Raw genomic sequence first — 115,343 nt, 5'->3', positions numbered from 1 at the left:
AATATGTATTCCTGTTTTTTGCCAATGGCAGCATCGGTATTATCAAAAAATGGTTAAAGGACGGTATGAAAAAGCCTGTAAAAGAAATGACGGAATTAATTTTCGATTTGTCTTTAAATGGCAGAGGAGGCAGGAAAGGTTAATATAACTGAAAAACCATACCTTATTTTGTCTGTAAGGAGCCGTATATGAGAAATTTAAAAAATGATTTTGCGGAAGCTGTTAAAAAGATGCTGGACAGTAAAACCCTGGATAAGATTACTGTCACAGATATTGTGAATGATTGCAAGGTATCCAGGCAGGCTTTCTATTATCACTTCAGTGATATTTATGACATTATCGAATGGATTTTCAAGCAGGAAACGGAATATGCCCTGGAAAAACACCGGAACATAGAAACCTGGCAGATTGGTTACTGCAATCTGTTGAATTGGCTTAAGGATAACCGCTCTTTGGTTATCAATACCTATAAGTCCATCCAGAGAGAGTATATCGAGAACTTTATGTACCATGTACTTTTTACATATATCAACCAGGTGGTAGAGGAGCAGGCAAAGGGATTCAATGTCAGCAGCGATCAAAAGGAATTTGTAACGAAATATTTTACGCTGTCATTTAATGGGATTGCATTGGATTGGATAAGAAACGGTATGAAGGAAGAGCCAGAAAAAATCGTAAAAAATATCGAGGTATTGGTCAGAGGAGATTTTAAAAAAGCGTTGGAAAAGATGCATGCAGAAAACCTGCGTGAAATAAAAGGATAGGGTAATGAGCCGGTTTCTTTACAAATACCCCCATGTGTAAATTGTACTTTACGAATTCGTGATATATATTGAGGTTATATTATTTCGAAGGAGGTATTTAATATGCATTATACAAATGGGAATTATGCCGCTTTTTCAAAACCATTAAAATCCAGTACCGTTGACGGTAAGAAAGCATACCTGATCGGAGGAGGTCTGGCGGCTTTGTCTGCGGCTGCCTTTTTGATAAGGGATGGGCATATGGAAGGCAGGAACATATGTGTATTGGAAGAGCTGTCTCTGCCCGGCGGCGGATGTGACGGCGTAAAGGACGACAACAGGGGCTTTATCATCAGAGGAGGACGGGAAATGGAGGACCATTTCGAATGTCTGTGGGACTTGTACCGCTCCATTCCTTCTCTGGAACTAGAAAATGCATCTGTTTTAGATGAGTTTTACTGGCTGAATCAGGCGGACCCCAGCAGCTCGCCGGTAAGAGTGACCGTAAATCAGGGAAAGGATGCCAATACACTGCATAAATTCACTCTGAGTGACAGAGCAGCTATGGAATTATCCAGACTGGTGCTGACACCGGAAGAGGCCCTTGATGATAAGAAAATTACGGATGTATTCACTGAGGACTTCCTGGCCTCCAATTTCTGGCTGTTCTGGCGTTCCATGTTTGCTTTTGAGGAATGGCACAGTGCCATTGAAATGCGCAGATACCTGACTCGTTTTATTCATCTGACCCATACCCTGACGGACCTTTCCGGCCTGCGCTTTACAAAATACAACCAGTATGAATCCCTGATACTTCCCCTGGTCAAATATCTGGAGGCAGAGGGGGTACAGTTCCGGTATGATACGGTGGTAACCAATGTAGAATTTGAGTGTAAAGCAGATAAAAAAATAGCGAAGAAAATCCAATGCACGTCAATGGGAGAAGATACCGGTATAACCCTGACAGAGAAGGATTTGGTCTTTATAACCCTTGGATGCAGTACCGAGCAGTCAGGCTTTGGAGATGACAACCATCCGGCTGTGGTTCCCGAGGGCATCGGCCCTTCCTGGGAATTGTGGAAGAACATTGCAGCACAGGATGAAGCCTTTGGAAGGCCGGAAAAATTCTATGGTGATGTAGCCGGCTCTAATTGGGAGTCCGCAACCATTACCTGCCTGGATGATAAAATTCCGGAATATATTTCTAAAATGACCGGCAGGAATCCCGGCAGCGGAAGTATTGTGACGGGAGGACCCATTACAGTGAAAGATTCCTCCTGGCTAATGAGCTGGACAGTAAGCAGACAGCCTCATTTCAAGGTACAGCCCTCCGGACAGATCGTTGCCTGGGTATACGGCCTGTTCTCCGATGTGGAAGGCGATTTTATTAAAAAGCCAATGAAGGAGTGCACCGGCAGTGAAATTGTAGAGGAATGGTTATACCACATAGGCGTTCCAGCTGAGGAAATTCCGGAGCTGGCTAAAAACCATGCCCATTGTATTCCCTGTATGATGCCCTATGTCACTTCCTATTTTATGGTCAGGAAAGCAGGTGACAGGCCGGACATCGTTCCCAAGGGTGCAGTAAACTTTGCTTTCATCGGTGAACATGTTGAAACACCAAGAGACACGGTATTTACAACGGAATATGCAGTCCGCACCGGTATGGAAGCGGTTTATACCCTCCTAGATGTAGGACGGGGCGTTCCGGAGGTCTATGGCTCGGCCTTTGATGTACGGGCACTTTTAAAGGCAGCTGCAAGCCTTTTGGATGGGAAAAGGCTAAGGGATATTGCGATGCCACAGGATAAGAAGATGGCACTTGGCAATCTTTTAAAGGAAGCAAATGGGACGGTCATAACAGAACTGCTTAAGGAATCCGGGCTAATTTAGGATAGAGGGAAGTGCAGCCTGTTTTTAAGTATAGTCTTTATTGTAGACTAATAATAGGTAATAGGGTCCAAATGGAAGAAGCAGCCACAAAGCCATTCAGTTGGTCTTGTGGCTGCTTTCCGTAATTTCCGTATATCCTTAGAATTATAAATTACTATCAATGAATTCCTTGATAATAGCCAATAATTCATTGCTCCAGAAGGAACCTTCATGAGGAGCTCCCTCCACGCAGATAAGTGTTGCATCAGCTCCGGCATCCGATAATCTGTGGTACATTAGTTCACTCTGGGAATAATCCACAACGGTATCCTGATTGCCTTGCAGAATCAGGAAGGGCGGGTAGGAAACTCCCTCTCTGATATGGTCAACAGGATTCATTTCTAAAACCTTTTTCACATTTTCCTTTGTATCTTCTCCGCGAAGGGCTGCAAAAAGTGTCCTGGTATCTTCATCCATAGCCGCAATATTTTCCAGGGTATAAGTCAAATCAGTCGGACCAAAGCAGTCAACGACCAGCTTTACGGAATCTGAAAATTCGGAATATTCCTCTGTTTTATAGCGGGAATCATCTCCGGTAAGGCCCACCAGCAAGGCAGTGTTGCCGCCGGATGAAGTTCCCCAGATTCCCACCCTTTCGGAATCAATCTGATATTTGGCAGCGTTTTTCTTAAGAAAGCGGATGCCGGCCTTTACATCCTCTAAATATGCCGGAAAAGGATGTCCCTCAAGACTGTTTCGGTGGGTTAGGGTTGCTACCACATAGCCTTCCCTTGCAAATTGTGCCAATTGGGGCAGCTCATAATAAACATCGGGAAAGGTCCAGGCACTGCCCTGTACAAACACGATCAAAGGATATTTGGGCTGCTCCTTTGCAGTCTCATCCGTCCAGGGCTTTAACAGCTGAAGCTTTAAATCAATTCCCTGAGCGGTGGAAAATACAACATCAGGAATCATGACTGCCATGCCTTTTAAGGCAGGATTGTTCTTAATAACTTTTACTTCTTTGTACGCCATAACATAGTTCCTCCTGAATCGTTAATGTTAAAATGCTTATTACACGGTGAAACAAGTGTATAAAATATGTATGACATATATTTTAACATAAAAGCTGCAAAGCAACAATAGAACTAGCACCAGTATATCCTTTAAACAGTGCCTGATTTTCGCTTGCTGACGGCTGTCTTCAATTATCTCAATTCAGGGGGGATTGGGAACGGACGATGATTTTGTCTTACCTTTCGTAATTTTCTCGTTCGGGGTTCCAAATTCCACTAAAATGCCGGCAGCTGTTCCTGGCAGGTGAAATTATACCAAACTCGCTGGAAGGTTGTATTTGTGCAGGGCTGTGAGCTCAGACAGTGGTATAATTTTACCTAGGAACAGCTGCCGCCATTTAAGTGTCATTAGGGAACTCCTCAATAGAAAATTACGAAAGGTAAGCCAAAATCATCTGGGGGTTGGCAATAAACTCTTGGACAGTTATTGTGTTGTTGGAGGCTTTTAGAGCTTTGGGCACCGCAAACGCATAAGACCAAATAATGGATGGATATACACAGATGACCAAGGGGGTTGTTTGGGAGTTTTGTCTCAAGAGGTTCCTTCTGCCGCTTTAGTGGAATAAGGGTTCTCGCGCAACAAAACTCCCAAACAACCCCCTTGGTCATCGTCCACTTCCATAAACTTCCGTCATGCGCTTGTCGTGGTCAACAAAGTTAAAGGTTTAATATGGTAAATTGCACAAGTAGTGATGTGAGGGAAAGAACCACCCAGCAGGACAGGCCCAGTATGATAGGCTTTAATCCATTTTTCACAAGCTTTACAAGATTGGTGTTAAGCCCAATTGCTGACATTGCCATAACGATAATGTACTTTCCTGCTTTAACAAGAAATTCCTTTGCTGCGTCCGGTATTGGTAGAAAGGTACTGATAATGGAGGCAGCAACGAAGCCTAATATGAACCAGGGAAATATTTTGGAGAGGCTGTAATTTACCTTGCTGTCCTTTGCTTTGTTTCGGGAAACGAAGAGGGCAAGAACAAGAGTTACGGGGATAATCATAAGTGTCCTTGTAAGCTTTACAATGACAGCCAGATTTCCGGCAGCATTGCTGAAGGAATATCCTGCGGCTACAACGGAAGAGGTATCATTTACTGCGGTTCCTGCCCAGAGACCAAAATGGTAATCCGTCATCTGAAACAGATGTCCCAGAAAAGGGAAGAGAAAGGCAGCAATAACATTAAAAAGAAAAATAGTTGAAATGGAACGGGCAACATCTTCATCATCCGCCTGGATAACAGGAGCTGTGGCAGCGATTGCAGAACCGCCGCAGATGGCGGTTCCGACGCCAATCAGGATATTGGTATTCTTCTCAACCTTTAAAAGCTTTCCTATGAAATAGGCACTTAAAAAAGTAGCAGTCAAAGTAAAAAGCATCAGGACGATGGTCTGTCTGCCGACCTTTAACACACTGTAGAGGTTCATGTTAAAGCCAAGCAGGATAATGGAATATTGCAGAAGCTTTTTGGAGGTATAGGTAATTCCGGTTTCTAAGGCTTGAGGCCTCTTAAAAAAGGCAAGTATCATTCCAAAGAGAATTCCAAGTACCGGGCTTCCGATTATGGGAAATTTCTCTCCGATTATCCAGGCCGGAATTGCTATGACAGCAGTTACTAAAATGCCCGGTATTCTGCCCGGCTTTTTTACAGCAGCTTCACCGGAGGGGTTCTTTGTTAATTTAGTCATGTTTACACCTGTTACATATCACAGGCAGGCCTGTGATATTGCCGCAGTTAAAAATAAGTGAAGGAAATGGTTAGCGGCATCCTTTCTATAATTAGTATTTTCTTTCACTTTTAAAACTATTGCATAACACAGGCTGGCCTGTGATATTACCTTAAATTAAAATAAATGAGAGAACTGGTTAACGGCACCTTTCTATAATTAAAATTTTTCTTCGTCCTTAAAAACCCTTGCATATTACAAGAAGGCCTGTGATATTACCAAAGATACAGTTAATTACTTTCTGCGCATAAAAGTTTGTCACTATTTCGTTTATTTTGGCTCTGTACCAGTATATAGCTTGACAACATATAAGTAAAATATTATTATCTTATACATATAATAAGTAATTACTTATTGTTAAAAATACAACTAACATATCCGGAATATTTACCATGCCGGATATCAGGAGAGGATAACATTGACATTACGGCATTTTCAAATATTTGTGGCAGTCTGCGACAATAAGAATATGACAGCAGCTGCAAACAGCATGTTCATGTCCCAGTCTGCTGTGAGCCAGGCGGTTTCCGAGCTGGAAGAATATTATAATGTTCGTCTTTTTGAAAGATTATCAAAAAAGTTATATCTTACCCAGGCTGGTGAAAAGCTGTTAAGCTATGCCAGGCATATTATTGGCCTGAATGCAGCAGCGGAAAATGAAATGCGGGCCTTAAGGAAAAAAGGGAACATAAGGATTGGTGCCAGCGTTACAGTGGGTTCCTGCGTCCTGCCAAAGCTGGTGTCTGATTTCAGGAGGGAGTCTCCGGGACTTACCATAGAAGTCACGGAAGATAATACCTCAAAGATCGAGCAAATGATTATAAATGACAAGCTTGACTTAGGCCTGGTAGAAGGGGAAATAACATCCTCCGATATCAAAAGCAGGTCTTTGACAGATGATGTTCTGGTGCTGATATGTGCAAAGGATCATCCTTTTGCAAAACGCAGCAGGATTGAGCCCAAGGAGCTGGAGAAAGAGAATTTTATTCTGAGAGAAGTAGGCAGCGGAACCAGAAAGACCTTCGAGAATGTTATGGCGGAGAATTCGCTGAAGTGGACCGCAACCTGGACCTGTAATAATGCTGATACAATCAAGATGGCGGTAGCAGAAGACCTTGGAATTTCTGTGATTTCAAAAAGGGCGGTCAGCAAGGAATTAGAGGAAGGGCTTCTGAAGGCTGTAAATATAAACGGGCTGATTTTTATACGCCAGTTCAAGCTGATTTATCATAAGAATAAGTATTTCACAGAGGCAATAAAGAGCTTTACGGAGCTTTGCCTGCTGAAATATAAAGACCTGACGGAGGAATGAAGTATCGAGAATAAGAGCCGGCAGGCATGTAAGCTTGTAAGTCGGTAAGCCTGCAAGGGTACTCTTAAAAGTATATTTTCTCCTTCCAAGCCTATAATATAGTTAAGCCTTTACAGCGTTATTTCAGTTTTACAGGGACTTTTTAATGATGTTTATAGAAATTATGGGGTGATTTCCGAATGATTAAAAGGCATACCATTGCCAGTACCATAATGATAATTGCCATTTGTACGATAATTGGTGTTTTTTTCTGGATATCCTATCAGCGGATCAATGAGGTATATCGGGATGAAACCCGGATTACGATAACGAAAATGCGTAAACTGTTCCTGAAGGATACGGTCAATAACATCATTCAGGATATCACATTGGACAGGAAAAAGGAACGGGATTATTATCAGAAAAATATCGATAAAAGATATGAGACTCTTTTATCCGGGCAAAATTTGCCGGAAAAAGAGTACACAGATTATTTTAAACGCTGGTTCGCTTCCGACTATTCCCGGGATATCAATGAAAACGAGTGGACCGTCTTTTTATGGAATAACAGCAGCAAAAAGGTTATCTATGATCCGGCAGATATAGTAAAGAAGGACATCAATGAAAATCTGAAGACAGTAAAAACACAGCTGCTGTATTACCGGATTATAACCCACGGCCCAATCTATGGGCTTATCGGTGTAAGCAGGAAATATGTGGATAACAAAGTAAAAGAAGCGGCGGCAGATAAAATAAGAAATATGAAATTTGGCAATGGCTCCTATGTCTGGGTAAATGAAATCATCAACTATGCAGGAGGAAAGGATTATGCCATCAGACGGGTGCATCCCAATCTTCCCCAAACAGAAGGAACATATCTGTCAACCGACATGACGGACATCAAGGGAAACCGCCCCTATGCACAGGAATTGGCGGGCGTAAAAGCGCAGGGAGAATTATTCTTTACGTATTATTTTAAAGAGCTGAACAGTGATGACGTATCGGAAAAGCTGACCTATGCCAAATTGTATAAGGACTTTAACTGGATTATTGCTATGGGGATTCCTCTGGATGACATCCGGCAATATATTGACCATACCAATGCCAAGAGTATGGCAGCGGTGAGAGGTCAAATGATAACCCTTGTGGCGCTGATGATTATATTTGTGGCATTCAGCCTGTTTTTATTCCTGTCACTTGAACGGCTGTATACAAAAGATATCAGCAGGCAGATGGAACTGGAAATGAATAAGGATGTTCTGTCAAAAGCCTATAGCCGCAGGTTTGGCACCCTGGAACTGGTAAAGGAGTTTAAGGAATTTAAGAGGAAAAGGATAACAGATACGGCCATTTTTATGTTTGACGTCGATAGCTTTAAAGGAATCAACGATAATTTTGGACATGATGTGGGAGACAAGGTGCTGATTGAAATTGTAAACAGGGTGTACCAGGTGATACGAAGCTCAGACTGCCTGATACGCTGGGGCGGAGATGAATTTGTAGGCATCTTTCACGGGCTGAAGGAAGAGAATTCTGTTTACACTGCTGAAAAGCTGGCAGCAGCCATATCGGATTTAAGAATACAGCAGGAAAAGGAAGTCATAAGTCCGACCATATCCCTTGGAATAGCATACTTTGATGAGAAGGATGAAAGCTTTGAAGAGGTTATAAAGCGGGCGGATGCAGCAATGTATCAATCAAAGAAAGAGGGGAAAAACAGGGTGAGCCTTTACAGGGAGCCTTTTTCCTCCTCAATGTGATTTTTTATAGGCACTTGGCGTGGTGCCGGTTAGTCTTTTAAAGACCTCGTTAAAATGCTTGATATCACTGTAGCCCACCTGTTGGGCGATTACAATAATCTTGCTGTCGGTAGTTTTAAGTAAATGGCAGGCTTCTTCAATCCGAAGCCTTTGAACATATTCGGAAATCGTAAGGCCGGTGTAATCCTTAAAGAGCTTACAGTAATAAGTAGGGCTTAAAAAAGACCTGGAAGCCAAGTCGGAAAGCTTGACAGTAACATTATAGTTTTGTTTCAGATATTGAATGGATTGCTCAATAAGACTGGCATGGTGCGTTATCATGCCGGTTTTATTATTTGGCGAATTCTTCAGGGAGCGGAAAATTTTAATAAGAAACTCAATTAGGTATACACGAAGGATTTCTGCATACCCATCTTCTTTTTCGGTAAATTCCTTCAGCATTTTGTGATAAATATCCTCAAAGGCAGGATTTTCACCTTCTGACAGCTTTAAATCGCCCATACTGTCAGGAGCCAGGGAAAAAATAGAACGAAAGGAAAGATAGTGGATTACATCTTTAAAATCCTTGTAGTCAATCAGGTTGACATCTATGAAATCAGGCTTAAACACACAGTTATAGACCTTTAAGGGTTCCCTGTCAGAGGAAGCAAAGGAGCGGAATTCATGTGGTATATGGTAGTTAATGAGAAATAAATCCCCTTTGTTTACATCGTATTGCTTATCTCCCAGAATATGAATGCCGGAACCGGAAGCCACATAGGATATCTCAATAAAATCATGGACATGCAAATGCGGCTCGGGATTTTCGGTTATGTAGTTTATAAAGATGGAATTACCGTTCTGGAATAACTTTTCGCCGGTATCATGATAAATTAAGTTATTAGACATGTGATTCACCCCCGTTTCATTATAATACACAGATGTGAAATTGAAAATACACAATATGAATTGATTTGAGTGATAAAAGGGAAGGTTTTCAAAAGGGGACGGCAGTTTGTACAAAATAGAAAGCATGAAGGCTTCGATTACAATGTATAAGAAGTCCTAATTCTCTGAAGCTTTTGTGCTGGACATATCATCAAACAGATAACTCGTGGGCTCAGACAATCTGTTTGATGATATAGCACAAAAGCTTCAGAGAAAAGGACTTCTAATACATTTCCATAGGCGCCTTCATGCTTTCTATTTTGTGCAAACTGCCTGTGGGTTTTAAACGAGACATTTGTGTCGGGCTATTTTTAAGTATTATTAAGCAGCAAAGTAATGGCTTAGATGCATGCAGGAACATAAGAGAAGATAATGCCCCAGGTAGTTTAGCCGGAAGCATTATCTTCTTTATATTTGAAATATTCTAACAGAATAGTAATGACTATGATATTACTGCTCGTTTGTTAAATGGAATTTCTCTAAGAAATAGAAAAACAGAGAAAGTACCATACCGACAATACATCCAAGTACCATACCTTGTAAGGTGACCTTACCTAGCTGTAATGCCACTCCGGATAAGCCTGTAACGAAAATGACAGAGGTCAGTACCAGATTACGGCTGCGGCTGTAATCTACCTGAGCGTCTACCAGAAGACGGATACCGGATGCTCCTATGGTACCGTATAGTAAGAAGGAAATTCCTCCTATAACAGGTCCGGGAATTGTCTGTATTAAGGCAGCAACCGGCCCAATAAAGGATGATAGGATGGAAAGGATAGCGGCACCGGCAATAACCTGTACAGAATAAACCTTTGTCATTGCCATAACGCCTATGTTCTCACCATAAGTGGTGGTTGGAACAGAACCAACAAAACCGGAGAGCATGGTGGAGATACCGTCTGCTAACAGAGAACGGTGCAGGCCGGGATTCTTGATGAGGTCTCTTTCAACAATTTTACTGGTAACAATCTGATGCCCTATATGTTCGGAGGCTATAACTAAGATAACCGGGAATATCATAATGATAGCTTCAAGCTTAAATCTTGGCAGCTGGAAATTAGGCATTTTAAAGAGTTGTGTGTGGAGTGCCTGACTAACTTCACTTATCGTTACAACCTTTGTAAAAAGTGCTGCAATGTATCCTGCAATAATTGCTACTAATATGGGAATTACGGCAAAGAATTTACGAAAGAGCACATTACCAAATACGGCAACTGCTAAGGTAACTAGAAAGACAAGAACATTTTTGGAATCGATAGGAATTTTGTCTTGGGGGATAAGACCGGCTTTTTCAGCGGCGGTTTTAGCAAGTTCTAAACCAATGAGTGCAACCACAGGTCCCATGGCTGCGGGGGGAAGTACAACATCAATCCATTTGACACCAAACTTATAAATAATGAAAGATAGCACACAGATTGCAATACCAACTGCGATGAAACCGCCCAGTGCGTAAGGATAACCCCATGTAGTAATAACAATACCGGCGGGCCCAAGAAAAGCAAAGCTGGAACCGAGATAAGCGGGAGCTTTGCCTTTTGTAATAAGAATAAATAGTAATGTTCCAATACCATTCATCAACAGTACCACTGCCGGATTGATATTGAAGAGAATTGGAACCATAACAGTTGCCCCAAACATTGCGAACATGTGCTGAATCGATAAAGGTACCAGCAGCTTCGGTTCTACCTTTTCTTCTACTTGAATAATTCTTTTGTTTTCCACAAAAAAAAACCTCCTTCATATTTATCTTGAGTAGTATAACACGGACTTAAGCAGATTTCTACAACAAATTTTAAAATTTTTTGAATTTCTCCCCACTTAATTCCCAGAAAATATAAATAATAGCTATATTATTACTGGGTGTCCAATTTTACCCTGTATATAACCTACAAAGGGGTAAGGGTCTATTTTATGGCTTATTCCTGTTTACGGATTTTTCCTATGGGGTTTAACTATACCAGTGTGATAATATTAAAAGTCTTAGATTATTCCAGCACACCAGTTAATGGCATTGCACAGGAGCTGCTTGAAATCCTCCTGCTGCCAGACACTCAGAGTATGGCCGGGAGTCAATACGCACAAACGGCCCTTTCCCATATTTCTTGTATACCCTCCGATTTGTTCTCCGCCGCTTTCAGAATAGGTCTTTATAAAGATAGCAGCATCGGGAGCCGTTAATTTGATATTGTAGTGCTCATCTCTGACAGTAAAATCCCTGACGGTATCAACGATGGGATGGGAGGCTGTTATCTTCACATCCACAGTACAACGGGGAGGATGGCCAACGAAATAGTTTCCTGTAAAATCGGTGTAGGCGTCACCTTCCTTTGAAGTATTGCCGGAATGAAGGGAAAGAAAGCCGCCTCCCTTCCTTACATATTCTTCAAATTCTTTCGGGCAGACCTCTGTAACGCCTTCTTCAAACCAGGGAGAAGAATTGGAGGAATTCACGGCATTTCCTTTGCAGCAGATGATTACAGGGTACTTTGCTATCATTTCAGGGGTCAGGATGTCCTTGGCTGTTTTAATTACAGTGAAGTTATAAAGGTTCATAAGGGGCTTAATGCCCAGTTCAATAACCTCGGCGGGGTGCCAAAGGTCATCGCATAACAGTAATACGTCAATCATACAAATACTCCTTACAGATTCGGATTTCATATTTTCATAGGTCCATGCCAACAGTATATCCAAATACAGGAAAGAAGTCGATGGGCTAAATTATACTCGGATACCCATCTTTGTACAATAGGGCTTATAACCGCCGGCCTTTGTTGATTTCATAGCTGGGTGGTGGTAAGATAAGGAAGAGTAAGGAACGCTTGAAACTCGAAGTACGGTATAGAAAGCTGCATTCTATGGAGGTACTGCTTGGTATTGGTTGACAGCAGTACTGCAAATAAGCTTGTGGTAAACAAGAGGTGAAATTATGGGAAAAACTGCTGTAATCACAGGAGCTGACAGAGGGCTTGGGTTAGCGGTTGTTAAAGAATTTTTAGAAAAAGGCTATAAGGTATTTGCAGGCCAGTATATGGCTGAATGGGGCGAACTTGCAGATTTAAAGAAAGAGTACGATGAAGGTCTTTATATTATACCCTTGGACGTAGGTAACGATATATCCGTTAAAAATGCCTTTGATCTGGTTGCAAAGGAAACGGATTCTATTGATATGCTTGTGAATAATGCAGGAATTGCAGGCTCTGCCGGGGATATTTACGAATTGGAGGAATTGGAGAGAGGTTTAGCCATGTATAATACCAATTGCCTGGGAGCACTGCGTATGGTACATGCTTTTTTACCCTTATTGGAAAGAGGAGGGGAAAAAAGATTGTGCTTTGTATCCTCGGAAGCAGGCAGCATCAGTGTGTGCCACCGCCAGGAGGGCTATGTATATCCAATGTCAAAAACTGCCCTTAATATGGCTGTCCGCTTGCTGTTTGAAGAATTAAATCCCCGGGGTTATACCTTCCGTCTGTATCACCCCGGCTGGGTAAAATCCTATATGTCCGGCAGAAAAAGTAAGGCTGGAAAGTATGAGCCGGAAGAATCAGCAGCATCTGCCTGTCAATTTTTTGCCCAGAATCTTGTGCATGAGGATGTTCTGAAAATGTATGATAATGAATTTGCAGTGTGGCCGTTTTAAACTGGAAATCAGTAATGAAAACAAACTTACAGCTTAGATACTATATGAATATTTAATATGTGGTGCATTTAAATGTTTAAGTGAATATTGAAAGAGATAACGTGTGATACTGCAGGCAAGTTTGCCTTTGATATGCAGGGGATAACGTGATAATAAAAGTAATACAGGAAAGAGGTTACTATGGGATATAAGATTGTATTGGAGGGAAGGGCGGATTCCTTTATGGAAGAGCTTGAGAGGGATTTCAAAAAGGCCGGGCATGAGGTCATAGAGGAAAGTGAAGAAGTGGATATCTTTGTGTACTGCATACATCCGCCTGCATGTGAGGCTATGGATTATAATGCCTTATTAAAAGCATATGATGAAACGGCTTTGGAGCTGCTAAGGAAGGTTTCAGAATATCTGCCCTTACTGGAAAAGGGGAGGAAAAAACGGCTCTGCTTTGTTACTTCGTTGGACTCCAGCATTAACAATACAAGGACGGGAGGCCATTGGGAGAGGATAGTTTCCGCTTCCTGCAATATGGCGGTAAAAACTCTGTTTAACCGCCTGAATCCTCTTGGCTTTACCTTCCGGCTGTTTGCAGTGGAGGATTACAGTGAGCTTTCAGAAGCCTCCTATGCGGCAGGGTATATGCTCCAGGACAGAAGCATGGAGGAAGAATCCCATCAGCATTCCGATGAGAAGAGAATTGTTATCAGAGATAAATACGAACGGGAATATCCCTGGTAAAAGTAAAAACGCAGAAGAAGGTCAGATTCCGGTAAGTTTACAGAGTCTGGCCTTCTTTTTATACTTTCAAGTAGTTGGTATTTCAAGAAGCAGGTATTTCAAGCGGCCTATTTTTATGAAGCGTGTTTTCTCAAGAGGCCTGCATTATATTAAGCTATTCATGAAAGCTGTTTTCATAAAGATTACATCTTGTAGTACTTTCAGCTTGTAATATCTGTGGTAATATCAATTAAATCTTTATAATTCCTTTCGTACCTGCTTTGCTGCTTCGACCATGTGCCTAAGGCTGGGAACAGTTTCTTCCACCCCTCTGGTTTTTAGCCCGCAATCAGGGTTGATCCAGAGCTTTTCCGCAGGGATATTTTGAAGCAGGGTATGAATGGCAATTACGATTTCATCCGTAGATGGGATTCTGGGCGAATGGATATCATATACACCCGGGCCTGCCGCAGTCTGAAAATGGGAGCTTTTAATGGCATTCAGGATAGTGAGGCTGGAGCGGGAAGCTTCAAAGGAAATTACATCCGCATCCATGGAATCGATATCTGTTAGAATATCGCTGAATTCACTGTAGCACATGTGGGTGTGGATTTGTGTCCTGGCCTTTACTCCGCTGTGTACCAGGCGGAAGGCCTTAATTGCCCAGTCAAGATAACCGGTATGCCAGTCTGCTCTGCGAAGGGGAAGCTTTTCCTTTAAGGCAGCTTCATCCACCTGTATTATGGAAAGACCGGAGGCTTCCAGGTCCAGCACCTCATCACGAATGGCAAGGGCTATCTGCAGGGCTATTTCCGATAAGCTTATATCCTCTCTTGGAAAGGACCAGTTCAGGATTGTAACAGGTCCGGTCAGCATACCTTTTACCGGTTTAACAGTCAGGCTCTGGGCATATTTTGACAGTTCCACAGTGATAGGGGAGACTCTTTTAACATCACCCCAAATAATGGGCGGCTTAACACAGCGGGTGCCGTAAGACTGTACCCAGCCCTGTGTGGTAAATAAGAATCCCGACAGGTTTTCACCGAAGAATTCCACCATATCATTCCGCTCGTATTCACCGTGGACAAGGACATCCAGCCCCAGCTCCTCCTGCAGGGAAATGCAGTCTGCAATCAGGGCTTGAAGCTTATTCTGATATTCAGAAAAGCTAAGCTCACCCTTCTTGTATTGGGAGCGGATTGTTTTTACCTCCCTGGTCTGGGGAAAGGAGCCGATTGTTGTAGTAGGAAGGAGCGGCAGCCTTAATACTTCTTTTTGCAATAATTCACGTTCCTGTAAGGACGGAGTTCTTACAAAATCCTTATCTGACAGGAGCTTTATACGTTCTTGTACATCCTTATCACTTCTGTCCGGCCGTTGGCTATGGAGCTTTGCATTTTTCGTAAACAGAGGATTCCCTGTAAAGTCCTCGTCCTGAATTAATATTTCCAGTTCGGCAAGCTCCTTTAATTTTTCCATGGCAAAGGCCAGATATTTTCGTATTTCTTCCGGCAGTTGAAGCTCTTTTTCCACTGTATAGGGGACATGGAGCAGGGAGCAGGAGGTGCTGACAGCAAGCTTAGGGGCAGCTTTTTGTAAAGCGGCCAATGTCTGCAGGGTATTTTCGTAGTGGTTCCGCCAGATATTCCTGCCGCATACAACTCCGGCAAAAAGTACCTTATCCTTTGGAAAGCCATGCTCTGCAATCAGAGAAATATTCTCATTTCCTTCGATAAAATCCAGTCCGATGCCGTCAAAATCCAGCTCCGTGACTTCCTTGTAGCAATCCCTGATATCGCCGAAATATGTTTGCAGCAGAAGCTTTATGCTCCTTTTCTGCTTTAACAGAGGAGTATAGAGCTGCTTTAAGAGGGAAATATCCTTTTCATCAAGGTCTGTTACAAGAATTGGTTCGTCAAATTGAATCCACTCGGCACCAAGCTCATTAAAGCGGAGAAGAAGCTCTTTATAGGCATTCGTTAATTCATCGGCAAGAGCTGAAAAATCCTTTTCTCCGGTATAGGTTGAAAGCTTCAGGAAGGTGAGGGGGCCGATTAGTACAGGCTTCGTCAGGATTCCCTGTGCTTTCGCTTCCAGAAATTCGTCAAAGGGCTTGCTGCCGGACAGGCAAAAATGGATATCCTCTGAGAGCTCCGGTACAATATAGTGGTAATTGGTATTGAACCATTTACGCATGGGCAGGGCCTTTACATCCCCTGCCTTTCCCTGGTATCCCCTTGCCATGGCGAAATAGGTATCAAGGCTGCTTAAGCCCAAATCACTATACCGTTTTGGAGTAGCCCCAAGCAATACGGCAGTATCCAGCATGCAGTCATAAAAAGTAAAATCATTGGAAGGTATCAGGGAAATTCCGGAAGCATATTGGTGCTTCCACTGCTCATCGCGCAGGTGCTTTGCATTTTCCTGTAATTGCGCTTCTGTTATATTTTCTTTAAAATAGTCCTCCGTTAAGAATTTCAGTTCCCTGTTGGAGCCTATTCTTGGATATCCGATTACTGATGTGTACATTTTCTTCTCCTCATCCCCAGATTTCTTCTGCAATTTCTTTTATAAAGCGAAGCTTCTTCCACTGTTCATCCTCTGTAAGGATATTTCCTTCCTCGGTGGAAGCAAAGCCGCACTGGGGACTCAGGGCCAGACGGTTGAGGGAAATGTAGCGGGCCGCTTCGTTGATGCGGGCTATTATCTGCTTCTTATCCTCCAGTGCTCCGGTCTTTGAGGATACCAGCCCAAGTACAACCAATTTTTCACCGGAGACTTCCTTTAAGGGGGTGAAATCACCGGCACGGTCCGTATCATATTCCAGATAGTAGGCAGAAACATTCTCTCTTCCAAGAAGGGGTTCTGCTACGGAATCGTAGCCGCCGGAGCTGGCCCAGGTGGAGTGATAATTTCCGCGGCAGACATGTGTTGTAACAGTCAGGTCAGAAGGCAGGTCCTTAATGGCTTCATTATTCAGGCGAAGGTAGAGCTCCTTCAGCTCCTCTACGTCATATCCCTCCCCGGCCATGAGGCTCCAGAAGTCCCTGTCACAAAGCATACCCCAGGTGCAGTCATCCAGCTGCAGATTCCGGCAGCCAAGGTTATAAAATGCCAGAATAATATCATGGTAGGCCTTTGAGATATCTTCAAAGAGTTCTTCACGATTGGGATAATACTCATCCACTGCCTTTTCGTTCTCCCCTCTGACCAGCTCTGCTAAAAGCTGGGCAGGGGATGGGATGGTCTGTCTTGCCAGTACATCTTCTCCGGCAGCTTCCTTTAAGAAACGGTAATGAGCCAGAAAGGGGTGGTCTGTAAAACGGAGCTTCCCGGAAAGTCTTGCAGAATCCGCTCTGGTTTCTTCTCCGTGAAAGAAATAGCCATGTTCCTGTATCGTATGCTCTATCCCGTCAAAGCCCCAGAAAAAATCCAGATGCCAGTAGCTGCGGCGGAACTCCCCGTCCGTCACGGATTTTAACCCAATCTCCTTTTGTTTTGCAACCAGCTTCCGAATTTCTTCATCCTCAATTACTGAAAGCTCTGCCTGGGTGATTTCTCCTTTGGCAAAATCCTCCCTTGCCTTCTTGATGGCCTGGGGGCGTAAAAAGCTTCCGACAATATCATAGCGAAAGGGGGCAGTTGTCCGTTTGGTTATTTTTTCAGTTGTTATACTCATAAAAAGTTTCCTCCCTGTTCTGAAGTTTTTATCAGTATAGCATGAGAAAAAGATTATAAGGTAACACATTAAAATTATATTGATATATAGTTAGAAACTATAACCTGGATTACACTTCCACAAAAAACTGTTCTGCTTCCGGTGTGATTGGGAACGGACGATGATTTTGGCTTACCTTTCGTGATTTTCTCGTTCGGGGTTTCGAATTCCACTAAAATGCCAGCAGCTGTTCCTGGCAGGTAAAATTATACCAAACTCGCTGGAAGGTTGTATTTGTGCAGGGCTGTGAGCTCAGACAGTGGTATAATTTTACCTAGGAACAGCTGCCGCCATTTAAGTGTCATTAGGGAACTCCTCAATAGAAAATTACGAAAGGTAAGCCAAAATCATCTGGGATTGGCAATAAACTCTTGGACAGTTGTTGTGTTGTTGGAGGCTTTTGGGGTTTTGGGCACAACAAACGCATAAGACCGAATAATGAATATACACAGATGACCAAGGGGGTTGTTTTGAAGTTTTGTCTCAAGAGGTTCCTTATGACACTTAAGCGGCAGGAAACGTGACTAGGTAAAGCAGTGCCACTGTTTGAGCTTGATAACTAACACAGCCATAGTTGTTACAGCGAGTTTGGCACTGATTTGCCTGCCAGTTACGTTTTCTGCCGCTTTAGTGGAATATGGGTTCTCGCGTAACAAAAGTTCAAAACACCCCCCTTGGTCATCGTCCGCTTCCATAGACTTCCTTTTGCTTGCCGTGTGCCCGGACTGTTAAGTCTTGCTATTTTTATAAGATGATGATATCCTTGAAGCTATGATTTAACCGTAAAAACAGTTTGATATCTTTAATTGTTCAAGGCAGCAATGGCAGCAATACTATATGCTGTCCGGTTAATCACTTAAAAGTATACAGGAGGAGAGAGTATGTATCAGAAGATTGATTTTAGTTATAAACCTGTTCTTGAAGGAGAGAAGGTCATTTTAAGGCCCTTTGAAGAAAATGACTGGGAAAGAATGGTGGAAATAATAGCAGAACCTGAATTAAGGCGTTTAACCGGCTCCGTTACCAATGATAAGGAGGCAGAGGAACCGGAAGAAGCAGAGCCAATAAAGGAATGGTACCAGAGCCGAAATGATAAGGATGACCGTCTGGACCTGGCAATTGTTGATAAGAAAAGCAGGGAACTGGTGGGAGAAGTTGTTTTCAATGAATATGATGAATCCACCGGAAATATCAACTTTCGGATTTTAATGGGCCAGAGTGGGTGCAATAAGGGATTTGGGACAGAAGCGATTTCCATGTTTATAAAGTATGGAATGACAGAGCTTAAAGTACATAAAATCGGGCTGGAGGTATATAGCTTTAATCCAAGAGCCGAAAGGGTGTACCAGAAAGCCGGATTCGTTCTGGAGGGTGTAAAGCGTGAGGATTTTAGCTATAACGGTGAATACTTTGATACCAGAATATATGGAATGTTAAAAGAAGATTATTTCAAAGGATAAGTGTTAAATAGAGGAAACAATGAGAATTATAATATCACCTGCCAAAAAAATGAAAACAGACACGGATACCCTTGAATATCATGGACTTCCCAGATTTATGGAGGATACCGGTATTCTGCTGTCCCGTTTAAGGGAATTAAGCTATGAGGAAGCTAAAAAGCTGTGGAACTGTAATGATAAAATTGCAGCCTGCAATTATGAAAGGCTTGAAAAGATGGATTTGTGCCGTAATCTGACACCGGCCGTCCTTTCCTATGAAGGAATCCAGTACCAGTATATGGCACCCCATGTTTTTGAGTCAAAGGAGCTTGCCTATATTAACGAGCATCTTAGGATTCTATCAGGATTTTACGGTTTATTAAACCCTTTTGACGGAGTTGTCCCATACAGGCTGGAAATGCAGGCAAGATTAACCGTCAGCGGCTGCCGTTCCCTGTATGAATTCTGGAATAAGCGGTTAGCCGAGCAGCTTTTTTCAGAGAGCAGCTGTATTATCAACCTGGCTTCCGCGGAATACAGCAAATGCATTTCCGCTTATTTACCGGAGAAAGCAGACTATATCACCTGTATCTTCGGGGAGCTGATAGGCGGTAAGGTCGTGGAAAAGGGAACCCTTGTAAAGATGGCAAGGGGAGAGATGGTACGTTTTATGGCGGAAAACCGGATAGAAGACAGGAAGAAGTTAAGAGAATTTGACAGGCTTCAATTTACATATTCAAAGGAACTGTCGAATAGAAATACCTATGTTTTTCTAAAGGGTAAGAAATAAAATTATCGGAAACGAAGGTTGCCGTGGCTTTTGAACAAGCAAGCCACGGCAGTCTTTTTGTCAGGAAGAAAAATCTTTGTTAACCGGTGCAGGTAACAGCATTTTTAACTGGTTTTCATAAATCCATTTGGGACTGTATTTTTTACGTATATTCATCCTTGCAGTGACAATATTATTATGTTCCATTGCCATCAGGATTCTTTTGCCGTTATCTTCATAATAAGCTTTTTCGCTGGGGGAATAGGTTTCTTCGGTGGAGAATCCAAAGTTTCTGGCATCCCAACGTAAGAAGCAGGCTCCTAAATCTTTTCCCAGCTCCTCTAAGGCTGGAACTGCTTCATTCAGCACCAGATAATTGCCCCTGCTGGCAGCCTCTAATACTGTCAGACCAAAGGATTCGGAATAGGATGGGCAGATATAGAGGTTGGAGAGTGTAAACAAATCCAGAACCGCATACCGTGGCAAGCCGTTAGGAAAGCCGTAATCACTGGTAAAAATCATATCATCTGACTTAAGGCCGAAGTACATACCCTTTTCTTTGATTTGTTTTTTATATTGGGCTACAGGAATATCCATGGACGGAAACTCACAAAAAATAACTTTTATCTCATAAGTACTGATACTTTTTAAAGCACCGGCCAGCATAGCCACCTTTTCAAACTTTTTGCCTGTTGTGAACCTTCCGGGATAAACAATCAGGATATCGGGGCTAAGAAGGTCTACCTGTCTGCCCAGTGCTTTTACTTCCCCGCACATATTGTCCAGGATATCAAGGGAATTGTTCAGTACATGGCACCTGTCCATGGGAACCCGGTATTGTCTGGATAAGGCTTTCAGTCCGCAGCTGGTAGGATAGACATAATCGGTATTGGGAAGAGGTGAATATCTGGCGGAATGGGGCCATGCCACCTGGTTTCCCACCTGGCTTTCGTCAGGGAGGGAATGGGTCATGGCAATAAAGCGGAGCCCTGGCAGGCGCTCTGCAGCGTATCGTACAGCCACATTGTGAAGCAGGTGCCAGCCCTGAAAGAGGATATCATGAAGCATGCACACATCCAGCCCCTGTAGTTTATCTGTAAGATCCCTTCCGATTGTCTCTGCTTCTTCCAAAAAAGTATCATGGATTACTGCCTTAGGCGAACTGTAATCGTGCCAGATTATCTGTTTATCCTGATAATGGTTGCATACCTTTACCCATTCAATTCTGGGGTCCAGATAGATGCCCCAGCGCTCTTCCTCCTTTAAGTCCTCACTTACCAGCAGCCTGACCTCAATTCCCTGCTCCAGCAGCATTTTTATATGGTCGGCTACTACATTTACCAGGGAATATATGGTGGCGAGACCGTTGAACATTGTCAAAATACCTATTCTCATTGTACTTACCTGTCTTTTTGCTTACTATAGGATATGCAGGAGGCCAGGCTTATTAGAAAGGGAAATGATGGCAGCAGAGTGAAAGGGTAAAGATGCATCAAAGACAGATTGGCACATTTTGTAAATTGCTGTCATAAAATGATATGGCAGCAAAGAAGCTGCTTTGATATCATAGAATCTTTTTAACCCGGGAAAGGGGTCATTATGAGAATATTTAGAAAAACAAGAATATTACAGCAGTGTGCGGATTTGGCCCAGGCTTCAGAGTATAATCTGTTTACCCTTTCAAATGCAGTGCAAAATAACAGTGATATCGAAGGAAGGGCAGCCATTGGAGGAAATGCGGTATTTTCTTCCTTTGGTGTAGGCTCAGCATTATGCAATCCACCTGCTACTCCCTGTCCGGCTTACGGGACGGACCCTACACTGGTGGTCGGCGGCGATTTAGTATGGACAAACGGAGAAAATATCAGCGGTAATACGGTTATGTCATTCATAGGAAGCTATAACGTAACAGGTGTTTCCTACAATAATGCCGAAGCTGGTCAGCAGCCTGTAATAACAGGTGATTTGCCGGTTGACTTTCAAGCAGCCTTTCAATATTTTAAATGTGCAGCAGGCAGGTGGGCAGATGAATTCAGTCCGGAAGGTACCACAATTGTGATTAATTGTTTTGGAAATGTATTTCTTGTAGGTTTGAACAAGGACATCAATATTTTTCATATAAGTACGGATAGTGTGGCACCTCCCGCCAATGTAGCCGGCTCGGGGAATAACACCTTTGAGACCATCTCAAGCCTTACGATTATTGCACCGGGAGCATCTACTATTTTGATAAATGTAGAGGGTAAAACAGTTAATTTCGGGAATTACGGGATTCTAAGAAGCACAAATGTACCGGCAGCTTTACCGGTACCTTCAGTAGATTCCTGTAATCAACTGCAGCAGGGAGTCGTACCGATAATTGCTCAAAAGAGGCTTATATTCTGGAACTTCTTTCATGCTGAAACCATACTGACAGCAAATGGAAGTTTCCAGGGAACCGTATTCGCACCCAATGCTACGGTCTATACGACCGGTGGTAATATAGAGGGAAACGTGATAGTTGATGGATATCTGCCAAATGGAGATGCCGCCAATCATACGGAAGTGCACAATTATCTCTTTAACGGATGCCTTCCGGTGGTGGATTGCAGTGCAACCACGAGCAGTACAACAACAAGCAGTACCACATCAACAAGCAGCAGTACGACGAGCAGTAGCACATCAACGAGCAGTAGCACATCAACGAGCAGCAGTACTTCAACAAGCAGCAGTACTTCAACAAGCAGCAGTACTTCAACAAGCAGCAGTACTTCAACAAGCAGCAGTACATCAACGAGCAGCAGTACCTCAACAAGCAGTAGCACAACAACAAACAGTAGTACAACAAGCAGTACGACGACAACATATCCGTACTACAGTATGACCTTCTGCCCATGCTGTGCCCATGAGCTGGTTGTATGGAATTATGCCTGTTCCATGTACTATTATTGCCCTCATTGTGATTATAGTTTTATAGAAAACTTTGGCTGCTAACCGGCAGGCTCTTATAAAATACTGTTAAGCAGCGGCAGAATTTCAATATTTATGCTTCTTCCACTTATAAGCTGGTAAATAACGTAACTGGAAGGAGCATTTTTAGTGTCATAAGGAACCTCTTGAGACAAAACTCCAAAACAACCTCCTTGGTCCTCTGTGTATATCCATTATTTGGTCTCATGTATTTGCTGTGAAGAACTAAATATTAAAACTGCTTGAAGAACTAAATATTAAAACTTGATTTCGAAAAAAATATATGCTATTATTTAGAAATTAAATGAAATACGATGAAAAGGAATAGTAGACCTTAGAGAAAGATCAGAGACCTGTTGGGTGGTGTGAAACAGGATTTTAAAGAGGTTGAACTCGCCTTGGAGTAGCTGGCTGAACATAGATGTAGGCTAAGACGGAAGCCCACCGTTACAGGGGATAGATATAGACTACTGATGTATCGAAAAATAATAAAGAGTGGTATAGCAGAAGAACTTCTGTCTCTTGCAGGGATAGAGGTTTTATTTTTTGCAGATAAGCTCTTTGGATATTGATTTTTGATAATGCCTGGCAGTCTGTATCAATAGAGTGCATGCATCGGCATGAATAAGAGTGGTACCGCGAAATCCCCCTTCGTCTCTTAAAACGTAAGGGGGATTCTCATATGGAAGGAGATTTTTTATGCGTATCAACTATTCAAGGAAAACCGATGTTAAATGGCAGAAAATATGGGAGGAGTCCGGAATTTACCGCTTTCAGCCGGATTCCGCCAAAGAAAAGCTTTATTTGATGGAGATGTTCTCTTACCCTTCCGGAGCCAAATTGCATATAGGCCACTGGTGGAATTTCGGCATTCCTGATATTTGGGGAAGGATGAAGAGAATGCAGGGATATCAGGTGTTTCACCCTATGGGTTTTGATGCCTTCGGCCTTCCGGCAGAGAATTATGCCATTACCAGTGGCATTCACCCGAAGACCTCCACCGAAGAGAACATCAGAACAATGGAAGAACAGCTTAAAACAATCGGTGCCACTTATGACTGGGATTATGAGATAAAGACCTGTGAGCCGGAATACTACCGATGGACACAGTGGTTATTTCTTCAGTTATATCATAGAGGGCTTGCATACCAAAAGAAAGCCCCCGTCAACTGGTGTCCCAGCTGCCAGACAGTACTTGCCAACGAACAGGCAAAGAACGGAGAATGCGATCGTTGCGGCTCCAAGGTCATTCAAAAGGATTTAACACAATGGTTCTTCCGTATTACCGAGTATGCAGAAGAATTGTTAAGCGGATTGGATTCTCTGGATTGGCCGGAGAAAACGAAAGCTATCCAGCGTAACTGGATTGGGAAAAGCAAGGGAGCGGAAGTTATGTTTGAAATAGAAGGATGTGAAGAAAAGCTTCCGGTTTATACTACCCGTGTTGATACCTTAATGGGAGTTACTTATCTGGTGATGGCCCCTGAGCATTCCCTCATTCCGGCAATTACTTCCGAGAAACAGAGAAAAGAAGTGGAAGAATATCAAAAAGCGGCTGCTTTGCTTACAGAACTGGACAGAACCTCTGCCATGAAGGAGAAGACAGGAGTATTTACAGGTGCCATGGGAATACATCCCTTAACCGGCAGGAAAATACCTATATGGATTAGTGACTATGTTATTGCCAGTTATGGAACAGGGGCTGTCATGGCAGTACCTGCCCATGATACCAGAGATTATGAATTTGCGGTGAAATATCAGCTGCCCATTTTACAGGTAATAGAAAGAAGTAAAGGGGGAGAGCGTCTTCCCCTTACAGGGGCAGGCATCTTGGTGAACAGCGGAAAATTTACGGGATTGTCTTCGGAAAAGGCCGGAGAGAAAATTACAGCGGATTTATCTCTGAGGCAAGCCGGAGCCAGCAGAACAAATTACCGGTTAAGAGACTGGCTGGTCTCCAGACAGCGCTACTGGGGAGCCCCGATACCTATAGTATACTGTGAAAAATGCGGAGTAGTACCCGTTCCTGAAGAAAAGCTTCCTGTAACACTGCCTTTTGAAGTGGATTTTATACCAGGAGGTGAGTCACCTCTTGCGGGAAATAAGGAATTTACGGATACAGTCTGCCCCTGCTGCGGCGGAGCGGCAAAAAGGGAAACAGATACTCTTGATACCTTTGTTTGCTCTTCCTGGTATTATTTAAGATATTTGGACCCTCATAACCAGAAGGCACCCTGGGATATTGAAAAGGCTAGACAGTTTATGCCCATTGATAAATATGTAGGAGGGATAGAGCATGCTGCCATGCATTTATTATATGCCAGGTTTATTTATAAGGCTTTAAGAGATATGGGGTTTGTAGAGGGTTCAGAGCCTTTCAGGTCTCTGGTACACCAGGGAATTATACTTGGTCCAGATGGACAGAAAATGAGCAAGTCAAGAGGAAATACCATTTCGCCGGATGGATATATAGAGGAATATGGATCAGACGTATTCCGCACCTATCTTTCCTTTGGCTTTTCCTATCAGGAGGGAGGAACCTGGAAGGATAACGGTATCAAAGCTGTGAAAGATTTTTTTGATAGAATAACCAGGATGGTTGAGAATTTTCAGGAGCGAAAGAAAGAAACCGGGATGAAGGGAAGAAATTATGAGGAAGGCTTTGATGAAAAAATAGATAGGATGCAGCACAGGGCTATAAAGGCCGTCACCCAGGAACTTGAAAAATTTCAGTTCAACACTGCTATTGCAAGATTAATGGAATTCCGTAGAGTCATTGTGGAATACCAATCTGAGAAAAAGGAAAGTACTGCCTTTGAATTTAAGCTGATTACCTGTTTCATTAAGCTTTTTGCTCCTTTTGCGCCTCATTTTACAGAGGAAATGTGGGAAGAGCTTGGTATGAAAGGTTCTGTTTTCGACAGCAGCTGGCCTGTATTTGATAATAGTAAGGCGGAAGGCGATGCCGTGGAAATTGTTGTACAAATCAACAGTAAGAATAGATGTAAAATCAGTATTGGAAGCCATGAAACGGAAGAAGCGATTAAAATGCAGGCACTGAACCAAAAAGAAATTATTGCTGAATTGGAGGGTAGAACAGTACGCAGGATAATATATGTAAAAGCCAGGCTTATAAATATTGTAGTTTCTTGATGAATGTTCTGACAGGTTATTAGGAAACAAAAGATAAAATAATCCGGATGGTAGGCATAGTCATCGACAATGGGAACCCCGCTATTGACAAACAAATGATAAAATAATCCAGTCAGGTTGTGCTGTTCTGATACTGTTTTTTTAAATGACAACGATAGCCGGTAATTCACCTGCAAATGAATATTGAAAAAGATAACGTGATTAAAATAATTAGAAATCAAAGTATTCATAACATTTTAATAGTATACAGACGGCACGGCATAACTGTAAGGAGCATTTTCATCCAAAAGAATTACTTGTAAAGCAGATAAGAAATGAGTAAAATTTTATTTATCAAAATATGATTGGAGATAAAATAATGGAAAAGACATATGAATTTCTAAAAAAATGCGGAACCTACTATATTGCAACTATTGATGGAGACAGGCCCAGAGTAAGACCTTTTGGAACAGTTCATATATTTGAAGGTAAGCTTTACATTCAAACCGGTAAGATAAAAAAAGTTTCAAAACAAATGCATGCAAACCCCAATATTGAAATCAGTGCCTTTATCGGGGATAAATGGATTCGTCTGGAAGCAACAGCTGTGGAAGATGAACGTCTCGAGGCTCAGCAGAGCATGTTAGATGAATATCCTTCCTTGCAGAATATGTATAAAGCAGGGGACGGAAATACGGAAGTATGGTATTTAAAGGATGCCGCTGCCAGGATTATTTCCCTGGGAGGAGAGGTAGTTACCGAGAACTTTTAGCGTTAAGAGCATATAAGCTAAAAGAAGGAGGATAGAAGTATGTATTTTAAACACCAATTGGGCCTTCAGGATATAGCGGGAAGAAAAATAAATACCAGAGAGGCTGTGCGGGCTGTAATCCTTTTGGAAAATAAACTGCTTCTGGTGAAAACGGTCAGGGGAGATTATAAATTTCCAGGCGGCGGTAGAAAGGCAGAGGAAGATGACAGGGAGGCACTGGTACGTGAAGTAAAGGAAGAAACAGGGTTTAGAGTAACAGAGGTTAGGGAGCCGGTTGGTGAGATTATCGAAAATTATAAGGATGCCTGCGAGCCTGAGTCAGTATTTCGCATGACCTCTGCATACTATCTCTGTGAGATATTCAGGGAAGGGGAGAAACAGCAGCTGGATGATTACGAGGCGGAATTAGGTTTTCAGCCGGTTTTTATCGGAGCCAGGGAGGCTTTAAAGTTGAATGAGGAGATATTCGCAAGGGAGATGGAGCACAGTAACATATTTCTTTCCAGAGAGATTTGTGCCCTGAAAGAAATAATAAAATTTATTTGAATTCCGGCGGCCTTTCAGATATACTCTACTCTATATGTGTTTGCCAAAAGGAGAAAGCAGAGTCTATGAGGTTCTATTTTGCCCCGTTAGAGGGAATTACAGGCTATATTTACAGGAGTGCGCATCATGCTTTTTTTGGTAAGGTAGATAAATACTTTTCCCCTTTTATCACCACCAACCAGGACGGAGCCTTTAAAAACAGAGATATTAATGATATATTGCCGGAGAACAACAAAGGGCAGGTATTGATTCCACAGCTGCTTACCAATAATGCGGGAGATTTTATCCGTGCCGCACAAAAGATAAAGCAGCTGGGCTATGAGGAAATCAATTTGAATCTGGGATGTCCTTCCGGGACAGTGGTAGCAAAGTATAAGGGCTCGGGGTTTCTGGCCCGTAAGGAAGAACTGGACAGGTTTCTGGAAGAAATATTTACAAATCCCGTAATGAAGATATCCATAAAGACACGGATTGGAATAGAATTTCCGGAGGAATTTTATGAGCTTCTTCGGATATACAACAAATACCCTCTGGAAGAGCTTATCATTCATCCAAGAGTGCAGAAGGATTATTATAAGAATAAGCCCAATAAGGATGTGTTCCTGGATGCCCTGAGTACCAGCAGGAATCCTGTCTGCTATAACGGGGACCTCTTTACGCTGAGAGATTATCTGGAATTCATACAGGAATTCCCAGAGGTCGGGACAATAATGCTGGGAAGAGGGCTGATTACCAATCCGGGACTGATAGAGCTGATAGAGGAAAAGAAACAGCCCGGCAAAGAAAGAGTAAGGGAATTTCATGACAGGATATATGAAGAGTATCAGGAAATCCTTTTTGGCGACAGGAATGTCCTATTTAAAATGAAGGAAATATGGATTTACATGGCCGCTTTATTTACGGATTATGAAAAATATTTGAAAAAGATAAAAAAGGCCGAGAAGCTAAGGGACTATGAAGAAGCTGTAAACAGGCTGTTTGGAGAGCAGGAAATAGAAGAGCCTGTTATTCTGTCAAGGTAAGCCCATAAAGCTGTATCACTGCCTTTAATTCCCGGATATAGGCTCCCGCCTGCATACTGAGCTGTATCTGATGGTTGGCAATCCAGCCCACCTGAATTTCATCCTCCACTTTCAGCGGAACCGATTTGATATTATCCCCATTCAGGTCTGCGCTGACAATACCGGTGGAAATAGTATAGCCGTTAAGGCCGATTAAGAGATTGAAAAGAGTAGCCCTGTCACTGACATGGATACTCTTTTTCCGGTATACGGTGCTAAGGATTTCCTCGGAAAAATAAAAGGAATTATATTCTCCCTGTTCAAAGGAAAGATAAGGATAATCCTGTAAATCTTCAAGGGTCACAAAGGGCCTGTCTGCCAGAGGGTTCTGGGAGCTGACAAAGATATGGGGCTTTGCCGTAAACAAGGGATGAAAGACCAGGCGGTTTTCCCGCAGCAGCTTCTCAATTACCTTCCGGTTAAAGGGATTCTTATACAGAATTCCTATTTCACTTCGCAAATTCTTAACATCCTCTATGATTTCATGGGTTCTGGTTTCCCTCAAGGTAAATTCGTATTCGTCTGACCCGCTTTCCCTGATCAGATTTACAAAGGCATTGACGGCAAAGGCATAGTGCTGGGTAGAGATGGAGCAAAGCTGTCTGGAAGGTTTTTTGCTTAAGTAGCGCTGTTCCAAAAGCCCCGCCTGTTCCACGACCTGGCGGGCATAGCCTAAGAATTCCGCTCCGTCTACGGATAGGGTAATCCCCTTGGGAGTTCGCAAAAAGAGGTCAAAGCCGATTTCTGTCTCCAGCTCCTTTACGGCATTGGACAGGCTGGGCTGTGTGATAAACAGCCGCTTGGCTGCTTCGTTAATAGAACCGCAGTTTACGATTTCAATAATATACTTTAATTGCTGCAAGGTCATAAGCCTGCCTCCTGCCATTTTTGAATAGGAATATTATATCACATAACCGGATTTTAACAAAGCCTGTTCGGAAATCGCTGAACTTGTTCGAAAAATCGCTGAACTTGTTCGGAAAATCGCTGAACTCGTTCGAAAAATCGCTGAACTTGTTCGAAAAATCGCTGAACTCGTTCGAAAAATTGCTGAGCTTGCTCAAAAATCGCTGAACACGTTCAAAAAATCATTGAACATGGAAAAATAAAAGAGACAGAATTCTCATATCTTCCTGTCTCTTACTACCTATATAATACCACAAAACCTAGAAATTTTCAAGTCTTGTAATAGATTGGAAGCTGACCTATAATGAGATACTACCTTGGAAGGAGGTTTTTATATGGAGGACAATTTATTTGAATTGATGCAGTTAAAGAAGCAGGAAGAAGAAATCAGGTCATTGGTGGCAGTTAATGAAAAAACGGAAAGCTTCGGCCTTACACTATCCTATGAAGATGCGAAGGAGCTGGTTGTCATGCGGAATGACAGCCTTAAGAGCAGCCAGCGGATCGAATTCGGAGATGGCATCTTGCAGAAACTTATTTTTCAATTTTGTGACTCCCAGTATATTAACCAGGATAATTACCTTCAGACATTGACAGATCTTCAGGACATCTTCTATCAGTTCAAGAATGAAGCCGAGGATAATCTGACAGATGATGAATTGATTACTTTTATGAAGGAGCAGTTTGAAGAAGTATGTACCGGGGATACGGAATATCTGGCAGGAACCTGTCTTGAAAAATTTGCAGAAGCTGTACGGGCAGGCTACGATGGATATAAGGAGACCGGCGGACACGGAGAATACGGCCAGTTCGATGATGTGGTACGGTGGGATAAGGATTTATATTTATCGGTACTGAAAGAACTTTTTTGGGATTAACGGGAGGATAAATGGAGTACGAGATGGAAGAGCTTTTGCCTCTGGTAGAAAAGCTGACATATAAATATACCTCCGGTGACAGCAGCTCAGTCACCTACGAGACAGCCAGAATGCTGATGGAAGCCATACTTTACTGCATGGAGGAGTATGACAGGGGTAAGGAATTTGGTATCAGGACAAAGGAGAAAATCAATGCGGAAACTGCCTATAAGCTTGGGTTTGATGCAGTGACAGCAAAGGTTTATAAAACAAAGGAATTTTATAATGCCCTGTTGGAGGAGTTTAAGGATTACGGCTGCAGGAATTTAAGGGATACGGTTCTGGAAGGAATGCCATCCTTTTTCCTGTGGTATGATCCGAAATTCAAGCCCCAGGACCACATTCTTACCCTGGATTATCCTACTTTAAGACCCGTAAACGAGTTATGCGGAGTGGATGCTATCTACAATTATCTTCAAGCTATCAAAATAGAAAATGATTTCTTAAAGGCTTTTGATACTGCACAGGTGGAACAGCTTCTTGAAAGAGTAATGCCTGATTACAGGAACCTGTATTATGACAATATAGCCTATGCCGTATTGCTGATGGTCGTAGGATGTATTGCAGCCAGGAAGCCGGTAGGCAGGCTGTTTCTTTCCGAAGGGGATTTAATGGCTGTAAAGCAGTTTTTCAAAGACGACAGCGAAGAAACAGCAGAAAAAAAGATAAACAGCCTGCTTACTGATATGTTTCAGAAGGTATTTGGTGATGACGGGGAAATGGAGAGGTATTTCAGCCACTTGGGGAGGGAATATGCAACAAGGATATTAAACGGCATCAGGCATGATTCCTTGCCTGCTACCTTTTACCTGCCGGAATTTTAACAGTCTGCGATGGAGGAACTCTTCCCTGTAGGTATTTGCAGCATAAACAGGCAATGACAAAAGAAAGGAATGTGACGATATTTATACAGGCCAAAGGCACGGGAATTTCCGTGCCTTTAGTAAATCTATGTATCTATTTGGAATTCGTCATGCTTCTGCTTAAAAGGCGCAATGAATAAAATGTTTATTTCTTTTGCAAGCATGACAATTCTTGATCAAACCATGTTTCAATATCATCTCGGATATATAGAACAGAATCATCCAACGATATGGGAAGTCCACGGCAGCCGCCATCACAATGACCGATTTCTCTTTTTCTGCCGCAGCCATATCCCTTTGCAATCAGTTCCTGCAAAATGGGAGGAAATGTTTTGAGGGTGTCAGTGTACTCGTGGGTCTTTGCCGGTTTCACATTGATATGATAGCCGTTGCCTAGGGAAGCGTTAATTCCCCATAAATCCTTCCGTTTATAACAATACTTTATATAGATATGAAACCCTTTAACTTCCACGACGCAGGTAAGTCCTTTATCCAGATAGCGCTGATGCAGCTGCAGAATGAAATCCTGCACATCTGAGGACAAAGGCTTTATCGTATCCTGCACGATGGAAAGCACATCGGTTTCATCCTTTTTCAATGCCCTGTAATCACAGCGCAAAAAAACATCCTGGTTGACGAGGGTGCCATGGTCTATTTCGGCGATTGCCATGACCTTCAGGCCTGTCAGCATAGTGGGGTTATCTGGATATGTAATCTTTATGGTTTTGATGTCTGACAAGTTTTGCTTTTTATCATTTATATCAATGCCGTCAATGCAAATACCGCAATCCGCCAGAAAGCGCAGACATTCAAGGTTTTTGGCAACAGACAGCTTTCTGCCCAATACGATATTTCCACAGGCGAGAGATTGCGCGTTTTCAATTGGTATTCCATGATAACCTATATTCATTAGTATAGTGCTTACATTGTGCAGGAACGGATAATACACCGAAAGAGTGGTGCGGTTTTCATATTCATGGGCAGCTTTTTTGCTATTATCATAGACATTGCCTTTGGCGTATAAAACATCGTAAAGCCGAACCAAAAAGGCTCTGAACGCCTGAACGCCCTCATGTATGCTCTCGTCAACTAAAACATTTGTATAGGCAGGATTGAGCGCATATGCTTCGTGCGTTTCGGGCACCATAATTTCCTTTAAATAGCTTGCCACATCCTGAAGCGTTTTTCTCATGTGTTTTACCTCTCGTAATTTTCTTTGCCTTATTTCTCAAAAGCTAATTGCAAATTCAAATTAATTAAAGAATACCATAAGCAAGGATAAAAATATAGTATTGATCATTTATACACATATAGTTATATGCTTTTTTTATAATTGGCTTTATCTGCAGTCTAAGGAATGTGACGAAAGTCATATTCCTTTCTTTCTTTTTTCACTACCGGAAGTCAGTATAGCATGGTAAGATACCATCAGAAAGCTGAGAAGCAGGGAGGATGGCAGGATGAATGACATTGTTTTAAAAACAGATGGAATTACTAAAAAGTACAGTAACAAGGCAGTTGTAGATTGCCTGACCTTAGAGATCGGAAGAGGGGAGATATTTGGCCTTCTTGGTCCTAACGGAGCCGGCAAATCCACTACGATGAATATGATTTGCGGGCTGGTTAAGCCAAATGCAGGAAGTATCTGCCTCTTTGGAAGGGATATGAAGGAGGAGGGGAAGAAGCTCCTTGGTAAAATAGGCTATATCCCTCAGGAGCTTGCCATTCACGAGAATTTAAAGGCATGGGAGAATGTGGAGCTGTTCACCTCCCTTTACGGAATCAAGGGGGCGGAGTTAAAAAAGGCAGTGGAGGAATCACTGGAGTTTGTAGGCTTATCGGATAAAAGGAATGTATTTGCCAAAAACTTTTCGGGAGGAATGAAGAGAAGGCTGAACATAGCCTGTGCGCTGGGGCATAAACCGGAGCTTCTGATTTTTGATGAGCCCACAGTGGGAATTGACCCCCAATCCAGAAATTTTATACTGGAGAAAATCAAAGAGGCCAACAGGGCTGGGACCACCATTATCTACACCAGCCACTATATGGAGGAGGTGGAGGCCGTATGCAGAAGGATTGCCATAATGGACAGCGGCAAGGTCATTGCAACGGGCTCCAGGGAGGAGTTAAAGCAGCTGGTAACGGCGGATGCGGAAAAGGAACTTACGCTGGAAGAAGTATTCCTGACATTAACCGGTAAAAAGCTGCGGGATTACACGGAGGGGGTATAAGCGATGCCTTGGGCTTTAATAAAGAATAATTTTAAATTAATGTTTCGCAATAAGTGGGTTATCATACTTATGCTTGTAGGACCTGTATTTGTAATTGCCTCCTTATCCAGTGCTTTCAAAGCAATGCTGACAAGCTATACCCCGGCAGATACTTTTACGGCAGGTTATAGTTTAGAAGCGGGAAGCAGCTGGGAGGGGGCCATGGCCTCCATTAAGGAGGCGGCAAAGGAGAATAAGATTGAATTGCGTGAATTTTCACTTGATGGCACCTCTTCTTTAAAGTCGGTTGAAGATATTTTTCAGAGAAAGGAAGCAGCCGTATTCGTGGAATTTAATAAAGGTTCCTATCACATTTATAAGCAGAAGGATATGGAAACCGAGGCAGGCGTTATGGAATATTTCCTCCATCAGGTGGTGCAGTCCTTAAAACAGGCTGATGCCGGTGTCGGGAACGGAAATGGAAATGGAGACAGAAACGGAACCAGCATACGAACGGTTTCCTTAAATACAGTTCCAAAGCCTGACTCAACTGATTATTACGGTATTATTTATATCGTCTATTTCAGCTGGTGCAGTATCATTATTATGTCCCCTGTTTTCAGCAGTGAAAGGAAGAACCGCATTGTGCCAAGACTCAAGGCATCGCCCTTATCCAGCTTTTCCTTATACCTTGGCAAGGTGCTGCCCTGTATTTCACTTACCATGCTGTTGACCTTTTCCAGTGCGGCACTGAATACATTACTCTTTGGAATAAAGTGGGGAAGGCTGCCGGGCACCTTGCTGGTCATGGCCTGCAGTGTTATAGCAGCTGCACTCTTTAGTATCTTTATATACTATCTTTTCGGGAATATGGCGGTGACTGTCGGAGTTATTTTCACACTTGTATGGGTGGCTGGTTTTCTTGGAGGAAGCTTTGAAACATATTTTTATTCGGCAGTTTCCGACAGGCTGAAAGAGTTGTCGCCTTTGTATTATATCAACAGGACCCTGGTGGAATATTCTACAATGGGAAGAAGTGATTATGGGACCAGGTGTCTTTTATATCTTGCTGTTATCAGTATAACTGCCTTCGTGGGAGGACTGCTTCTGGCAGACGGAAGGGGGAGGAAAAATCAATGAATGCTCTTCGTACACTTTTAATAATGAATCTAAAGCTATTGCTTCGAAATAAAGGGTTCCTCTTTTTTCTGTTTGTGGTTCCGGTGTTTTCCGTAATGCTTTTAAACATCAGGCTGGATGGAATCTCCAGCTCAAAGGAAAAGCTCCAGGATATTATTGAGCTGAAGGATATGGAGGAAAAGGTAGTCTATGAAAGAGATTATACACTAATGCCCATACTGGTGTATGACAAATCCATGACAGAGCTGTCCGGGTATTTTTTAAAGCAGCTGGCACAGGAAGGAATCTATCAGATTTACCATGTGGATGCAGCTAATATACCGGATGAAAAAATAGCAGATAACATGGAATTTCATATAGACAAGGACGCCGCTTTAAGCTTCTTATGCCTAAATCAGGATTTTGATAAAAAACTTCTGGAAGGCCGGGTAGAAGACAGTATTACCTTTTATAAGACAGGACAGGATGAAAGGGAAGAACTGTTCTATCAATCCTTGGAGCAGACAGCAGCTGCCTTTCAAAAGCCGGAAAAGGGTAAGGATACAGAGAGTTTATTAAAGCAGCTGCAGGCTTTGGAAAATGCTCAGCCAAAAAAGGAAGTAACCTTCCTAAATAATGGGCTGGCATCAGATTTAAATGATGCACAAAAAATAAAATTATATTCTATCAAGTTTTCTGTGGCCATAGTGACAATTGCCTTCCTTTACGCCGGCATCTTCATTGCTCAGACAGCCGTGGAAGAGAAAAACAATCTGGTATATACCAGGCTTAAACTGACCGGAACCGGTGAGGTTACGTATATGCTGGCAAAAATAATCATAACTCTGATGACAGCCTTTTTACAAACTGTTATAATGGGAATAGGGATTGCAGTATTTGTAAAAACGGATTTTGGAATCAGTACATGGAATTATCTGCTTTTAATAGGGCTTTTGGGGATGATATTCTGCACTATGAGCCTGGTTACGGGAATTCTCTTAAACAATGTTATGAGTGCCAGCTATCTGGCTTTTATGACCTGGTGCATAAGCTCCATGCTGGCCGGCTTGTATTTTCCCATGGACGATGCGAGCAGGATGTTGAGAAATACTTCCAGGCTGATGCCTCAGAGGTGGACTGTCATAGCCGCGGAAGGCATGATGGTAAAAGACTCTTCCGTATACTTTATGATACTTTGTATTACGGCAGCTTACCTTGTAATAATAATGAGTACGGGTGCCATTGGTTTAAAATATGGCAGGAATGAATGAGGATGCAGGAACATTTGGAATTGCGCTATTTTGTATTTATTAAGCTGATTATGGTTATGGCTGTTACGGTTTATGCGGCAGTATTTACTGGGAATAGGGAAGGTGGAATTTCCTACCAGGCGCTGCTGGTGGCAGCCTTCCTTTTTGTGTCTGTAGTTTGGCTGGAATTTAAGGAAGAGAAAAGAGAGGACCTTAAGAGTAATACCGCCAAGGCTCTCTTGGCAGTTGGAAATTCAGCTGTGCCTTTGACGGCTGAGGTGATTTCAATCTGTATTCTGGTCTGGGGATTGGAAAAGGCATATATTTACCTGCTGCCAATGGTGCTTTTGGATATCATAATAATTTTCAGATGGAAGCCTTTCTATTATCCGGCAGCCTACCTCGGTATTTTCCTGACAGATGGGAAAGCAGCCTATTTTGTGGTAGCTTCCTTTATCCTGGCACTGTACTTCCAACATTATATCATTGTCAAAAGGGAGCAGGTCAAGACAGAAATGAACTCCCAAAAGGAAGAGGTCCTTAAAAGGGACCTGAGGAGGAGTGAAACGGAGTACCGGAAGGAAGTGGACAGAAACCGCCTGTATTTTGAGAATAAGGTACTGGAGGAGAGGGCGTGGCTGGCCCAGGCACTTCATGACAAACTGGGACACAGTATAAACGGTTCCGTATACCAGTTAGAGGCAGTCAAGGTAATCATGGAGAAGGACAGGGAAGGAAGCAGGGAGATGCTGCAGGCGGTCATTGACAGCTTAAGGTCCAGTATGGATGAGATTCGGGGGCTTTTGCGGCAGGAACGGCCGGGAAAGAAGCAGCTTGCCTCTATCCAGCTCAACAGCCTCTGTGAGGATTGCAGAAAAAAATACGGAATAGAAGCAGATTTTTCCTTAACGGGAGAAGGGGAAGATATCAGCGGAAAGTACTGGGAAATCATTCTGGATAATTGCTTTGAGGCCGTCTCCAATGCCTTAAAATACTCCTTCTGCACCAAAATTTCCATAGAGATATTTGTCATGAACCGCATGGTCCGCTGTACGGTATCGGATAACGGCAGGGGCTGTGCGCAGATCAAGGAGGGCATGGGACTGGACGGAATGAGAAGGCGTGTCAGGGAGGCAAAGGGCTTTATCAGCTTTGCAGGGGATAACGGCTTTGTTATTAATATGCTGCTGCCCATAGAAGGCGCTCAAAAAGGAGGGGAACATGGCTGACAGGATACGGGTAATTATAGCGGATGACAGTGATTTTGTGCGGGATGGCATGAGAATAATTTTAAGCGTAGATGAGGAATTTCTGGTTACGGGCTGTGCGGCAGACGGCAGAGAAGCGGTGGAAGCAGCCAGAAGAAATCCTACCGACGTCGTCCTTATGGATATTCAGATGCCGGTTATGGACGGAATTGAAGCAACCGGGATTATTGTAAAGGAGAATCTTGCAAAGGTACTGATTCTCACAACCTTTGATGACTATGACCTGGTAAGAGAGGCTATGAAGAACGGCGCCAAGGGTTACCTGATCAAAAACCATACGCCGGACCAGTTAAAGCAAATGATAAAGTCCATCCATAACGGTGCCGGAGTCATGGAGGAAAGTATTCTTACAAGGCTTACCCAGGCAGACAACAGCATAATGGGAGCAAAAGGCTTTCCCAGGGAGTTATATACGGACAGGGAAATGGAAATTATAAGGGCCGTTTCAGAGGGCTTATCCAACAAGGAAATCGCAGAAAAGCTGTTCCTGTCCGAAGGCACTGTAAAAAATTATATCAGCAATATCCTGGAGAAGGAAGGAATATCCCACAGAACCCAGCTGGCAGTGTACTATCTGACGGGAAAACGCGGATAAAGATTATATATATATTACCGACCGTATAAAGCCGCAGGACCTGTTATCAAAGCCATGAATGGCAGTAACACTCAAATATCAGCATAAGAAAGTCATGAATGGCAGCTATTACATAGGGCAGCCCTTCATGGCTTTCTTATTTGTTAATCCGGGTATCATAAGTTAATGTTATTTCAAGCTACAAAAGCCTCGTTTCAATATGTATACAGGTAATTTGTACAAAGCAGAAAGAACGAATGCGACTATGGAAAGGTATTAGAAGTCCTTTTCACTGAAGATTTTGCGCTATATTAACAAACAGATTGTTTGAGTGTAGCGAGTTATCTGTTTGTTAATATGTCCAGCGCAAAATCTTCAGAGAATTAGGACTTCTTATACCTTGGAATGGAAGCATGAGTCTTTCTGCTTTGTACAAATTGCCGTCCCCTTGTGAAAAACTGTTCTAAATGTCTTGACAAAATGTGGTGACAGTTGTAACATAAAGAAGTGGTGACAAACGTGACCCATGAAAGGAGTGGTTAAGTGAATCAAAATGCAAGCCGTATTTCCCAGGCTGAATTTGAGGTAATGAAGATTTTATGGCGTACCGGTGCACCGGTTTCTACAGGAGATATCTATCAGGAGCTCTCAAAGGAATTTGGCTGGGACCGTTCCACGGTTCGTACTCTTTTAAAAAGGCTGACAGAAAAAGGGGCAGTATCAGCCCACAAGTTAAAGGTACTATGTTATCAGCCGGCAATATCTGAAAAAGAGTACTGTGACGAGCAGATAAAAAATGTTGTGGAACGCCTTTACGGCGGAAGTGCCACACGGCTGGTGACTTCCCTGGTGGAAAATTATGATTTAACGGATGCGGATATGGAGGAACTTAGGGATATATTAAAATTGGAAGGGGAAAAGCATGAGTGATTTGTTCAAAGAAATCTTATCCATGTCCTTGTCCGGTTCCCTGCTGATCCTGTTAATCCTGCTGCTGAAACCTATATTAAAGGAAAGGTTTTCAAAGGCGTGGCAGTATTACATCTGGATTATTGTGCTGATAAGGCTTGTTCTTCCTTATTCACCGGAATTTGGAATCATAGACAGTTTATTTCAGCCGGCGGCTGTTCAAAGCAGTTCTGAAGTGGGGACTGATACACAAGGAAATAATATACATACGGAAGACAGCAGCATACAGAGTATAGCGGAAAATTCCGCGGAAAATTCTGCGGAGAATTCCACGGACAATACAGTTTTGCACGCTGTAAGTCCCAAAGGGTATAAGGAAGCTTTGGACGGATTTCAAATCGGCGCTTACTTGTGGCTGGCAGGGATGGCAATTCTGTTCATTTTAAGGCTGATAAGGTATTTGCGTTTTCTGGCATTCATGAAGAACAGCTCGGAGCCTGTTTCTGATAAGCGGACAGTACAAATTTATAAGAGTGCCGCCCTGGAACTTGGAATTACCAGAGTACCGCAGCTAAAGCTGAATAGCCAGATTGCATCACCCATGCTGCTTGGCCTTATAAAACCCTCTGTTTACCTTACGGATATTACTTTAGATTGGGATGATACCAGCCTTTACTATGTACTGCGCCATGAGCTGATGCATTATAAACGCCATGATATCTGGTATAAATGGTGCTGCGGCCTGGTGTCCGGTATTCACTGGTTCAACCCGGTCATATTAATTATGAACCGCCAGATCAGCAAACAGTGTGAAATATCCTGTGATGAGGCGGTAGCAAGGGACCTTAGCAAGGAAGAGAAGCTTCTATATGGACATGTACTTTTAAATGCCATATCAGAAAACAGAAAGAAAAATTCTCCGATGCTTTCTTTGACCCTGTCTGAGGATAAAAAGAGTATGAAAGAAAGGATTAAATCAATAATGATGTCTAAGCGAAAATCAAAGAAAATAAAAATATTATCTGCAATTGTAACAGCAGCCTTATGCATTGCGGCCTTTTGGCTGGGCGCCTATACCATGGACGGTGGGGAAAATACCGTCTTAGCTGCTGACGGACAGAATACCGGCAGTTCTGTAAGCAGCAATTCAAAGAGTGCAGCCGGCAGCCAGGGAGATACGAAGCAGTATACAAAAGCCGTCAGTGCTTCCGAAAAAAGCAGCGGTAAAAATGCAGCTGTCCAGGTTGGAAATGGAAGTAGTGCAACTGAAAATGTAACATCCGGAAACACAATCCAGGCAAGTGCCTCCGAAAATACAGCTAAAAGCCCAAAAGCAAAGGCCGCTGCCACAGCAAAAAGCTCGAAATCCGAAACCACCACACCAAATAAAAAATCCGACAATACTAACAGTACAAAAACACCCAAGCCGGTAGCTCCCAAAAACACAGGAGCTTCCGCTAAAAGCACCCTGACATACAGTAATAAGGACTATGGATTCAATTTCACCCTACCCTCCGATTGGAAGGGCTATACCATTATAAAAGATACCTGGGAGGGAAAACCCCTTAGCGGAAAACAATCAGGCAAAGTAACACAGAAGGGAGCGGTACTTCTACTGCGCAATCCCAAATGGACAAAGAAAAATCCTTATCAGGATATCCCCATTATGATATTTACAAAGAAACAGTGGAAGCTGATAGAAAAGGAAGAGCTTGCCGTAAGTGCAGCTCCCGTAGGACCAAGCAAGCTTGGAAGCAATTCCAAATATGTCTTCGCTCTGCCTGCCCGCTATAATTTTGCCTTTCCTGCCGGATATGAAGAAGTAGAGAAAATCATAAAAAATAGCCCGCTGACACCAACGGAAAACATAAAATAATATGAACCGCCGCGGTAACAAATCCTTCTTCAAACGGAGCAGAGTATCATTATAACGCTATTAGCCACTAAAAGCTTTTAAGCCTGCCGCCTAAGTTCTTCATACGGTTTTGAAGCTTCATTCAGCTCTTCACCTATAAGACCGCCCGTCAAATGCCCAGTTTCAATCTAAAACAGGCAGTTTGCACCAAATAGAGGGATGAATGCGCCTATGGAAATGTATTAGAAGTCCTTTTCTCTGAAGCTTTTGTGCTATATCCTCAAACAGATTGTCTGAGCCCTCGAGTTATCTGTTTGAGGATATGTCCAGCACAAAAGCTTCAGAGAAATTAGGACTTCTTATACATTGTAATCGAAGCATTCATCCCTCTATTTGGTACAAACTGCCGTCCCCCTTTGAAAACCTAACCGTTTATCCTACAAATCTCAAATCCCCCATAATTTTAGTATTGACCAGCTAACGTTTGTTAGCTATACTATAATCACTGAAGTCCCAGACTATTGGAGGAAAATATGACCACAAAAGAAAGCATTGAAGCAGAAGCTCTTAACCTGCTTTGTATAAAAGGATATTCCGGTGTATCCATCAGGGATATTGCAAGAGCCGTGGGCATAAAGGAAAGCTCAATTTATAAGCACTATAAGAGCAAGGAGGATATCTTTGAGACCATAGTGGTACATTACATGGAAAAGACAGAATCAATATTTGCGCCGCCCTCCGGAGATCCCGGCGCATTTGCAGAGCTGTCAAAGGAGATGCTGATTGGAATGATGAAGGCGACATTCCAGACCTTTGCCATGGATGAATACATCTCAAAATGCAGAAAGCTATTTATGATCAGTGCCCCCGGTAATGCCAAGATTGGCAGCTTATATACCGGAAGCTTCATAACAGAGCCCATAAGGCTGAATACCTTTATCTTTCATAAGCTCCTTGCAGCATCCAAAGCAGGCAGGAAAACCGCAGAGGGAGAGCTTTCGGAGAAAGCGGCGGCTATGGCCTATCAGTTTTATTCACCGGTGTTTCTGATTCTTCAGGAGTACGATTATGGAATGGTAACCATGGAGGAAGCATTACGTAAAGTGGAAGGACTTACAGAGCAGTTTATGGAGGTGTACGGATTATGAAAATTAGTGTAATACATGGTCAGACTCATAAGGGTAATACCTACCGGCTTACGCATATGCTGTTAGAGCAGCTGGAGTGTAAAAAGGAGGATATATCGGAATTCTATGTTAATGGCATTGGGCTTTGTGTAGGCTGTGCCCAGTGTATTTACAAAGACGAAAACCTATGCCCCCATAGGAATGGTATGCTGTCGATTATAAAAGCAATGGAGGAGGCCGATGTCATCATAATGGATTCCCCCAATTACTGCATGGGGATGTCCGGCCAGCTGAAGAATTTCTGTGACCATTTGGGCTACCGGTGGATGAGCCACCGCCCCTTTGATATGAGAAAAAAGATTGGTGTGGGTATTGCCACGGCAGCGGGCATGGGAGCAGGAAAAACGGCAAAAGCAATCTGCAGCCAGATGTCCTGGTGGTCCGTCGGCAGGACCTTTCGCCTTGCTTTTGCACTAAACGCTGCCGATTGGGAAGAAGTTTCAGAAAAGCCCATGGGAAAGCTTAAGAAAAAAATCAGGAAGCTGGCAAATAAAATTAATCGCAGCTATGGGAGGGTAAAGCCCGGTTTTAAGACCAGGGCATTATTTAAAATGATGGCTCTGATGCATAAGAACATGGCCTGGAATGAGATTGAGACCGCCCATTGGAAGGACAATGGCTGGATAAGTTGAAAAATACCAACTTTTTCTATGTGAAAGACTTGACAAAATGTTCATAAGAAGTATAATTTGCTAGACAGTTTTATTAGCGAATCGGCAGATAAGCTCTTAAAACTATGACAGAAATATAGAACAGGGAAAAGGCACTATGAAGAACATTGGTCAAGCTGACAAAAAGATTTATCAAAATATTATATATCCTGTGGCAGGAACGGTATTAACCGCATTATTGCTGACGGCAGTGATTGAGAGCTTAAGCCGTAAATCACTTTATCAGGCACTTTTATTTTTGTGGCAGGAGCCGCTGTTATTCTTTCTGAATTTTTCCGTTATACTGATAACATTATCGGTTACTTTATTAACAGCAAGAAGAAGGTTCTTCTATTTGTTAATTACGGGAGCCTGGCTGATATTAGGCATTGTGAACCGGGTGGTTCAGTGCTTTAGGCTGACCCCTGTCTCGGCTATGGATTTTTACCAGGTGAAGGAAGTAATCAGGTCCCTGCCTATGTATATGAATACAATCGGTCTTATTTTTATAGGAATCTTAGTGCTGGCGGTCATTGCCTTCCTGATTTTACTGTGGAGAAGGCTTAAGGTATCAAAGCGGCTGATTATTGCACCTCTTTCCCTTTTGGCATTTTCCTCATTTCTATTTGCCTTCCTGTTCTTTGCGGCGACCAGGGACAATATACTGCAAAAGAACTTTGACAATCTGCGGGATGCCTATTTGGAATACGGCTTTGCCTATTGTTTTTCCAACAGTATTTTTGAGAGGGGAATCGATAAGCCGAAGGATTATTCTGCAAAGAGAATGGAAGAGGTCCTAAAGCATGTCGAAGGGGAGCCGGATAAGCTTTACACAGGAAAGAAGGCTGAGGTGGAAAAGCCCAATATTATAATGGTCCAGCTTGAATCTTTTTTTGATGTGAATTACTTTAAAAATTATACCTTTTCGGAAAATCCAATTCCGAATTTTACCAGACTAAAAGAGAATTGCCCCTCTGGTTTTTTAAAGGTACCTGTTTACGGAGCCGGAACAGTGAATACGGAATTTGAGATAATAACAGGAATGAGCATGCAGTTCTTTGGAACGGGAGAATATCCCTACAGAACGGTCTTACGTTCAAAAACCTGTGAAAGCGTTCCTTTCAATCTTGGCAGGGACGGATACCACAGCTATGTAATCCATAACAATACGGCAACCTTTTATAACCGGAACGACGTATTTCCAAGGCTGGGGTTTGATTATTTTGATTCCTGCGAATATATGAACGGCCTGTCCTATAATAAAATCGGCTGGGCAAAGGATAACGTTTTGACAGGTGAGATTCTGAAGGCATTAAATTCAGATGCGGAAAGAGATTATATTTATACCATTACCGTACAGTCCCATGGGATTTATCCCGCCGGCAGCGAGGACGGGAGGGGAATTAAGGTAAGCCCGGCATCCCAGAATATCCAGTACCCTGATGAGCTGTATAAATCACTTTCGGATTACGTCAGCAGTATGGAGTACTATGTGAACCAGTTGAAGGAAACGGACCAGTTTGTAGGTGCCCTGACGGAAAGCCTGTCAAAATACAAGGAGCCTACGGTAGTGGTATTCTATGGAGACCATCTGCCGCCGTTATCCTTAGAGCAGAAGGATATAACAAATGACAGACATTCCACCGAGTATGTTATCTGGAGTAATTTCCCCATGGAAAAGACCAGGTACGACCTCCCGGCATACCAGCTAAGTGCCTATGTGTTCAACCGGTTTGGGATGGAGGACGGAATACTGACAAAGTTCCATCAAAGGTGTTTTGAGGATGAAAATTACAAAGAAGAACTAAAACTCTTGCAATATGATATGCTGTACGGCAAAAAGTACGTATTTGATAAGAAGGACCCCAACGGGAAAAAGGATATGGCAATGGGCATTTACCAGCCGGAAATCCAGAAGGTTACAAAGGAGGGAGACAGCCTTCTTATTACCGGAAGCGGTTTTACGGAATGCAGCATGGTAATTGCGGGCGGAAAGCGCTGTAAGACAGAATTTCTTAGTGATACCGCATTAAGGATACCCGATAGTAATCTGGAGGGTAAACAGATATTGGTTGAACAGCTTGCAGGCAAAAAGTCAGTCCTTGGAAAGAGCAAAGCCTTTCAGTATCAGTCTGTAAAAAATGATAAATAAATAGATAAGGCGGGCAAGGGAGCTTTCGCTTTATGGCTAATAACCATAGGCTGAAGCTCTTTTTTATTAGTATTAATTAGCTGAGAATACTTTATATATTGCCCTATAAGCCAATAAATTACAGAATTATCAAAAAAGTGTTGTAAGTTTCTAGAAGAATACTTATAATTATTTAATGATGTAATTGGGTAAAGAATAAGCCTGTGATTCATGTATGTTGAATTCTTAGAAAGAGGTCACTATGATAGGTACAATAGGAGAGGTTGACAGGATATTTTACAGAAGCCTGGAGGAGCTGGAGTCACACCATTTGGATGAGGCCATCAAAAGCTGTATGGAAGCATTATGCGGTTATGAGGAATTAGGTGAGTATTTTAAAAGTGCCAGATGCCAGAATCTCCAGGGGGTTATTTACGCTGCCATGGATAATGAGACAATGGCGGTGGACTGTTATCTTGCCGGCTTGGAATATTGCCGCAAACACCAGGTAAAGGGCTTGGCCCACCTTTTCTATTGCAATATCGGTACCAGATATTTGGAGCTTGGTGATACTGCCAAGGCCATTGACTTCTTTTTAAAGGGCCTGGCGGATTTAACGGAAAACGGAAATGACCTCTCTGATTTGTATGAAAAATGGCTGATTGTCAATAAGCTGAATCTGGGTGTTGCCTATTTGAGGTTCGGCAGATTGGAAGAAGCGGAAGAGAACCTGAAAGCAGCAATGGAATTAGTGGAAAGTACCGGTGACAATACCTACAGCTTTACTATTATGTGCGGCCTCTCAAAGATTTATCTTGCAAAAGACGAGGAAGGGTATGTAAGGGAAAACCTTCATACTATGATGGAATACGTCAGGCTGAAGCTTGCACCGCTAAATGACTATATGCAGGATATCATAAGCTTTATCGATATTTTGAAAGCAATTGGGGAATTTGATTTATGGAGAGAGACAATTGAGGAGTTTGACCAGCTTTCCAGAGAAGTAAAATCACCGACTGTAATGCTGCAGGCCGTTGAATTCTGGCTGGATTATTATTCCACCAGAGGCATGATGGAAGAGCATAAAAGAATGTGCATCCGCCATACACAGCTTTATATGGCTTTAAAGAAATATATCAATCAGGATAAAATCATGGCATTAAATGCCAAGCTGGAGCTGCAGCAGGCAGAGGATGATGTAAAAGCGGCAAAGCTCAGGCTGGAGAGTGATGATGTAACAGGACTCAAGAACCGTTATGCCATGCAGATGCATGGGCCTAAAAAGGTGGAACTGGCTTATAAAACAGGAACAATGCTGGTAGTAGGGATATTGGACCTGGATCATTTCAAGGAATTAAATGATACCTGCGGCCACCTGAGAGGGGATACCGCCTTAAAGCAGGTAGGAAATATTCTGGACAACTGCCTGGATGGCTACGGAGATATTTACCGCTATGGCGGTGATGAGTTTGTATTGATTATACCAAACGGAAATTATGAGGTGGCAGATAAGGTTGCCAGGAAAATTATCAAAAGCATTGCGAAAAGCCATATACCCAATAAAGCAGCCCCCATTAACGGCGAGCTTACCATATCCTTGGGAATATGCTGCTGCATTCCCAAAGAAACGGACAGGCTGGAGGACCTTTTTGATATCGCAGACGGCGTATTATATCAGGTAAAGAATAACGGAAAAAATAACTTTGGCATAAAGCTCATACAGGAAAGCGAAAGCTGCTCCGTATAAAAAAAATTAAAAAATTTCAAAAAAATTTTCGGTCTGTAACATATGTTACGGACTTTTTTATTTCCAGCTGATAAGATATAAACATCAAGGCGCGGTACCAAATAATGACAGGCGCAATTAAAATCACAGGAGGATATTAGAATGGAGAACAAGATGTTCTGTTATCAATGTCAGGAAACAGCAGGCTGCAGCGGATGTACGCAATCAGGGGTATGCGGCAAGAGTCCGGAAGTAGCTGCCATGCAGGATTTATTGGTTTATGTGACCAAGGGGATTTCTGAAATCACTACAAGGCTTCGTGAAGAAGGAAAGAAAGTCAGCCCTGAAATCAACCACCTGATAACCTTGAACCTGTTTACCACCATAACCAATGCAAATTTTGACGAGGAAGCGGTTGTTTCCCGTATTATTACAACAATAGAGGCCAAGAAGGAACTGGCAGGACAGTTAGGCAATAAAAATAATCTGAACGAAGCAGCCCTTTGGGAAGCAGACAGAAAGGAATTTGCTGCAAAGGCAGCTACAGTAGGCGTTCTTTCTACCGAAAATGAAGATATCAGATCTCTTAGAGAACTTATCACTTATGGATTAAAAGGACTTTCCGCTTATGGCAAGCATGCCAATGCACTTCTGAACGATGATGAGGAAGTGGATGCTTTCTTACAGAAAGCACTGGCAAAGACCCTGGATGACAGTCTTGGTGCAGATGAGCTTGTTGCACTTACTCTGGAAACCGGTAAATACGGCGTAAACGGAATGGCCCTTCTTGACAAGGCCAATACCACAGCCTATGGCAATCCGGAAATTACAAAGGTTAATATCGGCGTAGGAAACCGTCCCGGAATCCTTATTTCTGGACATGATTTACGTGATATGGAAATGCTTCTTAAGCAGACAGAGGGAACCGGCGTAGATGTATATACCCATTCGGAAATGCTGCCTGCCCATTATTACCCTGCTTTTAAGAAATACTCCCATTTCGTAGGCAACTACGGTAATGCATGGTGGAAGCAGAAGGAAGAATTTGAAAGCTTCAACGGACCTATCTTAATGACCACCAACTGTATCGTTCCGCCTAAGGACAGCTATAAAGACAGACTTTATACCACTGGAGCTGCAGGCTTCCCCGGCTGCAGGCACATCCCCGGTGAAATCGGAGAAGAGAAGGATTTTTCTGAAATTATTGAGCATGCTAAGAAATGTGCTGCGCCCACAGAAATTGAGACCGGTGAAATCGTCGGAGGCTTTGCCCACAATCAGGTATTAGCCCTTGCCGATACGGTAGTCGGTGCTGTGAAATCAGGAGCTATTAAGAAATTTGTCGTAATGGCAGGCTGTGACGGAAGAGCAAAATCCAGAAACTATTACACAGACTTTGCAAAGGCACTTCCTAAGGATGCCGTAATCTTAACAGCAGGCTGTGCAAAGTATAAATACAACAAGCTTGAACTGGGTGACATCGGCGGAATTCCGAGAGTACTGGATGCAGGACAGTGCAACGACTCCTATTCCCTTGCGGTTATTGCATTAAAGCTGAAGGAAGTATTTGGCTTAGAGGATATTAATGACCTGCCCATCATCTACAACATTGCATGGTATGAGCAGAAGGCTGTTATCGTATTATTAGCCCTGTTATACCTGGGTGTAAAGAACATCCATTTAGGACCCACACTTCCTGCTTTCCTTTCACCCAATGTAGCAAAGGTTTTAGTAGAGAACTTTGGCATTGCAGGAATCGGAACAGTGGAAGACGACATGGAGCTTTTCTTTGGCAAGGAAGATGAGGCTGCCGCTGCTGCGGAAGAAGGTATCATCACAAAGGATATGCTGATTGGTGACATTCTCCGTATTGACGAGGACCTTGCTCCTGCCCTGTTAGAGATTGGCATGCACTGCTTAGGCTGCCCTTCCTCCCAGATGGAATCCTTAGAGGATGCCTGTGCAGTTCACGGCATAGATGTAAATGAGGTTCTGGCTAAGTTAAACAGCCAGTTGACAAAGTAACAATTTCCTATACCCTCCCCCTTTTAATATAGAGTTATTACCAGCCAAAATGTCATGGTAATTCCGGAACTGCTGCTTTCTCATCCGATAAATATTGCAGCAGTTCCGGTAATCCATGCTAAAGGAGAACCATATGAGTGCATTTTTAGGACCCATTCATTACTGGGTATTTCATAAGATTACATTACAGGAAGAATTAATACAGGATATGATAAAAGCTTCCAGTGAAAACAACTGGGACAGTAAATTAGAAGAAAAGCTTTCAGAAGCATGTGGGACCATTGAAAACAAGCCTCTGGAGGATATTATAGATGGTGCAAATATACATGGATGGCTTCAGAGCAGAATCTCCGTTACAGAAGGAAGATTAAGCCTGGCAGTTACCGAGCTGCTGAAAGCAGAGCCGGAACGAAAGAAAGAGCTTATCCGGATAGCCTTTGAATTTGGAAAAAAGCATGGCGTACCGGAAAATGCGGACACAGAGGAAGCCTTTCAGGCTATCTGCGACAGCCTGATTGACGGCATGCCCTGTGACAGAGTAAATGAAGTACTGGAGCAGAGCGAGCTTATTACCAGATGGCAGCAGACTGCCTGTGTTCACAGCAGTTACTGGGAGCAGCTGGGAGAGACCTCAGAGGTTTATTATGAGCTCAGAAGGGCAATAATAGAAGGAATGTTAAGCTCCACCAGGCTTTCCTTCCATGCAGAGGAAGGCAATATTTATGAGCTTGTAATGCAATAAGGGCGGGGACCGTCGGCAGCCTGGCATCATAACAATAAGTCAATATCAATAAAGTGCTGAAGGATAAACTGAAAAACAGGTCAGGGAGGTATGCTTATGTACAGCGTAGAATTAATGGTGATGGAACATGATAATATCCTTAAATTTATCGGTGCGGTGGAAAATGCCTGCTGCCGTATGATAGAAGGCGGAGAAGTCAATACGGAAGATTTCGAAAAGATGATATACTTTGCCAGAAACTATGCGGACAAGCATCATCATGGCAAGGAAGAGCAGGTTTTATTTGCGGAAATGACCCAGCACCTGGGCAAAATAGGGACCAACCTGATTCAGCATGGAATGCTGGTGGAACATGACCTGGGACGTCTGCATATATCCGATTTGGAGGAAGCCACGAAGCTTTACAGGGAGGAGCCCAAAACCATTCATAAGCTTGGTATTATTGCAGGCGCTTCCGGTTATGCCAATCTGCTAAAAAGACATATCGGTAAAGAAAACGAAGTAGTCTATCCTTATGCAGAGAAAAGCCTGAGCCCGGAAATACTTGCATCTGTTGATGAAAGAGTAAGAGCCTTTGAAGAGCAGGCAGAGGGCGAAGGAGTGCAAAAATACTGTCTTGGACTGCTGGAAGAACTTGTAAGTAAATACAGCAGCATCTGATAAGAGCAATTTCTGTTTTGTGATTATATAGCTATCTGTACTTTCATTGGGTCAGGAATTTTTAAAAAAATTCTTGAGGTAGGAAAGTGAAAAAGAACCTGATAAAATACAGATAGAAAGTTATTACAGAACGGAAGGAGCAGTAAGGTATGATACCCAAAAAATGCAGCCATGAATCAATTAAATAGGCTATTTATAATGGAATCATTATAAAGGAAATATTTGGAAGGGTATACTTTGCTGATATTACACAAAGAAAGATTGTTTTAGCCTTAAAGCTGAAGAGCCGGGAAAAGAACCTGAAAAGCATCAGGAAATGAGCTTGGAAAGCATCAGCCAAAGAGCTTGAGAAGCATTAGGCTCTGTCATCTGAACAATAGGAAATACAGCACTGTAGAAAGAGTATTCTTTCTGCAGTTTTTTTGTCCGCAAAATTCATCTAAGACTATCCTTTATCAATGGAATTCCAATTAAAAGCATAAAGCAAAGCAGGTCAATTGCCTGAATATCAAAAGAGCCTGCCCCTGCAGCCGGAGAAGGTGTGAGCCTGGGGCTGTAAGGGCAGGGAATTGGAGGAATTTATGAAGGATTTATTTGTTAATGGTGTAAAGAAATATATGGATACCACTTTGGTATTAAATAATATAACCTTTATGGTAAATGAAGGTGAAAAGGCTGGAATAGTCGGAGAAAACGGAAGCGGTAAGACTACGGTACTGAAATTGATTGCCGGCATCCTGACCTTGAATCACTGTGCCGGCTATCCCTATGCTCCGGTACCTCCGGGATATGATGAAGGATGGGTTATACTGCCGAAGGAGGTAACCTGTGCCTATCTTAACCAGATACCGGATTATGAAGCAGGGATTAAGGTAATAGATGTGCTGAATCTTGCCTTTGAGGAAGTGTATGCCCTGGAAGCTGAGCTAAGAAGCCTGGAAAAAGACATGCAGCATGCAAAGGAGGCAGAGCTGGAGCGGATACTGAAGAGATATGATAACTGTCTTAAAGTGTATGAAAGCAAGGGCGGTTATGAGGTGACGGAGAAGCTGAACCGGATATGCAAGGGCCTTAAATTCAGCGAAGAATTCTTAAATAAGGATTTTAGCATATTAAGCGGCGGTGAGAAGACCACGGCAGCCCTTGGAAAGCTTCTGATGGACAGCCCGGATATCCTGCTACTGGATGAGCCCACCAACCACCTGGACATGGAATCCGTAGAATGGTTGGAGGAGTATGTAAGAAATTATAAGGGAACCGTAATTATTGTATCCCATGACAGATATTTTCTGGATCATACCGTAACAAAAATCATTGAATTTGAAGAGAAGGAAAGTGACACTTATCAGGGGAATTACACGGAATATCTCCGCCTGAAAGAAGAAAAAATCCGTTTATGGCAGGAGACCTTCAGGGAACAGCAGAAGAAAATCGGTGAAATGGAAACCTCCGTAAAGCAGTTAAGGGAATGGGCCTCTAAGGGCGGTAATAATAAATTCTATAAAAGGGCTGCCAGCATCCAGAACAGGCTTGATAAAATAGAGCGGATAGAAAGGCCCGTTACTAAGAAAAAAGATATGAAACTGAACTTTATAGAGACGGGCAGGTCGGGAAATATCGTAATCAAAGCAGAGGGCCTGAAAAAAGCCTATGGCGGGAAAGTTCTCTTTGAAGATGGGGAAGTACAGGTCTATTATGGGGAAAGAGTTGCCCTGATTGGGCAGAATGGCAGCGGCAAAACAACCTTTCTTAAGATGCTTTTGGGAGAAGAAGTGCCGGATGATGGCATCATAGAGCTCGGCAGCAGTGTAAAGGCAGCGTATCTTCCCCAGCAGCTTGTGTTTTCTAATGAAGAACTGACAGTGGTCGAATGCTTTAGAGAAGATATTTCAATTCTGGAAGGAGCGGCCAGAGAATATCTTTCAAAGTTCCTGTTCTTTGGCAGTACGGTGTATAAGAAGGTAAAGCACCTGTCCGGAGGAGAGAGAGTACGCCTGATGCTTGCCAGACTAATTTTTCATGAGGCAAATCTGCTGATATTGGATGAACCTACCAACCACCTGGATACCTCCTCCATTGAAAATATCGAGAATACGCTGGAAGCCTTTAAAGGAACCGTATTTTTTATTTCCCATGACAGGTACTTTATCAATAAAGCTGCCGGCAGGGTACTTTCACTGGAAAGAGGAAAGCTTATAAGCTATGCCGGAAATTACGATGACTATAAGGAGATAAAAGAGAAGCTTAACAGGCAGGCTGAAAATAAGCCTGCTGATACTCCCGCTAAGAAAGACAGCATAAAAGTAAAACCCCATGGGGGATGCGGCAGAAAAAAAGAGGAAAAGAAGGAAGATACGGCAGAAAGAAAGAAAAATCTTGAAACCCGGATTGAAAACCTGGAAAAAGAAATCAGCAGCATAGGAGAAAGTATGAATTCTCCTCATATCCTGCTTGAGGAGCTTAATAAGCTTTACCGCAGGCAGGAGGAATTATCAGCAGAGCTTGATTTCTGTATGGAGGAATGGATGGATTGTAATTAGGTTAAGCCGGTTATTTGGTTGTATATTCGGCTTAGCATTGAATTTACGTTCTCTCAGGCTATAAAATGTGCTGTAAGATTGGAGAAGGGACTGTTGCAAAATAGATAGTTCAGACCGGATATCTTGCATAAATTCGTTTATGTATACAATATCCGGTATTGATTGTTCTTTTTGCGACAGCCCTTTTTTTCGTCAAATTTATTCTAAGTAGTTGACATTTAAAACCGGATAGTATATTATATGAAAAAAATTAATAATATTAAACATATATGAATAGTATGTTAATATAACAATCAGAGGCAGTCATCGAAAATGAATAGAAGGGGAAAAGGATTATGGCGAAAAAAACAACACAAATTGCAATCTATGGTAAAGGAGGCATCGGCAAATCAACAACGACATCAAATCTGTCTGCCGCTTTATCTGAGATGGGTTATAAGGTAATGCAGTTTGGCTGCGACCCGAAAAGTGATTCCACGAATACCTTGCGCAATGGAAAATATATACCCACCGTACTGGATACGCTGAGAGAAAAGAGTACGGTAAAAGCCAGTGAGGTCATATTCGAAGGCTTTCACGGTATTTACTGTGTGGAGGCCGGAGGCCCCGCACCCGGTGTCGGATGCGCCGGAAGAGGTATTATTACTGCGGTGGAATTATTTAAGCAGCAGAAGGTTTTCGAAGAACTGGATTTGGATTATGTCATTTATGATGTTCTCGGAGACGTTGTATGCGGCGGTTTCGCCGTACCAATCAGAGAAGGGATAGCGGAACATGTATTTACCGTATCCTCTGCGGATTTCATGTCCATATATGCTTCCAATAACCTTTTCAAAGGAATACATAAGTACTCAAGATCAGGCGGAGCCTTACTTGGCGGTGTCATTGCCAATTCCATCAATGCACCCTACTCCAAAGAAATAATCGATGATTTCGTTGCAAAGACCAATACCCAGGTAATTGAATATGTTCCCCGCTCCGTAACCGTAACCCAGAGCGAATTGCAGGGAAAGACCACCATTGAAGCCGCACCCAATACGGCACAGGCAGATGTGTACCGTTCGCTTGCCAGAAAGATAGCAAACCATACGGAATCAAAGGTCCCTGCTCCTCTTGAAATCGGTGAGTTAAGAGAGTGGGCAGCCAAATGGGGAGATTACCTTTTAGCCATGGAAACCGGAACCATACGGACAGAGCAGGCAAGCAATTTATAAGGGAGAAAATGAAACTTAATATAATAATTGCATCCGTTAACAGGAATATTCATTCGCTTAAAGTTACAGGCAGAAAAGCGTGAGCAGAAATGGAGTCAAGATGGAAGATAACAGGAATAATTACGAAGCGCTAAAGAATTCTCATCCATGCTTTGCAGGGCACAGGGCGAATAAGGGCAGAATCCATTTACCGGTGAGCCCGGGGTGTAATATAGAATGTAAATTCTGTGACAGAAAAATCAACGATTATGAGCAAAGGCCCGGCGTTACCTCCGTGGTCATTCAGGCTGAGGAGGCCTTGGAAATTGTAAGAAAGTCTTTGGAGCTATGTCCTGAGATTACGGTAGTTGGTATCGCAGGTCCGGGAGATACCCTGGCAACGGACTATGCCCTTAATACCTTTCGACTTATAAAGGAGGCTTTTCCGGATATCCTCAAGTGTATGAGCACCAATGGCCTGCTGCTTTCGGAAAGGGCAGAGGAAATCCTTGAGGTTGGAATCGATTCTTTAACGGTAACGGTCAATGCGGTGGACCCTGCCATCGAGGCTGAATTGAATTCCTCCATTGTGTATCACGGCAAGCGGTATGAGGGGGAAGAGGCAGCAGGGATTCTTATCAGGAACCAGCTGGCAGGGATACGGAAGGTTTCGGAAGCGGGAATTACAATTAAGGTAAATACGGTACTTGTACCGGGTATCAACGACGGGCACATTGAAGAGATAGCAAGAACCGTAAGTGAAGCAGGTGCCTCTATTTATAATCTGATACCACTGATTCCACAATATGAGCTGTCGGAATGTGAAGCTCCCAACTGTATGCAGATTGAAACAGCCAGAGGAAAAGCCGCCCAATATATTGATGTTTTCCGCCACTGTCAAAGATGCCGGGCAGATGCCATTGGTATACCGGGAGAAAAGGATTTTGGCGATCAGATATATCTGAACAGGATTGCCCATAAGGATACCTTCTCCCATGGATGATACTGCAATGCGGCCAGATGATTCAGGAGGGTGAATATGTCCTATAAAATAGCAGTTGCCAGTACGGATGGCAAGGTAATCAACCAGCATTTTGGGAGAACAAAGAAGTTTTATATTATTCATGTGGAGGATTCCGGGGAATACCATTACATAGAGACAAGGGAAACCGCCCCGGCCTGTCAGGGAGGCAGCCATGAGGAGGACTTACTGGCACGGAATGCAGAGCTGTTGTCCGACTGCAAATACGTATTGGTAAGCCAGATTGGCCCGGGAGCTGAATATGCCCTTAGCAAAAAAGGAGTTACCGCTTTTGTAATCACCCATTACATCGATGAGGCGGTAAAAAGACTGATTCAGTATCATTCGGAATCAAGCTGAAGGATACTGAACCAGACTGAAATAAGCTGAAGGATACTGAACCAGACGGGATTTAGGCTTAAATAAAAAACATTAACCCCTGCTCGGATTTATATTTTTCTGATTCGGATACAAGGTCATAAAGAGTGACCTTTTGAAGGGTTTCCCTGATTACTGAATCTAGGGAATCATAAATGGAAGCCTTCATAGCTTCTTCCATTTCAGGAGCCGTATCTTTTATAGTCTCCTCCGTGGTTTCAAATAAAGAGGTTTCCACAGCGGACAGGATATCGTATACGGTAATGTGCTGAGGTTCCCCGCTTAACTGGTATCCGCCCTGTGAGCCTTTGATAGAAGTAACAATTCCACCGCGCTTTAATAAGGAAAAAACCTGCTCCAGGTAGATTTTTGAAATATTCAGTTTTTCAGAAATACTGATTAGGGTAATATAGTCATTTTTATTGTTAAGCTGCGCCATGTGTATGGTTGCCGCAAGTGCATAACGACTTTTTGCTGATAATCTCATGGTATCCTCCAATCTGTTGTCAGACAGATTTGATATATGGTAAACAAAAGGGTCTTTTGTTTAGAAATAATATTCATAAGTGCTTTGTTTTCTGACAATAGTGTTCTATTTCATATTATTCAAATATGTATTTATAATATATGAAAAAGATATTACTGTCAATAGCATATGAAATTGGGGCGGATATCATACATTATTTTATACAGCAAAAAATTCCGGCATCCTTTGTAACAGAGAGGCCTTTTTTACCGAGCTTTCTTGTAAGAAATTTCTCGAAATCCTGCTCCCTATCCTTTAAGATACTCATTTGATTTCCATGGCAGGAATAGATATAATCGGCCAGGGGCCTTATATCGGTCACCAGCAAGCTGTCTTCGTAAAGGTATTTCTCAACGGTCTGAAAGAAGGCCTTTAGTTCCTCAGCCCCTTCATCAAGACCGAAAATGTCATAAAGCTTAACCTCCGAAAGGGCAATTTGCTCGTCATATTCCTTTGCCAGTTCTTCAATTTCCTTCATATGCTTCCTGCCATAGGTGCTAAGGCATAGGCAGCCGCCCTTTTTTAAGACACGGTAAAGCTCGCCAAGGGCTTTTTTTCTGTCTCTGGCATAGAACAGGACATGATTGGCGATGACAAGGTCAAAGGAATTATCCTCATAGGGAATATTCTGCATATCAAACTGTTCAAAGGAAAAGGAAGGCGATATCCCCTTTAATCTGGCAGCGGCACTTCTTAGCATACCGGAGGAAATATCGGAGAGCAAAAGAGAGGCTCCCTTTGGAAGGGAATCCTTCATTTCCCGCCAAAGCTCTCCGTTTCCGCACCCGACCTCCAGGATATTCTGATTCTCACGAATAGGGAGTTTGCTGCATATCCAAGGATACCAGCCTAAGGGATTTTGGGCGTATTTCCTGTGCAGATCGATGCGTACCTTAAGATTCTTGGAGGTCTTGTACTGGCTCAGAAGAGTCTCCTCCATATTTAAAAGGTGTATCAGACCCACAATTTGGCTCCAGTCAGGCTCTTCCGATTGGGAAAGCAGGGCGGAAGTTTCGTTTAACATCTGTTCCATTTGCCTTAATTCAGCGATTTTCTCACCAATGAGCTTTTGCTGCAGCTGTAAGGATTCTTTTACAAAGGAAGCATCCGAGGAATTAATGGTAATCTCCTTGATTTCCTCCAGGGCAAAGCCCAGTTTTTTCAGTACAAGGATTCTTTGCAGGCTGGCAAAATCCCTGTCAGTATAATAGCGGTAGCCGGAATCCTTCATTAGGGAAGGCTTGAGCAGTCCCTTTTGATCATAATACCGTATTGTCCGTACAGATATATTGGCTCTTTTTGAAAATTCTCCGGTAGTATAAAATGAATCGTTCATGGAATATCACCTCCTTCACTTCCTGTAATTACTTCATTATTTAATGGGAAGGGATTGCAGGACTGTCCATAAAGTCCCTGTTCTCCATATACCATCCCACCGTCCTTCTTATTCCCTCTTCAAAGGAAACCTCCTGCTTCCAGCCAAGTTCCTTCTGAAGCTTTGCAGCATCCATGGAATACCTTCTGTCATGGCCTTTCCGGTCTTCTATAAATTCAATGGAAGGAATGCTCATCTGGTACTCATTCTTTAAAATAGAAGTTATGCTATTAATTATCTCAAGGTTAGTATAATCCTTTTCGGCACCGATATTATAAACCTCTCCAATTCGGCCTTCTTTTAACACTTTGTCAATGGCCGACAGGTGGTCTGAGACATACAGCCAGTTCCTAATATTCAGTCCATCTCCGTAGACAGGTATTGGCTGGCCCTTTTGACAGCATAAGATGCAGTTTGGAATAAATTTTTCCTGATATTGATAGGGGCCGTAATTGTTGGAGCATCTTGTTACCAGGACAGGAAGCCCATAGGTCTCATAATAGGCTCTTGCCATATGGTCACCTCCGGCCTTGCTGGCGGAGTAGGGGTTTCTGGGCTGCACAGGCGTATTTTCCGTAAATTTGCCAGGCCCTTTCAGTTCACCGTATACTTCATCCGTTGAAATATAGAGAAAACGTTTGCCGCTAAAATCCCTTTCCCAGGCATTTTTGGCAGCATCCAAAAGGCTTAAGGTGCCGCAGACATTTACCCTGGCAAATTCCTTTGGGGAACGGATGCTCCTGTCCACATGGGAATGAGCTGCAAAGTGTACTACATAGTCAATGTCATTCTTTGCAAATAGTTCCTCCAGCAGAGCTTCCTCGCAGATATCACCTTTTACAAAGCGGTAAGCACTGCTTCCTTCATAGCAGCTTACATTTGCAGACCTTGCACAATAAGTCAGGGCGTCCAGGTTTATAATTCTGATTTCTTCTTTCAGATGCTGCATTAAATAGTGAATATAATTGGAGCCGATAAACCCGGCACCTCCGGTAATAAGATATGTTTTCATAAGAAACCTCCTGTATATGTTTTAGTAATCATATTGTAGAAGGTTACCTAGCGTAAGAGTCAAGCACATTATTAATAAGTTTTTAATAAGGAAATCTGAAAGGTTTAATCCCACAGTCTGAAAGTCTTTAACTGCAAGGCTTGAATTCTATAGGCCTTTAAAAATAATCGGTTTTTTTCATTAATATTACAGTACCAGTGTATCCATAATCCTGAAGAACCTTCCCTCTTCAATGTTACTGTTTTGAAAAGGGTTTTCAGGCATTGTCTCTAGAAAGGAAAAGGTGACGGGAAAGCATTGCTCCATATGTGTTACATATTCCTTTGAAAAATATTCCCGGCTTCCTTGTACGCCCATAAGTATGAGCTGATAGCAGTTCATCAGAACAAACTCCAGAAAGCTTTTGTTATCCGTGGGAAAGGAATTGCATAAATCAGTTACAAAGAATAAAAGCTTATTAACGGTCTTTTCTTCTTCCGCAGGATGTGTATTGATAGTAAACAGAGTCTGGTGCCCTTTCTCCGAATCCTCCCTGATATCCTGCAGGTCGTCGGCAAGCTGCAGAAAGAACCCAAATCCCAGATAAAAGATCATATCTTCCTCGGTAATCCTTTCCTTTACAAAGAAGCGGTCAATGAGCACTGATATGCCTCCCTTATACAGAGATATAAAAAGGCGCTTTTCATAATCCAGGGAGTTATCCTTGCTTTGCTGCTCCAGGCTTTTCTCCTGGGCATCCAGCATCATAAGCAAAAGCTCTGTCACCGGGCAGGGGGCTTCTTCTTTACATGATTCCTTTGCAGCAGAAAGAAAGTACAGGGTCTTGTCATCATGCTCGGAGGTTGAAGCTGCCGCTTCTCCCTTCAGGTAATCTCTGATAAGGGAATTATAGCGGGCTTTTTCCTCCTTGGTACAGGCGGTATTGTCTATATAATTATCCGTAAAGGGATAGAGCATACTGTAACCGTAGCAGGCTCTGGAAAAGTCAGAGGTGTCCTGATGGATTTCCTTGAACATCAGATAGACGGTATAGTTTCTGACAGCCTGCCCCATGTCCTCAAAGGACAAAGCCGGCGCATCGGTACGGACCCTTTTTATAAATTCTTTGATTTCCGAAATGAGGTTTTCTACCCTTTCATGGGGGAGGTATCGGTGCAGTTCAAGGATGGTCTCTTCGGACAGAACCTGATATAGCAGGCGGAAGGTCTTTTTCTTCCATCTCCTTCTGCCGAGGGGAAAGCGTGGATACTTTGTGATTTGCTGGTGGAACTGAGCAGATATTTCTTTGACATAGGCTTCGTTCTTTTCCTTCGCTTCACGGGATACCTGTGTCAAACAGGAGGGAAAGGCCTCCGCTGCCGATAACCAGCGTTCTCTTAAAACAGGAAGGAAAGATTTTATAATCGTATTCTCATGAAAGAAATCCATAACTGTTCTCCTTTATTTTCCAGCTATTGCATGCTGTGCCATTAAATGTATTATAAAGAACAAGGCAGCTAAAATCAATAATTGTATAAGATAAGTGCTAAACTATTGATTGTGGGGAATTGTTTCGGTATAATGACTATAGGAGAAATAATGAAATTGGAGGAGTACCCATGTCACAAACGACAAAAAAAGCTCTGGCTTATTCTCTCAAGAATCTATTAAAGCAAAAGCCCTTGGATAAGATAACGGTAACGGATATAACCGAGGACTGTGAGGTTAACAGGCAGACCTTTTACTACCATTTTAAGGATATCTATGATCTGGTGGAGTGGATATATACCATTGAAGCAACCAAAGCATTGGATGGCAACAAAACTGCTACGACCTGGCAGCAGGGTTTCCTTCAAATATTTGAATATATTGTGGAAAACAAGGCATTTGTAAAAAGCACCTATCATTCTGTTAACAGAGAGCACTTGGAAGCCTATCTTTATAACGAGACTTTTAATTTGCTGATTGGGGTTTTGGACGAATTTGCAGAGGATATGTCCGTCAGAGAAGAAGATAAAAAATATATCGCTAATTTCTACAAATATGCTTTTGTTGGTTTGGTCCTTGACTGGATAGGAAGGGGAATGAAAGAAGAGCCCAAAGAAATTATGGACAGGCTGAGCATTCTGCTTCAGGGAGATTTTCGAAATTCCTTGGAGAAATTTAATACCAAGAGGGTTTCGGTTACTTCCTTACATTGAAAGCTGCAGAGAGATTGTATTTACAATGGAATATTCTGTCCGTGCTGGGATGAAAGCAGTGTATTACCTTCTTGATGCGGACAGGGGGAGTGCCGTAAGTATTTGATTCCTTTTATGACATCGGAGTGCCGATGATTCCACCTTAAAGCTGATGAATGGAGAGAAGATAGCGGATAAGAAGTTTCAGAAGAGGCAGCTGCAGTTATTGTGCAGCGCCTCTTTTTGTAGAATAATATTATAGAATAAAATCATTGTGATGTATTTCTTATTTTCGCGATATCCCTTCTGGGAGAGGCTCCAAAAAAGCGGCTGTAGTCGCGGCTGAACTGAGAATCACTTATGTATCCCACCAGCCTGGAGGCAGTGGTGGCATCCATTTGCCGGGATAGCATCAGGCGTTTTGCTTCCTGCAAGCGGAGGGCTTTTTGGTATTGTACCGGAGTCATGGATGTGACCGCTTTAAAATGTTCATGAAATGACGATATGCTCATATGTGCAATCTTTGCCAGTTCTGCAACTTTTATCTGCTGGGAAAAGTTTTTGCGAAGCCATTCAATTGAATTTGCAATGTGATGGACACTGGAGTCTGCAAATCCCATCTCAGCAGCATGTATTCCAATGGGGCTGCGAAGAAGACGTATCAGAATCTCTTCCAGTATGAGTGGTCCCAGTAATTCTGTATCGCCGGGATTTTGCAGGCATTCAATGAGCCTTGATACCGCATTGATCATGTTTATATCGGTATCTGTTATATAGCCTGCACGCCATTGGCTTACTTGCGGGAGGCCTTGAGGATATACCTCAGGATATACCTTTAACACCAGTTCCGCCATCTTTTGAGGGTCCAGTTCCAGCCTGACAGTGAGAAGTGGCTCGGTGGGGCTGGCTTCCGTAACCTTCAGAGAGACAGGCAGCGCAACAGGAAGCATCATCATTTGACACCGGCCAAGGCTGTAGGCTTCCTGCCCCACAGCGATGGACTTGGCTCCTTGTGCTACAATTCCCAAAGAAGGGGAATAGAAGGTTTTTATGAAATCAGGAGTACTTTCGGAATAACGGACAATATATAAGCCGGGAATGGACATGCCTGCAACACCATCCTGTGGAGTACAGGCGCTTAACAGCTGTACCAGCCGGGCCACCTCTGCATCGAGTAATTGATTGGAGCTGGCCAATGGCTGTGATATGGAACTTTCATTTGTTATAACCATTATTAAAAATGTCTCCTTCCTCTATTAATTCTGTGATTTCCCACTGCATCTGACAAGAAACGAACTATTTATGGCATAGCCAATATCCCTTAACTGAAACAAGCCTTCCATTATTGAAAATATCAAAGCTAAAAACATCAAAGCTAAAAACATGCTCCAAACCGGAAAAGTAGTAGCTTGAAGGAAGGCCAGGGCAATGAAGGCAATAAATATCATGCCATTGGAGGTTAAAAGTGCGTTGCAATAACCTGATATACGGATAAATGTAAACCAATAATTATATATCCTTTCGATAGATAATGCAAGTATTAAATATTTTTAAAAGAATTACATAAATACTTATTAATTAAGCAGAATTTACTTAGCAATTCATCCCAGGTTGTGTATGCATTTCCTGAAAAAAAGAAGAAGAGAAATGAGAAGTAGAAAAAGGAAAAGAAGACAAAGGGAGATTAAGACAAAGGGAGATTAAGACAAAGGGAGATTAAGACAAAAAGAGAATAAGACAAAAAGAGGAGAAAATAAGGCAAATATCCTTCTGGAAAATCAATTATACTATAAAAGTCCTATACAATAGGCAGTATGAGAATAGTATAAAGGTTAAACAGAAAAGAGGTATTATATTATGCGTATATTTATAACAGGAGCAACGGGTTTCGTTGGCTCAGCAGTAGCAAAGGAATTAATGGGAGCCGGATATGAGGTATTAGGTCTTGCACGTTCAGACGAGGCGGTGAAATCCCTTAGTGCCGCCGGAGTTCAGGTACATAAAGGTGACCTGGAGGATTTGGAGAGCCTGCGGGCCGGAGCGGCAAATGCAGATGGTGTCATTCACACAGCATTTAATCATGATTTTACAAAATTTAAGGACAGCACTGAGACAGACAGGCGCGCGATAGAAGCAATTGGAACAGAACTTGCAGGCTCAGGACGGCCTTTCATTGTTACTTCCGCAATAGGAATTCTTCCCCAGGGACATCTTGTTTCAGAGGAAACAGAACCAGTTACAGGACCGCATTCCCGCGGGCTGTCAGAACAGACAGTAATACAGTTTGCCGGGAAGGGAGTAAGGACCTCTGTGATTCGGCTGGCACCGTCAGTTCATGGCGAAGGTGACCACAATTTTATTCCGAACCTGATAAGACTGGCAAAGGAAAAAGGTGTTTCTGCTTATATTGGAGAAGGCAGCAATCGCTGGCCCGCCGTCCACAGATTTGATACGGCACATCTCTATCGTCTGATACTTGAAAAAGGTATTGCAGGCAGCAGATACCATGCAGTTGCCGAAGAGAGTATTCCATTTAAAGAAATCGCCGGTGCCATTGGCCGCCAATTAAATGTACCTGTTGTCAGCCTGTCTCCCGAAGAAGCCGGCAATCATTTTGGATGGTTCACGAACTTTGCAGCCATGGATGTCCCTGCGTCAAGCCAGCTGACAAGAGAACAGCTTGGCTGGCAGCCGTCATATCCAGGCTTGCTTGAGGATATCAGTCTCCCGCATTATTATTAAATTAACTGAAAAAGGGAGAGTTCTTCCATTCAAATTCTGTTAAAAATACCATAGATTCCCTTTACAGAGCTTATCACTAGAGATATAATGGTTTTAATTACTACATGAGGCGGCATGAGCCTTGTGATATATGTATATAGTGAATAATGCCAGGAGGGAAGAAGATGTCTGATTATATTATAACCTGCTGTTCCACAGCGGATATGCCAGGTGAATTCTTTAAGGAAAATAATATCCCCATCATTCATTTCCACTATACGATGGAAGGAAAGGAATACGAGGATGACCTGGGAAAATCCATGCCCTTTGATTTATTTTATAATAAAATAAAGGAGGGAGCTGTTTCTACTACCTCACAGCCCAATGCGGAGCAATATATGGAAGTCTGGGAACCGCTTCTAAAAGAAGGCAGGGATGTATTGCATATAAGCCTGTCCGGCGGTATATCCGGTGCCTATAATTCCGCCTGTATCGCGGCGGATATGTTAAGAGAAAAGTATCCGGAAAATAAGTTATATGTAGTGGATTCACTGGCAGCATCTTCCGGTTATGGACTTCTTGTTACTCTTGGAATGGAAAAGAAAAAGGAAGGACTCCCCATAGAGGAGTGCGATAAGTGGATTGAGGAGAATAAGCTCACCATCCATCACTGGTTCTTTTCCACAGACCTTACAAGCTATTACAGGGGAGGAAGGATATCCGCAACCTCCGCTGCTTTTGGCACTATTCTGAAAATATGCCCGCTTCTGAATGTAAGCCATGAAGGAAAGCTGATTCCCAGGGATAAGTACAGGGGAAAGAAAAAGGTGTCGGAAGAGATGGTAAAGCGTATGGAGCAATATGCACTTGACCGGTACGGTTATTCAGGAAGATGTTATATTTCCCATTCCTCCTGTTATGAAGACGCAAAACTGGTCGCAGAGATGATTGAGGAGAAATTCCCGAAGCTTAATGGAAAAGTGATGATAAATAACATCGGAACTGTTATTGGCTCCCATACAGGCCCCGGGACGGTCGCCCTTTATTTTGCAGGAGTTAAACGTACGGAATAGGAAAGCTACTTTTTATCATCCAGAAGCTGCTTTAGCAGGCTGATCAGAAAAGCTGCAAGGAGGGAATTTAAGAAGCCTCCCATTGCAATTCCGCTTACAAAGTGATCAGCTATCATAATGGTCCAGGCATTGACCACAAAGTTGAACAGGCCCAGGGTCAGTATATTCAGAGGAAGGGTCACCAGTAACAGGAGCGGTTTCAGCAGCAGGTTCACAAGGAGCAGTACAACGCCCACAAATAGCAGGGAAAACGAATTGTAAACGGAAACTGTAGGAATAGCCAGTGAGAGCAGATATATAACTGCAATGTAGGAAACATAGTGAAAAAATATCTTTTTCATAGAATGTCCTTTCTGATAAGTTTATAAAATTTTGACCAGGACCTGCACTTCGTTGGTTGCTACGTCCACTAAGTCATAGGAACCATCTTTTTTTAAAGAATGTATTATTGTGTGTACAGCCTCCAGAAATACCTTTAGTGCCTCCGGTGTAAAAACATACTTTTTTTCACCGGAGGTTATTTTAGATACAGGTGCATTGGGAGTAAATAATTTTATGACGCTTAATAAATCTACGGTGCTGTCTATCAGCTCATCCAATAGGCTTAAAGGTATGGGAAAGGAAATTGAAAAGGCTCTTTTTTCCTTAACTTTTACAGATATCCACATAACAGGATAGATTTTACTCCACATAAATTTTTACCCTTATCATGCTTTGGCTGTCCTCATCCCAGGCTTCTACATCTACAATGCTGGGGTCATCCAGGGTTCCGTTTAGCAATTGGTTTATGATCTCCTGAAAATCAATATCGGATATATAAACGCCCTTGCTTTCCATCTTGCTTCTGGCATCGGGCGGTATATGGGTCATTACTTTACCGGCAACCTCTCCAAGGGTCGTGATAAGACCAAGGGGAACGTTAACATTGACATTCACTGTTTTATTGTCGGAGGAGACTTTAATCTTTAGAAATTTATACTGGCTTTTCTTAATAACCGGGTTCGTGACGGATATTTCATTCGTTTCCTTTGTTTCAGTGGTTTCCTTTGTATTCCCCAGGGCTTCCAAAAGCTCCATGCCTTCGGCTGCGGTAATCTGTCCTTTTTCAATCATTTCCAGAATTTTTAATTGTTCATTCATATATTATACCATTATATACCGCTGTCAGCGATACTGCCACAAATAGGAAGAGTGAAGGAATATGCAGGTGGCCCTTTCTTTTTATTTTCATTCACCCAAACTTCATTACCTTATCCTTTTGTTTCATTCAGACGGTTACAGATTTAATTTCTTAATTCTTTCCGTTGCTTCCTTTGGAGAGATTTCCCCTTTTGACAGCTGCTCTAAAATCTCTTCCTTCGCTTCTTTTATAAAGTCGTTATCTCTTGCCGCTTCCTTTGAGGGCACCTCAAAGCCAAGATTCCGGATAACAGCATCCAGCTTACCGCGGACGGTTGGATAAGAAATTCCAAGTTCCTTCTCAACATCCTTGATATTACCTCTGCATTTAATAAATATCTTTGCAAATTCCAGATCCTCAGCAGGCAGTCTGCAGAATTCGCAGGGTTCAAAGTCTCCTTCCAGTGAAGTATGGCACTTCGGACATCCAAGCTTTGTAATGGAGAGCTTTTCCCCGCAGACAGGACAGTTGCCGGGAGCCTTATATCTCATGGAAAATACCTCCTTTATTTATTTACTACAATATACTACGGTAGATTTATTATGTCAATACGAAAATTAAAAATATTAATATATAAATTAATATTTTTAAGATTTGAATTAAATAAATTAACCTGATGTAGATAATGCTTTTAATTATTACTAAAAGAATTCCTATTTGCGAAGTAAGGAAAAATAAATTATAATAAAAAAAGGTAATAAAAATGTTAGTGTGAATACGAAGGAATGAGGTGACGTATGTACGAGAAAGTTTTGGAATCAGCAGAATACCTGAAGGGCAGAATAAGCCTTTCACCAAAGATTGCGGTGGTATTGGGCTCGGGGCTTGGTGATATTGTGGAATCCCTTACGGATACAGAAACAGTGGAATACGGTGATATTCCGAATTTCCCCCAATCCACAGTAAAAGGACACGCGGGCAGGATGGTCGCCGGGAGGCTGAAAGGCACCCCGGTGCTTATTATGCAGGGAAGATTCCATTTTTTTGAAGGTTATTCCATGAAAGAGGTGGCCTATCCTGTATTTGTGATGAAGCTGTTTGGAATTGAGAAGCTGGTACTTACCAATGCCTGCGGAGGAATTAATGAAAGCTTTACTCCTGGAACCATTATGCTTATTCAGGATTTTATTAACCTGATGCCATCCAATCCGCTGATTGGCATAAATGATGAAAGGTTTGGTCCAAGATTTCCGGATATGACGGAGCCTTATAATCTGGAACTTTTAGAACTGGCAGGAAAAACAGCGGATAAGCTTTCCATTCCTTATGGTAAGGGAGTATATGCCGGTTTTCCGGGACCTTATTATGAAACCGCAGCAGAAATAAGAATGATAAGAGGCTTTGGAGCAGATGCTGTCGGGATGTCTACGGTGCCGGAAACCATAGCTGCCAATTATCTTGGAATAAAGGTGCTTGGATTGGCGGTAATTACCAATATGGCAACAGGTATCCAGAAGGTAAAACATTCTCATGAGAGGGTCATTGAAACGGCTAATAAGGCTTCCAAAGATTTGACAAATCTGCTGCGCGGAGTCATTGAAGGGATATAAGCCTTGCCCTTTTTTATTTAGCAGGGATAATGCAGAGCAAAAAACATATATTATATTAATCGGTTTATAGGTGCTTGTATATGTCGAATAAAAAATATCTGTGTATTTGTGTTATCCTAGCAGCTACGCTTATTATATTAACGCTGCCATTAGTCCATTTTCCAAAGCATACAAAGGAGGAAGCCACTACTGCCGGTGCGGAGGTATCTGCTGGTACACCTACTGGTACACCTGCCGGAGTGCCTGCTGGAGCAGAGGAAAAAATATACCTGCCAATTATTATGTATCATGACATCAAGAAGAACAATTCGGGCAAGGATATTATAAATCCCGGCGAATTTGAGAGCGATTTAAAATTCCTGAAGGAAAATAACTATACTTCAATTACAATGCAGGACGTTATTGATTATGTCTATGAGGATAAACCTCTTCCGGAGAATCCGATTATGATAACCTTTGATGACGGGTATCTGACGACCTACCGCTATGCCTACCCCCTCCTGCAGGAATATGACACCAAAATTGTATTGTCTATCATAGGCAAGAGCACCGATGATTTTACAAGGGTGGGAGACGACCATTTGCAGTATGCCCATCTTACCTGGCCTCTGCTGGATGAGATGCTGGAATCGGGTCTGATAGAAATACAGAACCACACCTACAACCTGCATTCTACCCGCGCCGGAAGAGTGGGCTGTAAGCAGAAAAGAGGAGAAGCCCTGCAGGATTATGAAGCCGTCCTTACAGAGGATGTCATGAAGCTCCAGCAGGAAATCATTGATATGACAGGAATTACACCAACTACATTTACAATTCCTTATGGGGAATACAATGATAATACCATTGAAATCATTAAAAAGCTGGGCTTTCAAGCGGCACTCACCTGTGATTACGGAGTCAATAAGATAACGAAAGACAAGAAGACCCTTTATCATCTGAAAAGAATCTGCCGTTCCCATAACTATCCAATGAGCGAATTGCTTGAGGATGTCAAAAAGACTATCAGATAGTGCCCATGTGGCTGCATTTTTTAACTTACTATTTGAGCAGTACCGCAAGCAGGCTTGCGATAAGCATAGGAGGATAGGTTGAAAAATAAAAAACATTTTTCAACTATGTATTCAGGAATATCATATCAAAGATTTGATATTCACAAAAGGAGTTAGTGTGAAAGATAAAGATTTTTCACACGCAAATTTGTGCCTGCGGCTCAAAGTTTGCAGGCTGTGAGAAAGGCATGGTTATTAAAATGAAATTACTAATCGAGAAAGTTATATCCAGGGAGGATATGGAGCAATTGGCGCAGTTAGCACGCAAGATCTGGAATGAATATTACATACAGATTTTATCCAGGGAGCAAATCGCGTATATGGTAGAGAAATTTCAATCAGTGGGAGCTATCACGGACCAGATTGAAAACCAGGGGTTTGAATATTATAATTTAAGGCCTGGCGGTGCCGCCGCCGGATATATTGGAATTAAAGCCCAGGGAGATGGTTCTCTTTTTCTCAGCAAGCTCTACATCAGTAAAGAGTTCCGAGGCATGGGGTATGCCAAAGAAGCAATGGATTTTATAACAGAGCTTTGTAAGGAAAGAGGATTAAATAAAATGTGGCTTACGGTAAACCGATATAACGATAACAGTATTAAAGTCTATGAAAAAATGGGCTTTCATATTGTACGGGCACAGGTGGCAAATATCGGGAACGGCTACAGCATGGATGATTATATTATGGAAAAGAATATTATCTGAACATCTCAATAATATAGTTGCACCATTTTTTATAAATACGTGTAAAAAGCCGGCTGGCGGAAATTTTATAATCCGCTGCCGGCTTTTCCGGTCTGCCCTGATTCTATAAAGCTTTTAAGAAAGCCAAAGAAGTTACAACAAAAGAATATCAGGAAAAGGAAAGAAATTTAATATTAACGCTGTTTTTATGCTTTTATATTATAAAAAATTGCGGTATTATATTGGTGATGAAAATATCACATCTCACAGAACAGCATGTGATATAAAATGTGACAGTAAAAAATGTGATGCATATTTTAATTTATATTTGAGCACTATCGAAGCAGACTTGTAATTAGAATGATGTATTCATAAATACCAAATCAAATATGTTACATTTATGGAAGGAGTTAAAATGAAAATCTTAGCGATTGGAAACAGCTTTTCAGAAGACGCTATGGCATATTTTTATCAGATTGCCCAGGCAGGGGGAGATAACATCAAGGCAGTAAATCTCTATATTGGAGGGTGCTCATTGGAAAGACACTGGAACAATGTGGAGGGGGATATTGCGGATTATGATTACCAGTTAAACGGAAGTCATACGGGCAGAAAAATATCCATAAAAGAAGCATTACTGGAAGAGGAATGGGACATAGTTACTCTGCAGCAGTGCAGCGGACAGAGCGGTCTGCCGGAAAGCTATTATCCTTATATTGAGAAGCTTTCGGAGTATGTAAGCAGTCTGGTACCCCATGCAAAGCAGTGGATACATAAGACCTGGGCTTATGAAAAGGATTCAAATCATGAGGAGTATGCCTATTATGACCACAGTCAGGACAAGATGTATGAGGAATTGACCAGAGCCTATGAGCTTGCTGCGAAAAAGCTTTCTTTACCAGTGATACCCTGCGGTGATGTAATTCAGTATTTAAGGAGCCTTCCGGCTTTTGACTATGGAAAGGGCGGTCTGAGCCTTTGCCGTGACGGCTACCATATGAATATCCCTTACGGGCGTTATGCTCTGGCACTTACCTGGTATAAGACTCTGCTTCATGGTGATGTTCTGTCAAACACCTTTGTTCCGTCCGCAGAAGGCACAGAGACGGATGCAGAACTTCTCAGGACTGTGAGAGAAGGAGTGAATGCCTGCTTGGCTTCAGTGAAATAAAGTATCAGTGTTATTTAATTCTGCATTATGAAAGGATGCTCCATATGGATTACGGTATGCCCACACTGATTGAATTAGAAACCTTAAGAGAAAATGCCGCCCTGTGCCAGAGCCTGGGGTTACAGTTCATAGAGCTTAATATGAATCTGCCTCAATACACCGAGGAAGTATTTCAAAATCTGGATTATCTCAAGGAATTATCAAAGGAATATGGGATTTATTACACCATCCATCTGGATGAGAACCTGAATGTGTGCGACTTTAACAGCCGGGTAGCCGGAGCCTATGAAGAAACGGTCTATGAGACCTTAAAGGCTGCCATAAGACTGGGAGTGCCCTTGCTTAATATGCATATGCAGGAAGGAGTCTATTTTACACTTCCGGATAAAAAGGTATATCTCTTTGAGAAATATAAGGAGCTTTATCTCAGAAAGCTGGAACAATTCCGTAACCGGTGTACGGAGATTATCGGAAGCAACGGGCTTGTGGTATCTATTGAGAATACGGACGGATATCTGCCCTTTCAAAAAGAGGGGATAGAGCGGATGCTTGAAAGCCATGTGTTTACCTTGACCTGGGATATCGGGCATTCCTATGCTGCCGGTAAGACAGATGAGGAATTTATCCTTCGGCATAAGGAGAGATTAAAGCATTTTCATATTCATGATGCTTTCGGTAAAAAAAATCATCTTACCTTGGGAACGGGAGAGGTAAATCTTGCGGAAAAGCTGTCAATAGCAAAGAATACAAGGAGCAGGTGCGTGCTGGAGACCAAGACAGCCCAAAGCCTTAAGGAATCTGTAAAATGGCTGCAAGAAAATAAAATACTGGAATAGCAGTAGGAAAATAAAAGAAACAAAAGAAACATAAGAAACAAAAGAATAATAAACAAAAAAGCCGGTAACTCTGTCGATACATAGAATTACCGGTTTTTTGCTTACCTTCTATAGTGTAAACCTTTGTAAAAATCTTAATGAAACCTTATTTAAAATTATTCCCTTAACACGTCTGTTTCCTTCCACTTGCCGGAAAAGTAAAAGTACATGGAGAGGATTGTTGCAGCAATCCATCCAATAGGCCAGGAAGCCCATATTCCATTGGTACCGAAAATGGGAGCCAGAATGTAAGAGAGTGCAACTCTTAAGAACAAATCCGTCAGAGTAGCAGCCATGAACTGGCCCATGGAACCGGCACCTCTTAATACACCGTCTGCCAGGAGCTTGACAGAGATAACAAAGTAAAAGGGAGAGGCAATCTGTAAAAAGTGAATACCGGTTGCCAGGCCCAGAGAACTGTCGACCTTAAAAAAGGATATGAGCTGACTGCCTAGAAAGGTGTAAGACAACACAAAGGGCAGGCAGATAACAAGAACCATGGCAATACCGCTGTGAAAGCCCTTCTTAATCCTGTCATAATTTCTGGCACCTACATTTTGGGCAGTAAAACTGGACATTCCGTTGGCAAGAGTTGATAACGAGGTGATGGCAAAGGTGTTAAGCTTAATGGCAGCGGAAAAGCCTGCGATAACCGGTGTACCATAGCCGTTGATCAGATTCTGGACAAAGATATTGCCCACTGAAACAAAGCTTTGCTGCAGGATACTTGGGATAGCAACACGGGCAATCTGCCACAATACGGAAAAGGAGAAGTAGGAAAAAGCCTCTGCTTTAAGCTGCTTTAACCTGGCTACAAGGGTAACCAGAGACAGGATACAGGCAATACCCTGTGCAATGAAGGTAGCCCAGGCAACTCCGGCAACACCAAGATGCAGGCGTCCTACAAATAACAGGCATAAAAGTATGTTACCTACGGAAGAGCCTATGAGAAAGTATAGGGGAGTGTTGGAATCTCCAAGGGAAGTAAAGATACCGGTTGCTACATTGTATAAAAAGAGAAAGGCAAAGCCTCCTATATAGATTTTAAAAAACAAGGAACTCTCTCTAAAAATATCGGCAGGTGTCTGAATCAGCCTCATCATTGGGTCGGCTACGAGCAGGCCCACTACCGTAAGAATCAGGGATAGGACAAGGGTTGCGATCAGTGTGGTGGAAATAGCGGTCTTACATTTTCCATACTCCTTTCTGCCAAAAAGCTGGGAGATAATGACGGAGCAGCCGATATTACTGCCAAAGGCAATTGCCATAAAAATCATGGTGATCGGATAGGAAGCGCCGACGGCAGCCAGAGCATTTTCACCTGCGAACTTGCCTGCAATCACGCTGTCCGACAGGCTGTACATCTGCTGGAATATTACACTGATAAACATGGGGATGGAGAATTGAATCAGAATTTTACTTGGACTTCCTTGGGTTAAATCTTTTATCATACAAACCTCTTCTTAGATGTAATCTGAATTTTGTCTTGCTTCTTCGCACGCATTTTATTATAGTATTCTTAAAAACATTTGTAAAATAGTAAAATACGGCTATATCCATAGAAAAAAGGAATGGATGGGAGGGAAATAGATGAAGGTCAATCTGGAGCATTATAAGATATTTTACTTTGTCGCCAGGAATAAAAGCATAACAGCGGCAGCAAAAGAGCTGTATTTATCCCAGCCCACAGTCAGTAAATACATTCAGAATCTGGAAAAGGAGCTTGGAATGGTATTGTTTATCCGTTCCAAAAAGGGGGTCGTGCTGACGCCGGAAGCAGAAATGCTCTATGAGCATGTATCAAAGGCCTACCGGCACATTGACCTTGCGGAAGAAGAGCTGATGAACCGGAGGGAAATGCAGGAGGGCATTCTGCATATTGGGGCCAGTGAAATGACCATGCAGCATTTCCTTTTGTCCTACCTGGAGAAATATAAGAACTGGTATCCGAATATCCGGTTAAAGATATCCAACTGCTCCACACCGTCTGCCGTTGAGAAGCTGCGGAATGGAAATATCGAAATGGCGGTAATCATTACACCAATGGAAGCGGAGGATTTAAGTATCCATAAGCTCAAAGCCTTTCGGGACGTCTTTATAGCCAAGAAGGGACATCCCCTGTGCGAAGGAGAGGTTTCCCTGAGAGAGCTTTGCCGCTATCCCTTTGTGTGCCTGGAGGAAGGCACCATCAGCAGACAGTATCTGGAGAGTTTATTTCTGGCCAAAGGTGAGGTGCTGGTACCGGATATCGAGCTGGCCTCGGCGGATTTGATTGTACCTACCGTTGCATACGGTCTCGGAGTTGGCTTCGTTCCCTATAATTTTGCTTCCGCGGCAATAAAGGAAGGAACCGTAGGACTTGTTGAGGTGACAGAACCCCTGAAGGAAAGATATATCTGTGCAGTTGCCCTGAATTCCCATCCCCTGTCTTCGGCAGCCGAGAAAATGATGAAGCTTTTGGCGGAAAGAGAGGAGAGCTTCAGGCAAAGACAAATTGAACCATAACCATGTAGACAAGGGTGCCGCCTGTAATACTTAGGAGGGTATTCCTTTTCCATAAGTGGAGTAAAAGGATGGCCAGAACGGCAATGACCTCCGGCAGACCGTGGGGAAAAGCCAGGAAGGAAATTCCCTTCATACAGTATACGACCAGAAGACCGATAATGGCACTTGGAAGTACCTTGCCAAGATAAGTTATGTAGGCAGGAGGAGTCTTTTTCTCAGGAAAGAGCAGGAAGGGTAAAAATCTGGTAAGCATTGTGCCAAGAGCAATTGCAATTATAGTAATTAAAGTCTGCAGCGGTGTTAAGTACATGAGGAAGGTTCTCCTTTGTAGTATTTTCGGTAAAAGGTAAGTACAAGAAGAAGGAGCAGCATGGAAGGTATGATAAAGTTTCCGGCACCAAAGAGCATCAGGCATATTATGGAGGAGGCTATACCGGCTGAGGCAGAGAAATGGTTTCCGCCCTCCAGCCACTGCTCCAGGAATATGACAACGAAAAGGGCAGTTAATACAAAATCAAGTCCCTTGGTGTTGAACTGTATGGCACTGCCTAATAAGCCGCCCATTGTAGAAGCAATGACCCAGTAGGAATAATCCAGAAAAGAAACAAAAAAATAAAAGGCTGCCCTGTCAACGCCCTGGGGAGGTTCCTTGCTGTTAACAATGGAGAAGGTTTCATCGCACAGTACATAGATCAAAAAAGGCTTAATCCTGCCGATACCCTTATATTTTTCCAGCATGGACAATCCATAAAATAAATGCCTTGCGTTGACCATAAGAGCCATATAAAATGCCTGAAGGGGAGCAAAAGGACTGGTAAGCAGAGTAATTGCCACAAACTGCATACTGCCGCAGAAGGCTATGGAGCTCATTAAAAAGGACCAGATGGGACCATAGCCACTGGTACTCATAAGCAGGCCGTAGGCAAAGCCCAGAAAGGCAAAGCCGGTCAGGATGGGCAGAGTATTTGGGAAAGCCGCCAGGAAAGCACGGCGGTATTTATGTCGGTTATGCATGGGAAGCTCCTCTGAATGATTTTTTACAGCAGCAGGGTACAGTGTTACAATGACCCTGCATGGGTTATTGTAAAATTATTATAGGAATTTGTCAACTATGGGGAGAAGGATAGAAAAGAAAAGCAACTGTGATGGATATTAAGGAGGAGGGTCTATACAAATGAAAACTATGCTGAAAATTATGCAAATGCGTAAAAATGGAATTCCTGATGAGATATTGCCTTTGTTTGAGAACATTGTTCAAGCATATAAAGGAAATGAATGCGAGGAAAAATTTATAAAAGCGATGGAAGAACAGCTCACCAGGGAGCAACGCTTCCGGTTATTCGAGCAAAACGGAAGTTGCAGCGGTACTGGATACGATAAAGAACGCAAAGCCTTCGCACTTGAACACGCTGACAAGCCCCTTGCCGAAAGGCTGGAGCTATTTACAAATACCTTTGGCAGAACAGCCGTATTGAATGAGGATAATACAATCACAGTCACTTTTGCCTGTAGCCATGGATACTACAAGCATGCACCAAAAGGAATGTTTCGATATCCGGCATCAATTGAAACATATTTTGAAAGATGCGCAGGCGGGCGTTTGTATGAATACCAAAAAGCATTGGGAATAAAACTGAAGATTAAGTCAGTGGATGTGTCTCCTTTAAGCGAAAATATTGTAAACCCTGTTGTATTTACGTTTGAGGTAGTGGATTAATCATACACATACTGAATAAGCATAATACCGTTTGGAGACACTAAAGGCTTTGCTTCATGGTTATATAGTTTTCTACGTCTGCGTGTTATACCATCTATATTCAGCACATACATAAGATGCTGTTTTTATTGGTAATGCGTGCTCATTGATGTTCATTTGGAGGGGAAGGGATTGGGCTGTGTGTCTATTGATAATTATGCGGCAGCAAAAGAACTGACATAGTATCTGTTTCAGCTTAATCACAGAGATATTATGCTGGCGGGCGGTAAGCAAAAACACAGTTGTTTATTAAAGAGGGAGAGAGCGTCAGAACCTTATAATATCCCCTGGGTGTGCTTGGCATTCCATGACTATTCTCTGGAGGATAATCGATAGTCATGGAAATGGTACAAAAATACCATTCTAATAGCCTAAAATATATACAAAATATACCAAATAAATCTTGCATATCTAAATTACCCATGTTAATATAAGATATAAAGCAAAGGCAGAGTGCGATTGGTTTAACGTTAAACTTATATTGCCGATGCTTTTACAGGATTTCCAAATGCCTGATTCCTGAATTTGGGGATTCCTGAATTCCAATATTCATAAGAGCTCTTAAAAATCAAAGGGAGGTGAAGGTGCCAGGCTCATGCCTTTGACGGTTATCCGTTATGCCTGAATGGCAGGCAGAGTCTAAGGGGGAGGCATTACCGCATCCGGAGCGGTAATTCTTACCTTTGAAAATTACTTATGGGTCTATCATTATGATGTGGAGGGTATATATGAAATGTAATCGAAGAAAAATAGTAACAGTTCTCACAGTATTGGTGCTGGTGGTCTGCCAGGTGTTTGTTTACCCGCCCGGAGCTTTTGTGAAAGCCGCAGACACCAGTAATCTTGCTTTGGGAAAAACAGTTACAGCCAATAATAATACGCAGAGTTATGTGGCATCCAATGCAAATGACGGGAATGTAAATACTTATTGGGAAGGGGCGGCAAATTCCTATCCAGGTATCCTGACAGCAGATTTAGGCAGCAGCCAGTCTGTGAATAAAATTGTATTAAAGCTTAATGCCTCCTGGGAGGAAAGGTCCCAGACACTTAGCGTTCTTACAAGCAGCGATAACACAAACTATGCTGCCACCGTAGCATCGGCGGCTTATACCTTTAGTCCTTCTGCTTCCAATACGGTGACAATTACTTTTAACCAGGTAAATGCCCGTTACATAAGACTTCAGTTCACAGCCAATACAAAGGCAGCAGGCGGACAGGCAGCTGAATTTGAAATTTATGGAACGGCGGATTCCGGTTCGGGCACCGGTACACCGGATCTTATTGTTACGGATATTACTTCTTCCCCTGCATCGCCCTTAACGGGTAATGCAACTACCTTTTCTGCGGTCGTAAAGAATCAGGGAACGGGTGCAACGCCTGCAGGAACAATCATTGGCGTAAGCTTCTTTATTGATGGTATTCAGGTAAGCTGGTCCGATAATACCACCGCTTCTTTGGCGGCGGGAGCCTCTGTCACGGTTACGGCAACAGGCGGACCGTCAGGAACCGCAGCCTGGACGGCTGCGGCGGGAAATCACACGGTTAAGGCTTTTGTAGATGATATCAACAGAATTGCGGAAACGGATGAAAACAATAACCAGTATACAAAGGGCTTAGCGGTAACAGCATCTCCTATGCCGGATTTGGCAGTAACAGGACTTACCATAAGTCCTTCCTCTCCAACGGCAGGAGAGCCCCTTACCTTTAGCGCTGCCGTAAAGAACCAGGGAAATGCAGCGGGAGCCCCTGGCGTATTGGCAATCGGAGTTGACGGAACTACAGTTTATACCTCAGCCAGTAATACGGCTTCTTTAAATGCAGGCAGTTCCACTACCTTTACAGGAACAATACCGGGGCTTTCGACAGGCAGCCATACGGTAACCGCTACGATTGACAATGCCGGTACTACAGCGGAAAGTGATGAAACCAATAATACCTTCAGTACAAATCTTACGGTAAATTCCAAAGCCGGAATAGATTTTGCTGTCACTGAGGTAAACTGGACACCTTCCTATGTAACAGCAGGCAATGCAGTTACCTTTCATGCGGTTATAAAGAATCAGGGAACAATAGCCGGTCCTGCAGGTACCGTTGCTTTCCTGGTAGATGGGGTGCAGGTGGCGGCTTCTGTAAACAGCACTGCCTCTATTGCAGCCGGAAGCACATTGACGGTTACCGCAGCTTCGGCCTGGACGGCTGCAAGCGGAACCCATGTAATTACCGCGGTTGCTGACAGTCTTGGTGCCGTAAGTGAGACGGATGAAACAAATAATACCTTAAATGCCAATCTGACAATAGGAAGCGGCGGAAGAGGTGCGACCGTTCCTTATACCAGGTATGAATCGGAAAATGCTCAGATAGGAGGAGGGGCAGTACTTAAAACAGCACCTGATTTCAACTATGCCTTAACGGCTTCAGAAGCCTCCAATCAGGCCTATGTGGCTCTTCCTTCCAACGGTGCTTATGTGGAATGGACAATCAGTCAGGGGGGTGCCGGTGCCACGATGAGATTTACCATGCCGGATACCTCAGATGGCATGGGCTTAAACGGGTCCCTGGATTGCTATGTAAATGGAGCCAAGGTTTCTACGATTAACCTGACTTCTTATTATTCCTGGCAGTATTTTACCAGTGACCAGCCGGCAGATGCACCCAACGGCGGTCAGGCTGCTTTCCGCTTTGATGAAGTACACTGGAAGCTTCCGGTGGCCTTAAAGTCGGGAGATAAGCTTCGGATTCAGAAAACAAACGGAGACAGCATTGAGTATGGTGTTGACTTTGTAGAGGTTGAACCGGTACCCTCTGCGATTGCACAGCCTGCCAATTCGTTGTCCGTAACCTCCTATGGTGCTGCTGCCAATGACGGAGCGGATGATCTGGCAGCCTTTAATGCCTGTGTAAGTGCTGCGGCTTCTCAGGGAAAGGCAGTTTATATACCTGCCGGTACCTTTAACCTAAGCGGTATGTGGACTATAACAGCACAGAATATTACAATAACCGGCGCCGGTATGTGGTATACCAATTTACAGTTTACCTCTCCCAATGCAGCAAGCGGCGGCATTTCCTTCCGTATTACCGGTACGGTGGACTTTAGCAATGTATATATTAATTCCATGTTAAGATCCCGATATGGACAGAATGCAATCTATAAATGCTTCATGGATAACTTTGGTACCAATTCCAGAATACATGATTTTTGGGAAGAGCATTTTGAGTGCGGTTTCTGGGTAGGCGATTATGCCCATACTCCTGCCATACCGGCAGATAATCTTCTTATTGAAAATGGCAGAGTAAGAAATAACCTTGCTGACGGTGTTAATTTCTGCCAGGGTACCAAAAATTCCACCGTGCGTAGCTGCAGTGTAAGAAACAATGGTGATGATGGTCTCGCCATGTGGCCGGACAGCAATATGGGAGCATCCATGGAGGTAAATAACTCCTTCCTGTACAACACGATTGAAAACAACTGGAGAGCAGCAGGAATTGCAATCTTCGGCGGCTCAGGCCATAAGGCACAGTACAACTACATCAAAGATTGCTTTATGGGCTCTGGTATCCGCTTGAATACCGTATTTCCCGGGTATCATTTTGAAAACAATACCGGCATAGTGTTCTCGGATACTACCATAATCAACAGCGGTACCAGCAAGGACTGCTACAACGGCGAAAGAGGTGCCATTGATCTGGAAGCTTCCAATACCGGTATCAGGAATTTGACCTTTGAAAATATTGATATCATAAACAGTCAGCGAGATGCTGTCCAGTTTGGTTACGGAGGAGGTTTTAGTAATATTGTATTTAAGAATATCAATATTAACGGAACAGGAAAGGATGCCATAACGACCTCAAGATTCTCTTCACCTCATCTTGGAGAGGCGATTTACACTTACACCTCCAATGGTTCTGCCACCTTTATTAACCTGAATACCAGCAATATTGAAGCACCTGAGAAATACCTGATTATGAATGGATTTAACATAACCTTTCAATAAGCAGGAAGGAGGGAGCCCTGTTAAGGGCTCCCTCTGAGTATAGACAAAGCGGACGCTTTTGATATAAAATATTTGCTCAGAAATATTCAATGCTGCATTTTTACTTATCTGTGGTATTATTCAATGAAAGAAACTTCTCCTGCATGTATTTTGCACTAATCTGAAGACTCTTAATTGGATCGTTATCTATCCAATTTTTATGAGTTTCCAATATAACACCTTCGACACCGTTTTTTATAGCAATTGCTGAGAGTGTATCCAGGTCCATATTTCCATAGCCTAATTCAGTAGCATTTTCTTTTAGAATGGGTGTCATATAAGGACCTGATTTGGTACAACCGCGGTCATTGATATGCCATAATTTCATTCGGCTGCCCAGTTTTTCCATCAAAGCCGGGACATTAGCACCACCATCGGTCATCCAGTAGCTATCAAACTCGAAATTGACATATGCAGGATCTGTTTCTTCAATTATAATGTCGTAAGCAGTTTTTTCAGAGGTTACCTTTTGCAGTTCACAATTATGATTATGATACAATAGACGGATTCCTTCTTCCGAAAGAGCTTTTCCGGCCTGATTCAGACGTCTGGCAAGTTCTTCTACGTCATCCAAACTGCTATAATCAAATTTGTACATACCAGTAATAACTACAGTATCTGTCCCAAAATTTTTCGCTTCATCGGCTATCGCTTTCGCGTCATTCTCAATACTCCCCAGATCACTGTGTATGCTTATGACCTTTAGTCCGCTTTCTTCAATCAGCTTTGGCCAATCAAGCTTGCCGCCATTGCCAATAGACATTCCTGCGAACTTTGTCATTAGCTTTACAAGCATAGAAGACTTGTGAATCATGAAATCATTTAATTCGATGGATTCATAACCTGCGTTTTTGATATCAAGTAATGTCTGTAGAGCATTATCATAATTATTACACATTGTTCCTATCATAATCTGCTGAACGGCAGTGGTAATATGTTCAGAATCATTCTCATCATTGCTTCTTACAGCATCGTTTTGTTCTGCGTTTTGCTCCGTTTTGTGTGATTTCACAATATTATTAATCCGGATATTTTCTTTGATTTCATAACCAGTAATAAGTATTATCGCGAGCATAATGCACACAATGATAACTGTTAATATTTTTTTCAAAATTTTTTTCATTTTCACCTCTCCTTTTCATTGACTTATTTCGTTAGTACTTTATAATAATATCAACATCTGTCTATTTTGCAACCGACAGATGCTTTAAAAATGTCGAATGCAATGGAGAATCTATGTCAGAAAAAAATAATGCCAACCAAAGGGTTATGTTAACAAAACGGCTGATTCGTGAGGCTTTATTAACAATGTTAATGACACGTAATATTAATAAAATATCCATACGGGAGTTATGCCAGGTTGCAGGAATTAATCGTACTACGTTCTATAATCACTATGGAAGCCAATATGATGTATTAAATGAAATTGCAGAGATGTACGTACAAAGCACTTCATTTACTGTTATAAACGATATAGCAGCAGGCAAAAATATCAATGAATGCCTGACGCGGGTTCTGCAATATATGAAAGACAATCTTGCATTTGCAAAACTTGTAATAGATCAAGATAATTATGACCTAATCACCCACATCAAAATCTCACTGCCTCAGTTTGATCATATGGTCATGAAACATTTACCGGAAAATCTGGATTTGGAGGAAAAGAAGGCGATTGCTTCGTATGTTCAATATGGAACAGTAAGACTTCTTAAAGAATGGATTCTCTCAGATTGCTTGAAGTCACCGGAAGAAGAAGTAAAATTAATTTTAAATATTGCTGGAAGAGTAATAGGTAATTGATTTTGGTATTTCTTTTTAACATATTTCGTTTTATAATCAGCATATAACATACCCGTTTATAAGGAGGTACTTAAATGGATGAGATGAAAAAAATGCCTGTATTATTTGTAGGTCACGGTTCACCGATGAACGCAATTGAAAATAACCGATTTACGAAAGGATGGGAGGAAGCTGCGCAAAAAATTCCCAGGCCAAAAGCAATCCTGTCGGTGTCTGCCCATTGGTTTACCCCCGGTACAGGTGTATGTACGGAGGAAAAGCCCAGGCAGATTTATGATATGTATGGCTTTCCAAAAGAATTATATGATTTAAAATATGAGGCTGCGGGGTCAGCGGAATATGCCATGGAGATATTAACCCTTTTAGAAGGGGAAGCAGCAGCGGACAACAGGTGGGGCATGGACCACGGCACCTGGGCGGTTCTGTGCAAGATGTATCCCCAGGCGGATATACCGGTATTTCAGTTAAGCATTAACAGCGCCAGGAACCCCCTCTACCACTATGAGCTGGGAAGAAAGCTTGCTCCTTTAAGAGAACGGGGAATATTAATTATGGGAAGTGGAAATGTTGTCCACCATCTTGGCAAGGTAAACTGGGAGATGGAGGAGCAGGGTTATCCCTTTGCAGAAGAATTTGACAGTTATATCAAGGAATGTGTAAAGAAGAAGGATCTGGATGGTGTCATCAACTACAGGAAATCAAGAGCTGCTGTTGAGGCTTTTCCCACACCGGAGCATTTTTATCCGCTTTTGTATGCATTAGGAGCAGCCGGAGGGGATTATGAAGCCGAAGTATTTAACGAGGCATATGTCCTTGGCGCTTTGTCTATGACAAGTTACCTGTTACACTAGAAATTGTAATGAAAAGCCCTCTTTCGTCCGATACAGTTATTAGACAATTAACAGGGGGGATTTAGTTAGGCAGTACCGCAAGCAGTTCTGCGGTATGTACAGGTGGTAACATGATAATAGACGTTGAGATAAAAATTGCAGATGATAACGGAATTACCTTAAAGCATTACGTCAAACGGCTGGATGACTGCACGGATGGAACTATCCGTCTGGAGGATATCACAGGAACAGATGTATCCTTTAAGGAATTATTGGATAAATATTTGACCCATAGCGGAAGAAAAGTACGGGATAACCTTCTTTCCCCTTCCAGGACATATAGTGAGAAGCACAGACAGCCGGTAGCTTTCAAGAGACTGGAAAACAGAAGCAAGGAGCTGATACATCAGACCATGCCTCAGGTGGTGCTTAAGTATGAGGCACATTTTCAAACCCTGGAAGAAGAGGACTCTGTCAGTGATAAATGCTCCTGATTAAGGACAACGGCAGGAGTGGTGTATTAAGATTCATTGTTAACGGAAAGAGGTAGAGAGCAAGTTAGTAATCGGTTCATAACGTAAACAGACATTACGTTTTGGTTCGTATATAATCAGTTATAACGTAATCGGTTCACAACATAATTGGTTCACAACATAATCGGTTTACAACATAATCGGTTCACAACATAATCGGTTCACAACATAATCGGTTCACAACATAATTGGTTCGTAACATAATCAGTTCATAACATAATCGGTTCGTAATATAATCAGTTCATAACGTAATCAATTTATAACATAATCGTATAAACATAATCTGGTTATAAATTAATTAACTCATAATTATAAAAAATAATTGCGATACCTGTCAGAGAACAGTATCGCAATTTCTATTAAAACATCTTTTATAATATCTGTTATAATACCAACATAGGAGATTACATCCGGAAATTTTATAATTAAGAAGTATAAAAAGCCGGATGTGATTGTCAAAGAAGAAGCCAGCAAACCAACAACCAACAAATCAACAAACCAAGATGCCAAGAAACTAAAAACCAAAAAAACCTCTGCTATAAACATATGAGCTGAATTAAATTTTTGACCTATTCCAAGCGTAAGCCACACATTCCGGCCTTTTTTTATTTGGAAAAGGAAAAATTCAAAATTCAACTTATATAGAAATAAGTATTATTTAAAATTCGGGAATGAGGTGAACTATGACTGAAAAAGAAAAATCTTTAAAGAAAATAAAGACATATATTGATAGCCATCTCCAGGAAGAATTGGATTTGGATAAAGTTGCAAAGGAAGCCGGTTATTCAAAATACCATTTGGAAAGGCTTTTTACAAAGCATTACGGATGCACCCTTACAAAATATATAAGGGAAGAGCGGTTAAAGGCAGCGGCCATACAGCTTGCCTTTACCAATACCTCCATATTAGAGATTGCATTTGGGGCCTGCTATGAATCCCAGCAGGCATTTACCCTTGCCTTTAAGAGGCTTTACCAGGTATCCCCCGGAATTTACCGTAATAACATCAGGCAGGCAGTCAGGAACTCAGTATTTAGCACTGTTTTCAGGCTTGGAAGTGAAAGGAGGCTTACAGCATGAGTTTGGTACCTTATGTGATTGAACAGACAGCAAGAGGGGAAAGAAGCTATGATATTTACTCCAGGCTGTTAAAGGATAGGATTATATTTTTGAATGAAGAGGTCACAGATGCTTCTGCAAGCGTTATTGTGGCGCAGCTGCTGTTTTTGGAGGCGGAGGATCCCGGGAAGGATATCCATCTGTACATCAATTCACCGGGGGGCTCCGTATCGGCAGGGTTTGCTATCTATGATACCATGGAGTTCATTAAATGCGATGTGTCCACCATATGTGTCGGCCTGGCGGCCAGCATGGGCTCCTTCCTCTTAGCAGGAGGAACGAAGGGAAAGCGCTATGCCCTTCCCAATGCGGAAATAATGATACATCAGCCTTCCGGCGGCGGAAACGGTACAGCAAGTGACATAAGAATAATCAGCGACAAAATCCAAAGGACGAAAGGGCGTTTAAATGGAATTCTTTCTCAAAACACAGGAAAAAGCCTGGAAGAGATTGAAAAGGATACCGAAAGAGACTATTTTATGACAGCCGAAGAAGCAAAGGACTACGGTCTTATTGATGACATTATGCAAAGAAAACAGTAACAGCTAATGGCTGTGGGTATGATGAATATCCGGAGTGTGGCTGTGTGTATGGGTAAGGGGAGCATGGGTATGTATATGGCTGTGCTCCCCTTTTACAGGCTCCTCGTGATAATGGTCATGGTGTCCGTCGTCATGGCTGTGCCTGTGCTCATGGGTAAGAGCAGGATGGGTATGAAGATGTCTGTGCCTTTCACTAGAAGCCAGATAGGTACCAAAGCCGAAGATCAGCAGAGCAATAAAGAAGGAAGGTGTTATGTGCTCACGGAAAATCAGGAAAGACAGCAGAACTCCCAGAAAGGGTGCAATGGCGTAGAAGGCCCCGGTTCTTGCAGCGCCTAATTCTCTTTGTGCCAGTACATAGAAAAAGATACTGAGACCGTAGGAAATAAAGCCAAGGAAACATGCTGCCAGGACAGAAGGGATAGGAAAGACAGGCTTTTCTGTAAACAGGCTGATAATAAGAGAGCCAAGGCCGGAGCCAAAGCCCTTTAAAATAACGATTTCCATAGGGCTTTTATGGGAGAGCATGCGGGTACAGTTATTTTCAAGGCCCCAGCAAATACTTGCCATAAGCACAAGGAGAGAACCTGCAGAGAAGGTAAAGTTTCGGATATCGCTCATACTAAGAAGCAGACAGCCGGCAGTAATCAGAAGCAGGGCACCCCAAAGCCTTTTTCCGATGGCTTCCTTAAATATAAAAAAGGCAATAAGTGCTGTTGCTACTATTTCAAAGTTACCCAGAAGGGATGCATTGGCGGCACTGGTTTTTGTCAAGCCAAACATGAGAAAGATGGGAGCTGCAATATCGAGCAGTATCATACCAAGGGTATAGGGAAGTTCATGCTTTGTAAGTCTGGCTTCCCTTTTTTGATGAGTGTTTTTCTGTATCAGATAAAGAAAAGACATCCCCAGCCCGGCACCAAGATAAAGCAGGGAAGCCATTAAAGTTGGAGGAAGCTTTTCAAGCAGCAGCTTGGAAAAGGGGGAATTCAGGCTGAACAAAACAGCTGCAAGTATGGCATAAAAGGTAGAAAGGCGTATTGGATTTTTCATAAAGACTCCTTTTCATTACGTTCAACATATATCTATCATTTCATTTAGTACTACTCTGCATAATTTTTACTTAAATCCGCACCCGCTATTTGCACCGATACTGCGTTGCCGTCAATCGATGCAGCAACTGCTCTACTGGCAACCGTTGCCAGTCACCGCTATACCTCATTCCTCCGCCTTGCCTCACCGCAAATATCAGGCATGGTAAGCATAAATTTATGCAAGGTAGTAATAACTATCTTAAAATAAGTTATTAGAAGCAGGCAGAAAAAAAGTGAGGACATCCCCCCTGGGGGGATGCCCTCACTATAGCATAAAGGAAGAAGAATAGCAATATAGGAAAAATAATTGTATTTTTTTTGTAGTATGCTATAATTCTCTATGTGTAAAATTTCTTAAACTATCAGCATAGGCAGTTATAAATAGACGGAATAAGAGCCTCCGCGAAAACTGGTGTAAGTAATCTGATTACTTGAAATCCGGAAGCTCTAAAGGTTTAGGTGATTTGAATTTTTACAAGTACAGTATAATATACTTTTATTCATTAATCCAATATATTGTTTAAATGACGCTCATAAATAAAAGTTATGACCTTTACAATGATAGAAGGAGGGATTGGGATGGAACTGCATTACCTGAAGATATTTCATACCATAGCAAAATATACAAGTTTTAAGAAGGCGTCTGAAGTACTTTGCGTAAGCCAGCCCGCTCTTTCCATACAGATTAAGAAGCTGGAGGGCGGAACCGGACTTAAGCTTTTTAATAAGATTGGCAATAAAATCGTACTCAGTGAAGACGGGGAAATGCTATACAGCTATACCAAGAAGATTTTTGCCATTGTAGAAGATTTGGAAAACCATATCCAGAACCTTGGAAATGAAATAGCAGGGACAATAAACCTGGGGGCCAGCAATACACCCGGAGTCTATATCCTTCCCAAGGTCATAGGCGTAATGAAGAAAAGATATCCGGGTGTTTCCGTGAATCTCCACGTTGCGGATACCTCGGAAATCGCAAACCTGATTGAAAACGGAACCCTCGATGTGGCTGTAAACGGAGGAAACGGCAATTATAACAGCAATATATTTGCGGAAAAGCTTTTTAATGACCGGCTGATTATTGTGGCCTCACCGGAAAATCCCTTAACGGCAAAAGATTCCCTTGATATACAGGAGCTCTCCCATACGGCTTTTGTAGTTCATAGCACAACCTCGCAGCTTTATACCTACTATAAGAAATTTGTGGAAGCCTACGGACTGACAGAGAATATCGGCATGCATTTTGGCAGTATAGATGCGATTAAATACGCCATTTATGCAGACCTGGGGGTATCCATTCTTCCCTATTATGCCGTAAAATCAGAGATTGAGAAGGGAATGCTTACAGAGCTTCGTATAAAATGTGACAAGCTGGAATACCCGTACAGTTTAATATACAATAAGAACAAGCATTTATCCGTGACCACCTGTAAATTTATTGAGGTATTGAAGGAAGTGCTTTAACAGAAAGGAGAGAACTATTATGAAGTTAATGATTGCATCGGATATACATGGCTCAGCCTATTACTGTGATAAAATGCTGGAAGCATACAAAAGGGAGGGCGCAGATAAGCTTCTCTTGCTTGGGGATATACTTTATCATGGCCCAAGAAATGACCTGCCCAGGGAATATGAGCCAAAGAAGGTCATAGAGCTTCTGAATGCCGTGAAAGAGGAGCTGCTCTGTGTCAGGGGAAACTGCGATACGGAGGTTGACCAGATGGTGCTTAACTTCCCGATTCTTTCTGATTATTGCATCCTTTATCTGAATGACCATATGATATTTGCTACCCACGGACATCATTTCAATCCGGATAATAAGCCCTGCATAAAGAAGGGGGATATTCTGTTAAACGGCCATACCCATATTCCCGCCTGGGAGGAGAGAGAAGATTTTATCTATGTAAATCCCGGCTCCGTCTCCATCCCTAAGGAAAACAGCCCTCACAGCTATATCATTTGGGAGGAGGAGGTATTCTTTAAAAACCTGGAAGGTGAGATTTATAAGAAGGCGTCCCTGTAAGGGCCAGCCAGGAATATCTGGCGGAATAGTACTGTAAATAGTTGTTGTAGTATTGGAAATACATTGAATATATATGCAATAATTGATAGTATTCATACATGTTATGGACGAAGCTGGAAGTTATAAATTGGTAATATATCCGTAACGAAGGACAATTTTGGTGGGGGCTTTCAAAAGAATGGCCGATGAAATTCCTGTATAAATACTTTATTAATTCATTGCAATAAAATGTGATATGTGGTATTATAAAAAGCAAAAAAAATTTGTAAGGCAGCAAGGGGGCATTATTTCCAGGCAGATTGCTGCAATCAGCATAATCGTGCTGTTATTTTTACGTATATTTGTTCTTACCCGCGGCAAATATTTGCTTAAAGGCACAGACTACAGATAGAAAGCTAGAATATTTTAATTACGGTGGAGGAAGATATGATTAAAGTAGTTAAATTCGGCGGGAGTTCCTTAGCAAACGCAGAACAGTTCAAAAAGGTGGGGGCGATTATCCGTTCCGACGAAGCAAGAAGGTATGTAGTTCCTTCTGCACCCGGCAAACGTAATTCCAAGGATACCAAAGTGACGGACATGCTATACCATTGCTATGATATGGCAGTGTCAGAGGAAGATTTCAGAAAGACCTTGGATGAAATTAAGAAGCGTTATATGGAGATTATTAAGGGCCTTGACCTTGGGATGTCTCTTGATAAGGAATTCGAGCAGATAGCTGCTGACTTTAAGTCAAAAAAAGGTTCGGATTATGCTGCTTCCAGGGGGGAATACTTAAACGGATTAATTATGGCGGAGTATTTGGGATATGAATTTCTTGATGCGAAGGATGTCATATTCTTTGATAATAAAGGAATATTTGATGCTGACAAAACAGATGCCGTGCTGGCAGAAAGACTTCAGAAAACACCTAATGCGGTAATTCCCGGTTTCTACGGCGCATTGGAAAATGGTGATATCAGGACCTTTTCCAGAGGCGGTTCCGATATCACCGGTTCTATCGTGGCAAAGGCAGTACAAGCTGATATTTATGAGAACTGGACCGATGTATCCGGTTTTCTGGTAGCGGATCCGAGAATTATTAAGAATCCTCAGGTAATCTCCACCATAACCTATAAAGAGCTTCGTGAGCTGTCCTATATGGGGGCTACTGTACTGCATGAGGATGCTATCTTCCCGGTAAGAAAGGAAGGTATTCCTATCAATATCCGCAATACAAATTCACCGGAGGACCCGGGAACTATGATTGTAAAGAACACCTGCTTAAAACCGGAATATACCATAACCGGAATTGCCGGAAAGAAGGGCTTTGTTGCAATCAATATTGAGAAGGATATGATGAATTCCGAAATCGGTTTTGGGAGAAAAGTTCTGAAGGTGTTTGAGGAGAACGGTATTTCCTTTGAGCATATGCCCTCAGGCATTGATACCCTGACGGTATTTGTCCACCAGGATGAATTTGTAGAAAAGGAACAGAGCGTGTTAGCCGGTATTGACCATGCAGCCAGTCCAGACTCTGTTGATTTGGAAAGTGATTTGGCTCTTATCGCCGTTGTTGGGAGAGGGATGCGTCAGATGAGAGGAACAGCAGGAAGAATCTTCTCTGCCCTTGCCCATGCCAATGTAAATGTCAAGATGATAGACCAGGGCTCCAGTGAGTTAAATATCATTATTGGTGTAAGCAACAAGGATTTTGAATCAGCGATTAATGCTATTTATGATATTTTTGTTTTATCCAAGCTGTAAAGAGAAGCTTAAGGAATGTAGTCAATAAAAAGAAAAGTGCTGTCCCCTGATTTCATTATTGGGTGACAGCACTTTTCTTATACTGCTTTTCTTTTGGCAAGAGGATTTTCCGATATAACAAGTCCGGCTATGGTAAGGAGAGTGCCAATACTGCTGATTAAGGTCATTTTCTCATGGAGAAAGATGGCTGAGGTTATAATGGCAATTACCGGAATGACATATATGTACAGACTTGTCTTAACGGCTCCCAATATCTTTGTGGCCCAGTTCCAGATAACATAGCATAAAGCGGAAGCGCCGAGACTTAAATATAGAAGGTTTCCAAGGGTGACTGGCTTTATGAGCTCTTTATAATCAAAGGAAGGACGAAAAACCGGTATGAGAGGAAGCATTGTAAGAAGACCATAGAGGAAGATTTTACGAGTTGCTATGGCCATATTATAGCCCAAATCGCTGATTTTCTTGGTAAAGATCGAATAGATTCCCCACACAAAGGCAGCAGCCAGGGCAAGTAAATCCCCCATGGGATTTAAGGACAGAGCGGTACTTCCGTTGTAGCTGATGAGGAATATTCCGGCCATGGCAGCCAGAAAGCCTAGAAAGAAAGAGGGGCGGAACCTTTCATTCTTCAGCAGAAAGTGCGCCATAAGTGCTGTAAAGAAAGGGGCGGTGGATACTATGACTCCCACATCGGAGGCATAGGTCAGGGTCAGGGCATTGTTCTCCATAAGAAAATATAAGGTTACCCCGGATAATCCGGCACCAAGAAACAGCCATTCGTCGGACTTTTTCTGGCCCGGCAGCTTTGTGCCCTTGGTGGGCTTGATGCACCAGAGAGCTATGTAGCCGATAAAAAAGCGCAGGATTAGAATTTCAAAGGGAGAAAAATCCTTTAACAATACTTTGGTTGAAATAAAGGTAGTGCCCCAGAAGATTACACTGAATAATGCGGCGATATGACCTTTTATGTTTTGACTGGATGACATAAAGACTCCTTTGATATGTGGCTGATGGTTTGACGGGTTAAGATGAGAATTATGGATATTGGCAGCAGGAATAAAACAGATTAAAACTCAATTATGTTAGTTGCAGCATTTCCTTATCAACCGCCTGGGGGGATGGTTACTTACATAAATTTCTTAATAAAACCGGGAGGATTGCAGATATACAGCAGGCATCCTCCCGGTAATTCAAGCTTAATTATTTGATGACGGCCTTTCCGCCCATATATGGCTGTAAGGCTTTCGGAATATTAATAGAGCCGTCGGCATTTAAGTTGTTCTCAAGGAAAGCAATCAGCATTCTGGGAGGAGCAACCACCGTATTATTCAGGGTGTGGGCGAAGTATTTGCCATTCTCTCCCACAACACGGATTTTCAAGCGGCGTGCCTGGGCATCTCCGAGATTAGAGCAGCTTCCCACTTCGAAATATTTCTTCTGTCTGGGGGACCAGGCCTCTACGTCTACAGACTTAACCTTCAGGTCAGCAAGGTCACCGGAACAGCATTCCAGAGTTCTTACGGGAATGTCCAGAGAGCGGAAGAGGTCAACGGTATTCTGCCATAATATATCGAACCACTTAGGGCTGTCTTCCGGATTACATACTACGATCATTTCCTGCTTTTCGAACTGGTGGATTCGGTAAACACCGCGCTCCTCCAGACCATGGGCACCCTTTTCTTTACGGAAGCAGGGAGAATAGCTGGTTAAGGTCTGAGGAAGGGTTTCTTCCGGAAGGATGGTATCAATGAATTTACCAATCATGGAATGTTCACTGGTACCAATGAGGTATAAATCCTCTCCTTCAATCTTATACATCATGGCATCCATTTCCGCAAAGCTCATAACGCCTGTAACAACATCACTTCTTATCATAAAGGGAGGGATACAGTAGGTAAAGCCCCTGTCAATCATAAAATCCCTTGCGTAGGATATCACTGCTGAATGGAGCCTTGCAATATCACCCATCAGATAATAGAAGCCATTGCCGGCTACTTTTCTGGCGCTGTCCAAATCAATCCCCTTTAATTTCTCCATGATTTCCGTGTGGTAAGGAATTTCAAAATCAGGCACTACAGGGTCACCGTAACGCTTAACCTCTACATTTTCACTGTCATCCTTTCCAATGGGAACACTGGGGTCAATAATATTGGGGATGGTCATCATGATTTTCTTGATTTTTTCTTCCAATTCTGTTTCTGCAGCCTCTAATTCGGTAAGTCTCTGGGACTGGGCATTTACCTTGGTTTTCATTTCTTCAGCTTCGTCCTTTTTGCCCTGTGCCATCAGACCGCCGATTTGCTTGGATATCTTATTTCTCTCCGCCCTTAAATTATCGGCTTCCTGCTTGGCAGCTCGGGACTGGGAATCCAGTTCAATAACCTCATCCACCAGGCCAAGCTTATTCTCCTGGAACTTATTTTTGATGTTTTGCTTTACAATATCGGGATTTTCTCTGACAAATTTGATATCTAACATAATTTCCTCCTTAAATAGTAGTTTTGAAAAAAGCAAATAAAAAAATCCTGCCATCCCCAAATAATATGGGACGAAAGGATTCCGCGTTGCCACCCAAATTGCCGTAAAAACGGCCGCTCAACATGGCAGGATAGAGGCTGCCGCCCTTTCGGCTTCCTAATTCAGACAATAAATGAATTATTGCGCTTTATATTCGCCGACAGCTCCAAAAGTGGAAGGACCTGAGCTTTCACCGGTTCGCACCAGCCACCGGTTCTCTGGGGAAATCTCATAATCGTAGCTTTTATCAATGCTGCTTAATATATATCTTAATACTATATTTGTATTTATTATACACAAATATAGAAAAAATACAAGTGGGTTTTTTCAGAAGGACATTTCTGTTATAATGTAGTAGGCAGTTTAATAGCTATGATTTGCAGGATTAAATGCAGGTTTTCGCAATGGGACGGCAATTTGTACAAAATAGAAAGCATGAATGCTTCGATTCCAATGTATAAGAAGTCCTAATTCTCTGAAGCTTTTGTGCTGGACATATCATCAAACAGATAACTCGTGGGCTCAGACAATCTGTTTGATGATATAGCACAAAAGCTTCAGAGAAAAGGACTTCTAATACATTTCCATAGGCGCATTCATGCTTTCTATTTTGTACAAATTGCCTGCGGATATATTAAAACAGGGAGTTTGTCGGGTGAAGTGTAGCGATACAAGGCTGATGATTCAAGGCTGACGATTCATGGCTTATGGTTCATGGATAATGGTTGAGAGTGACTTTTAGCAGATGTACAATAACTATATATTATACCGGATAAGGATGGCAGGGAGAATGATAATACGGGAAGCAAGAACAAAGGAAATCAGGCCGCTTTTGGAAGCAGGTTATAAAATATGGCATAAAGGCAGGAGCTTTGAGGAGTATTACCGGGATAATTCAAGGGAAGATGCCTATGGTACCAGATATGTGCTGGAGGCGGAAGGTGAAATTGCCAGCTCACTTATTGTTTTAAGGCTTGGGGAAAGATTTGGCTGCAAGGCTTATGGTTTTGGCTCGGTATTAACGGAGGATGCCCATAAAGGGAAAGGATATGCTGCCGGCCTGCTGGATTTTTGTATAAAGAAACTTAGGGGAGAGGATTGTATTATATTCCTGTATTCAGAGATAGCACCGGCTTTTTATGAGAGATTTCACTTTCGAATACTGCCGGATAATCTTCAGAAGAAAAAGGGGTGTTATTGCATGGCTCTGTGTAAGGAGGAGGCATGGGAAAAAATCTTAACGGCGGATAGTTTGGACGTTCCTGATTATTTCTGATAAGCCTGAAGAATTACCAGGTATTCAAAGGATTTTTCCTGACTCAAGCGTCAGTTGAGGAACTTTTTTAATAGCTCAATTATTAATTTATTTCTATTTGCAGCCGTTTCGCTATAATGAAAAGCGTAACCGATTGACAGCGCACAAAGCAAGGGCAATGTGAAAAGAAAAGCAATGAAAGCTTTTTAATAAGGCAGTACCTGTTAAGCAGATGTGCGGTATACATGGCTGCCAGGCTGGAGCATGAATTTCATATACATAGCAGGAATATGGAGCCTGGATTTGGTGACCGTGAAAGGAGATAGTATGTTTAGTACAGTTGAAGTAGGAAAGAAAATAGCGGAATTTCGTAAAGGTAAGAACATGACACAGATGGAGCTGGCAGATGGACTGGGAATAAGCTATCAGGCTGTCAGCAATTGGGAGAGGGGGAATTCCATGCCGGATATCTCCAAGCTCCCGGAGCTGGTGTCCGTACTGGACTGCACCATTGATGAGCTTCTTGGGAGTAAGAAGGAAAGCGAGTTGTTCCAAAAGATTATTGACGGAAAGGAAAAGGAATATGTAAAAGAGCAGAAGGTTACCATTGAAGAGATAGCTTCTGCCAGCCCGGCTTTAAAGCCAAGCCAGACAGAGAGTCTGATTGAAACCATAATAACTGAGAATTCCGACCGGGTATCCTTGCAGGATTTGGTGAAGATAGCACCCTATGTCAGTGAAGAGTATCTGATGCAGTGGATAGGAAAGCTGGATGTTGTAACAGATTTATCAGGCATCACGGCACTTGCTCCTTTTTTGGGAAGTGAATCACTGGATAGGATAGTACAGAAATTAGAACATCTTGGAAGCCTTTCAAAGGTTACCAGTCTGGCCCCTTTTTTATCGAGTGAAACAATTGACAGATTGGTTGATGAGGCAATGGAGGAAGATAACCTTGGAGAATGTACGGGCTTATATCCATTCTTAAGCAATTCTTCAGCAAAGAAGCTGGGTGACAAGCTGATGAAGGAAGGCAGTATGAAGGAATTTATCAAGCTGGCCCCATTTCTGTAAGAGAAAGCGGCAAATATAAGAATAAAAAGAGGATTGCTTCGGAAAGGGAGTTATGAAAGAATTACTGTTAAGGCGCAAGGGGAAGTTCATTCAATATCTGTTTGCAACATTTCTGTTCGTTGGTGACCATTTTGCACAAATGGGGATTTTTGTACTGCTGTTAAGAGCAATTGAAAAGGGAGATAGTAAGCACTTTGGCTATGTGGTGGCTATTACCGTGCTGTTTATATTCTATGCTCCGATAAATTTCCTGATTTCAAGGCTTTTGCGTATCCGTTACATGAGGGATACCATTTTGGATGTAAGAAAGCAGGCCTTTGATAAGATTATCAATATGCCCTTCAAGAAATTTTCAGCAAGGTCAAAGGAGATTTATATTTCCAATCTGATAAATGATATTAATACCTTTGAGAATAAGTTTTTTATCAGTCTTTTAAATTATCTCATTAATATCATAATGTTCCTGCTTTCCATCCTGATTCTGGCTTTTCTGGATTATAAGCTGGCTATTGCCATGGCCTTGCAGGCAGTCATATTAACTGCCCTTGCCACTGTTTTTGTTAAAAAGGCTTCTGCCCTGGAGACGGAGCTGTCCGAGTGCAATGAGAATTTTACCACGGACATGGCAAATACCTTTAATGGCATGGAAATCCTAAAGCTTAACCATATTGAAGAGAAATTTAAGGATAAGAGCATGGAGTCCATTAAAAGGGCGGAGAGTAAGAAATTCGCGGCGGCCTTTTTTACCGATATGCAGAAGCATGTCATCCGCATCATATCCTTTGCGTCTTCGGTTGCAGTTATGATTTATCTGGCCTACAGCTTTTTAAACGGCTTAAGCTTAAGTATGGGAGGATTCTTATTTCAGCTATGCTCCTCCAGCGGCAACTACCTTATCAATGCTTTTCCCATGAGAAACCAGATGAAGGCCTCCATGACTATTTACAGAAAAATAGCGGAGCCCGATGAAAACAGCGAGGAGCAGGATAAGGGCAGTGAAGAATTTTGCTTTCATAAGGAGATTACCTTAAAAGCTGTAAGCTTTTCCTATGGTAAAAAGGAAATCTTAAAGGATGCCGCCTTTACTATTGAAAAAGGGAAAAAATATCTTATCAAAGGACCCAGCGGTGCCGGAAAATCTACTTTAATCAATCTGCTTGCCAAGGTTACAGAGGACTACAGGGGAGAAATATCGGCGGATGGCATTGATTTTCGCAGGATAAATGAAAAATCCTTTCACAGCAAGGTGGCCTTCGTCTACCAGGATGTTTTCCTTTTTGAGGATACGATTCGTAATAACATCGCCCTGTATCAGGAGGTACCGGAGGAAAAGATACAATTTGCTGTTAAAGTATGCGGACTGGAGGGAATCTGCGGGGACAAAAAAGCAGGGATTGATGAAATGCTCTCGGAAAACGGCAAAAATCTCTCAGGCGGACAGCGGCAAAGAATATCCATTGCCAGAGCCATTGCAAAGGATGCGGAAATTCTTTTTGTGGATGAGGGTACTTCCAGCTTAAATGAAGAGCTGGGAAGGGAAATCGAAAGGGTATTTTTAAATCTTGAGAATACCGTTATTGCAATCAGTCACCGTTACTATGAGGGAGTCACCGATAGGTATGATTATGTGCTGGAGATTAAGAACGGCCGAGTTCATCAGTTCCCTGCGCAGGAATATTTCCACGAGGTGGTAGTATGTTAAAGAAATTAATAAAGGCTCTTCCTTACCTGCTGCTGGCTTTAACCATATCCCTTCTGCTGGCAGGACTTGATGCCCTGGTTACCAGAAAAATGCTTTCCATGCTGGATTTGGCACTAAAGGGTAATGTTGCTGCAGTGAAAGCCCAGACGCTGTCCCTGCTGGGAGGAGCAATAATACTTGTTCCCCTGGGAGTGGCAGAAGCTATGACCGGTAACCTTTACAGGAAAAAGGTAAACCTATACATAAAGAATTATTACGTGGAAAAGGTATTTGGAAAAAACATCCGTGAATTCCAGAAGGAGAATAACAGCAGGTACCTTTCTTCCATGACCAATGATTTTAATACCCTGGAAACGAATCTGATTATGGGAATCTATACCGTCGGAAAAGGAGTAATCAGTTTTCTGGCGGGCATGTGGCTCTTATCAACAGTGGATTACCGTATGATATTGTTTGCGGTTATTATCATTGCCGTTAATCTGCTCATATCCATCGTAACTTCCAAGCCTCTAAAGAGAAATTATAAGGAGCGCAGTGACCTCTTTGATGGCTATACTTCCTATATAAAGGAGGTTTTGTCCGCTTTTCATATTGTAAAGAACTATAATCTCCATGAGAAGGTAACGGAGGACTATTATCAGAAAAGCGATGAAATACAGAATAAGGGTTTTGTTATTGACAGGCTGATATCCTTTGTGAATGCTTCACAGAACTTTATTATGAATGGAAGCTTCTACGGTATCCTGTGCGGAATAGGCTATATGGCAGTTACGGGAAGGATAACAGCGGGAGGCTTAATTGTGATTATGGAAGGGATTAACCGGATGACTTTTCCGATTTTTGAGCTGGCAGAGAACCTTCCGAAGCTTTTTACCGCAGGCGATTTGATAAACAAGATAGAAGACTCTCTTAAGAATAAGGTTACCTGCGAGGAAACCGTAGAATTAAAGGATTTTACGGAGAAAATACAGCTGAAGGAAGTCGGCTTCCACTATGAAGAGGATGACAGGCAGATATTAAAGGACATCAATCTTACCTTAAAGAAAAACGGAAAGTATCTGGTGGTAGGTCCAAGCGGCGGCGGGAAGTCAACCTTACTCCGGCTGTTACGCAAATACGTAAATCCGACAGAAGGAGCAATCCTTATTGACGGGCATAATTTAATGGATGTAAAAAAGGAGGATTATTTCGGCCTCATTGCCAATATTGAGCAGCAGGTTTTCTTATTTGAAGACACGGTCCGGAATAATATCACCTTGTATAAGGAATATAAGGAAGAGGAAATCCAAAAGGCAGTAAAGGATGCCGGCCTGTGGGAGTTTGTCCGGGGGCTGCCAAAGGGGCTTGATACGGTAATTTACGATAATGGCAGGAATATATCCGGCGGTGAAAGAAGCCGTGTTGTCATAGCCAGGGCACTTCTTAGCAAGGCAAGGATTCTGTTTATGGATGAAGCCTTTGCCTCCCTTGATATGGAGCGGGCAAGGGAGATTGAAAAAACAATACTTGGCCTTGAGGATATTACCGTAATTAATGTAAGCCATGTAATCTTTAAGGATACGAAAGATTTCTATGACAAGGTAATAACGGTAAAGGGCAGTACTTCGCCTTTGTTTAATGGGTGAGGTACTGTGCTGCCTGTGGCTTATTGTTTGCCGCTTAAGGATTTTACTCCTGCGGATAAGCTTTCTTTGCGGAGGATTTACTTGTCAACCATTTCCTATGATTAAAGTATTCTTATTGGAGCAGCTTATCCTAAGAGTAAGGTTCTTCTGCTGAATTGTTTTTTTCCTTTGCGGAAGGTTCTCCTGTGGAAGTATCTTTCCCCTTCGAAGAAGAATCCACTGCGGAGTTGCCTTTATCCTGTGAAGAAGGTTTTTTGGGAGTATCAATATTATTATTGAAACAAGAGTCCCCTGTGGTATTGCCCTTATCCTTCGAGCTGAAATCCTCAGCGGAAGTATCCTTCTTATTGGGACAAGGATTCCCCGTGGTGCTGCCTTTATCCTTCAAGCTGGAATCCTCCGTGGAAGTATCCGTATCATTGGAGCAGGGATTCCCTGTGGAAGTGTTATTATCCTCCGAACTGGAATCCTCAACGAAAGTATCGTTTTCATTGGAACAAGGCTCCTCCGTGGAGTTATTTTTATCCTTGGAGTTGGGCTCCTCCGTGGAAGTATCATTCTCATTGGAGCAAGGCTCCTCCGTTGAGCTATCCTTATCCTTAGAGCTTGAATCCTCAGTGGAAGTGTCGTTCTCTTCGGAACAAGGATCCTTCGTGGAGTTGTCTTTGTCCTTGGAGTTGGAATCCTTTGTGGAATTATCCTCCTTTGAGTTATTATCCTCTGAGGAGTTATCCTCATCCTGATTTATGATATCCTCCCTGGCCTGTATCGTTGCAAGGGTGTCTCCAAGCTGGCTAAAAACTGCTGAAAGGAGTGCGACTTCATCAGCAGAGCAGGAATTCGCTATATTGCAGGCTATTGCTGTTATAAAGGTAACAAACTCGCAGGAGGACATTTGGCAGCGTTTCTTTTTCATGGATTTATACCTCAAAGCTCTTATCTAATGTATATGCGAAAGATAGCATATTTTTCTTGTATTTCATAAAAGGCTCTGTTATAATAGCTTTAGTTTATTTATCAGGAGGTATTATAAAATGTGGACAAAATTACGTTTATTTACTTTATGCTGCTAATTTCATAGTGCTTAAAGCTCTGCCTGTCAGAGAGTAAACGGGATTAATCTGCCTTTTTATAATAAATCACTTATTGAATAGTAGGATAGTGTGAATTAAAAAGCAATTTTCACACACAAAATTATGCCTGCGAAATCCTCGGCCCAATCTTGCGGCGCGTTGGAAGGTACGGCGTTCGTGTGAAGAATAGCTTTTCACGTTCCTATTAGGCAGTATCGCAAGCATGCTTGCGGTATGGATGGTGTCTGTAAAGAAGGGGAAGGTACCTTCTTTTTTTCGTGCTTAAAATTCCATTGTCAAAAGATAGGTCAGGCAGATGCTTGGAAAAGGAGACATCTGTATGATGGAAAAAGAAAGAGTCCTCCTGGCAGGAGGTAAAAGAAAAGGGGATGAAGGCTTTGATTCTTCCATGGAAGAATTAAGAGAGCTTGCATTTGCCTGTGATATGGAGGTTGTGGGAGAGATTATCCAGAACCTTGAGAAAATTCATGTAGACTTGTTTTTTGGAAAAGGAAAGACAGAAGAATTAAAGGAACGAATGGAAGAATTACAAGCGGATACTGTAATATTTAATGAAGAGCTGACACCGTCCCAGACGAGAAATCTGGAAAGATTCCTGGAATGCAGGGTGGCAGACCGCTCCATTCTCATTATGGACATCTTTGCAAGGCGTGCCAAGACCAAAGAGGCACAGATGCAGGTGGAAATGGCAAGGCTCAAATATATGCTGCCAAGGCTGTCAGGGCTTGGAGGCAGCTTAAACCGCCAGGGCGGCGGTGCCGGCCTTCACAACAAGGGAGCCGGTGAAACAAAGCTGGAGCTTGACAGAAGAAAAATTGAAGAACGGATAGCAAGGCTTGAGCGGGAGCTGGCGGAACTAGTGGAGAGAAGGCAGAACCAAAGGCAGAAAAGGGAGAAGAATGAAATTCCTCTGGCGGCTTTGGTTGGCTATACCAATGCCGGAAAGTCCACGGTCATGAATTCTATGCTTAAGCTCTTAAAGACCTCCACAGATAAAATGGTTCTGGAAAAGGATATGCTTTTTGCTACTCTTGAAACCTCTGTCCGAAAGATAACGACAAAGGAGAACAGGACTTTTCTTCTAACGGATACCGTAGGTTTTATCAGCAGGCTTCCTCATCATCTGATAAAGGCCTTCCGTTCGACCCTGGAAGAGGTGCTTATGGCAGACCTGTTAGTTCAGGTAGTGGATGTCTCTGATAAAAATTATGAAAAACAGATGACAGTAACTGCCGAAACCTTAAAGGAGCTGGGAGCTGAAAGCATCTCTGTGCTATATGTTTTTAATAAAACCGATAAGCTGACCCCGGAAGAGCTGGAATCCATCAGGGAGAAGAAAGCAGACCTTAACTGCCTCTTTCTGTCGGCAAAGGATGAGGGGGATATAGGGAAGCTCACCCAGCAAATTACGGAGAGCCTGTTTGATGAAGATGTGAGCTTAAAGCTGTGCCTGCCCTATACAGAGAGCAAATGGGTTCCATTTTTACAGGAGAATGCCACTGTTACCGAGCTTAATTACGGAGAAGAGAAAATAGAGGTTACGGCACTTTGCAGAAAAGGCCTGTTTGAGAAGTATTTTAAAAATTCTGATTTTCAGGTAATGAATTAAAAAACTTAGTGCTGCCTTGCGTAAGCTGTGTTGATTTAAGGGTATTTTGAGTAAGGCGGTACGGGTATTTCTGGAAGTCCATGCCAAGGATGGCAGTCAAAAAAAGATTGACAAACTCTATGCTATCGAGTATCATTTATGTACTGTAGTAAGGGAGTAGTTAGCCAATTGTGTGTAATAGAGCCAACATACTGATAGACGTCTATCTGGCTTTATTTTAAATAACGAGACTTACCTGCAGCCGTAAGGTTGCAGGTGGGTCTTTTTTCTTGCTGAAATCTTAGGGGGATGCAGAAGGAATTACAGCACAAAGCGGCTTAAGACACAAAAGGAGAGAATAATTATGAATCTGGCAGAATTACTTATTTTAGCCATAGGACTTGCAATGGATGCTTTTGCGGTTGCAGTCTGTAAGGGCCTGTCCGTCAAGAAAATATCCGTCAAGCACCCGGTAATTGTGGGACTGTACTTTGGTGTCTTTCAGGCGGTAATGCCTATGATCGGATATTTTCTGGGAAAACAGTTCAGTGACAAAATAAATGCAATTGATCATTGGGTTGCATTTATCCTGCTTGGAATTATTGGTGCTAACATGATTAAAGGCGCCATAAAAGAAGAGAAAGAAGATGAATGCGTCAGTTGCAAGGAGGTTGATAACTCTCTGAATGTAAAGGAAATGCTGGTGCTTTCCGTAGCGACCAGTATTGATGCCCTGGCAGTCGGTATAACCTTTGCCTTCTTAAAGGTAAATATTCTCATGGCTACTTCTTTTATTGGTGTCGTGACCTTTTTGATATCAGCAGCCGGTGTGATGATTGGTAACATCTTTGGAGGAAAGCTGAAATCCAAGGCAGAAATGGCTGGAGGAATTATTCTGGTCTGTCTTGGCACAAAGATATTGCTTCAGCATCTTGGGATTCTCAGTTAAGGGATATCAGGTTGATTAAGGACTATCATATTAATGAAAAATGCAACATAATTAAGATTCCAACATGATTAAGAGTAACATGATTAAGAAAGTAACATAATTAAGAAAGTAACATGATTAAGAAAGTAACATAATTAAGGAAGTAACATAATTAAGAAAGTAACATAATCACGAATGCAATATTAACAAGGTGCAGTACTAAGATGGAAGTGCAGCATTAAACATTAATAAAAGCTGCAAAATTAATAAAGAAATTCAATATTGATAGCTGATGCAATATCTTTATTTAGATTGCATCAGCATCAAACAGCAGGATACCAAAAAAGGGTTCTGCTATTTTTTTATCAAAATTTGATTCGGTTGTTTTAAATTAATTCCAGCTTTTTACTAAGTATACTTGATTTATAAAAATACAGCAAATAATTTTCACCGAGCTTAGCTTGAAAAATACGGTGTATTTTAAGCTTCAACCTCTTTTATAAAACATTTTCATTATTTTGTGAAAATCACTTGCTGATTTTTGAAATTAGGTATATAATAAAATTAAATTTAGGTATACCTAAAAAGGAGAAAACAATATGACTCGAAACAAGGAAGACTACATTAAGGAAATATATAAGCTTGGCGGAGCAGAACAGCAGGTAAATAATAAGCAGATAGCAGAAATATTGAATGTATCGCCTGCTTCTGTTACGGAAATGTTAGGAAAGCTTCAAAAAGAAGAGTTAATTGTTTATGAGCCTTACAAGGGTACCAAATTAACGGAAGAAGGCATGAAAGCAGCCGTAACGCTTTTAAGAGGACACAGGCTATGGGAGGTATTTCTCATAGAACACCTTGGATATACCTGGAGCGAAGCTCACGAGGATGCGGAAAGGCTGGAGCATGTAGCACCGGCAAGACTGATTGACAGGCTTGAGAAATATTTGGATTACCCGGCTTTTTGCCCTCATGGAAATGCGATTCCGCAAGCCGACGGTAAGATGAGAATACCAAAGCTAAAAAGCCTGGTGGAGATGCAAGCAGGAGAAAGCTCCACAATCCGAAGAGTAACCGAGGAAAATGACCTGATGGATTACCTTCAGGAGCTTGGAATCCACATAGGGAGCAAGGTCGTAGTAGAAGAATTCGGAGCCTGCGAAGGCCCGGTTACCATAAGAGTGGACAATACACAGAAGCAGCTAAGCTATAAGGCTGCCGGAATGGTGTATGTAGATGAAAAATAAATGAACTGTACCAATAAATTCAATTGAGAATTAAATTAGATGGAAAAACCAATTGATTGCGTGCCACAGAATATCGAATTGAAGATTTAATATTTATGAAAGGAGCTATTATGGATGTAAAATATTATGTCGAACGTAAATTAAGTATGCTTTTAGTAGTTATTACAATGCTGGTAATCTTCGCCTGCTGATTCACTTGCAAATATATTGCCATACCGCTATAATGAGAAGAACAGACTGATAAAGGTCCTGTTCTTTTCTTATATAGTCATTTAAGGACAGGAAGGATAAAGAAAATGACTGTAAATCCAACTACGTGAGGATATAAAAATGTACAGTTTTATGAATGATTACAGTGAAGGTGCCCATCCAAAGGTATTGGAGCTGTTAATGAAGAGTAATTTAGAGCAGAATGCAGGTTATGGTGAAGATACACATACGGCAAAAGCGAAGGAATATATTAAGAAGCTGCTTGGGAATGAGAAGGCTGATATTCATTTCATTCCGGGAGGAACTCAGACAAACCTTATTGTAATATCCTCCTTTTTAAGACCCTATGAAGGTGTTATTGCCGCTGATACCGGACATATAAATGTTCATGAAACAGGCGCAATTGAAGCAACGGGGCATAAAGTAATAACAGTACCGAACAGGGAGGGTAAGGTTATCCCGGAGGACATCCTTGAGGCAGTAAGGTTCCACAGTGATGAACATATGGTAAAGCCGGCTATGGTGTATATTTCAGATTCTACAGAGCTTGGCACCGTATATACAAAGGAAGAGATTTACAAAATACGCCAGTTATGTAATCGAGAGGGACTTTTATTATTCCTGGACGGAGCAAGATTAGGTTCTGCACTTGCTTCAAGGGAAAACGACCTGGAGCTGTCCGATATTGCAGAGCTTACGGATGTATTTTATATCGGCGGAACAAAGAACGGAGCCCTTCTTGGAGAAGCTCTTGTTATTGTAAAAGAGGAGCTAAAAGCCAATTTCCGTTATCTAATCAAGCAAAGAGGAGCATTGATGGCAAAGGGCTTTGTTGCGGGAATACAGTTTGAAGCACTGTTTTCCGATAGTCTGTTCTATGAACTGGGGGAGCACGCCAATGAGATGGCAGGAAGGATAGGAGACACTCTTAAATCCCTGGGAATGGAATTTCTGGCACCGCCCGTAAGTAATCAGCTATTTCCAATACTCCCGGATGAATTTCTGGAGGAACTGCAGGAGGAATTTCTGTTCTCCGTGCAAAAAAGCATGGGAAATGGTGAAAGCGCCGTCCGCTTTGTCACCTCCTGGGCCACTACACCGGCAAGTGTCGAAGCCTTGTGTGAATTCTTAAAGAAAAGGTTTAAAAAGTAAGTGCTTATCCGGTTACGGAAATTTTTATTTTGGTATAATTTTGCATAAGAAACCAGGAAGAATCTTAAAATAAAAGGGAGACAGTTTTACTGGAAAGACAGGTAAAATACGTCAGAAAGGAGAGTATAAATGGAACATATCTATAAGCAAAAAATTATTCAGGGAAGGGAAATTATGAAAACATCCGATTACGAGGTGGAAAGTGATGAGGCGAAGGGGCTGCCCCAGCCGTTATTATCAAATGAAAAATCTACGGATACCGTTGTACAGCTTTCCAAAGAATTTGAAGATATCATAACAGATGGCAATTTCCTAAGTGTACTAAATAACCGGACCAGCAAGAGAAAGTATGCAGAAGAAGCCTTGACCTTAAAGGAACTGTCCTTCCTCCTTTGGGCTACCCAGGGAGTAAAAGGTGTAATCGGTAATAAAAGAAAGGCAACGCTCCGCACCGTACCTTCAGCAGGAGCAAGGCATCCTTTTGAGACATATTTGTTTGTAAACAGGGTAGAGGGACTTAACCAGGGCCTTTACCATTATCTGCCTCTTACCCATGAATTAGAATTGATAAGGGAAGACAGTGACCAGGAGAATAAAGTGACAAAGGCCTTCTTAGGGCAAAGCTTTGCCGGAGGAGCCCCGGTATGCTTTGTATGGAGTGTCGTGCCCTACCGCAGCGAATGGCGCTATACGGTGGATGCCCAGAAATACGCACTATTGGATGCCGGACATATCTGCCAGAACCTTTATCTGGCCGGAGGAGCCATCGGATGCGGCGTATGTGCAATCGGAGCCTACGATCAGCAGTTGACCGACAGCCTTATTGGATTGACAAGGGCATACTCTTTGGAAGAGGACAGCGAATTCGCTGTATATGCAGCAGCAGTCGGTAAGAAAGTAAAAGAGAGCTGACTATGAGAATCGGAACCTTACAGATATGGCTGTATATGCCCTGGGTACATTCTTTAAAGGAAAAGCGTATGGTGGTAAAGAGCCTGTGCAGTAAGTTAAGAAATCAATTTAACCTGTCCGCAGGAGAAGTGGCAGAGCAGGATACCCATCAGACAGCCGTATTTGGGATTGCCTGCGTAGCAGGAGATACCAAGCAGGCTGACAGTATCGTGGATAATGTCCTGTCTTTTATAGAAAGTAATACCGAAGGTGAAATTACCAGAATTCAAAGAGAGATATTATAGTTATAGTTTTAAAAATGCGATGCATTTTTAAACTTGCTATTAGGGCAGTATCACAAGCAAGCTTGTAATATGCATGGGGAATAGTGTGAAAATTAAAAAGCAATTTTCACACACAAAATTTTGCCTGCGAAATCATCGGCCCAATCTTGCGGCGTGTTGGGAAGGCATGGCTGTTAGTGTGAAAGAAAAGCACTTACACACTCCATATTAAAAGAGAGAAACTATATTAAAATACAGGAACTATAACAGGAAAAGAGGAAACATATGATAAGAGATGACAGGTTTGTAGTGCGGGAAGCCAAAGAGGAAGACACCAAGGCTATCCTGAACTTAATCATAGAACTGGCAGCCTATGAAAAAATGGAGAATCTGGTAACAGCTACAGAAGAAATTCTAAAGGATTCCCTTTTTCATCAAGGGGCAGCCAAGACGTTAATTGCGGAATTTGAGGGCAGGCCTATCGGCTATGCCATATACTTCTTTAATTTCTCAACCTTTAACGGAAAAGCAGGTATCTATTTAGAGGATATCTATGTAAAGCCGGAATTCAGAGGAATGGGCTATGGAAAAGATTTGCTGGGAACAGTGGCAGGAGAAGCTGTAAAAAGAGGCTGCCCCAGAATGGAATGGTCCTGCCTGAATTGGAATAAGCCTTCCATTACCTTTTACGAAAGTCTTGGAGCAAAGCACCTGGATGAGTGGAGAACTTACCGTTTGACAGGTGAGGATATCAGAAAATTAGCAGAAGAGTAAGAATTAATAATTAGCGTACCACAAAATCCATGAATTGCTATAAAGGCTGGAATCCGTGCCCTGACTGCATTTCATGGATTTTTGTTTTTTGTGTAGGATGGTTAAGTTTTTTGCATAAGAGCCTATTGAAGTATACCCAGCTTGAGCTTCCAGACAAGGATTCGGGTAACAGAAGCATCAATGCGTTCCTCATTGAGAGTGCCTTTCTTGAGAGCATCTAATACTGCAGGAATCTGTGTATCAAAATCACTGGCAATCAAAAGATCATTACCGGCCTTAATAGCCTGTACGGCTGCTTTTTCATTAGAAGTATAATCCTTAATGGCATCCATACTAAGGTCATCTGTCATAATCACCCCTTCAAAGCCCAGGGTATCTCTAATAATATCATGCACATCAGGAGAAAGGGACGCCGGATGATCCTTATCCATGGAAGTAACAATATTATGGGATACTAAAATGCTGTCGGCACCGGCTTCAATACCGGCCTGAAAGGGAAGAAAATCATTTTTAACAAATTGGTCATACTTTCTGGTGTCCGTAGCAATTCCCGTATGGGTATCAACATTGCTTCCGTAACCCGGAAAATGCTTTAAGACGCTTCCAATCTTATCCTGCTTCATTTCCAAAACCACGGTTCTGACATAATTGGCAGTAGCCTTGGCATCCTTTCCAAAGGAACGTTTATAAATAAAGTCACTTGAATTAGTAGAAACATCACCCACAGGAGCAAGGTTTACATTAATGCCAAGTCCTAATAGCAGCTCGGCCTTTTCCTTGGTATCAGCCTGAATTGCCTCAAAACCGCCATTCTTGTATAAATCCATGGGAGACTCAAAAGGAGTGCTTCGAAAAGCAGGGTATTTGCTGAGACGGTTGACAGTACCTCCTTCTTCATCCACCCCAATAAGCAGGGGAATAGAAGAAGCCTCCTGATAGCTGTTAAGCAGCTTTTTTATACCGGTACCTGTTTCATTCTTAAAATCATCACCAAACAGAATATATCCGCCCAGGTGATAATCCGTAACATCCTTCCGTCCGCTGTCTTTTCTAAGCCGGACAAAAAACATCTGCCCCACCTTTTCCGCCAGGGTCATATCTGAGACGAGCTCCGTAGCTCTGGCCTCATAAGAATCATTATCCTTGGTACTGCTATCGGAGGAGGGAGTAACTGACGGAGTACCGGTTGGAGTTCCTGAAACAGTGCCATTACCTGAAACCGGACTGGTTACATCGGAATCATCAAGTCCATCCGTCGGTGCCTGGACCGCATTATCATCCGGATTGATAGAGGGAATCGGAACATTTGTGGCAGGTTCACCGGTATCCTCCGGCGTATCGGTAATATCCTCCGTCCCGGAATCCGGTGTGGGAGTAGTGGTATCCAGAGAAGAATTATCCTTAGGAGCAGAAGGAGTAATTCTGCTGCAGCCGGAAACAAATAGGGCTAACAGTAATAATAAGCAAACAAATTTGGATTTGTGAGATTTCATATTGGATTCCTTTCTATCACATTTCATTTGACATTGTAATTCTTTCCTATAGTATATCCCAAAAGGCGGCAATTCCATCAAATAATAAATATGGAAAAATAATATATTCTGTATGAAGCAATCTCATAATAGGAAAGCTGAAACACATTGTAGCACCGTAGACTTTGCATGTAAAGATACAATAATAGGCAGTTCTTCTAGACAAAGCTTAATAGTATGACGTATAATAAACTTCGCAGACTGAAACAGGATGGCTGCAGAAGTAAAGCATTTTAAAAACAACATTAATTAAATATAGCAGGAGATACAGGATGAAAAAAGGAACTCAATATACAGGCGTAATAGAAAGAATAGATTTTCCGGGAAAAGGAATCGTTAATATAGAAGGCGAAAAGGTCATTATAAAAAACACCATTACAGGGCAGAAGGTAAGCTTTTCTATAACCAAAGCCAGAAAAGGGAAGAGCGAAGGACGCCTCCTCGAAATAGTTGAAAAATCACCCCTTGAGACAGTGGAGCCAAAATGCGGACATTTTGGTCCCTGCGGCGGCTGCAATTACCAGACAATCCCCTATGAAACCCAGCTAAACATAAAAGAAGAGCAGGTAAAGAGACTACTTGGTGCAGTTACGGAGGAATTACCCTTTCAGGGAATAAAGGGAAGCCCCAAACAATGGGAGTATCGGAATAAGATGGAGTTTTCATTCGGAGACGAAGTAAAAGACGGACCATTATGCTTAGGACTTCATAAAAAAGGCAGTTTTCATGATATTGTCACAACTACAGGCTGTTGCATTGTTCATCCGGATTATAATATGATATTGACTTGTGTATTGGATTACTCCAAGGAACTTGGTCTGAATTTTTATCGAAAAATGTCCCATGTCGGTTATTTAAGACATCTTCTGGTACGCAGGGCAGAAAAGACCGGCGAAATTCTAATTAATCTGATAACCTCCTCCCAGTGGGAGCCTTGTGGCCCTGCCGGGATGGAAAGGGAGGAGCAGACTATTGGAAAATCTGCGGAATTTGGTAATGAAAAGACAAGTCCTGCAGCAACAGAAAAGACAAGCCCTGTAACAGAAGAGAAAAGACCTGCAGCAGCGGAAAAGACAAGCCTTGCAGCAGAAGAGACAAGCGTTTTAGTAGTAGAAAAGGCAAGTACGATGGAAGAAAACCAGATGCTGGAGAAATTAAAGGAAAGGCTTCTAAGCCTTCCTATCGCCGGGAGTATAGTAGGGTTCCTCCATACAGTAAATGACAGTCAGGCAGATGTTGTACAGAGTGACAGAACCGATATCATATATGGGCAGGATTATTTTTATGAAGAGCTGTTAGGTTTGACCTTTAAAATATCAACTTTTTCTTTTTTTCAAACAAACTCCCTTGGGGCAGAGGTACTTTACGATACAGCAAGAGAATTTGTCGGAGAGACAAAGGACAAACTGATCTTTGACTTATACAGCGGTACCGGAACCATAGCGCAGCTCATTGCACCGGTAGCGAAGAAGGTAATTGGAGTAGAGATTGTTGAAGAGGCAGTAGTAGCGGCCAGGGAAAATGCTGCACGGAATAAGCTTAATAATTGTGAGTTCATTGCCGGGGATGTGTTAAAGGTGATTGATACGATAGAAGAAAAGCCTGATTTGATTGTGCTTGATCCGCCGAGGGATGGAGTGAATCCGAAGGCGTTGGAGAAGATAATTCAGTATGGGGTTGACAGGATTGTGTATATTTCATGTAAACCTACGAGTTTGGCAAGGGATTTGGTGGTGCTGCAGGTGAGAGGATATAAGGTGGAGAGGGTTTGTTGCGTGGATATGTTTCCTTGCACAAATCATGTTGAAACCGTCGTATTGCTGGAGCGGAAACCTTGATAAATCAAAGGGTTGCGGAATTTTGAAAGAGGAATGGACGTGTGATTTTTGTTGTGATGAATTGTCTGAGGAAACTTATTTTACCCCGGGGTAAATTTATATGAACTTTAGATTATAGCTATAGTTTGACGTTAGAAATACTGAATGTTAGCATATGATTACACTTTTGATAGGAGCTTTTTATTATGAATCAAACAACTAAGAAGCAACATTATATTTGGCGAAATTACTTAGCTCCTTGGACAAGCACTAACTCTAACAAGGGTGCAATTCAATGTCTTCGAGGAAATAAGATATTTTCTGTATCATTAATGAATATTGCTCATGAAAATTATTTTTATGGTGTAAAAGAATTAACGAAATTTGAGAGATATATCATTAACGAAATGGCTATAAACCGATTCACAGGCATACAAAGAGAAATCGGTGAACAGTGGCTCAATTTGTATTGTGCCCCTTTTGATCTAGTAGATCAAGAGGTTAGCTTTAGCTATTCATTGAGCATTCCTGTTGATAAAATTAAAATAAAAAGCGATCAAGAATTTAAAAACTGGAATATTGAATTTATTGAAAAGCTTCATTGTCAAATTGAGGCAACAGGAATACAGTATTTAGAACAAATAAGAAAAAACGACATAAGTTTTTGGGAAAACGAGGAAAGCCGTGATAAATTTTCATTTTATATATGCAATCAATATTTTAGAACAAAACGAATTCGAGATTCCATTATAATGGTATTTACTAAAGGCAAGAACATTTTTGAAAATTTCAAGGATGTCCGACCTGAAAATATGTGGATTCCTCTAACCCTAATATTTGCTTCAAATATGGGTGTTAACATTTCTCACAATTTTTCTGCTGTATTGCTTCAAGCAAAAAATAGTAGTTTCATTGTTGGAGATCAACCAGTTATAAATACCTATTCAACTTTTGATGCAATGACGTCCCCTGATGACGTGGAGTTATTTTATCCAGTCACACCGCATAAAGCGATACTTTTGACAAAAAAGTCAAAATATAAAAGCGGGCAGAAATTAGTAATTGATGATAAAGAAGTTGAAAAATATAATATGCTCGAAGTAAATGCTTCATGGGAACAAATTTTTGCAAAGGAGAGAGTGCAATTAGAAAAATTAAAAAATGTATAGACTTGGATTAAGATCAGACCTGTGTCTGGCATTACATAGACATGTAAATTATCTATATCATGCAAAGATAAGACTAAATTAAGAGTAATATTTTATTATGGCACGGAGATTTAATAGGTGGAGTAGAATGATTACCCTTACTTTAAATCGCCAGTATATTTTCGCCATGTAGTATCAAGCTTCTGTTAACAGGAATGTAGAAACGGTTGTGCTACTGGAGAAAAAGCCTTATAAATAAAAGAGTTTGAGCAAGAAATGTAAGTGTGGTTTTGACTATGTAGTGATTTGAGAAATATCAATAATGGTAGTATATAGTTTATGAGGGAGATATAAATTTATATGAAACTTATGAAGAAAATCTATGAAAAGTTAGGAATAGAAAATATTATAAATATTATAGGTCATTTTCTTACCCTTGTATCTTTATTATTAGTTTTTATCACACTTTTAGAAATGAAAATTCAGCGGAATAATACATACATGCCTCAAATTGTTGCAGAAAGTAACGAAAAAATAGAAATGTCTTGGGATAGTAAATCAGATTTTATTTTTTTAAAAGAAGATACGAATATGTATAATCAAATATATTTAAATATATATAATGTAGGTGTTGGTGTTGCAAGAAATTTGGAATTTGCATGGGATAAAGATAATGTAAGTGTTTTGGCTAATTATATTAACAAGAACTCTGTTGATTTTAGTATTAGCTTAATCAACGAGATGATGGTTATAAAAACAACAGGTATAGAAGTTGGGGGGCTTGGGTTAGAGCGTATTAGTAAGCTTAATTTCCTTGCTCCTAATGTTGATGAACCTTATAAAGTTAATTTGCCAATTCAATATATACAGTTATATAAAATTATGTTAATAGAGCAGATAAATAATTACCCTCCAATTCAGCTAAAGGTTAGCTACACAGATATACAAGGTAAGGAATATGAGCAGGTTCTTACGTTAACAATAAAGCCAGATATATTACTGTCTTCAAGTGGTAATGAAAGTGATGATTATACAGGTATGGCAGAATTGGATGTTGTTATATATTAGTGTAAATATTGGAGTTGTATATATTAAATATAGGGGTAAGAATACACTTTCGCTATGTAGTATAAAAGCTACCTTTCATCGCATGTGGAGACCATAGTCTTACTACAACAAAAAGCATTTGATAAGTAGGAGATTCATAGAATTACAGATGGAAATATATTTTGACGTGAGAGGATACTTTTCACGTCTTTTTTTTGTGAAATCTTAATTTCTCACTACCTTTTACATAGATAATGAGAGGATTTAAATGAAAAATGTTAGGATTATACTGCCTTTACCCAAAGCGGATATACGCCTAAAAAGTTGAAAAAGTGCCTATGAGGGGGATCTTCAAGTTTTATATTTGAAAATAAGTTTGATTTATGAAGCATCAATTAATATTTTTACTATGATACAGTTTAAAATTATATTTAAATGATGATAAATAAAATCATCAAAAATGATGCTTGCATATGATGAAATTTGTGGTATAATACATTTAATGAATATTATAAATGTAGCTATTAATTTTAGTAATAGTACAAGCTGTAAGATAAGAGTTAGCAGGCATATTTGCAATATGAATATAAATTATAGAGGAGAAGTAAAAATGGAAAAAAATATTAGTAAATTTTTAGAATACTGTGGAACTAAAAATGATTCAAATTTTATAAGAACTACAAATAAAATAAGCAATGAAAATATTAAACGGTTAAAAGTAATATCTGAAGAAAACATAATTATATCACAGGCAAAGGCAATTAATTTTGCACTAGATTTGTTTTTTGAAGAATTTATGGATGATGAAGTTATTAATTATAAATATGATATAAATCAAATACATGAATCGTTAATAAAAAAAGATGAGAATGCAGAAAAAATTATATCATGTTTGGTTAAGCTTGCTAGAAATTATAAAAACTCCAATAATAAACAAATTAATCAAAATGTCATAAATACATTGGAATTCACAAATAATATGTTTAGTTATATAAATATAAAAAATAGTAATGATTTTATCAGAGCTAAAGATTACTTTCTTGGAAACTTATCTCATATTAATAAAGAATTTACACAGTATTTTGAACAGAATTATTCAATGGATGTGCTTAAGTCGCTACTAAGCTTAATTATTAAGGACAAAAATAACATTGCAGATCTTAAGTATGAATTTGCACTGAGAAACATAGAGGTTTCATTTTCAGATTATTTTTCTGTTAAAGAACAGAATAAGTTGATTATTGAAATTAAGCATCATATTGAAGATTTGAAAAAAAATTCACCGACTATTTTTCATATAAATACTATGTTAAAAGATGACTTGGAAATATTATGCAAACCATTTCCGGAAGTGCTAGCTAATAAGGAAAATGGCACTTATAAGAACAGTCAAGCATTAGATTTAATCCATCTATATTTAGGGGGAGGGACAGGAAATTATGGAACTGTTAGAAATATGATAAAAGCTCATGGAATAGATATAGAATATACAGATACAGAGCTTGATCAAATTTATTATAATTTATGCAGTTTATATGTGGGGTAAACTGCGAATAAAATGACTATATTCAATTAGTGAAAGAACAAGTACAAATAATTTAATGAGAGTTGATTATTTATTTTATTATTTAGTGATCATAGAGTCAGTTAAGGCCATGAAGTATTACTAGTGCCATACAAAAAGTGCATTTATCAAGTTACTCGTTTTTACTATAATAGGAACAACTGTGCAGCTGATATTGCCCCGTGTGCATGTTTCCTGGCTGTGTATCACCTTGAGTCTGATCCTGTTTTATGCTTATTTTTGCATGTTTACAGAAGCCCAGGATACTTTAACCGGATTGTTAAACCGCAACGTGTATGACCAGTATACCAAGCGCCTGGATCATGGTGTCAACGGTATGGTTATCGTTTTTGATTTGGATAGTTTTAAACAGATCAATGATCTATACGGTCACCAATGGGGAGATTTCTGCCTGCAAATGACAGGAAGGCTGATCAAAGATTGCTTTCATAAAATGGGTTTATGCTACCGTATCGGTGGAGACGAATTTTGCGTGATTTGTAAAACCATGGATGAACAGCAAGCAAGGGACGCGCTCAGACAGTTTCATCGAAAAATAGACGAGACCAGGAAAAACAAAAATCTGCAGGGTGAATTGCCAATGGTTTCTACAGGGTATGCCATTTTTCATGGTTCAACCGGGGAATACGACATGGCAGTAAAAAAAGCGGATGCGCAAATGTACGGTTATAAAAATAATCGTAAGGGGAATCCGGACACATTACAGAAACAGTGACGACAAGTGCATCATGTGATATCGTCACCCAAAACTTTTTGGATACTCTGGAAAACCGCCGCTATTTCTTCGGTCAGGACAGACAAGACATCAATCCGAGCTTATAGTTCCATGTGGAGACGGTAGTATTGATGTCAAAGGTAAAATGGAAGGCTTGTGAAACGCCTAGTAAATAAGCCACTTTTGGGGGTTTGAGGCCAAATCTGATGTGCTGAAAAATGAGCTTTTTACGCTTTGCAGGAATAAGTCAACGAGGTCGATTTTGAGCGTGTGTATACAGGATTGATAACAGTGGTTCATGACACTACAGGATAGATGTTTTTTAGATTTGGGCAGGATTGTGTGGACAGGATGGATATATGTTTAAATTAGGCAGCATGCAATGATAAAGGAAAATAAAGAGGCAACTTTCGAGAGTTTTGAATTGTGTATACATACTATGGACAAGCGCTGATGTGACTAGAGTATTAGCAATTTTTATGAAAATAATCCTCCGCCAAGGAACTATTGGGCTATTACGACATCTTTTTTGTATCCTTAAGGCATATCGAAACATTGGTATTGATAACGAAATAAGGGGCTTTTGGAAGTGTTAAAAATACTAGGTTTGATTGATGATGTAATAAAAAAGTTAATAATTCGACTTGATTTTACCTTTTGGTATGTATTTGTAGGAACATATTGAATGGTATTTTTGGAAATGAATTGAGAGGTGAGCTGACAGATTAGATAAAGCGCAGATTGGGGAGACAGTATGAATGTAAATCTAAGTTGTATATAAGCAAAGTTTTTTGTAGAAGTATATGGAAAACTGTGGTACTATTTATTGTAAAGTATATACAATAATAAAATTATTTTATGAATAAGTGATTATAGAAAAACAGTTTGTCAATCTCAACATTACCTATAATTTAAAAGAAGCTAATGTATGAATTTATATTACAAGGAATAATTCGAAGTTAACTAAATACATTACCCACTATGAAATGAGAGGAGAAGATACATTGAAGTTTGACATATCAAAGCTATTGAATATTTCGGCAAGGGTTTCATGGGCAATAACTGTAGCCTGTGTGTTTATATTATTTTTTCCGAGTGATTGGCTCCCCTTTCAAATAGATACTTTAAGAGAGCAATATGGCTTATGGATTTTTATAGTCATAGCTGTCTCTATTTCACTTTGTTTGTCTCATCTAGCGAAATGGATTTGGAAAACGATAAAGCAGGCCTGGGATAAAAAGAAAACGTGGGATACATATAAATACATACTGAAAAATTTTTCTAAAAGTGAAAAAGCACTCATCAAAAAATATTACGATAAAAGAGAAACTGCAATTTTAATGGATTTGAGAGATCCGACGATAAAGAAATTAGAAACATTTCGAGTAATATCAAAAGCAGCAGGAACAAGTTTAGGAAGCGTTTCGGGTTTTCCAGGATTTATTCAGCCGTGGGTATTTGAATTGATAGATAAGCATCCAGAGTTTCTTAATATAGAGGAAGATGACAAAGAACGATAAATTAGATGAATATGGATATAGGTATGGAATAGAGCATGTACAGCGAGACAAACTACAAATAGTTTTCCCTGGGTGATTTCCTGAAGGAGATTCGTATATTAAAAGCTGCTATCCCTTGAGGTGAGTATTACGGATGATTTTGAAAATAGTGTATTTAGAAAGCCTTGAAAATATAGTGTTTTAGAATAGGATTTATTGATAATAGAATATAATGCATTGGGGGAGGAAGATTATGGTTTCTATTTTTCTGTCATATTGTCAAAAGGACTGTTGCTATGCTGACGAAATTGATTTATATTTTAGGAACACAAATATTAATATAAAAAGAGATATAAGAGAAATAAGTAGTTGGAAAAGTATACGTGGATATATGAAAACTATTCGGGATATGGAATATGCAATATTAATCATTACGGAAAATTATTTAAAGTCCTTTAATTGTATGTATGAAGTAATGGAGCTGATGAAAGAAAAGGATTATCATAATAAGATTTTTCCGGTTTTATTTGCAACTGATATTTATAAACCAGCTGGAAAGATTGTATATATTAAATATTGGGATAACGAATACTGTTTTTTAAAACGTCAAATAAGGCAGCTTAAAATGGAAAATGCTGTTTCTGTTATTAATAATTTAAAAGAAATACAAAGTATTCAGTCCTCTATAGATGAGTTTTTAACGTTAGTAACCGACATGAATAATCCAGATGTAAAAGATGTTAATAAAGAAATAGAAAAAAGTTTGAGACTCCAGAATATTTTGATAGAGCAAAATAAAAAAGAGTTAAATTCAGGTATTATTGTTATTGCTAATCCGGCGGGTGGAGTAGGAAAGTCCACAGTTGCAGGTGGACTAGCATATGCACTAAAAAAAGCACTGAATAAAAAGGTACTTTGTATAAGTTTGGGTTCTTTGGATAATGCACAATATTTTTTAGGCTTACGTGAAGTCAATGAAGATAATGTTTCTGTATATGAACAAATTTATGTTCATGAAACGCCATGCGGAGTGGATTTTATTTATAAAAAAGAAATGGAACAGTTCCGTTTGGCACAAGAACTGCAATATGGAAAATCAGATTGGGAGAGGATATTAAGCGAGATTATTAATCAGAAAATATATGACTACATAATTATTGATTGTGGTAGGGGGACTGATGGATTAAACCAAAAAGAAATTCTTATTTTTGCAAAAAATATTATTATTCCATTAGGTGATAATGTTTGGTCTCCTAATGGAATTGAGGGTGTAGCAAATATATTAAAAAGAAAAAAAGACAGCAAAAATATTTGGTTGCTTAATTCCATAGGACTTTTTGTTGGAAAATCAAAAATCCAAGATGACTTGCAGCGGTTATATATAAAAACTAAAAATATGGTTCAGAAAGAAAATATAAGGGTAAATGAGTTGTCGACGATAATTCCTAAATCCAACAAAATGGCAGAAGTAACTTGGGAAAGAGGTATTTTAATGGAAGCACTTCAAATAAAACAAATAAAACAGGCTTATATTGATTTAGCAAAAGAGGTAGAAGAAAATAATAGAGCAAATTGAATTATCTGAGATATGTTACTTAGACAATTGACATCTAATAATATCCAGGAATTGTATCAAATTTTTCAGATTATATGGAAAATGGTACCTTACAGTTAGGTTTAATTTGCTTTTAAAGTAAGAGCTTAATAATTCAGAGCCCATTGTATTTTTACACTAGTGTGTAAGTAGTAGCCAGAAACTGGTACCATTTGCTAAATATTTTTTAATTAAATAATTCATAGTAGCTAAACAATACATTGACACCATGGGAGTACTAGTGTACAACCAAATTGATAATTAGCTGTTGATTCTTTTCTGCGTTATGTTACAATAAAATAAAAAAGGATATCATTTCACATATGAGAAAAATATACCATGTAGTACTTAATGCAGAAGATAAAAACAAGTTACTTGCTGTCATTAATGACAGCTCAAGCCATGCCAGAACAATTAAACGTGCTAACATACTACTTGCTCTGGATGAAAATGCAGAG

The 115,343-nt window shown here is 41.6% G+C and carries 101 protein-coding genes and 1 other annotated feature (1 of these 102 running past the window's edge); of the genes, 71 read left to right on the top strand and 30 right to left on the bottom strand.

Annotation, left to right across the window (positions count from 1 at the left end; translation table 11 throughout):
* From BUB77_RS08450 to BUB77_RS08440, 3 genes are all read left to right on the top strand, one after another.
* Window positions 1-143, top strand: the 3' end of a protein-coding gene (locus tag BUB77_RS08450) for a TetR/AcrR family transcriptional regulator (RefSeq protein ID WP_073274799.1). It extends 421 nt beyond the left edge of the window; only the last 143 of its 564 coding nucleotides appear in the window; its start codon lies beyond the left edge, outside the window; its stop codon occupies window positions 141-143.
* A 45-nt stretch (window positions 144-188) separates the two neighbouring features.
* Complete coding sequence (locus tag BUB77_RS08445) at window positions 189-764, top strand: TetR/AcrR family transcriptional regulator (RefSeq protein WP_073274797.1); 576 nt, start codon at window positions 189-191, stop codon at window positions 762-764.
* Between the two features lie 102 nt (window positions 765-866).
* Window positions 867-2,636 carry an oleate hydratase gene (locus tag BUB77_RS08440; protein WP_073274795.1) on the top strand — a complete coding sequence of 590 codons (1,770 nt, stop codon included), beginning with the start codon at window positions 867-869 and terminating at the stop codon, window positions 2,634-2,636.
* Between the two features lie 144 nt (window positions 2,637-2,780).
* On the opposite strand, the gene BUB77_RS08435 is transcribed toward BUB77_RS08440, so the two are convergent.
* Entirely contained in the window at window positions 2,781-3,650 is an 870-nt protein-coding gene (locus BUB77_RS08435; RefSeq protein ID WP_073274793.1) for an alpha/beta hydrolase, read from the bottom strand.
* A gap of 698 nt (window positions 3,651-4,348) precedes the next feature.
* A complete protein-coding gene (locus tag BUB77_RS08430; RefSeq protein WP_073274791.1) occupies window positions 4,349-5,377 on the bottom strand; it encodes a YeiH family protein in 1,029 nt (342 codons plus the stop codon).
* A gap of 457 nt (window positions 5,378-5,834) precedes the next feature.
* On the opposite strand from BUB77_RS08430, the gene BUB77_RS08425 reads away from it, so the two are divergent.
* Together BUB77_RS08425 and BUB77_RS08420 are read left to right on the top strand one after the other, a co-directional pair.
* Entirely contained in the window at window positions 5,835-6,728 is an 894-nt protein-coding gene (locus BUB77_RS08425) for a LysR family transcriptional regulator (protein WP_073274790.1), read from the top strand.
* 179 nt (window positions 6,729-6,907) lie between these two features.
* Window positions 6,908-8,467, top strand: a complete 1,560-nt coding sequence (locus tag BUB77_RS08420) for a sensor domain-containing diguanylate cyclase (RefSeq protein WP_073274788.1) — start codon at window positions 6,908-6,910, stop codon at window positions 8,465-8,467.
* Here the strand turns inward: BUB77_RS08420 and BUB77_RS08415 are convergent.
* The 3 genes from BUB77_RS08415 to BUB77_RS08405 form a co-directional block, all read right to left on the bottom strand.
* Window positions 8,459-9,355, bottom strand: a complete 897-nt coding sequence (locus BUB77_RS08415; protein ID WP_073274786.1) for an AraC family transcriptional regulator — start codon at window positions 9,353-9,355, stop codon at window positions 8,459-8,461. The two genes, BUB77_RS08420 and BUB77_RS08415, sit on opposite strands and share 9 nt — an antisense overlap.
* A 489-nt stretch (window positions 9,356-9,844) precedes the next feature.
* Window positions 9,845-11,116, bottom strand: a complete 1,272-nt coding sequence (gene uraA / locus BUB77_RS08410; RefSeq protein ID WP_073274784.1) for a uracil permease — start codon at window positions 11,114-11,116, stop codon at window positions 9,845-9,847.
* Between the two features lie 258 nt (window positions 11,117-11,374).
* On the bottom strand, window positions 11,375-12,022 hold the full coding sequence (locus tag BUB77_RS08405) for a ThuA domain-containing protein (RefSeq protein WP_073274782.1): 648 nt from the start codon (window positions 12,020-12,022) through the stop codon (window positions 11,375-11,377).
* Window positions 12,023-12,320: 298 nt separating this feature from the next.
* Between BUB77_RS08405 and BUB77_RS08400 the strand changes: the two genes are divergently transcribed.
* On the top strand, window positions 12,321-13,034 hold the full coding sequence (locus BUB77_RS08400; protein WP_073274780.1) for an SDR family NAD(P)-dependent oxidoreductase: 714 nt from the start codon (window positions 12,321-12,323) through the stop codon (window positions 13,032-13,034).
* Between the two features lie 180 nt (window positions 13,035-13,214).
* Window positions 13,215-13,766, top strand: a complete 552-nt coding sequence (locus tag BUB77_RS08395; protein ID WP_073274778.1) for a Rossmann-fold NAD(P)-binding domain-containing protein — start codon at window positions 13,215-13,217, stop codon at window positions 13,764-13,766.
* 237 nt (window positions 13,767-14,003) lie between these two features.
* Here the strand turns inward: BUB77_RS08395 and metE are convergent, their stop codons facing one another.
* The 3 genes from metE to BUB77_RS29840 form a co-directional block, all read right to left on the bottom strand.
* A complete protein-coding gene (metE, locus tag BUB77_RS08390) occupies window positions 14,004-16,274 on the bottom strand; it encodes a 5-methyltetrahydropteroyltriglutamate--homocysteine S-methyltransferase (protein ID WP_073274777.1) in 2,271 nt (756 codons plus the stop codon).
* Between the two features lie 10 nt (window positions 16,275-16,284).
* The gene (locus BUB77_RS08385) at window positions 16,285-17,424 is read right to left on the bottom strand and encodes a 5-methyltetrahydropteroyltriglutamate--homocysteine S-methyltransferase (protein WP_073274776.1); all 1,140 of its coding nucleotides are present in this window, start codon (window positions 17,422-17,424) and stop codon (window positions 16,285-16,287) included.
* Between the two features lie 563 nt (window positions 17,425-17,987).
* On the bottom strand, window positions 17,988-18,158 hold the full coding sequence (locus tag BUB77_RS29840; RefSeq protein WP_170866616.1) for a hypothetical protein: 171 nt from the start codon (window positions 18,156-18,158) through the stop codon (window positions 17,988-17,990).
* Between the two features lie 186 nt (window positions 18,159-18,344).
* Between BUB77_RS29840 and BUB77_RS08380 the strand changes: the two genes are divergently transcribed.
* On the top strand, window positions 18,345-18,923 hold the full coding sequence (locus tag BUB77_RS08380; RefSeq protein WP_073274774.1) for a GNAT family N-acetyltransferase: 579 nt from the start codon (window positions 18,345-18,347) through the stop codon (window positions 18,921-18,923).
* Between the two features lie 19 nt (window positions 18,924-18,942).
* Entirely contained in the window at window positions 18,943-19,692 is a 750-nt protein-coding gene (gene yaaA, locus BUB77_RS08375; RefSeq protein ID WP_073274772.1) for a peroxide stress protein YaaA, read from the top strand.
* 60 nt (window positions 19,693-19,752) lie between these two features.
* On the opposite strand, the gene BUB77_RS08370 is transcribed toward yaaA, so the two are convergent.
* Window positions 19,753-21,066 carry a glycosyltransferase gene (locus BUB77_RS08370; protein ID WP_073274770.1) on the bottom strand — a complete coding sequence of 438 codons (1,314 nt, stop codon included), beginning with the start codon at window positions 21,064-21,066 and terminating at the stop codon, window positions 19,753-19,755.
* Window positions 21,067-21,270: 204 nt separating this feature from the next.
* Between BUB77_RS08370 and BUB77_RS08365 the strand changes: the two genes are divergently transcribed.
* From BUB77_RS08365 to BUB77_RS08345, 5 genes are all read left to right on the top strand, one after another.
* Window positions 21,271-22,644, top strand: a complete 1,374-nt coding sequence (locus tag BUB77_RS08365; protein WP_073274768.1) for a choice-of-anchor A family protein — start codon at window positions 21,271-21,273, stop codon at window positions 22,642-22,644.
* Between the two features lie 281 nt (window positions 22,645-22,925).
* Window positions 22,926-23,282 (top strand) — a binding site (T-box leader).
* Between the two features lie 37 nt (window positions 23,283-23,319).
* Window positions 23,320-25,773 (top strand): leucine--tRNA ligase, encoded by a 2,454-nt coding sequence (gene leuS / locus BUB77_RS08360; RefSeq protein ID WP_139241138.1) that lies wholly within the window; start codon window positions 23,320-23,322, stop codon window positions 25,771-25,773.
* A 358-nt stretch (window positions 25,774-26,131) separates the two neighbouring features.
* The gene (locus BUB77_RS08355; protein WP_073274766.1) at window positions 26,132-26,524 is read left to right on the top strand and encodes a pyridoxamine 5'-phosphate oxidase family protein; all 393 of its coding nucleotides are present in this window, start codon (window positions 26,132-26,134) and stop codon (window positions 26,522-26,524) included.
* Between the two features lie 39 nt (window positions 26,525-26,563).
* Complete coding sequence (locus BUB77_RS08350; RefSeq protein WP_073274765.1) at window positions 26,564-27,070, top strand: NUDIX hydrolase; 507 nt, start codon at window positions 26,564-26,566, stop codon at window positions 27,068-27,070.
* A 65-nt stretch (window positions 27,071-27,135) separates the two neighbouring features.
* Complete coding sequence (locus tag BUB77_RS08345; protein ID WP_073274763.1) at window positions 27,136-28,092, top strand: tRNA dihydrouridine synthase; 957 nt, start codon at window positions 27,136-27,138, stop codon at window positions 28,090-28,092.
* Here the strand turns inward: BUB77_RS08345 and BUB77_RS08340 are convergent.
* The gene (locus BUB77_RS08340; protein WP_073274761.1) at window positions 28,076-28,999 is read right to left on the bottom strand and encodes a LysR family transcriptional regulator; all 924 of its coding nucleotides are present in this window, start codon (window positions 28,997-28,999) and stop codon (window positions 28,076-28,078) included. The genes BUB77_RS08345 and BUB77_RS08340 overlap by 17 nt on opposite strands.
* 373 nt (window positions 29,000-29,372) lie before the next feature.
* Here BUB77_RS08340 and BUB77_RS08335 point away from each other — a divergent pair, with 373 nt between their 5' ends.
* Together BUB77_RS08335 and BUB77_RS08330 are read left to right on the top strand one after the other, a co-directional pair.
* A complete protein-coding gene (locus BUB77_RS08335) occupies window positions 29,373-29,915 on the top strand; it encodes a DUF6323 family protein (RefSeq protein WP_073274759.1) in 543 nt (180 codons plus the stop codon).
* 11 nt (window positions 29,916-29,926) lie between these two features.
* The gene (locus BUB77_RS08330; protein WP_073274757.1) at window positions 29,927-30,778 is read left to right on the top strand and encodes a DUF6179 domain-containing protein; all 852 of its coding nucleotides are present in this window, start codon (window positions 29,927-29,929) and stop codon (window positions 30,776-30,778) included.
* A gap of 184 nt (window positions 30,779-30,962) precedes the next feature.
* Here the strand turns inward: BUB77_RS08330 and BUB77_RS08325 are convergent, their stop codons facing one another.
* On the bottom strand, window positions 30,963-32,009 hold the full coding sequence (locus tag BUB77_RS08325; protein WP_073274755.1) for a hypothetical protein: 1,047 nt from the start codon (window positions 32,007-32,009) through the stop codon (window positions 30,963-30,965).
* A 268-nt stretch (window positions 32,010-32,277) separates the two neighbouring features.
* Here BUB77_RS08325 and BUB77_RS08320 point away from each other — a divergent pair, with 268 nt between their 5' ends.
* From BUB77_RS08320 to BUB77_RS08235, 18 genes are all read left to right on the top strand, one after another.
* A complete protein-coding gene (locus BUB77_RS08320) occupies window positions 32,278-33,048 on the top strand; it encodes an ABC transporter ATP-binding protein (protein ID WP_073274754.1) in 771 nt (256 codons plus the stop codon).
* A gap of 3 nt (window positions 33,049-33,051) precedes the next feature.
* On the top strand, window positions 33,052-34,167 hold the full coding sequence (locus BUB77_RS08315; RefSeq protein ID WP_073274752.1) for an ABC transporter permease: 1,116 nt from the start codon (window positions 33,052-33,054) through the stop codon (window positions 34,165-34,167).
* On the top strand, window positions 34,164-35,417 hold the full coding sequence (locus tag BUB77_RS08310) for an ABC transporter permease (protein ID WP_073274750.1): 1,254 nt from the start codon (window positions 34,164-34,166) through the stop codon (window positions 35,415-35,417). The genes BUB77_RS08315 and BUB77_RS08310 overlap by 4 nt, the downstream gene beginning before the upstream one ends.
* Window positions 35,414-36,625 carry a sensor histidine kinase gene (locus BUB77_RS08305; protein WP_073274748.1) on the top strand — a complete coding sequence of 404 codons (1,212 nt, stop codon included), beginning with the start codon at window positions 35,414-35,416 and terminating at the stop codon, window positions 36,623-36,625. Before BUB77_RS08310 ends, BUB77_RS08305 begins: the two co-directional genes overlap by 4 nt.
* Complete coding sequence (locus BUB77_RS08300) at window positions 36,618-37,259, top strand: response regulator transcription factor (RefSeq protein WP_073274746.1); 642 nt, start codon at window positions 36,618-36,620, stop codon at window positions 37,257-37,259. Before BUB77_RS08305 ends, BUB77_RS08300 begins: the two co-directional genes overlap by 8 nt.
* A gap of 522 nt (window positions 37,260-37,781) precedes the next feature.
* Window positions 37,782-38,168, top strand: coding sequence for a BlaI/MecI/CopY family transcriptional regulator (locus BUB77_RS08295; protein WP_073274744.1), 387 nt, complete (start codon window positions 37,782-37,784; stop codon window positions 38,166-38,168).
* The gene (locus BUB77_RS08290; protein WP_073274742.1) at window positions 38,161-40,023 is read left to right on the top strand and encodes a M56 family metallopeptidase; all 1,863 of its coding nucleotides are present in this window, start codon (window positions 38,161-38,163) and stop codon (window positions 40,021-40,023) included. Before BUB77_RS08295 ends, BUB77_RS08290 begins: the two co-directional genes overlap by 8 nt.
* A 512-nt stretch (window positions 40,024-40,535) precedes the next feature.
* Window positions 40,536-41,150: a TetR/AcrR family transcriptional regulator gene (locus tag BUB77_RS08285; protein ID WP_073274741.1), complete on the top strand. Its 615-nt coding sequence runs from the start codon at window positions 40,536-40,538 to the stop codon at window positions 41,148-41,150.
* Window positions 41,147-41,821, top strand: coding sequence for a flavodoxin family protein (locus BUB77_RS08280; protein WP_073274739.1), 675 nt, complete (start codon window positions 41,147-41,149; stop codon window positions 41,819-41,821). The genes BUB77_RS08285 and BUB77_RS08280 overlap by 4 nt, the downstream gene beginning before the upstream one ends.
* A 136-nt stretch (window positions 41,822-41,957) precedes the next feature.
* On the top strand, window positions 41,958-43,991 hold the full coding sequence (locus BUB77_RS08275) for an LTA synthase family protein (protein WP_073274737.1): 2,034 nt from the start codon (window positions 41,958-41,960) through the stop codon (window positions 43,989-43,991).
* A gap of 241 nt (window positions 43,992-44,232) precedes the next feature.
* The gene (locus tag BUB77_RS08270; protein ID WP_073274735.1) at window positions 44,233-45,717 is read left to right on the top strand and encodes a GGDEF domain-containing protein; all 1,485 of its coding nucleotides are present in this window, start codon (window positions 44,233-44,235) and stop codon (window positions 45,715-45,717) included.
* A gap of 141 nt (window positions 45,718-45,858) precedes the next feature.
* Window positions 45,859-47,721, top strand: coding sequence for a hydroxylamine reductase (hcp, locus tag BUB77_RS08265; protein WP_073274733.1), 1,863 nt, complete (start codon window positions 45,859-45,861; stop codon window positions 47,719-47,721).
* 133 nt (window positions 47,722-47,854) lie between these two features.
* Entirely contained in the window at window positions 47,855-48,463 is a 609-nt protein-coding gene (locus tag BUB77_RS08260; RefSeq protein ID WP_073274731.1) for a hypothetical protein, read from the top strand.
* Window positions 48,464-48,559: 96 nt separating this feature from the next.
* Complete coding sequence (locus tag BUB77_RS08255; RefSeq protein ID WP_073274729.1) at window positions 48,560-49,123, top strand: hemerythrin domain-containing protein; 564 nt, start codon at window positions 48,560-48,562, stop codon at window positions 49,121-49,123.
* A gap of 581 nt (window positions 49,124-49,704) precedes the next feature.
* Entirely contained in the window at window positions 49,705-51,663 is a 1,959-nt protein-coding gene (abc-f, locus tag BUB77_RS08250; protein ID WP_073274728.1) for a ribosomal protection-like ABC-F family protein, read from the top strand.
* A 335-nt stretch (window positions 51,664-51,998) separates the two neighbouring features.
* Window positions 51,999-52,877 carry a nitrogenase iron protein gene (gene nifH, locus BUB77_RS08245; RefSeq protein ID WP_073274727.1) on the top strand — a complete coding sequence of 293 codons (879 nt, stop codon included), beginning with the start codon at window positions 51,999-52,001 and terminating at the stop codon, window positions 52,875-52,877.
* Window positions 52,878-52,977: 100 nt separating this feature from the next.
* Window positions 52,978-53,859, top strand: a complete 882-nt coding sequence (locus BUB77_RS08240) for a radical SAM protein (RefSeq protein ID WP_073274725.1) — start codon at window positions 52,978-52,980, stop codon at window positions 53,857-53,859.
* 36 nt (window positions 53,860-53,895) lie between these two features.
* The gene (locus tag BUB77_RS08235) at window positions 53,896-54,237 is read left to right on the top strand and encodes a NifB/NifX family molybdenum-iron cluster-binding protein (protein WP_073274723.1); all 342 of its coding nucleotides are present in this window, start codon (window positions 53,896-53,898) and stop codon (window positions 54,235-54,237) included.
* Between the two features lie 58 nt (window positions 54,238-54,295).
* Here BUB77_RS08235 and BUB77_RS08230 read toward each other — a convergent pair whose 3' ends face one another.
* The 4 genes from BUB77_RS08230 to BUB77_RS08215 all read right to left on the bottom strand — a co-directional run bounded on the left by BUB77_RS08230 (window position 54,296) and on the right by BUB77_RS08215 (window position 58,596).
* Entirely contained in the window at window positions 54,296-54,742 is a 447-nt protein-coding gene (locus BUB77_RS08230; protein WP_073274721.1) for an RrF2 family transcriptional regulator, read from the bottom strand.
* Window positions 54,743-54,935: 193 nt separating this feature from the next.
* Entirely contained in the window at window positions 54,936-56,117 is a 1,182-nt protein-coding gene (locus BUB77_RS08225) for a MerR family transcriptional regulator (protein WP_073274719.1), read from the bottom strand.
* A 40-nt stretch (window positions 56,118-56,157) separates the two neighbouring features.
* Complete coding sequence (gene rfbB / locus BUB77_RS08220; protein WP_073274717.1) at window positions 56,158-57,168, bottom strand: dTDP-glucose 4,6-dehydratase; 1,011 nt, start codon at window positions 57,166-57,168, stop codon at window positions 56,158-56,160.
* A gap of 186 nt (window positions 57,169-57,354) precedes the next feature.
* Complete coding sequence (locus tag BUB77_RS08215; protein WP_073274715.1) at window positions 57,355-58,596, bottom strand: hypothetical protein; 1,242 nt, start codon at window positions 58,594-58,596, stop codon at window positions 57,355-57,357.
* Between the two features lie 170 nt (window positions 58,597-58,766).
* On the opposite strand from BUB77_RS08215, the gene BUB77_RS08210 reads away from it, so the two are divergent.
* A complete protein-coding gene (locus tag BUB77_RS08210; RefSeq protein ID WP_073274714.1) occupies window positions 58,767-59,348 on the top strand; it encodes a TetR/AcrR family transcriptional regulator in 582 nt (193 codons plus the stop codon).
* A 248-nt stretch (window positions 59,349-59,596) separates the two neighbouring features.
* Here the strand turns inward: BUB77_RS08210 and BUB77_RS08205 are convergent, their stop codons facing one another.
* Window positions 59,597-60,559, bottom strand: a complete 963-nt coding sequence (locus BUB77_RS08205; RefSeq protein ID WP_073274713.1) for an AraC family transcriptional regulator — start codon at window positions 60,557-60,559, stop codon at window positions 59,597-59,599.
* Between the two features lie 625 nt (window positions 60,560-61,184).
* On the opposite strand from BUB77_RS08205, the gene BUB77_RS08200 reads away from it, so the two are divergent.
* Both BUB77_RS08200 and BUB77_RS08195 read left to right on the top strand, forming a co-directional pair.
* The gene (locus BUB77_RS08200) at window positions 61,185-62,069 is read left to right on the top strand and encodes an SDR family oxidoreductase (RefSeq protein WP_073274711.1); all 885 of its coding nucleotides are present in this window, start codon (window positions 61,185-61,187) and stop codon (window positions 62,067-62,069) included.
* 164 nt (window positions 62,070-62,233) lie between these two features.
* Complete coding sequence (locus BUB77_RS08195; protein WP_073274709.1) at window positions 62,234-63,121, top strand: DegV family protein; 888 nt, start codon at window positions 62,234-62,236, stop codon at window positions 63,119-63,121.
* Window positions 63,122-63,126: 5 nt separating this feature from the next.
* Here the strand turns inward: BUB77_RS08195 and BUB77_RS08190 are convergent, their stop codons facing one another.
* The 4 genes from BUB77_RS08190 to BUB77_RS08175 all read right to left on the bottom strand — a co-directional run bounded on the left by BUB77_RS08190 (window position 63,127) and on the right by BUB77_RS08175 (window position 64,792).
* On the bottom strand, window positions 63,127-63,462 hold the full coding sequence (locus tag BUB77_RS08190) for a phage holin family protein (protein WP_073274707.1): 336 nt from the start codon (window positions 63,460-63,462) through the stop codon (window positions 63,127-63,129).
* 21 nt (window positions 63,463-63,483) lie between these two features.
* Window positions 63,484-63,813, bottom strand: a complete 330-nt coding sequence (locus BUB77_RS08185) for a hypothetical protein (protein ID WP_073274705.1) — start codon at window positions 63,811-63,813, stop codon at window positions 63,484-63,486.
* Window positions 63,803-64,261, bottom strand: a complete 459-nt coding sequence (locus BUB77_RS08180) for an SHOCT-like domain-containing protein (RefSeq protein ID WP_073274703.1) — start codon at window positions 64,259-64,261, stop codon at window positions 63,803-63,805. The genes BUB77_RS08185 and BUB77_RS08180 overlap by 11 nt, the downstream gene beginning before the upstream one ends.
* 135 nt (window positions 64,262-64,396) lie before the next feature.
* Window positions 64,397-64,792, bottom strand: coding sequence for a DUF2089 domain-containing protein (locus BUB77_RS08175; RefSeq protein WP_073274702.1), 396 nt, complete (start codon window positions 64,790-64,792; stop codon window positions 64,397-64,399).
* A gap of 246 nt (window positions 64,793-65,038) precedes the next feature.
* On the opposite strand from BUB77_RS08175, the gene BUB77_RS08170 reads away from it, so the two are divergent.
* The 5 genes from BUB77_RS08170 to BUB77_RS08150 all read left to right on the top strand — a co-directional run bounded on the left by BUB77_RS08170 (window position 65,039) and on the right by BUB77_RS08150 (window position 69,590).
* Window positions 65,039-65,851 (top strand): purine-nucleoside phosphorylase, encoded by an 813-nt coding sequence (locus BUB77_RS08170; RefSeq protein WP_073274700.1) that lies wholly within the window; start codon window positions 65,039-65,041, stop codon window positions 65,849-65,851.
* Window positions 65,852-65,931: 80 nt separating this feature from the next.
* Window positions 65,932-66,861: a polysaccharide deacetylase family protein gene (locus BUB77_RS08165; RefSeq protein ID WP_084124018.1), complete on the top strand. Its 930-nt coding sequence runs from the start codon at window positions 65,932-65,934 to the stop codon at window positions 66,859-66,861.
* 227 nt (window positions 66,862-67,088) lie between these two features.
* Window positions 67,089-67,604: a GNAT family N-acetyltransferase gene (locus BUB77_RS08160; RefSeq protein WP_242962427.1), complete on the top strand. Its 516-nt coding sequence runs from the start codon at window positions 67,089-67,091 to the stop codon at window positions 67,602-67,604.
* Window positions 67,605-67,998: 394 nt separating this feature from the next.
* Complete coding sequence (locus BUB77_RS08155; RefSeq protein WP_073274696.1) at window positions 67,999-68,754, top strand: DUF4886 domain-containing protein; 756 nt, start codon at window positions 67,999-68,001, stop codon at window positions 68,752-68,754.
* 44 nt (window positions 68,755-68,798) lie between these two features.
* On the top strand, window positions 68,799-69,590 hold the full coding sequence (locus BUB77_RS08150; protein WP_084124003.1) for a sugar phosphate isomerase/epimerase family protein: 792 nt from the start codon (window positions 68,799-68,801) through the stop codon (window positions 69,588-69,590).
* A gap of 155 nt (window positions 69,591-69,745) precedes the next feature.
* Here the strand turns inward: BUB77_RS08150 and BUB77_RS08145 are convergent, their stop codons facing one another.
* Window positions 69,746-71,080, bottom strand: coding sequence for an MATE family efflux transporter (locus tag BUB77_RS08145; protein ID WP_073274692.1), 1,335 nt, complete (start codon window positions 71,078-71,080; stop codon window positions 69,746-69,748).
* A gap of 139 nt (window positions 71,081-71,219) precedes the next feature.
* On the opposite strand from BUB77_RS08145, the gene BUB77_RS08140 reads away from it, so the two are divergent.
* Window positions 71,220-72,134 carry a LysR family transcriptional regulator gene (locus BUB77_RS08140; RefSeq protein WP_073274690.1) on the top strand — a complete coding sequence of 305 codons (915 nt, stop codon included), beginning with the start codon at window positions 71,220-71,222 and terminating at the stop codon, window positions 72,132-72,134.
* On the opposite strand, the gene BUB77_RS08135 is transcribed toward BUB77_RS08140, so the two are convergent.
* Entirely contained in the window at window positions 72,109-72,444 is a 336-nt protein-coding gene (locus BUB77_RS08135) for a branched-chain amino acid transporter permease (protein ID WP_073274689.1), read from the bottom strand. The two genes, BUB77_RS08140 and BUB77_RS08135, sit on opposite strands and share 26 nt — an antisense overlap.
* A complete protein-coding gene (locus tag BUB77_RS08130; protein WP_073274688.1) occupies window positions 72,435-73,148 on the bottom strand; it encodes an AzlC family ABC transporter permease in 714 nt (237 codons plus the stop codon). Before BUB77_RS08130 ends, BUB77_RS08135 begins: the two co-directional genes overlap by 10 nt.
* 160 nt (window positions 73,149-73,308) lie before the next feature.
* On the opposite strand from BUB77_RS08130, the gene BUB77_RS08125 reads away from it, so the two are divergent.
* Both BUB77_RS08125 and BUB77_RS08120 read left to right on the top strand, forming a co-directional pair.
* Window positions 73,309-73,851, top strand: coding sequence for a hypothetical protein (locus BUB77_RS08125; protein WP_073274686.1), 543 nt, complete (start codon window positions 73,309-73,311; stop codon window positions 73,849-73,851).
* Between the two features lie 767 nt (window positions 73,852-74,618).
* Window positions 74,619-77,882 (top strand): CARDB domain-containing protein, encoded by a 3,264-nt coding sequence (locus BUB77_RS08120; protein WP_073274684.1) that lies wholly within the window; start codon window positions 74,619-74,621, stop codon window positions 77,880-77,882.
* 100 nt (window positions 77,883-77,982) lie between these two features.
* Here the strand turns inward: BUB77_RS08120 and BUB77_RS08115 are convergent, their stop codons facing one another.
* Window positions 77,983-79,044, bottom strand: a complete 1,062-nt coding sequence (locus BUB77_RS08115; RefSeq protein ID WP_330392526.1) for a sugar phosphate isomerase/epimerase family protein — start codon at window positions 79,042-79,044, stop codon at window positions 77,983-77,985.
* Window positions 79,045-79,157: 113 nt separating this feature from the next.
* Here BUB77_RS08115 and BUB77_RS08110 point away from each other — a divergent pair, with 113 nt between their 5' ends.
* The 3 genes from BUB77_RS08110 (at window position 79,158) to BUB77_RS08100 (ending at window position 81,045) form a co-directional block, all read left to right on the top strand.
* The gene (locus BUB77_RS08110) at window positions 79,158-79,721 is read left to right on the top strand and encodes a TetR/AcrR family transcriptional regulator (RefSeq protein ID WP_073274682.1); all 564 of its coding nucleotides are present in this window, start codon (window positions 79,158-79,160) and stop codon (window positions 79,719-79,721) included.
* 74 nt (window positions 79,722-79,795) lie between these two features.
* Window positions 79,796-80,572, top strand: a complete 777-nt coding sequence (ygiD, locus tag BUB77_RS08105) for a 4,5-DOPA-extradiol-dioxygenase (RefSeq protein WP_330392525.1) — start codon at window positions 79,796-79,798, stop codon at window positions 80,570-80,572.
* A gap of 110 nt (window positions 80,573-80,682) precedes the next feature.
* Complete coding sequence (locus BUB77_RS08100; protein ID WP_073274680.1) at window positions 80,683-81,045, top strand: hypothetical protein; 363 nt, start codon at window positions 80,683-80,685, stop codon at window positions 81,043-81,045.
* A gap of 348 nt (window positions 81,046-81,393) precedes the next feature.
* On the opposite strand, the gene BUB77_RS08095 is transcribed toward BUB77_RS08100, so the two are convergent.
* Window positions 81,394-81,675: a hypothetical protein gene (locus BUB77_RS08095; protein ID WP_073274678.1), complete on the bottom strand. Its 282-nt coding sequence runs from the start codon at window positions 81,673-81,675 to the stop codon at window positions 81,394-81,396.
* A gap of 92 nt (window positions 81,676-81,767) precedes the next feature.
* Here BUB77_RS08095 and BUB77_RS08090 point away from each other — a divergent pair, with 92 nt between their 5' ends.
* Together BUB77_RS08090 and clpP are read left to right on the top strand one after the other, a co-directional pair.
* Entirely contained in the window at window positions 81,768-82,163 is a 396-nt protein-coding gene (locus BUB77_RS08090; protein ID WP_073274676.1) for a helix-turn-helix domain-containing protein, read from the top strand.
* A complete protein-coding gene (gene clpP, locus BUB77_RS08085; RefSeq protein ID WP_073274675.1) occupies window positions 82,160-82,744 on the top strand; it encodes an ATP-dependent Clp endopeptidase proteolytic subunit ClpP in 585 nt (194 codons plus the stop codon). Before BUB77_RS08090 ends, clpP begins: the two co-directional genes overlap by 4 nt.
* 3 nt (window positions 82,745-82,747) lie before the next feature.
* On the opposite strand, the gene BUB77_RS08080 is transcribed toward clpP, so the two are convergent.
* The gene (locus BUB77_RS08080; protein WP_073274674.1) at window positions 82,748-83,797 is read right to left on the bottom strand and encodes a DMT family transporter; all 1,050 of its coding nucleotides are present in this window, start codon (window positions 83,795-83,797) and stop codon (window positions 82,748-82,750) included.
* Between the two features lie 620 nt (window positions 83,798-84,417).
* Between BUB77_RS08080 and BUB77_RS08075 the strand changes: the two genes are divergently transcribed.
* The 3 genes from BUB77_RS08075 (at window position 84,418) to BUB77_RS08065 (ending at window position 87,607) form a co-directional block, all read left to right on the top strand.
* The gene (locus BUB77_RS08075) at window positions 84,418-85,302 is read left to right on the top strand and encodes a LysR family transcriptional regulator (RefSeq protein ID WP_073274673.1); all 885 of its coding nucleotides are present in this window, start codon (window positions 84,418-84,420) and stop codon (window positions 85,300-85,302) included.
* A 19-nt stretch (window positions 85,303-85,321) separates the two neighbouring features.
* Window positions 85,322-85,861, top strand: coding sequence for a phosphodiesterase (gene yfcE, locus BUB77_RS08070; protein WP_073274671.1), 540 nt, complete (start codon window positions 85,322-85,324; stop codon window positions 85,859-85,861).
* A gap of 426 nt (window positions 85,862-86,287) precedes the next feature.
* Window positions 86,288-87,607, top strand: coding sequence for an aspartate kinase (locus BUB77_RS08065; RefSeq protein WP_073274669.1), 1,320 nt, complete (start codon window positions 86,288-86,290; stop codon window positions 87,605-87,607).
* A gap of 77 nt (window positions 87,608-87,684) precedes the next feature.
* Here BUB77_RS08065 and BUB77_RS08060 read toward each other — a convergent pair whose 3' ends face one another.
* Complete coding sequence (locus BUB77_RS08060) at window positions 87,685-88,593, bottom strand: DMT family transporter (protein ID WP_073274667.1); 909 nt, start codon at window positions 88,591-88,593, stop codon at window positions 87,685-87,687.
* Between the two features lie 214 nt (window positions 88,594-88,807).
* A complete protein-coding gene (gene serS, locus BUB77_RS08055; protein WP_073274665.1) occupies window positions 88,808-90,085 on the bottom strand; it encodes a serine--tRNA ligase in 1,278 nt (425 codons plus the stop codon).
* A gap of 829 nt (window positions 90,086-90,914) precedes the next feature.
* On the opposite strand from serS, the gene BUB77_RS08050 reads away from it, so the two are divergent.
* The 4 genes from BUB77_RS08050 to BUB77_RS08035 all read left to right on the top strand — a co-directional run bounded on the left by BUB77_RS08050 (window position 90,915) and on the right by BUB77_RS08035 (window position 95,780).
* Window positions 90,915-91,400, top strand: coding sequence for a GNAT family N-acetyltransferase (locus BUB77_RS08050; protein ID WP_073274663.1), 486 nt, complete (start codon window positions 90,915-90,917; stop codon window positions 91,398-91,400).
* Between the two features lie 306 nt (window positions 91,401-91,706).
* Entirely contained in the window at window positions 91,707-92,453 is a 747-nt protein-coding gene (locus BUB77_RS08045) for a helix-turn-helix domain-containing protein (RefSeq protein WP_073274662.1), read from the top strand.
* 52 nt (window positions 92,454-92,505) lie between these two features.
* A complete protein-coding gene (locus BUB77_RS08040) occupies window positions 92,506-94,155 on the top strand; it encodes an ABC transporter ATP-binding protein (protein ID WP_073274661.1) in 1,650 nt (549 codons plus the stop codon).
* Entirely contained in the window at window positions 94,149-95,780 is a 1,632-nt protein-coding gene (locus tag BUB77_RS08035; RefSeq protein ID WP_073274660.1) for an ABC transporter ATP-binding protein, read from the top strand. The genes BUB77_RS08040 and BUB77_RS08035 overlap by 7 nt, the downstream gene beginning before the upstream one ends.
* A 130-nt stretch (window positions 95,781-95,910) precedes the next feature.
* On the opposite strand, the gene BUB77_RS08030 is transcribed toward BUB77_RS08035, so the two are convergent.
* Window positions 95,911-96,696 carry a DUF6774 domain-containing protein gene (locus BUB77_RS08030; RefSeq protein WP_073274658.1) on the bottom strand — a complete coding sequence of 262 codons (786 nt, stop codon included), beginning with the start codon at window positions 96,694-96,696 and terminating at the stop codon, window positions 95,911-95,913.
* 497 nt (window positions 96,697-97,193) lie between these two features.
* Here BUB77_RS08030 and hflX point away from each other — a divergent pair, with 497 nt between their 5' ends.
* From hflX to BUB77_RS07995, 7 genes are all read left to right on the top strand, one after another.
* On the top strand, window positions 97,194-98,483 hold the full coding sequence (gene hflX / locus BUB77_RS08025) for a GTPase HflX (protein ID WP_139241136.1): 1,290 nt from the start codon (window positions 97,194-97,196) through the stop codon (window positions 98,481-98,483).
* Window positions 98,484-98,826: 343 nt separating this feature from the next.
* Entirely contained in the window at window positions 98,827-99,411 is a 585-nt protein-coding gene (locus tag BUB77_RS08020) for a manganese efflux pump MntP (RefSeq protein ID WP_073274656.1), read from the top strand.
* A 578-nt stretch (window positions 99,412-99,989) separates the two neighbouring features.
* The gene (locus tag BUB77_RS08015) at window positions 99,990-100,637 is read left to right on the top strand and encodes a metal-dependent transcriptional regulator (RefSeq protein WP_073274654.1); all 648 of its coding nucleotides are present in this window, start codon (window positions 99,990-99,992) and stop codon (window positions 100,635-100,637) included.
* Between the two features lie 330 nt (window positions 100,638-100,967).
* Window positions 100,968-101,999 (top strand): threonine aldolase family protein, encoded by a 1,032-nt coding sequence (locus tag BUB77_RS08010; RefSeq protein ID WP_073274652.1) that lies wholly within the window; start codon window positions 100,968-100,970, stop codon window positions 101,997-101,999.
* A 129-nt stretch (window positions 102,000-102,128) separates the two neighbouring features.
* A complete protein-coding gene (locus BUB77_RS08005) occupies window positions 102,129-102,911 on the top strand; it encodes a SagB/ThcOx family dehydrogenase (RefSeq protein WP_073274650.1) in 783 nt (260 codons plus the stop codon).
* Window positions 102,912-102,913: 2 nt separating this feature from the next.
* On the top strand, window positions 102,914-103,195 hold the full coding sequence (locus BUB77_RS08000) for a DUF503 domain-containing protein (protein WP_073274648.1): 282 nt from the start codon (window positions 102,914-102,916) through the stop codon (window positions 103,193-103,195).
* 264 nt (window positions 103,196-103,459) lie between these two features.
* Window positions 103,460-103,948, top strand: coding sequence for a GNAT family N-acetyltransferase (locus BUB77_RS07995; protein WP_073274647.1), 489 nt, complete (start codon window positions 103,460-103,462; stop codon window positions 103,946-103,948).
* A gap of 122 nt (window positions 103,949-104,070) precedes the next feature.
* Here the strand turns inward: BUB77_RS07995 and BUB77_RS07990 are convergent, their stop codons facing one another.
* The gene (locus BUB77_RS07990) at window positions 104,071-105,441 is read right to left on the bottom strand and encodes a glycoside hydrolase family 3 N-terminal domain-containing protein (RefSeq protein WP_073274646.1); all 1,371 of its coding nucleotides are present in this window, start codon (window positions 105,439-105,441) and stop codon (window positions 104,071-104,073) included.
* A gap of 311 nt (window positions 105,442-105,752) precedes the next feature.
* Here BUB77_RS07990 and rlmD point away from each other — a divergent pair, with 311 nt between their 5' ends.
* The 7 genes from rlmD (at window position 105,753) to BUB77_RS07955 (ending at window position 114,867) form a co-directional block, all read left to right on the top strand.
* Entirely contained in the window at window positions 105,753-107,318 is a 1,566-nt protein-coding gene (gene rlmD, locus BUB77_RS07985) for a 23S rRNA (uracil(1939)-C(5))-methyltransferase RlmD (RefSeq protein ID WP_073274644.1), read from the top strand.
* 185 nt (window positions 107,319-107,503) lie between these two features.
* Complete coding sequence (locus tag BUB77_RS07980) at window positions 107,504-108,466, top strand: DUF4238 domain-containing protein (RefSeq protein WP_073274642.1); 963 nt, start codon at window positions 107,504-107,506, stop codon at window positions 108,464-108,466.
* 339 nt (window positions 108,467-108,805) lie between these two features.
* A complete protein-coding gene (locus BUB77_RS07975; RefSeq protein ID WP_073274640.1) occupies window positions 108,806-109,513 on the top strand; it encodes a hypothetical protein in 708 nt (235 codons plus the stop codon).
* 589 nt (window positions 109,514-110,102) lie between these two features.
* Window positions 110,103-111,038 carry a hypothetical protein gene (locus tag BUB77_RS07970; protein WP_139241135.1) on the top strand — a complete coding sequence of 312 codons (936 nt, stop codon included), beginning with the start codon at window positions 110,103-110,105 and terminating at the stop codon, window positions 111,036-111,038.
* A gap of 181 nt (window positions 111,039-111,219) precedes the next feature.
* A complete protein-coding gene (locus BUB77_RS07965) occupies window positions 111,220-111,792 on the top strand; it encodes a GGDEF domain-containing protein (RefSeq protein ID WP_073274636.1) in 573 nt (190 codons plus the stop codon).
* 1,004 nt (window positions 111,793-112,796) lie between these two features.
* Window positions 112,797-113,312, top strand: a complete 516-nt coding sequence (locus tag BUB77_RS07960; RefSeq protein WP_073274634.1) for a super-infection exclusion protein B — start codon at window positions 112,797-112,799, stop codon at window positions 113,310-113,312.
* Window positions 113,313-113,544: 232 nt separating this feature from the next.
* On the top strand, window positions 113,545-114,867 hold the full coding sequence (locus BUB77_RS07955; protein ID WP_073274633.1) for an AAA family ATPase: 1,323 nt from the start codon (window positions 113,545-113,547) through the stop codon (window positions 114,865-114,867).
* Window positions 114,868-115,343 lie beyond the last annotated feature (476 nt).

This window comes from Anaerocolumna jejuensis DSM 15929 (assembly GCF_900142215.1).
Taxonomy (GTDB): domain Bacteria; phylum Bacillota; class Clostridia; order Lachnospirales; family Lachnospiraceae; genus Anaerocolumna; species Anaerocolumna jejuensis.
This window is presented reverse-complemented; position numbering and strand designations above follow the sequence as displayed.

Excerpts from the sequence above, each read along its gene's own strand:
- BUB77_RS08445 (WP_073274797.1), top strand. The coding sequence starts at position 189 with ATGAGAAATTTAAAAAATGATTTTGCGGAAGCTGTTAAAAAGATGCTG.
- BUB77_RS08440 (WP_073274795.1), top strand. The coding sequence starts at position 867 with ATGCATTATACAAATGGGAATTATGCCGCTTTTTCAAAACCATTAAAA.
- BUB77_RS08435 (WP_073274793.1), bottom strand. The coding sequence starts at position 3,650 with ATGGCGTACAAAGAAGTAAAAGTTATTAAGAACAATCCTGCCTTAAAA.
- BUB77_RS08430 (WP_073274791.1), bottom strand. The coding sequence starts at position 5,377 with ATGACTAAATTAACAAAGAACCCCTCCGGTGAAGCTGCTGTAAAAAAG.
- BUB77_RS08420 (WP_073274788.1), top strand. The coding sequence starts at position 6,908 with ATGATTAAAAGGCATACCATTGCCAGTACCATAATGATAATTGCCATT.
- BUB77_RS08415 (WP_073274786.1), bottom strand. The coding sequence starts at position 9,355 with ATGTCTAATAACTTAATTTATCATGATACCGGCGAAAAGTTATTCCAG.
- BUB77_RS08405 (WP_073274782.1), bottom strand. The coding sequence starts at position 12,022 with ATGATTGACGTATTACTGTTATGCGATGACCTTTGGCACCCCGCCGAG.
- BUB77_RS08400 (WP_073274780.1), top strand. The coding sequence starts at position 12,321 with ATGGGAAAAACTGCTGTAATCACAGGAGCTGACAGAGGGCTTGGGTTA.
- BUB77_RS08395 (WP_073274778.1), top strand. The coding sequence starts at position 13,215 with ATGGGATATAAGATTGTATTGGAGGGAAGGGCGGATTCCTTTATGGAA.
- metE (WP_073274777.1), bottom strand. The coding sequence starts at position 16,274 with ATGTACACATCAGTAATCGGATATCCAAGAATAGGCTCCAACAGGGAA.
- BUB77_RS08385 (WP_073274776.1), bottom strand. The coding sequence starts at position 17,424 with ATGAGTATAACAACTGAAAAAATAACCAAACGGACAACTGCCCCCTTT.
- BUB77_RS29840 (WP_170866616.1), bottom strand. The coding sequence starts at position 18,158 with ATGGAAGCGGACGATGACCAAGGGGGGTGTTTTGAACTTTTGTTACGC.
- BUB77_RS08380 (WP_073274774.1), top strand. The coding sequence starts at position 18,345 with ATGTATCAGAAGATTGATTTTAGTTATAAACCTGTTCTTGAAGGAGAG.
- yaaA (WP_073274772.1), top strand. The coding sequence starts at position 18,943 with ATGAGAATTATAATATCACCTGCCAAAAAAATGAAAACAGACACGGAT.
- BUB77_RS08370 (WP_073274770.1), bottom strand. The coding sequence starts at position 21,066 with ATGAGAATAGGTATTTTGACAATGTTCAACGGTCTCGCCACCATATAT.
- BUB77_RS08365 (WP_073274768.1), top strand. The coding sequence starts at position 21,271 with ATGAGAATATTTAGAAAAACAAGAATATTACAGCAGTGTGCGGATTTG.
- leuS (WP_139241138.1), top strand. The coding sequence starts at position 23,320 with ATGCGTATCAACTATTCAAGGAAAACCGATGTTAAATGGCAGAAAATA.
- BUB77_RS08355 (WP_073274766.1), top strand. The coding sequence starts at position 26,132 with ATGGAAAAGACATATGAATTTCTAAAAAAATGCGGAACCTACTATATT.
- BUB77_RS08350 (WP_073274765.1), top strand. The coding sequence starts at position 26,564 with ATGTATTTTAAACACCAATTGGGCCTTCAGGATATAGCGGGAAGAAAA.
- BUB77_RS08345 (WP_073274763.1), top strand. The coding sequence starts at position 27,136 with ATGAGGTTCTATTTTGCCCCGTTAGAGGGAATTACAGGCTATATTTAC.
- BUB77_RS08340 (WP_073274761.1), bottom strand. The coding sequence starts at position 28,999 with ATGACCTTGCAGCAATTAAAGTATATTATTGAAATCGTAAACTGCGGT.
- BUB77_RS08335 (WP_073274759.1), top strand. The coding sequence starts at position 29,373 with ATGGAGGACAATTTATTTGAATTGATGCAGTTAAAGAAGCAGGAAGAA.
- BUB77_RS08330 (WP_073274757.1), top strand. The coding sequence starts at position 29,927 with ATGGAGTACGAGATGGAAGAGCTTTTGCCTCTGGTAGAAAAGCTGACA.
- BUB77_RS08325 (WP_073274755.1), bottom strand. The coding sequence starts at position 32,009 with ATGAGAAAAACGCTTCAGGATGTGGCAAGCTATTTAAAGGAAATTATG.
- BUB77_RS08320 (WP_073274754.1), top strand. The coding sequence starts at position 32,278 with ATGAATGACATTGTTTTAAAAACAGATGGAATTACTAAAAAGTACAGT.
- BUB77_RS08315 (WP_073274752.1), top strand. The coding sequence starts at position 33,052 with ATGCCTTGGGCTTTAATAAAGAATAATTTTAAATTAATGTTTCGCAAT.
- BUB77_RS08310 (WP_073274750.1), top strand. The coding sequence starts at position 34,164 with ATGAATGCTCTTCGTACACTTTTAATAATGAATCTAAAGCTATTGCTT.
- BUB77_RS08305 (WP_073274748.1), top strand. The coding sequence starts at position 35,414 with ATGAGGATGCAGGAACATTTGGAATTGCGCTATTTTGTATTTATTAAG.
- BUB77_RS08300 (WP_073274746.1), top strand. The coding sequence starts at position 36,618 with ATGGCTGACAGGATACGGGTAATTATAGCGGATGACAGTGATTTTGTG.
- BUB77_RS08290 (WP_073274742.1), top strand. The coding sequence starts at position 38,161 with ATGAGTGATTTGTTCAAAGAAATCTTATCCATGTCCTTGTCCGGTTCC.
- BUB77_RS08285 (WP_073274741.1), top strand. The coding sequence starts at position 40,536 with ATGACCACAAAAGAAAGCATTGAAGCAGAAGCTCTTAACCTGCTTTGT.
- BUB77_RS08280 (WP_073274739.1), top strand. The coding sequence starts at position 41,147 with ATGAAAATTAGTGTAATACATGGTCAGACTCATAAGGGTAATACCTAC.
- BUB77_RS08275 (WP_073274737.1), top strand. The coding sequence starts at position 41,958 with ATGAAGAACATTGGTCAAGCTGACAAAAAGATTTATCAAAATATTATA.
- BUB77_RS08270 (WP_073274735.1), top strand. The coding sequence starts at position 44,233 with ATGATAGGTACAATAGGAGAGGTTGACAGGATATTTTACAGAAGCCTG.
- hcp (WP_073274733.1), top strand. The coding sequence starts at position 45,859 with ATGGAGAACAAGATGTTCTGTTATCAATGTCAGGAAACAGCAGGCTGC.
- BUB77_RS08260 (WP_073274731.1), top strand. The coding sequence starts at position 47,855 with ATGAGTGCATTTTTAGGACCCATTCATTACTGGGTATTTCATAAGATT.
- BUB77_RS08255 (WP_073274729.1), top strand. The coding sequence starts at position 48,560 with ATGTACAGCGTAGAATTAATGGTGATGGAACATGATAATATCCTTAAA.
- abc-f (WP_073274728.1), top strand. The coding sequence starts at position 49,705 with ATGAAGGATTTATTTGTTAATGGTGTAAAGAAATATATGGATACCACT.
- nifH (WP_073274727.1), top strand. The coding sequence starts at position 51,999 with ATGGCGAAAAAAACAACACAAATTGCAATCTATGGTAAAGGAGGCATC.
- BUB77_RS08240 (WP_073274725.1), top strand. The coding sequence starts at position 52,978 with ATGGAAGATAACAGGAATAATTACGAAGCGCTAAAGAATTCTCATCCA.
- BUB77_RS08235 (WP_073274723.1), top strand. The coding sequence starts at position 53,896 with ATGTCCTATAAAATAGCAGTTGCCAGTACGGATGGCAAGGTAATCAAC.
- BUB77_RS08230 (WP_073274721.1), bottom strand. The coding sequence starts at position 54,742 with ATGAGATTATCAGCAAAAAGTCGTTATGCACTTGCGGCAACCATACAC.
- BUB77_RS08225 (WP_073274719.1), bottom strand. The coding sequence starts at position 56,117 with ATGAACGATTCATTTTATACTACCGGAGAATTTTCAAAAAGAGCCAAT.
- rfbB (WP_073274717.1), bottom strand. The coding sequence starts at position 57,168 with ATGAAAACATATCTTATTACCGGAGGTGCCGGGTTTATCGGCTCCAAT.
- BUB77_RS08215 (WP_073274715.1), bottom strand. The coding sequence starts at position 58,596 with ATGGATTTCTTTCATGAGAATACGATTATAAAATCTTTCCTTCCTGTT.
- BUB77_RS08210 (WP_073274714.1), top strand. The coding sequence starts at position 58,767 with ATGTCACAAACGACAAAAAAAGCTCTGGCTTATTCTCTCAAGAATCTA.
- BUB77_RS08205 (WP_073274713.1), bottom strand. The coding sequence starts at position 60,559 with ATGGTTATAACAAATGAAAGTTCCATATCACAGCCATTGGCCAGCTCC.
- BUB77_RS08200 (WP_073274711.1), top strand. The coding sequence starts at position 61,185 with ATGCGTATATTTATAACAGGAGCAACGGGTTTCGTTGGCTCAGCAGTA.
- BUB77_RS08195 (WP_073274709.1), top strand. The coding sequence starts at position 62,234 with ATGTCTGATTATATTATAACCTGCTGTTCCACAGCGGATATGCCAGGT.
- BUB77_RS08190 (WP_073274707.1), bottom strand. The coding sequence starts at position 63,462 with ATGAAAAAGATATTTTTTCACTATGTTTCCTACATTGCAGTTATATAT.
- BUB77_RS08185 (WP_073274705.1), bottom strand. The coding sequence starts at position 63,813 with ATGTGGAGTAAAATCTATCCTGTTATGTGGATATCTGTAAAAGTTAAG.
- BUB77_RS08180 (WP_073274703.1), bottom strand. The coding sequence starts at position 64,261 with ATGAATGAACAATTAAAAATTCTGGAAATGATTGAAAAAGGACAGATT.
- BUB77_RS08175 (WP_073274702.1), bottom strand. The coding sequence starts at position 64,792 with ATGAGATATAAGGCTCCCGGCAACTGTCCTGTCTGCGGGGAAAAGCTC.
- BUB77_RS08170 (WP_073274700.1), top strand. The coding sequence starts at position 65,039 with ATGTACGAGAAAGTTTTGGAATCAGCAGAATACCTGAAGGGCAGAATA.
- BUB77_RS08165 (WP_084124018.1), top strand. The coding sequence starts at position 65,932 with ATGTCGAATAAAAAATATCTGTGTATTTGTGTTATCCTAGCAGCTACG.
- BUB77_RS08160 (WP_242962427.1), top strand. The coding sequence starts at position 67,089 with ATGGTTATTAAAATGAAATTACTAATCGAGAAAGTTATATCCAGGGAG.
- BUB77_RS08155 (WP_073274696.1), top strand. The coding sequence starts at position 67,999 with ATGAAAATCTTAGCGATTGGAAACAGCTTTTCAGAAGACGCTATGGCA.
- BUB77_RS08150 (WP_084124003.1), top strand. The coding sequence starts at position 68,799 with ATGGATTACGGTATGCCCACACTGATTGAATTAGAAACCTTAAGAGAA.
- BUB77_RS08145 (WP_073274692.1), bottom strand. The coding sequence starts at position 71,080 with ATGATAAAAGATTTAACCCAAGGAAGTCCAAGTAAAATTCTGATTCAA.
- BUB77_RS08140 (WP_073274690.1), top strand. The coding sequence starts at position 71,220 with ATGAAGGTCAATCTGGAGCATTATAAGATATTTTACTTTGTCGCCAGG.
- BUB77_RS08135 (WP_073274689.1), bottom strand. The coding sequence starts at position 72,444 with ATGTACTTAACACCGCTGCAGACTTTAATTACTATAATTGCAATTGCT.
- BUB77_RS08130 (WP_073274688.1), bottom strand. The coding sequence starts at position 73,148 with ATGCATAACCGACATAAATACCGCCGTGCTTTCCTGGCGGCTTTCCCA.
- BUB77_RS08125 (WP_073274686.1), top strand. The coding sequence starts at position 73,309 with ATGAAAACTATGCTGAAAATTATGCAAATGCGTAAAAATGGAATTCCT.
- BUB77_RS08120 (WP_073274684.1), top strand. The coding sequence starts at position 74,619 with ATGAAATGTAATCGAAGAAAAATAGTAACAGTTCTCACAGTATTGGTG.
- BUB77_RS08115 (WP_330392526.1), bottom strand. The coding sequence starts at position 79,044 with ATGAAAAAAATTTTGAAAAAAATATTAACAGTTATCATTGTGTGCATT.
- BUB77_RS08110 (WP_073274682.1), top strand. The coding sequence starts at position 79,158 with ATGTCAGAAAAAAATAATGCCAACCAAAGGGTTATGTTAACAAAACGG.
- ygiD (WP_330392525.1), top strand. The coding sequence starts at position 79,796 with ATGGATGAGATGAAAAAAATGCCTGTATTATTTGTAGGTCACGGTTCA.
- BUB77_RS08100 (WP_073274680.1), top strand. The coding sequence starts at position 80,683 with ATGATAATAGACGTTGAGATAAAAATTGCAGATGATAACGGAATTACC.
- BUB77_RS08090 (WP_073274676.1), top strand. The coding sequence starts at position 81,768 with ATGACTGAAAAAGAAAAATCTTTAAAGAAAATAAAGACATATATTGAT.
- clpP (WP_073274675.1), top strand. The coding sequence starts at position 82,160 with ATGAGTTTGGTACCTTATGTGATTGAACAGACAGCAAGAGGGGAAAGA.
- BUB77_RS08080 (WP_073274674.1), bottom strand. The coding sequence starts at position 83,797 with ATGAAAAATCCAATACGCCTTTCTACCTTTTATGCCATACTTGCAGCT.
- BUB77_RS08075 (WP_073274673.1), top strand. The coding sequence starts at position 84,418 with ATGGAACTGCATTACCTGAAGATATTTCATACCATAGCAAAATATACA.
- yfcE (WP_073274671.1), top strand. The coding sequence starts at position 85,322 with ATGAAGTTAATGATTGCATCGGATATACATGGCTCAGCCTATTACTGT.
- BUB77_RS08065 (WP_073274669.1), top strand. The coding sequence starts at position 86,288 with ATGATTAAAGTAGTTAAATTCGGCGGGAGTTCCTTAGCAAACGCAGAA.
- BUB77_RS08060 (WP_073274667.1), bottom strand. The coding sequence starts at position 88,593 with ATGTCATCCAGTCAAAACATAAAAGGTCATATCGCCGCATTATTCAGT.
- serS (WP_073274665.1), bottom strand. The coding sequence starts at position 90,085 with ATGTTAGATATCAAATTTGTCAGAGAAAATCCCGATATTGTAAAGCAA.
- BUB77_RS08050 (WP_073274663.1), top strand. The coding sequence starts at position 90,915 with ATGATAATACGGGAAGCAAGAACAAAGGAAATCAGGCCGCTTTTGGAA.
- BUB77_RS08045 (WP_073274662.1), top strand. The coding sequence starts at position 91,707 with ATGTTTAGTACAGTTGAAGTAGGAAAGAAAATAGCGGAATTTCGTAAA.
- BUB77_RS08040 (WP_073274661.1), top strand. The coding sequence starts at position 92,506 with ATGAAAGAATTACTGTTAAGGCGCAAGGGGAAGTTCATTCAATATCTG.
- BUB77_RS08035 (WP_073274660.1), top strand. The coding sequence starts at position 94,149 with ATGTTAAAGAAATTAATAAAGGCTCTTCCTTACCTGCTGCTGGCTTTA.
- BUB77_RS08030 (WP_073274658.1), bottom strand. The coding sequence starts at position 96,696 with ATGAAAAAGAAACGCTGCCAAATGTCCTCCTGCGAGTTTGTTACCTTT.
- hflX (WP_139241136.1), top strand. The coding sequence starts at position 97,194 with ATGATGGAAAAAGAAAGAGTCCTCCTGGCAGGAGGTAAAAGAAAAGGG.
- BUB77_RS08020 (WP_073274656.1), top strand. The coding sequence starts at position 98,827 with ATGAATCTGGCAGAATTACTTATTTTAGCCATAGGACTTGCAATGGAT.
- BUB77_RS08015 (WP_073274654.1), top strand. The coding sequence starts at position 99,990 with ATGACTCGAAACAAGGAAGACTACATTAAGGAAATATATAAGCTTGGC.
- BUB77_RS08010 (WP_073274652.1), top strand. The coding sequence starts at position 100,968 with ATGTACAGTTTTATGAATGATTACAGTGAAGGTGCCCATCCAAAGGTA.
- BUB77_RS08005 (WP_073274650.1), top strand. The coding sequence starts at position 102,129 with ATGGAACATATCTATAAGCAAAAAATTATTCAGGGAAGGGAAATTATG.
- BUB77_RS08000 (WP_073274648.1), top strand. The coding sequence starts at position 102,914 with ATGAGAATCGGAACCTTACAGATATGGCTGTATATGCCCTGGGTACAT.
- BUB77_RS07995 (WP_073274647.1), top strand. The coding sequence starts at position 103,460 with ATGATAAGAGATGACAGGTTTGTAGTGCGGGAAGCCAAAGAGGAAGAC.
- BUB77_RS07990 (WP_073274646.1), bottom strand. The coding sequence starts at position 105,441 with ATGAAATCTCACAAATCCAAATTTGTTTGCTTATTATTACTGTTAGCC.
- rlmD (WP_073274644.1), top strand. The coding sequence starts at position 105,753 with ATGAAAAAAGGAACTCAATATACAGGCGTAATAGAAAGAATAGATTTT.
- BUB77_RS07980 (WP_073274642.1), top strand. The coding sequence starts at position 107,504 with ATGAATCAAACAACTAAGAAGCAACATTATATTTGGCGAAATTACTTA.
- BUB77_RS07975 (WP_073274640.1), top strand. The coding sequence starts at position 108,806 with ATGAAACTTATGAAGAAAATCTATGAAAAGTTAGGAATAGAAAATATT.
- BUB77_RS07970 (WP_139241135.1), top strand. The coding sequence starts at position 110,103 with ATGGAAAAAAATATTAGTAAATTTTTAGAATACTGTGGAACTAAAAAT.
- BUB77_RS07955 (WP_073274633.1), top strand. The coding sequence starts at position 113,545 with ATGGTTTCTATTTTTCTGTCATATTGTCAAAAGGACTGTTGCTATGCT.